89 protein-coding genes, 24 tRNA genes, 6 rRNA genes and 1 pseudogene (2 of these 120 running past the window's edge) are annotated in these 115,343 nt (G+C 31.1%); 20 read left to right on the top strand and 100 right to left on the bottom strand.

Annotation, left to right across the window (positions count from 1 at the left end):
* Positions 1–1,206 carry the 5' end (the start) of a helicase-exonuclease AddAB subunit AddB gene (gene addB, locus KHQ81_10060; protein ID QVK17227.1) on the bottom strand. The gene continues 2,349 nt to the left of window position 1, outside the view, so 1,206 of the gene's 3,555 nt are visible here — the first part of the coding sequence; its start codon is at positions 1,204–1,206; its stop codon lies beyond the left edge, outside the window.
* Positions 1,207–1,438: 232 nt separating this feature from the next.
* Between addB and KHQ81_10065 the strand changes: the two genes are divergently transcribed.
* Positions 1,439–1,705, top strand: a complete 267-nt coding sequence (locus KHQ81_10065) for a hypothetical protein (GenBank protein QVK17228.1) — start codon at positions 1,439–1,441, stop codon at positions 1,703–1,705.
* Between the two features lie 46 nt (positions 1,706–1,751).
* Positions 1,752–2,195, top strand: coding sequence for a GNAT family N-acetyltransferase (locus KHQ81_10070; GenBank protein QVK17229.1), 444 nt, complete (start codon positions 1,752–1,754; stop codon positions 2,193–2,195).
* Between the two features lie 33 nt (positions 2,196–2,228).
* Here the strand turns inward: KHQ81_10070 and ugpC are convergent, their stop codons facing one another.
* From ugpC to KHQ81_10090, 4 genes are all read right to left on the bottom strand, one after another.
* Complete coding sequence (ugpC, locus tag KHQ81_10075) at positions 2,229–3,332, bottom strand: sn-glycerol-3-phosphate ABC transporter ATP-binding protein UgpC (protein ID QVK17230.1); 1,104 nt, start codon at positions 3,330–3,332, stop codon at positions 2,229–2,231.
* Between the two features lie 110 nt (positions 3,333–3,442).
* Positions 3,443–4,297, bottom strand: a complete 855-nt coding sequence (locus KHQ81_10080) for a helix-turn-helix domain-containing protein (GenBank protein QVK17231.1) — start codon at positions 4,295–4,297, stop codon at positions 3,443–3,445.
* Between the two features lie 189 nt (positions 4,298–4,486).
* Positions 4,487–5,269, bottom strand: coding sequence for an NAD kinase (locus KHQ81_10085; GenBank protein ID QVK17232.1), 783 nt, complete (start codon positions 5,267–5,269; stop codon positions 4,487–4,489).
* A gap of 14 nt (positions 5,270–5,283) precedes the next feature.
* Positions 5,284–5,940, bottom strand: a complete 657-nt coding sequence (locus KHQ81_10090) for a GTP pyrophosphokinase family protein (GenBank protein ID QVK17233.1) — start codon at positions 5,938–5,940, stop codon at positions 5,284–5,286.
* A gap of 144 nt (positions 5,941–6,084) precedes the next feature.
* Between KHQ81_10090 and KHQ81_10095 the strand changes: the two genes are divergently transcribed.
* Positions 6,085–6,660: a CYTH domain-containing protein gene (locus KHQ81_10095; GenBank protein QVK17234.1), complete on the top strand. Its 576-nt coding sequence runs from the start codon at positions 6,085–6,087 to the stop codon at positions 6,658–6,660.
* A 15-nt stretch (positions 6,661–6,675) separates the two neighbouring features.
* On the opposite strand, the gene spx is transcribed toward KHQ81_10095, so the two are convergent.
* On the bottom strand, positions 6,676–7,128 hold the full coding sequence (gene spx, locus KHQ81_10100; GenBank protein QVK17235.1) for a transcriptional regulator Spx: 453 nt from the start codon (positions 7,126–7,128) through the stop codon (positions 6,676–6,678).
* A gap of 241 nt (positions 7,129–7,369) precedes the next feature.
* Between spx and trpS the strand changes: the two genes are divergently transcribed.
* Positions 7,370–8,356: a tryptophan--tRNA ligase gene (trpS, locus tag KHQ81_10105; GenBank protein ID QVK17236.1), complete on the top strand. Its 987-nt coding sequence runs from the start codon at positions 7,370–7,372 to the stop codon at positions 8,354–8,356.
* A 487-nt stretch (positions 8,357–8,843) separates the two neighbouring features.
* Here trpS and KHQ81_10110 read toward each other — a convergent pair whose 3' ends face one another.
* From KHQ81_10110 to clpB, 8 genes are all read right to left on the bottom strand, one after another.
* Positions 8,844–9,203 carry a DUF3899 domain-containing protein gene (locus tag KHQ81_10110; protein ID QVK17237.1) on the bottom strand — a complete coding sequence of 120 codons (360 nt, stop codon included), beginning with the start codon at positions 9,201–9,203 and terminating at the stop codon, positions 8,844–8,846.
* Between the two features lie 60 nt (positions 9,204–9,263).
* On the bottom strand, positions 9,264–10,355 hold the full coding sequence (locus tag KHQ81_10115) for an ATP-binding cassette domain-containing protein (GenBank protein QVK17238.1): 1,092 nt from the start codon (positions 10,353–10,355) through the stop codon (positions 9,264–9,266).
* Entirely contained in the window at positions 10,355–11,392 is a 1,038-nt protein-coding gene (locus tag KHQ81_10120) for an ABC transporter ATP-binding protein (protein ID QVK17239.1), read from the bottom strand. The genes KHQ81_10115 and KHQ81_10120 overlap by 1 nt, the downstream gene beginning before the upstream one ends.
* Positions 11,392–12,852: an ABC transporter permease gene (locus KHQ81_10125; protein ID QVK17240.1), complete on the bottom strand. Its 1,461-nt coding sequence runs from the start codon at positions 12,850–12,852 to the stop codon at positions 11,392–11,394. The genes KHQ81_10120 and KHQ81_10125 overlap by 1 nt, the downstream gene beginning before the upstream one ends.
* On the bottom strand, positions 12,849–13,805 hold the full coding sequence (locus KHQ81_10130; GenBank protein QVK17241.1) for an ABC transporter permease: 957 nt from the start codon (positions 13,803–13,805) through the stop codon (positions 12,849–12,851). The genes KHQ81_10125 and KHQ81_10130 overlap by 4 nt, the downstream gene beginning before the upstream one ends.
* Positions 13,806–13,903: 98 nt before the next feature.
* Positions 13,904–16,834, bottom strand: a complete 2,931-nt coding sequence (locus KHQ81_10135; GenBank protein ID QVK17242.1) for a hypothetical protein — start codon at positions 16,832–16,834, stop codon at positions 13,904–13,906.
* A gap of 467 nt (positions 16,835–17,301) precedes the next feature.
* Positions 17,302–18,678: an MATE family efflux transporter gene (locus KHQ81_10140; protein QVK17243.1), complete on the bottom strand. Its 1,377-nt coding sequence runs from the start codon at positions 18,676–18,678 to the stop codon at positions 17,302–17,304.
* Positions 18,679–18,761: 83 nt separating this feature from the next.
* On the bottom strand, positions 18,762–21,320 hold the full coding sequence (clpB, locus tag KHQ81_10145) for an ATP-dependent chaperone ClpB (GenBank protein QVK17244.1): 2,559 nt from the start codon (positions 21,318–21,320) through the stop codon (positions 18,762–18,764).
* A 195-nt stretch (positions 21,321–21,515) separates the two neighbouring features.
* Between clpB and KHQ81_10150 the strand changes: the two genes are divergently transcribed.
* The 3 genes from KHQ81_10150 to KHQ81_10160 all read left to right on the top strand — a co-directional run bounded on the left by KHQ81_10150 (position 21,516) and on the right by KHQ81_10160 (position 23,296).
* Positions 21,516–21,983, top strand: coding sequence for a hypothetical protein (locus KHQ81_10150; protein QVK17245.1), 468 nt, complete (start codon positions 21,516–21,518; stop codon positions 21,981–21,983).
* 123 nt (positions 21,984–22,106) lie between these two features.
* Positions 22,107–22,919, top strand: a complete 813-nt coding sequence (locus KHQ81_10155) for an HAD family phosphatase (GenBank protein ID QVK17246.1) — start codon at positions 22,107–22,109, stop codon at positions 22,917–22,919.
* Positions 22,916–23,296, top strand: a complete 381-nt coding sequence (locus tag KHQ81_10160) for a DUF2085 domain-containing protein (protein ID QVK17247.1) — start codon at positions 22,916–22,918, stop codon at positions 23,294–23,296. Before KHQ81_10155 ends, KHQ81_10160 begins: the two co-directional genes overlap by 4 nt.
* A gap of 147 nt (positions 23,297–23,443) precedes the next feature.
* On the opposite strand, the pseudogene KHQ81_10165 reads toward KHQ81_10160, so the two are convergent.
* The 10 genes and pseudogenes from KHQ81_10165 to asnB form a co-directional block, all read right to left on the bottom strand.
* Positions 23,444–24,909, bottom strand: a pseudogene (locus KHQ81_10165) (IS1182 family transposase).
* 173 nt (positions 24,910–25,082) lie between these two features.
* Positions 25,083–25,700, bottom strand: a complete 618-nt coding sequence (locus KHQ81_10170) for an 8-oxo-dGTP diphosphatase (GenBank protein ID QVK17248.1) — start codon at positions 25,698–25,700, stop codon at positions 25,083–25,085.
* A 47-nt stretch (positions 25,701–25,747) separates the two neighbouring features.
* Positions 25,748–27,190: a pyruvate kinase gene (gene pyk, locus KHQ81_10175; protein QVK17249.1), complete on the bottom strand. Its 1,443-nt coding sequence runs from the start codon at positions 27,188–27,190 to the stop codon at positions 25,748–25,750.
* Positions 27,191–27,201: 11 nt separating this feature from the next.
* Positions 27,202–28,161, bottom strand: coding sequence for a 6-phosphofructokinase (pfkA, locus tag KHQ81_10180; protein ID QVK17250.1), 960 nt, complete (start codon positions 28,159–28,161; stop codon positions 27,202–27,204).
* 106 nt (positions 28,162–28,267) lie between these two features.
* Positions 28,268–31,291 (bottom strand): DNA polymerase III subunit alpha, encoded by a 3,024-nt coding sequence (gene dnaE / locus KHQ81_10185; protein ID QVK17251.1) that lies wholly within the window; start codon positions 31,289–31,291, stop codon positions 28,268–28,270.
* Between the two features lie 160 nt (positions 31,292–31,451).
* Complete coding sequence (locus KHQ81_10190; GenBank protein ID QVK17252.1) at positions 31,452–32,636, bottom strand: acetate kinase; 1,185 nt, start codon at positions 32,634–32,636, stop codon at positions 31,452–31,454.
* Between the two features lie 13 nt (positions 32,637–32,649).
* Positions 32,650–33,642, bottom strand: a complete 993-nt coding sequence (locus tag KHQ81_10195; protein QVK17253.1) for a class I SAM-dependent methyltransferase — start codon at positions 33,640–33,642, stop codon at positions 32,650–32,652.
* A gap of 90 nt (positions 33,643–33,732) precedes the next feature.
* Complete coding sequence (ytfJ, locus tag KHQ81_10200; protein ID QVK17254.1) at positions 33,733–34,143, bottom strand: GerW family sporulation protein; 411 nt, start codon at positions 34,141–34,143, stop codon at positions 33,733–33,735.
* Between the two features lie 17 nt (positions 34,144–34,160).
* Positions 34,161–34,718: a hypothetical protein gene (locus tag KHQ81_10205; protein ID QVK17255.1), complete on the bottom strand. Its 558-nt coding sequence runs from the start codon at positions 34,716–34,718 to the stop codon at positions 34,161–34,163.
* A gap of 68 nt (positions 34,719–34,786) precedes the next feature.
* A complete protein-coding gene (gene asnB, locus KHQ81_10210; GenBank protein ID QVK17256.1) occupies positions 34,787–36,580 on the bottom strand; it encodes an asparagine synthase (glutamine-hydrolyzing) in 1,794 nt (597 codons plus the stop codon).
* A gap of 109 nt (positions 36,581–36,689) precedes the next feature.
* On the opposite strand from asnB, the gene yidD reads away from it, so the two are divergent.
* On the top strand, positions 36,690–36,914 hold the full coding sequence (gene yidD / locus KHQ81_10215; GenBank protein ID QVK19618.1) for a membrane protein insertion efficiency factor YidD: 225 nt from the start codon (positions 36,690–36,692) through the stop codon (positions 36,912–36,914).
* A 377-nt stretch (positions 36,915–37,291) separates the two neighbouring features.
* On the opposite strand, the gene KHQ81_10220 is transcribed toward yidD, so the two are convergent.
* The 39 genes from KHQ81_10220 to KHQ81_10410 form a co-directional block, all read right to left on the bottom strand.
* Positions 37,292–37,528, bottom strand: coding sequence for a hypothetical protein (locus KHQ81_10220; protein ID QVK17257.1), 237 nt, complete (start codon positions 37,526–37,528; stop codon positions 37,292–37,294).
* Between the two features lie 1,081 nt (positions 37,529–38,609).
* Positions 38,610–39,059: a hypothetical protein gene (locus KHQ81_10225; protein ID QVK17258.1), complete on the bottom strand. Its 450-nt coding sequence runs from the start codon at positions 39,057–39,059 to the stop codon at positions 38,610–38,612.
* A 333-nt stretch (positions 39,060–39,392) separates the two neighbouring features.
* A complete protein-coding gene (locus KHQ81_10230) occupies positions 39,393–40,181 on the bottom strand; it encodes a hypothetical protein (protein ID QVK17259.1) in 789 nt (262 codons plus the stop codon).
* Positions 40,182–40,453: 272 nt separating this feature from the next.
* Complete coding sequence (locus tag KHQ81_10235) at positions 40,454–40,942, bottom strand: nitroreductase (protein QVK17260.1); 489 nt, start codon at positions 40,940–40,942, stop codon at positions 40,454–40,456.
* A 953-nt stretch (positions 40,943–41,895) separates the two neighbouring features.
* Positions 41,896–42,210: a hypothetical protein gene (locus KHQ81_10240; GenBank protein QVK17261.1), complete on the bottom strand. Its 315-nt coding sequence runs from the start codon at positions 42,208–42,210 to the stop codon at positions 41,896–41,898.
* Positions 42,211–42,378: 168 nt separating this feature from the next.
* Complete coding sequence (locus KHQ81_10245) at positions 42,379–42,516, bottom strand: hypothetical protein (GenBank protein QVK17262.1); 138 nt, start codon at positions 42,514–42,516, stop codon at positions 42,379–42,381.
* An 815-nt stretch (positions 42,517–43,331) separates the two neighbouring features.
* A tRNA-Leu gene (locus tag KHQ81_10250) sits at positions 43,332–43,420 on the bottom strand.
* A 9-nt stretch (positions 43,421–43,429) separates the two neighbouring features.
* Positions 43,430–43,503, bottom strand: a tRNA-Gly gene (locus tag KHQ81_10255).
* A 7-nt stretch (positions 43,504–43,510) separates the two neighbouring features.
* Positions 43,511–43,587, bottom strand: a tRNA-Pro gene (locus tag KHQ81_10260).
* A gap of 22 nt (positions 43,588–43,609) precedes the next feature.
* Positions 43,610–43,686: transfer RNA gene (locus KHQ81_10265), tRNA-Arg, on the bottom strand.
* Between the two features lie 6 nt (positions 43,687–43,692).
* Positions 43,693–43,768, bottom strand: a tRNA-Asp gene (locus KHQ81_10270).
* A 6-nt stretch (positions 43,769–43,774) separates the two neighbouring features.
* Positions 43,775–43,851 (bottom strand) — tRNA-Glu (locus KHQ81_10275).
* 9 nt (positions 43,852–43,860) lie between these two features.
* Positions 43,861–43,937: transfer RNA gene (locus KHQ81_10280), tRNA-Asn, on the bottom strand.
* 8 nt (positions 43,938–43,945) lie between these two features.
* A 5S ribosomal RNA gene (gene rrf, locus KHQ81_10285) occupies positions 43,946–44,050 on the bottom strand.
* A gap of 87 nt (positions 44,051–44,137) precedes the next feature.
* Positions 44,138–47,027, bottom strand: a 23S ribosomal RNA gene (locus KHQ81_10290).
* A gap of 248 nt (positions 47,028–47,275) precedes the next feature.
* A tRNA-Ala gene (locus tag KHQ81_10295) sits at positions 47,276–47,351 on the bottom strand.
* A gap of 26 nt (positions 47,352–47,377) precedes the next feature.
* Positions 47,378–47,453 (bottom strand) — tRNA-Ile (locus tag KHQ81_10300).
* Between the two features lie 105 nt (positions 47,454–47,558).
* A 16S ribosomal RNA gene (locus KHQ81_10305) occupies positions 47,559–49,089 on the bottom strand.
* A 627-nt stretch (positions 49,090–49,716) separates the two neighbouring features.
* Positions 49,717–49,805 (bottom strand) — tRNA-Leu (locus tag KHQ81_10310).
* A 16-nt stretch (positions 49,806–49,821) separates the two neighbouring features.
* Positions 49,822–49,895 (bottom strand) — tRNA-Cys (locus KHQ81_10315).
* A gap of 58 nt (positions 49,896–49,953) precedes the next feature.
* Positions 49,954–50,028, bottom strand: a tRNA-Gly gene (locus tag KHQ81_10320).
* A gap of 5 nt (positions 50,029–50,033) precedes the next feature.
* Positions 50,034–50,110, bottom strand: a tRNA-Pro gene (locus KHQ81_10325).
* 22 nt (positions 50,111–50,132) lie between these two features.
* A tRNA-Arg gene (locus tag KHQ81_10330) sits at positions 50,133–50,209 on the bottom strand.
* A 6-nt stretch (positions 50,210–50,215) separates the two neighbouring features.
* A tRNA-Asp gene (locus tag KHQ81_10335) sits at positions 50,216–50,291 on the bottom strand.
* A gap of 6 nt (positions 50,292–50,297) precedes the next feature.
* Positions 50,298–50,374: transfer RNA gene (locus KHQ81_10340), tRNA-Glu, on the bottom strand.
* A gap of 9 nt (positions 50,375–50,383) precedes the next feature.
* Positions 50,384–50,460, bottom strand: a tRNA-Asn gene (locus KHQ81_10345).
* Between the two features lie 8 nt (positions 50,461–50,468).
* Positions 50,469–50,573 (bottom strand): 5S ribosomal RNA (gene rrf / locus KHQ81_10350).
* An 87-nt stretch (positions 50,574–50,660) separates the two neighbouring features.
* A 23S ribosomal RNA gene (locus tag KHQ81_10355) occupies positions 50,661–53,552 on the bottom strand.
* 247 nt (positions 53,553–53,799) lie between these two features.
* A tRNA-Ala gene (locus tag KHQ81_10360) sits at positions 53,800–53,874 on the bottom strand.
* 26 nt (positions 53,875–53,900) lie between these two features.
* Positions 53,901–53,977: transfer RNA gene (locus tag KHQ81_10365), tRNA-Ile, on the bottom strand.
* Between the two features lie 105 nt (positions 53,978–54,082).
* Positions 54,083–55,611 (bottom strand): 16S ribosomal RNA (locus tag KHQ81_10370).
* Together the 16S, 23S and 5S rRNA genes with 24 tRNA genes alongside form the textbook arrangement of a ribosomal RNA operon.
* A 186-nt stretch (positions 55,612–55,797) precedes the next feature.
* A tRNA-Gly gene (locus KHQ81_10375) sits at positions 55,798–55,871 on the bottom strand.
* Between the two features lie 4 nt (positions 55,872–55,875).
* Positions 55,876–55,950, bottom strand: a tRNA-Gln gene (locus tag KHQ81_10380).
* A 4-nt stretch (positions 55,951–55,954) separates the two neighbouring features.
* A tRNA-Tyr gene (locus tag KHQ81_10385) sits at positions 55,955–56,039 on the bottom strand.
* 7 nt (positions 56,040–56,046) lie between these two features.
* Positions 56,047–56,122, bottom strand: a tRNA-Thr gene (locus tag KHQ81_10390).
* 15 nt (positions 56,123–56,137) lie between these two features.
* Positions 56,138–56,228, bottom strand: a tRNA-Ser gene (locus tag KHQ81_10395).
* An 87-nt stretch (positions 56,229–56,315) separates the two neighbouring features.
* Entirely contained in the window at positions 56,316–58,508 is a 2,193-nt protein-coding gene (locus KHQ81_10400; protein ID QVK17263.1) for an RNA-binding transcriptional accessory protein, read from the bottom strand.
* A gap of 326 nt (positions 58,509–58,834) precedes the next feature.
* On the bottom strand, positions 58,835–59,980 hold the full coding sequence (locus tag KHQ81_10405; GenBank protein ID QVK17264.1) for a pyridoxal phosphate-dependent aminotransferase: 1,146 nt from the start codon (positions 59,978–59,980) through the stop codon (positions 58,835–58,837).
* Positions 59,981–60,092: 112 nt separating this feature from the next.
* Positions 60,093–61,100 carry an outer membrane lipoprotein carrier protein LolA gene (locus tag KHQ81_10410; protein ID QVK17265.1) on the bottom strand — a complete coding sequence of 336 codons (1,008 nt, stop codon included), beginning with the start codon at positions 61,098–61,100 and terminating at the stop codon, positions 60,093–60,095.
* Between the two features lie 123 nt (positions 61,101–61,223).
* Here KHQ81_10410 and KHQ81_10415 point away from each other — a divergent pair, with 123 nt between their 5' ends.
* On the top strand, positions 61,224–61,430 hold the full coding sequence (locus KHQ81_10415) for a DUF378 domain-containing protein (GenBank protein QVK17266.1): 207 nt from the start codon (positions 61,224–61,226) through the stop codon (positions 61,428–61,430).
* A 59-nt stretch (positions 61,431–61,489) separates the two neighbouring features.
* Here KHQ81_10415 and acpS read toward each other — a convergent pair whose 3' ends face one another.
* Positions 61,490–61,837, bottom strand: a complete 348-nt coding sequence (acpS, locus tag KHQ81_10420; GenBank protein ID QVK17267.1) for a holo-ACP synthase — start codon at positions 61,835–61,837, stop codon at positions 61,490–61,492.
* A 139-nt stretch (positions 61,838–61,976) separates the two neighbouring features.
* Here acpS and KHQ81_10425 point away from each other — a divergent pair, with 139 nt between their 5' ends.
* The gene (locus KHQ81_10425) at positions 61,977–62,231 is read left to right on the top strand and encodes a helix-turn-helix transcriptional regulator (GenBank protein QVK17268.1); all 255 of its coding nucleotides are present in this window, start codon (positions 61,977–61,979) and stop codon (positions 62,229–62,231) included.
* A 31-nt stretch (positions 62,232–62,262) separates the two neighbouring features.
* Here KHQ81_10425 and KHQ81_10430 read toward each other — a convergent pair whose 3' ends face one another.
* Positions 62,263–63,108: an aminoglycoside 6-adenylyltransferase gene (locus tag KHQ81_10430; GenBank protein QVK17269.1), complete on the bottom strand. Its 846-nt coding sequence runs from the start codon at positions 63,106–63,108 to the stop codon at positions 62,263–62,265.
* 211 nt (positions 63,109–63,319) lie between these two features.
* Here KHQ81_10430 and KHQ81_10435 point away from each other — a divergent pair, with 211 nt between their 5' ends.
* The 3 genes from KHQ81_10435 to KHQ81_10445 are packed head-to-tail and all read left to right on the top strand — an operon-like array spanning position 63,320 to position 66,409.
* Complete coding sequence (locus KHQ81_10435; protein QVK17270.1) at positions 63,320–64,219, top strand: bifunctional enoyl-CoA hydratase/phosphate acetyltransferase; 900 nt, start codon at positions 63,320–63,322, stop codon at positions 64,217–64,219.
* Between the two features lie 12 nt (positions 64,220–64,231).
* Positions 64,232–65,299, top strand: a complete 1,068-nt coding sequence (gene buk / locus KHQ81_10440; GenBank protein ID QVK17271.1) for a butyrate kinase — start codon at positions 64,232–64,234, stop codon at positions 65,297–65,299.
* A 30-nt stretch (positions 65,300–65,329) separates the two neighbouring features.
* Positions 65,330–66,409, top strand: a complete 1,080-nt coding sequence (locus tag KHQ81_10445) for a Glu/Leu/Phe/Val dehydrogenase (protein ID QVK17272.1) — start codon at positions 65,330–65,332, stop codon at positions 66,407–66,409.
* A 112-nt stretch (positions 66,410–66,521) separates the two neighbouring features.
* Here KHQ81_10445 and KHQ81_10450 read toward each other — a convergent pair whose 3' ends face one another.
* The 10 genes from KHQ81_10450 to citC form a co-directional block, all read right to left on the bottom strand.
* Positions 66,522–66,845 (bottom strand): DUF86 domain-containing protein, encoded by a 324-nt coding sequence (locus tag KHQ81_10450; GenBank protein ID QVK17273.1) that lies wholly within the window; start codon positions 66,843–66,845, stop codon positions 66,522–66,524.
* 349 nt (positions 66,846–67,194) lie between these two features.
* The gene (citF, locus tag KHQ81_10455; GenBank protein QVK19619.1) at positions 67,195–68,658 is read right to left on the bottom strand and encodes a citrate lyase subunit alpha; all 1,464 of its coding nucleotides are present in this window, start codon (positions 68,656–68,658) and stop codon (positions 67,195–67,197) included.
* Positions 68,659–68,687: 29 nt separating this feature from the next.
* Entirely contained in the window at positions 68,688–69,545 is an 858-nt protein-coding gene (locus KHQ81_10460; GenBank protein QVK17274.1) for an HpcH/HpaI aldolase/citrate lyase family protein, read from the bottom strand.
* A complete protein-coding gene (gene citD / locus KHQ81_10465) occupies positions 69,538–69,807 on the bottom strand; it encodes a citrate lyase acyl carrier protein (GenBank protein ID QVK17275.1) in 270 nt (89 codons plus the stop codon). Before citD ends, KHQ81_10460 begins: the two co-directional genes overlap by 8 nt.
* 5 nt (positions 69,808–69,812) lie before the next feature.
* Positions 69,813–71,069, bottom strand: a complete 1,257-nt coding sequence (locus KHQ81_10470) for a methylaspartate ammonia-lyase (GenBank protein QVK17276.1) — start codon at positions 71,067–71,069, stop codon at positions 69,813–69,815.
* 12 nt (positions 71,070–71,081) lie between these two features.
* Entirely contained in the window at positions 71,082–72,548 is a 1,467-nt protein-coding gene (locus KHQ81_10475) for a methylaspartate mutase subunit E (GenBank protein ID QVK17277.1), read from the bottom strand.
* Positions 72,549–72,561: 13 nt separating this feature from the next.
* Positions 72,562–73,947: a glutamate mutase L gene (locus tag KHQ81_10480; protein QVK17278.1), complete on the bottom strand. Its 1,386-nt coding sequence runs from the start codon at positions 73,945–73,947 to the stop codon at positions 72,562–72,564.
* A gap of 12 nt (positions 73,948–73,959) precedes the next feature.
* Positions 73,960–74,376 (bottom strand): methylaspartate mutase subunit S, encoded by a 417-nt coding sequence (locus KHQ81_10485; protein ID QVK17279.1) that lies wholly within the window; start codon positions 74,374–74,376, stop codon positions 73,960–73,962.
* A complete protein-coding gene (gene citX / locus KHQ81_10490) occupies positions 74,355–75,662 on the bottom strand; it encodes a citrate lyase holo-[acyl-carrier protein] synthase (GenBank protein ID QVK17280.1) in 1,308 nt (435 codons plus the stop codon). Before citX ends, KHQ81_10485 begins: the two co-directional genes overlap by 22 nt.
* 1 nt (position 75,663) lies before the next feature.
* The gene (citC, locus tag KHQ81_10495; GenBank protein ID QVK17281.1) at positions 75,664–76,698 is read right to left on the bottom strand and encodes a [citrate (pro-3S)-lyase] ligase; all 1,035 of its coding nucleotides are present in this window, start codon (positions 76,696–76,698) and stop codon (positions 75,664–75,666) included.
* A gap of 276 nt (positions 76,699–76,974) precedes the next feature.
* Here citC and KHQ81_10500 point away from each other — a divergent pair, with 276 nt between their 5' ends.
* The gene (locus KHQ81_10500) at positions 76,975–78,267 is read left to right on the top strand and encodes a serine dehydratase subunit alpha family protein (protein QVK17282.1); all 1,293 of its coding nucleotides are present in this window, start codon (positions 76,975–76,977) and stop codon (positions 78,265–78,267) included.
* A gap of 121 nt (positions 78,268–78,388) precedes the next feature.
* Here KHQ81_10500 and KHQ81_10505 read toward each other — a convergent pair whose 3' ends face one another.
* Complete coding sequence (locus tag KHQ81_10505; protein QVK17283.1) at positions 78,389–79,537, bottom strand: hypothetical protein; 1,149 nt, start codon at positions 79,535–79,537, stop codon at positions 78,389–78,391.
* Positions 79,538–79,696: 159 nt separating this feature from the next.
* On the opposite strand from KHQ81_10505, the gene KHQ81_10510 reads away from it, so the two are divergent.
* Together KHQ81_10510 and KHQ81_10515 are read left to right on the top strand one after the other, a co-directional pair.
* Positions 79,697–80,689, top strand: a complete 993-nt coding sequence (locus tag KHQ81_10510; protein QVK17284.1) for an asparaginase — start codon at positions 79,697–79,699, stop codon at positions 80,687–80,689.
* Between the two features lie 145 nt (positions 80,690–80,834).
* A complete protein-coding gene (locus KHQ81_10515) occupies positions 80,835–81,704 on the top strand; it encodes a DUF368 domain-containing protein (GenBank protein QVK17285.1) in 870 nt (289 codons plus the stop codon).
* Positions 81,705–81,906: 202 nt separating this feature from the next.
* Here the strand turns inward: KHQ81_10515 and KHQ81_10520 are convergent, their stop codons facing one another.
* The 6 genes from KHQ81_10520 to KHQ81_10545 all read right to left on the bottom strand — a co-directional run bounded on the left by KHQ81_10520 (position 81,907) and on the right by KHQ81_10545 (position 89,300).
* Positions 81,907–82,545, bottom strand: a complete 639-nt coding sequence (locus KHQ81_10520; protein ID QVK17286.1) for a cyclodeaminase/cyclohydrolase family protein — start codon at positions 82,543–82,545, stop codon at positions 81,907–81,909.
* Positions 82,546–82,554: 9 nt separating this feature from the next.
* Positions 82,555–83,817: an imidazolonepropionase gene (gene hutI, locus KHQ81_10525; GenBank protein QVK17287.1), complete on the bottom strand. Its 1,263-nt coding sequence runs from the start codon at positions 83,815–83,817 to the stop codon at positions 82,555–82,557.
* Between the two features lie 12 nt (positions 83,818–83,829).
* A complete protein-coding gene (gene ftcD, locus KHQ81_10530) occupies positions 83,830–84,723 on the bottom strand; it encodes a glutamate formimidoyltransferase (protein ID QVK17288.1) in 894 nt (297 codons plus the stop codon).
* A gap of 1 nt (position 84,724) precedes the next feature.
* The gene (locus tag KHQ81_10535) at positions 84,725–86,767 is read right to left on the bottom strand and encodes a urocanate hydratase (GenBank protein ID QVK17289.1); all 2,043 of its coding nucleotides are present in this window, start codon (positions 86,765–86,767) and stop codon (positions 84,725–84,727) included.
* Between the two features lie 238 nt (positions 86,768–87,005).
* Positions 87,006–88,532, bottom strand: coding sequence for a histidine ammonia-lyase (gene hutH / locus KHQ81_10540; protein ID QVK17290.1), 1,527 nt, complete (start codon positions 88,530–88,532; stop codon positions 87,006–87,008).
* Between the two features lie 222 nt (positions 88,533–88,754).
* A complete protein-coding gene (locus tag KHQ81_10545) occupies positions 88,755–89,300 on the bottom strand; it encodes a flavodoxin family protein (protein ID QVK17291.1) in 546 nt (181 codons plus the stop codon).
* Positions 89,301–89,426: 126 nt separating this feature from the next.
* Between KHQ81_10545 and KHQ81_10550 the strand changes: the two genes are divergently transcribed.
* Both KHQ81_10550 and KHQ81_10555 read left to right on the top strand, forming a co-directional pair.
* Positions 89,427–89,924 (top strand): hypothetical protein, encoded by a 498-nt coding sequence (locus tag KHQ81_10550; protein ID QVK17292.1) that lies wholly within the window; start codon positions 89,427–89,429, stop codon positions 89,922–89,924.
* Between the two features lie 216 nt (positions 89,925–90,140).
* Positions 90,141–90,638, top strand: coding sequence for a hypothetical protein (locus KHQ81_10555; GenBank protein QVK17293.1), 498 nt, complete (start codon positions 90,141–90,143; stop codon positions 90,636–90,638).
* Positions 90,639–90,682: 44 nt separating this feature from the next.
* On the opposite strand, the gene KHQ81_10560 is transcribed toward KHQ81_10555, so the two are convergent.
* The 13 genes from KHQ81_10560 to KHQ81_10620 all read right to left on the bottom strand — a co-directional run bounded on the left by KHQ81_10560 (position 90,683) and on the right by KHQ81_10620 (position 103,372).
* The gene (locus tag KHQ81_10560) at positions 90,683–91,063 is read right to left on the bottom strand and encodes a RidA family protein (GenBank protein ID QVK17294.1); all 381 of its coding nucleotides are present in this window, start codon (positions 91,061–91,063) and stop codon (positions 90,683–90,685) included.
* Between the two features lie 248 nt (positions 91,064–91,311).
* Positions 91,312–91,446: a sporulation protein YjcZ gene (gene yjcZ, locus KHQ81_10565; protein ID QVK17295.1), complete on the bottom strand. Its 135-nt coding sequence runs from the start codon at positions 91,444–91,446 to the stop codon at positions 91,312–91,314.
* 156 nt (positions 91,447–91,602) lie between these two features.
* Entirely contained in the window at positions 91,603–92,571 is a 969-nt protein-coding gene (whiA, locus tag KHQ81_10570; protein QVK17296.1) for a DNA-binding protein WhiA, read from the bottom strand.
* A gap of 21 nt (positions 92,572–92,592) precedes the next feature.
* Positions 92,593–93,561, bottom strand: a complete 969-nt coding sequence (locus KHQ81_10575; protein QVK17297.1) for a YvcK family protein — start codon at positions 93,559–93,561, stop codon at positions 92,593–92,595.
* Positions 93,554–94,447, bottom strand: a complete 894-nt coding sequence (gene rapZ, locus KHQ81_10580) for an RNase adapter RapZ (protein QVK17298.1) — start codon at positions 94,445–94,447, stop codon at positions 93,554–93,556. The genes KHQ81_10575 and rapZ overlap by 8 nt, the downstream gene beginning before the upstream one ends.
* Positions 94,448–94,573: 126 nt before the next feature.
* Positions 94,574–95,500, bottom strand: coding sequence for a thioredoxin-disulfide reductase (gene trxB / locus KHQ81_10585; GenBank protein ID QVK17299.1), 927 nt, complete (start codon positions 95,498–95,500; stop codon positions 94,574–94,576).
* Positions 95,490–96,146, bottom strand: coding sequence for a pyrophosphatase PpaX (ppaX, locus tag KHQ81_10590; protein ID QVK17300.1), 657 nt, complete (start codon positions 96,144–96,146; stop codon positions 95,490–95,492). The genes trxB and ppaX overlap by 11 nt, the downstream gene beginning before the upstream one ends.
* Before the next feature lie 4 nt (positions 96,147–96,150).
* The gene (gene lgt / locus KHQ81_10595) at positions 96,151–96,996 is read right to left on the bottom strand and encodes a prolipoprotein diacylglyceryl transferase (protein ID QVK19620.1); all 846 of its coding nucleotides are present in this window, start codon (positions 96,994–96,996) and stop codon (positions 96,151–96,153) included.
* Positions 96,997–97,022: 26 nt separating this feature from the next.
* On the bottom strand, positions 97,023–97,955 hold the full coding sequence (hprK, locus tag KHQ81_10600) for an HPr(Ser) kinase/phosphatase (GenBank protein QVK17301.1): 933 nt from the start codon (positions 97,953–97,955) through the stop codon (positions 97,023–97,025).
* The gene (locus KHQ81_10605; protein QVK17302.1) at positions 97,948–98,583 is read right to left on the bottom strand and encodes a phage holin family protein; all 636 of its coding nucleotides are present in this window, start codon (positions 98,581–98,583) and stop codon (positions 97,948–97,950) included. Before KHQ81_10605 ends, hprK begins: the two co-directional genes overlap by 8 nt.
* Before the next feature lie 62 nt (positions 98,584–98,645).
* A complete protein-coding gene (locus KHQ81_10610) occupies positions 98,646–99,242 on the bottom strand; it encodes a VanZ family protein (protein ID QVK17303.1) in 597 nt (198 codons plus the stop codon).
* Positions 99,243–99,297: 55 nt separating this feature from the next.
* On the bottom strand, positions 99,298–102,141 hold the full coding sequence (gene uvrA, locus KHQ81_10615; GenBank protein QVK17304.1) for an excinuclease ABC subunit UvrA: 2,844 nt from the start codon (positions 102,139–102,141) through the stop codon (positions 99,298–99,300).
* A gap of 379 nt (positions 102,142–102,520) precedes the next feature.
* Positions 102,521–103,372: a DUF4397 domain-containing protein gene (locus KHQ81_10620; GenBank protein QVK17305.1), complete on the bottom strand. Its 852-nt coding sequence runs from the start codon at positions 103,370–103,372 to the stop codon at positions 102,521–102,523.
* A gap of 142 nt (positions 103,373–103,514) precedes the next feature.
* On the opposite strand from KHQ81_10620, the gene KHQ81_10625 reads away from it, so the two are divergent.
* A complete protein-coding gene (locus tag KHQ81_10625) occupies positions 103,515–103,997 on the top strand; it encodes a PH domain-containing protein (protein QVK17306.1) in 483 nt (160 codons plus the stop codon).
* 352 nt (positions 103,998–104,349) lie between these two features.
* Here the strand turns inward: KHQ81_10625 and KHQ81_10630 are convergent, their stop codons facing one another.
* Positions 104,350–105,777 carry a DDE-type integrase/transposase/recombinase gene (locus KHQ81_10630; GenBank protein QVK17307.1) on the bottom strand — a complete coding sequence of 476 codons (1,428 nt, stop codon included), beginning with the start codon at positions 105,775–105,777 and terminating at the stop codon, positions 104,350–104,352.
* Between the two features lie 210 nt (positions 105,778–105,987).
* Between KHQ81_10630 and KHQ81_10635 the strand changes: the two genes are divergently transcribed.
* On the top strand, positions 105,988–108,579 hold the full coding sequence (locus tag KHQ81_10635; protein ID QVK17308.1) for a family 10 glycosylhydrolase: 2,592 nt from the start codon (positions 105,988–105,990) through the stop codon (positions 108,577–108,579).
* Between the two features lie 162 nt (positions 108,580–108,741).
* On the opposite strand, the gene KHQ81_10640 is transcribed toward KHQ81_10635, so the two are convergent.
* The 4 genes in view from KHQ81_10640 to ligA are tightly spaced (each overlapping or abutting the next) and all read right to left on the bottom strand, a layout consistent with a single transcriptional unit that may run on beyond the window.
* A complete protein-coding gene (locus tag KHQ81_10640) occupies positions 108,742–109,668 on the bottom strand; it encodes an ABC transporter permease subunit (GenBank protein QVK17309.1) in 927 nt (308 codons plus the stop codon).
* Positions 109,665–110,606, bottom strand: a complete 942-nt coding sequence (locus KHQ81_10645) for an ABC transporter ATP-binding protein (GenBank protein QVK17310.1) — start codon at positions 110,604–110,606, stop codon at positions 109,665–109,667. The genes KHQ81_10640 and KHQ81_10645 overlap by 4 nt, the downstream gene beginning before the upstream one ends.
* Positions 110,606–113,806: a hypothetical protein gene (locus KHQ81_10650; protein QVK17311.1), complete on the bottom strand. Its 3,201-nt coding sequence runs from the start codon at positions 113,804–113,806 to the stop codon at positions 110,606–110,608. Before KHQ81_10650 ends, KHQ81_10645 begins: the two co-directional genes overlap by 1 nt.
* Positions 113,803–115,343: the 3' portion of an NAD-dependent DNA ligase LigA gene (gene ligA, locus KHQ81_10655; protein QVK17312.1), read on the bottom strand. It continues 466 nt past the right edge of the window; 1,541 of the gene's 2,007 nt are visible here — the last part of the coding sequence; its start codon lies beyond the right edge, outside the window; the stop codon is at positions 113,803–113,805. Before ligA ends, KHQ81_10650 begins: the two co-directional genes overlap by 4 nt.

Below are 115,343 nucleotides of genomic sequence, written 5' to 3' on the forward strand. Positions count from 1 at the left end.
TGTTTTAATAGCCCTAAAAATAGATTCATAACTAAAATTAGTTTTAATTACTTCAAGTGCAGCATCTATAAAATTAAGTAAAGAATGGTCTAACATTAATTTTTGATCATCTATAAAAACAGGAATATTATAAAGTGAGAAGATATTATGAATCAATGGATAATAGACTTCTTGATTATTAATATATATCACATAATCATTATAAGTAGTCTTATTTTTTAGGATATCATTATAAATCAAACGGGCAACTGCATGTACCTCAGATGTTGGATTTTCTGTTTCAATCACACGAATTGAATGAACATCTTCCTGATAAGTGGCCTCTTGATTATAATTTTTTTCTAGGAAAGCTAATGGTTGATAGTTAAATCGCTTTAATGAATCATTAGATAAGTGATTAATATTTATTATTATGTTGTTATCAAGTGCGAAATTTTTAATTTTCATAAACGTTCTGTATGGTAAATTAAATAAATGATCTGCGCTTGACATATCTTCAACTTCTGAGTTATCTAAAGTAAATAAAATAGTCAATAAAGAACTTGTTTTCATCATTTGAAAAATCGCATTTAATTCCACAGATGTAAAATTATGAAAGCCATCAATATAAATATCAGCATTTTTAATATAAGCAGATTCTTTTATCTTTTCAGCTAATTCATTATAAAAATCTTCATTATCAATTAAATTCCTACCATAAATTTGATTTAACTCTGAAAAAATAATTGAAATATCATGTAATTTTTTTCGTAACGTTTCATCCATATCTTTATTTAAAATCAAACGTTCAATTATTTCAGGTGTTAATTGATAACTTTTAAATTCTTTTAATACATCATGCACTAATTGAACAAAACTATAATTAGCACTTAATTTATTGTACAATAAAAAACGCTGTTTATTTTCTTCGATAATTTTTGTTATCATCATATGAACAGTAATATCATTGATAAAGGTTTTATTAAGTCCTCCAACCTCCAAAAAAATTCTATAAGCTAGCCTTTTGAAACTAAATACTTGTAAACGACTATAAGTTTTACCTTTTACTTTTTTCGCAATTTCATATTCAGCTTGAAAAGACATTTGTTCAGGTACAAATAACACGATATTCTTATTGTCACTATCATCATTTAAACGATTGATTATTTCATTCATCATCATCGTTGTTTTTCCACTACCAGCTCTTCCAGTTAGAATCTTTAACATAAAATCACCCACTAAATCTTTTTACTCCATTATATCATTTTTTAATACAAATTACTTGTAAGAATAAGAATAGATTACACAAAATTTATTAAGTATTCCTCATACAATATGATATAATATGAAATATAACTAAATAAATAAGGGGATGTGAGAATTTGAAAAGAATATTAGTAATCATTGGATTTTTGTTTTTAATGTCAGATGTTCTCGTCTGAATTATAAAAAAACCGATATGAAAATCGGTCAATTCGTTGTTTATCGTAGTTATTATAATAGCCAAAATCACATATGCAAGCTAGCTTCTACAGAATTGATTACCGAAGATGATACACACACCTATTATTTAACCTATACTGGATGTGATTTAGAATTAGGGTACTATATAAAAGAGGATAATAAATTTATCAAACTATCTGAAGCATTTGAAAAAAATCTAATCACATTTGATGAGATAAATTCACTAGAGATTTTATACAAACAAGAAAAACAATCTGATTAGTGAATATATTTTTAATATAATCAGAATAAATTGAAAAGGAGAAGCAATGGAATTAAAATCATATAACGTTCAAGAAATCGATGCGTATGTAGCTCTATTTTTAAAAGTATTTGAAAAAGAACCTTGGAATGATAAGTGGCCTTCTTTTGAAAGAGCTAAATCATACTTAACTGACTTATCTCAAACACCAGGATTTAGAGGTTTTGTAGCAACTAAAAATTCTACTATTGTCAGTATTTGTTTTGGTTATATTATGAAATGGTGGCAAGGTGATGAATATTTCGTCAAGGAATTTTTTGTAGATGATACGATGCAAAATCAAGGGATTGGAAGTATATTATATGATTATATGGTACAAAACTTACAAAAAGAAAAAGTGAGAACAATTACTTTACTTACAGAAAAAAGTATACCAGCATTTCAATTTTATCAAAAAAAAGGATTAACTCTTAGTGAAGATACCGTATTTCTATATCAAAATATTTCATAAAAAAAGACTTGCCAGATGGCAAGTCCTATTTTATTATTTACGAATACGTAATTCTGTTTCTGGATCAAAGAAATGACAATGTTGCATTTTTAATGCTAAATCTACCTTAGAACCAATTTTCAAGTCTGCACGAGCATCTACTTTTGAAACGATTCTCTGTTTATTTAAATCTGTATAAATAATTGTTTCTGAACCTAATAATTCAGCTACATCAACATTAAATGTTAAACGTGATTTAGCGTTAGCTTCTAATTCTAATGGTTTATCAGTAATATGTTCTGGTCTAATACCTAATACAACTGCTTTGTCTTCATATCCTTTAGCTTTTAATAAGTCAGCTTTTGGTTTTGGAATTTCAACTTCAAAATCACCAGATACAAATGTACCTTTTTCAGTAAATTTACCTTTAATAAAGTTCATTGGAGGTGTACCAATAAATCCACCTACGAACATATTATTTGGAAGGTCATAGATTTCCTTAGGTTCACCAATCTGTTGAATATACCCATCTTTCATTACAACAATACGTGAAGCCATTGTCATCGCTTCAATTTGGTCATGGGTAACGTATACAGTTGTTGTATCTAAACTCTCATGTAATTTAATTAATTCAGAACGCATTGTAACACGTAACTTAGCATCTAAGTTTGATAAAGGTTCATCCATCAAGAACACTTTAGCATCACGAACAATTGCACGTCCTAAAGCAACACGTTGTCTTTGTCCTCCTGAAAGAGCTTTTGGCTTACGATCTAAATATGGTTTTAATCCTAAAATTTCTGCTGCTTTTTGAACACGACGTTCAATTTCATCTTTAGGGAATTTACGTAATTTTAATCCAAATGCCATATTATCATATACATTCATATGAGGATATAATGCATAATTTTGGAAAACCATCGCAATATTACGATCTTTAGGAGCAACATCATTCATTAATTCATTATCAATATATAATTCTCCTGAAGTAATTTCTTCTAATCCAGCAATCATACGTAAAGTTGTAGATTTCCCACAACCTGATGGTCCTACAAAAACAATAAATTCTTTGTGTTCTACATTGATATTAAAATCAAATACAGCTTGTACATTGTTATCATAAATCTTATTAATATTTTTAAGTTTTAAAGTTGCCATTCTATTTCCTCCTATAATTTCTATTACATTTATTATATGACATATGCATTCTTAAGTAAATGTCAATTATGCACAACAATTTTCCCTAAAAATTGTGCAATTTGTACAAATTACATGACAAGGGCTAAATATACAATAAATGCATCTTCATAATTTCTAACATTAAAATGAGTTTGTTGAATAAATTTATCAATTTTGTGAATAAATGTATTTCGATGCATATAACATTTTTTCGCTGCAAGTGTAGAATTAAAGTTTGTTTCAAAATACATTTTAATCACATTAAGCATTTCAGTATCATATTGAAAATCTTTTAAAATATAAGATTTTATATCTTTTTTTATATTTTCATCAATATTAAATAAAATATTATTATTTATTAGATTTGTTTTATGAATAACCAAATGATTTGTTTTTTTATAAGAAACAAACGCCTTATAATCAAATTGAAAATATTTTGGTAGAGAATCATTAACGTCAAAGAAATCACTCTCATATCCAACTATTTGTATTAAGAAATCACTTTCAATCGATTTTAAAATATCGATAAATTGAATATCTTTATCTTTATCAACAACCATAATATATATGTTTTGTTTTTTAATTAAATAGGTACTTTCATCAAATGAACCAATTAATAATTGATTTAATTCTTGATAAGTCTCTTCATCCTTAACATTCATAAATTTAATCATATAATACTTCAGATGTTTCAATTTTATATCATCATCGCTTACACCAAATAAATAATTAATAATTGACTGATATTTATCTAACCCAATTTCCTCGCTTAATAATTCATACTGACTACATATCATTTTAAATTCATTATCAGTTATAGTATTTTTGGAAATACCAAAAATATGATGATTGCTATCAATAAAATAATAATACTTTTTAAAATCATACTCTGAAACAGATTCAATTAATTGATCTTTATATATTTTTTTGAGCGTTTCTTTCATCGATTAACACCTACATTACTAAAATAATTAATATAGATATAGTATATCACAATTCAAATGTTAATAAAAATCTATTAACAAAAATATATTGATATTATACATAATTAGATAATTAAAAAAATGAATCATAATGATTCACATTTTTAATCTTTATCTATTAAATTATAAATGAATAATGACTATCTATTTCTATAAAAATGATTTCTGAACTCTTTTCCAAAAATCATTTTTATCATACTGCCTAAAACGAACAACTTTTTCTGATAAAACAAATTTAATAAACTCAAAACTTTCTAAATTACGATGCATATGATCAACAGTTAATGTAACATCGTTAAAATTAGGAGATTTTAAAGTAATAAAATGTTCTTTAGGAAAGATCATCGGTGCAGAAATTGTTCGATAAACATTATTATTAATTGAACCAATTTCAGTTAATTGAAAAGCTTGGATTTTTGGATGCAACAAAGCACCGCCAAGCGATTTATTAAATGCAGAACTACCAGTAGGTGTACTAATACATAAACCAGTCCCTTGAAAAGATTCAAAATACTCATTATTAATAAATACTTCAATTTGTTGTGTATGAAAGGAATTGATTAATGTAATATCATTTAATGCATAAAATTTAATGCATGAAGTTTTATTATAAACATAGGCAGTTAATAGTGGAAAGGATACATCATTATATTGATTTTGAACGATTTTTTCAATAAAAGAATCTAAGTCCTCTGGGAGAAAGTCTGTATAAAAACCTAATTTCCCAGTATGAACACCTACAAAAACCACTTCATCTATTTTATTTATATAATGATGAACCGCTTTAAGCATCGTTCCATCTCCACCAACGGTGATGATAATATTCGGATTTTGTTGGTCATTTATAAAATTTATCTGAGTCAGCCGTTTGTGTAATTTGGTGACAACTTCTTCAGAAAATGGATCACCTCTTGTTATAATCGCATATTTCATAATGCCCTCCATTATTAATTATCATCATCATAACCTTTAAATTGACTTAATTTCTTTAAAACAAATTGTTGCTGAGCTTCTCTTATTTCATTTCTTATCTGAGATATTTGTTCATCTAAACTCACAGCAGCCTCAGCTGCTTTTATTAGTTTCTCTTTAATCTCCTCAGGAATTTCATCTTCATATTTATAATTTAACGAATGTTCAACAGTAGCCCATACATTCATAGTCATTGTACGGATTTGTACTTCAAATAGCACTTTTCTTGTACCATCAATTGTCTCTAAGTTATAATAACCATGTAAATGATAAGATCGATATCCACTTTCTTTTGGATAAGTAACATAATCTCGCTCATAGACAATTTCAATATCACTTCGCTTTTTTAATAAAGCGACAACTGAATAAATATCTTCAACAAACTGACAAGTAATTCTTACACCAGCAATATCATGCATTTTTTCACCAATTTCATCAAGTCGTAATGACATTCGCTTAGATTTATCAATTATACTATTGATTGTCTTCACTCGAACTCGAACAGATTCTATCGGTGAATGAATATTCTTTTTCCAATATTGAGCTCTTATTCCTTCTAATTTTAATTTTAATTCATGAACAGTTAACTCATAGGGTTGAAGAAATTCATCCCAATTATGTATATAAACCATATATTCTCCGTAAAACCGGATTCACCATCCTTCTCTTTTAAAGGTTTATTCATTCCCCTATCACCTTTATTTTACCATAAATTATTGATTTCACAAAAATAATTTATTAAAATAATAATATATAATAAACAAGGAGAATGGAAAATGTCACAAAATCTTGAAATAGAATTTAAAAATAGTTTAACAAAAACAGAATATGAGAAAATTATTGACCACTTCAATCCTTTGCCTGAATCAATGATAAAACAAGTCAACATTTACTTTGATACAAAAGATTTAATATTGAAAAAACAAAAAACTGCTTTAAGAGCTAGGATTAAGAAACAAACAATTGAGCTTACTTTAAAACAAAAACAAAAAGTTGGAATCTTAGAAACAACAGATATAATTACGGAAAATGATTTATCTGATATTATACAACATCATAAATTGAATAAAGGTGAAGTTTTCAATAAGCTACAAGAACTAGAAATAAATGATGCACTTTATGAATTAGCCTCATTAACCACTTACCGTTATGAAATCCCATATTTAGGTAATTTAATCGCTATAGACAAATCTTTCTATTATAATCATTGGGATTACGAGATAGAACTAGAAACCAACGAATATAATAATGGTAAGAAGATATTTCAGGAATTATTAGCGTCATTCAAAATTCCGAGAATAAAAACGAAAAACAAAATAGTACGAGCCTATAATTATAAAAAAAATCTCTGAAATGTCAGAGATTTTTTATACAGTTATTTTTAACGCTTCTTTTAATGCTTCTATATAATCACAAGTTCTATTTTGTTTTCGACAAATCTCACCATCACACATTAATTGTTCACGAATGTGTCTAGGTAAAAAAGTTCTAATTTCTTCATCATTATAACCGATTTGAAGCCTCTTATCATCAATAATAATAGGTCTACGTAAAATACTTGGATTTTGAATTATAAAGTCTAAAAGCTCATTCATTTTCATATTATTAATATCAATATTATTTTGACTGATTATTTTAGAGCGTGTTGAAATAATATCATCAAACCCATTTTCTGTTTTATCTAATATATGAATAATATCAGCCTTGGTTAATTTAGTATTAAATATATTAACCTCTTCATATTTTATTTTATATTCTTCAAACCATTTTTTAGCCTTACGACAAGAAGCACAACTAGGCGTTGTAAATATGGTTACCATTTATTTAAACCTTCCTTCAATATACTTATATCTACTACTAAAATACTTACAAATATCCTATTTCCTCAATTACATTATATCATAAAGGTAGGCGATTTTCTACACTATCTTTATACTTTAGTAATTTTTTCACAAAATAGCAAAGACTAACTCAAATAAAACTGAAAGTATATTGAGATTCACTTTTTATCAAAAAGGTGTTATAATTAATTAATAAAATTTATATAAAGGCAGGAATGTTATGAAAACAATATTTTCAGGAATTAAACCTAGTGGTGATTTAACATTAGGAAATTATATTGGTGCGGTCTCAAATTTTGTTAAGCTACAAAAAGACTACGACTGTTATTTTTGTATCGTTGACCTACATGCAATCACTGTACCACAAAAAAAACTTGAACTTAAAAAACGAACAAAAGATATCGCTTCTTTATATATTGCCTGTGGAATAAATCCAGATATCTCTACTGTATTTGTACAATCTGAAGTTCCAGCTCATGTGCAACTTAGTTGGATATTAGAGTGTAATACTTATATCGGTGAATTAAACCGCATGACCCAATTCAAAGATAAATCGCAAAAACAGGGAACTGATGGTTTATCATGTGGGTTATATACTTATCCTGTTTTAATGGCTTCTGACATATTACTATATGATGCAGATTTGGTACCTGTTGGAGAAGACCAAAAACAACATGTTGAAATAGCAAGAGATATTGCAACCCGCTTTAATAATAAATATGGTGAAACATTTGTTATTCCTGAACATTATGTACCTAAAGTAGGCGCTAGAATAATGGATTTACAAAATCCATTGAAAAAAATGAGTAAAAGTGATAATAACAAAGGATGTATATTAATGTTAGATGACCCTAAAGTTATCCATAAAAAAGTTATGTCAGCTGTCACTGATAGTGGTTCATCTGTTCACTATGATAAAGTAAATAAACCAGGTATTAGTAATTTATTAACTATCTTATCAATAATATCAAATAAATCAATTGATGACCTTGAAACGCAATTTAAAGAATCGAATTATGGTCAATTTAAAAAAGAAGTAGCTGATACATTAGTTGAATTCATCATACCAATTCAAAATCGATTTAATAAAATTAGAAACTCTGACGAATTAGATGATATATTAGATAAAGGCGCTGAAAAAGCTAGAAAAATAACTTATAAAAAAATAATGAAGGTCTATAAACGTATTGGTTTACAAAGAAAATAAGAATTTCTATTTTTATTTCTAATTTAATCTAGTAGGAGAAAATATATCATTTTTCTCCTTTTTTTTCGACCTTTCACACTACCATTACATACCGTTTTGTACTGAACGATTCCATATATTCATATTCTTATAGAAAATTAAGGATAAACTAACTTTTTTACTATATCGTGCTCTTCTAACTGCCTTCTAAGTAAGGTTTTCTTTTTTCATTTTTTACTTTCATACATCAGTTCAGTTCTTTCATTTATATATCTACTAATATGACTTTTTATTGACTTCTTGCTCACTAGTCCTAGTCATAAAAGTATTTGATGTAAAAAAGCAAGACCTACCGTCTTATAACTTTGCCTTGAGGTAAACGCCGTTTAACCAAAAAACAACATGCTTAACATGTTGTTTTTTATATGCATATAAAAATATTTTCAAATATATTGGTTTAAGAAAAATTGCTTAAACCCTAATATTTCAGTTTGTTAGATAATTAATACTAATGATAAAATATATAAAGTAATAAAAAGGATATTCCCATATAAATCAATCCTGTAAATAGGATTATTCCTACTGGAATTTTTTCTCTTTCACTTCTTTCTACGTGATATTCATAATATGAACCCATGTTATTATTGCGTGAGAAAATACTTTTGAAAAACTTTTTTGTTCCAAAAATTGCTATATCAAATATACCTTCACCACTAACATAAATTAAGATACCAACGCCAAATAAAATAATACCACTAGAAAAAGTTGCATTAATCCAGCCTATTAAATCGTATCTAGCACCAAATAGTAATATTAATATTGTAAATACTATGCTAAATATCATAAATATGATTTTACCTATTGACATTTAATCACCCACCATTTATAGGATTAAAATTTTTGAGATATCTCATCTCTTTAATGTCGACTATTTAATTATTTTTTTGTACTCTTCCAATTCACTAGGTGAAGCAGATACAAAATGTCCTGGTTTTATCTCCACTAAAGATGGTTGATTATTCTCATCATAATTATGTGAGGATTGATCATAATGTATACGTTGTCTATTTCTTTCACTCAAAGGATCAGGAATAGGAATTGCAGATAATAAAGATTTAGTATAAGGATGTAAAGGATTTAAAAACAATTCTTTACTATCAGCTACTTCAACTATTTTTCCAAAATACATAACTGCGATTCGATCAGAAAAATATTTAACAACTGACAAATCATGAGCAATAAATAAAACAGTTAAACCTAATTTTTCTTTTAAATCATTCAATAAATTTATAACCTGTGCTTGAATTGAAACATCTAATGCACTTATTGGTTCATCAGCAATCAGAATTTCTGGTTCGATAACTAGAGCTCTAGCAACACCAATACGCTGTCTTTGCCCACCAGAGAACTCATGTGGATAACGGAAGGCATGCTCAGGTAATAAACCTACGATTTGAAGTATATCTGAAACTTTTTGTTTAATTACCTTGTCATCTTTCTCACCGTGAATTCTTAAACCTTCAGCAATAATTTCTTTAACGGTCATACGTGGGTTTAAGGAAGCTATAGGATCTTGAAAGATCATTTGAATTTTATCATAGTAATGTTTATTTTCATTATTTAAATGCTTTGCTTCTCTTATTTTTGATTTTAATTCTGAAATTCTAATTTTAGATTTTTTAGCTAATTCACATATATTAGCTGCTTTTTCAGATTTCTTTGCTTTTAATTCCGCTTTAAGTCTTTTAATCTCTTTAACATAACTTGCTGTTCCCTGTGCAATTTTAACACCATTTAAAATTACTTCACCATCAGTAATATTGTATAAATTAATAATTGATCTTCCTGTAGTTGTCTTTCCACAACCAGATTCACCAACTAATCCTAAGGTTTCTCCTTTTTTAAGTGAAAAACTAACTCCATCAACTGCTTTCACAAATATATGTTTTCTACCTGTTCCTACATCAAAATGTTGTTTTAAGTTTTTGACTTCTAAAATCGGAGATTCAACTTTCTTCATTAGTTACCCCTCCCATTTTTTAATCGCTCAATACGATTTTTTAAACTTTTTGGCATTTCAACTTTTGGTGCTAATTCATGTAATAACCAAGTTGCTGCGTAATGGGATTCAGAAATTTTGAACATTGGAGGTTGTTCTTCAAAGTCTATCTGTAATGCATACTTATTTCTAGCTGCAAATGCATCTCCTTTAGGAGGAAAATGCATGTCTGGTGGTGTGCCAGGGATTGTAAATAACTTTTCTTTGGAATCTAAATCTGGCATTGCTGATAATAATGCCCATGTATATGGATGTTTTGGTTGATAGAAAATTTCTTCAACATTACCATATTCAACAATTTTTCCAGCATACATAACTGCAACTCTATCTGCCATATTAGCAACTACACCTAAATCATGTGTAATAAAGATAACAGATAAATTTCTTTCTTTCTTGATTTTGTTAATTAATTCAAGAATTTGTGCCTGAATTGTAACATCTAAAGCGGTAGTTGGTTCGTCACAGATTAAAATTTCTGCATTATTTGCTAGAGCAATTGCGATAACAATACGTTGTCTCATCCCACCAGAAAATTGAAAAGGATATTGATAATATCTTTTTTCTGGTTGATCGATTCCAACTTCTGTCATTAATTCTATAGTTCTTTTTTTAGCTTCCGCTTTTGTTAAACCTAATTTAAGATACAGTGCCTCAGAAATTTGTTTTCCAACTTTCATTATTGGATTTAAACTAGACATTGGATCTTGGAAAATCATAGAGATTTTAGTACCTCTAATTTTATGAAAGTCAGGTTCTTTAATTTTCATCAAATCTTGACCGTCATAAAAAATTGACCCACCTTCATAAATAGAATTTCCAGCTAAAATTCCCAGAATTGCACGACTGGTTACACTTTTTCCACTACCACTTTCTCCTACTATAGCTAATGTTTCACCTTTTTTTAGTTTAAAACTAACATTTCGAACAGCTTTAACTGTACCATTTACAGTCTTAAAAGAGATAGCTAAGTCTTTAACTTCTAATATTGTCTCAGCCATTATTCTTCAACTCCCCTTAACGATGGATTAAATGCATCTCTTAGTCCATTACCAAACATATTAAAAGATAGCATCAATAGTGAAATAATTATTCCAGGGAATAATAATATATGCACACTAGTATTCATTACTTCTTGACCATAACTAATTATTCTACCGAGACTAGTAGTTGTACCATAGTTAATAATTGATAAGAATGAGAAATTTGATTCAGTGAAAATAATAAATGGTATTTGCAATACGGTAGATGTAATAATCATACCAAGTGCATTTGGAAATATATGTCTAGCCATAATTCGAACATCTGATGCTCCTAAACTTCTTGCTGCTAACACATACTCTCTATTTTTATATCGATAGAATTGAGCACGCACCATCCTTGATGTACCTACCCAACCTGTCAAAGTAAATGCTAATACTACAACCCACATTGTACTACCAAAACGTAATATCAGAATGGTAAGCACTGCTAACAAAGGAATTTCTGATACAATCTCAAATATACGTTGTAAATATAAGTCTACTTTTCCACCATAGTATCCACAAATTGCTCCCAAAACAATACCAATCATAATGTTTATTGTAGCAACTGTGAACGAAACAATGAAAGATGTTCTTGTACCAATCCAAATAGAAGTAAATAAGTCACGTCCTTCTTGGTCTGTACCAAACCAAAAATATGGCATTTCTCCTTCTTCATATCCCATATACTGCCAATAATCAACATATAATTTATACATAGTTCTAGTATAATGTTCTTCACTAATTACAGTATCAGGGTCTATTGAGGAAAATGTTTCTAATGATACAATATATTCCTTCTCCACACCATTTTCATCAAGTGCTACATATCTAACCATTTTAGCACTAATTTCTTCAGGTGTTCCAATTATAATACTAGGATCAACCTCTTCAAATTGACTTTGACTCAAGGTTAAATATTTTTTCTCATCATGAGAATTAATCCAATTTCTATACTTATAATCATCAACTTTAATATCCATAAAAGTAGTGTATGTCCATGGAATTTCAACACCATTCTTATAACATACATCACCATATGGATTTCCATCACATCTTGGCTTTGTATGTACATTAGAGGTACTTATAACAATATCTTCAGGAATTTGAGTATATCGTGTCATAGTATAATCTTTATACACTTTAGTTCCATCAAATATCCCTAATTTTTCAATTCCAGGAATTCTTGGTGGTAGAGTAGCGATTCTCACGTCTTTGTCATTAAAGCTATAACTATTAAGATACGGACCGAAAAGAGTAAAGAAAAAGATAATCATTAATATAATGAAAGCTAAAACAGATACTTTATTTTTTCTAAAACGAATCCAAGCATCTTTAAAATAACCTATCGGTTCAGTTTCAATCTTTTCATCATAAATGACTTTATCTTGCTGAACTAAGGTAAATTTAGACTTATCTAATATTTTTTCATTATTCATCGTTTTCCACCTCCAACTCTAATTCGTGGATCAATAACACTATATGATATATCAACAAATAAAGTTGCTAATAAACCTATCACTAAATACATAACACTCAAAAACATTATTAATGGATAGTCTCTAGCTCCAAAAGCTTCTAAGTAACTATTTGCAACACCCGGAATAACATATATTTTTTCAACTATTAGTGAACCAAATAATGATCCAATTAGCCCCCCAATAATCATTGGTGCTAAAGGTACCATTGAATTTCTCATAGCATGACGTAATGTTGCTTGTCTTTTGGTAAGACCTTTAGTTCTACATAATAACATAAATTCCGATGTTAGTACCTCAGTTAGTTCTGCACGTGTGAAACGTGTGAAACCTGCTACAGCTCCAAATACCATAGATAACCAAGGCAATAATATTGTGGTAAATCTTAAAGATGGATTAACTGCTACATCTGCCTTCGCAGCATAAAATGGCAATACCCATTCTAATTCATACGCGAAATAGTATTGCAATAAAGATGCAACAACAAAACCAGGACAACTAATAAAGAAAATGACCCCTAATGAAATGACATGGTCGATACCTTTATTTTTCCTTAATGCAGCTAAAATACCAAGACCAAATCCAAGAGGAACTGAAAACAAAAACGGAACTATAGAAATTGAAGCAGAAACAGGGATTCTATGTACAACTTCATCTACTACGTCATTTTGTTTACTAGTGGACCATCCCCACTTAAATTCAGTTACAATATTTTTAATCCAAATTCCATATTGTTCTGGGATAGATTTGTCTAATCCTTCTTCTTTTCTAATTCTCTCAATAATTTTCGGATCTTGTCCAAGTACAGGTTTGTCAAAATCTGGCATCATTCTAATCGTTACAAAGATAATTGTTATAATGATTAGAGCAGTTATGAACATCAAACCTAGTCTTTTCAAAATATACTCAAACACAATTTTACCTCCTATTTCAAATAATAAATACAACCCCAAAGAATTAAATCCTCAGGGTTGTAAGTTTATAACTGATTGTTTTTAATTTAAATATATTTCTATGATACTACGTCAGGTTCATTTTTGTACATATATTTAAGTCCGCCCCAACCCATCCAGTTATGGAATTCAGGACTTTCAAATACGATACTGTCAGAATATACTACAGTTGTAACTGCTGAATATAATGGCACATTCATATATAAATCTAATACACTTTTTTCCATAGCAGCTAATATATTTAGGCAATCTAAATCTTTACCTTCATACACATCATACAAATCTCCACCTGGTTGAACAGCTTGGAACCATTCATCATAAGTTCTTGTTTCAGAGATATCTTCTTTACCTGCATTTTTATATGGTAATTCTACAGTAAGTTCAGTATCACCAGGAGTAAATCCTTTTTCTTGCATATAGGCTTGATGGTTGTTATAAACATAACCAATTAATTCAATAGGCCAGAAGTCCATGCCATACCATGCACCAAATGACATATCAAAATTACCAGCATCAGTAACTGCGTCTAATGCATCACCTGAATACGGTTGGATAACGAATTCAAATTTACCTTCATTTGATCCACCTTCAACTGCATCAAATGAAGTTTCAACACAATTTTTAACCCATCGATTTAATGTCCAGTTTCTCTCTGAATCATACATAGCTAATTCAATAGTAACTTTTTCACCATCTGTAATATCACCAGCAGCAACTGCTTCAGCATATGCATCATTGAATAATTCTAAAGCATACTCTGGATCATATCCAAATGTTTCTGGACTTCTATCAGCTATTACTGATTCACCTTGTTCTGTTCCTCTAAATGATATTGTAGAGAAATCAGCAATTATATATTTAGATGTTAATAATGCTTGTTGAGGGAATGAAGGTGCTACTACAGTATTAGACATTTCTTCTCGGTTAATAGCGTAATATATACCTTCACGGAATTTGTCATATTTCATCATTGGATTAGTATTTTCATCTGGTCTATCAGCAATATTGAAATAATAACGGTATGTTTGTGTAGTTGGTGATAATTTAACATTAGGATTTTCTTTAAATTCATCATAGTAATCTCCACCAACACCAGCTATATCAAGACGACCTTCTTTGAACTCTGAAACATAAGCTGATTGATCACCAATAACATCATCTCTTATTTTGTCAAATCTATAATTATCTTTATCAAAGAAATGTTCATTTTTTTCATACAAATAAAGTTTTTCTGTTTCCCAAGTCACTAATTTATATGGACCATATGACATAATTGTATCAGCACTTGTTCCATAAGTAGTTCTAGTACGTTCAGGATTCATTCCAGCTTCATATAATCCTTCATGTACAGGACCAGTAATTCCACTAGTTAATTGTCCACGTAAATCCCAACTTGTAAGAGGATCTTGTAAAACAAATTGAAGTGTATGATCATTAACTTTATGAACTCCAACCTCAGAGAAATCTAAAGTTTCTGGATAATTTTGAACAGTTCTAGATGTTTCATGTTCACCTAAGTATTCAATTGTACATGCGTCTTCGCTAATTGAAGTTACTAAAGAACCTTCAACTTGATTATCATACATTACATAGCATCCCTTATATCCAGTACCTTGGAAGAAATAATCTTCTGCATTAACTACAGGTATATCTTGATATAAATTAGAAGCTCTGTCATTAACTAATTTAGGATCAATTAACATCTTATATGCATATAAATAATCATCTACTGTAATTGGTGTACCGTCTTCCCATTTTAAATCTTCTCTTAATTCAATATTCCATGTCTTTTGATCACCATTAACATCAATAGGTAAACTTTTTGCTAGATAAGGAAGTCTATCATAATTTAATAAATCCATGTTTCTGAAATCTCCAACTTGTAATCCAGCACTTGCCCAATCAAAGTCACCTTTATATAATCCAGCTGTGATATAATCATATAAATCACTAGCTACACCTGCTGTAGTAGCATGTGGGTTAATAATAGATTCTCCAGCAGTATATTCTCTATATGTATAAGTATTTCCTGTTCCTATTACAAATACTCTAAATGTTTTTGTTTCAGTAACATCATTTAATGTAATAGTAGCCGTTAATGTTACTTCAGTATCTAGTTCTTGTCTAGTAACATTAGCAACTCCACCAGCAATTGATACAGCAACTGTATTGTTACTTTCCCATACAATTGGAATATTATAAGCACCAGTAGTTGGAAGTGTTAAATCCCCAATAACAAAGTCAATTCTAAATAAACGTAAGTTTTCTTTAACTTCTGCTACTTTTCCTTCATCAGTATCTGCTAACTTAGTAATAACTAAATCAAATGTTTTTGTTTCAGTTAAAGTATTTCCATTGTCATCAATAGTTAAAGTAGCTGTTAAAGTAACATTTTCATCATTTTCAGTTCTAGTTACAGTAGCGATTTGAATACCACTAGTACCAGGTTCTGCTAATGAAACTACAGCATCATTACTAGAGGTCCAAACAATATTTACTGAATCATGAACTGTTGATATAGCATTTAAACTGAATGAATTTTCAACGATATTAGTAATATCATTTACTGATGTGATATCTAATCCAGTTACAGCTTCATCCAATTTTGCTTGAGCACCTTGGGGTGTAGCTATTACAGTAAGTGAATATTCTTTAGTTTTGAAAGCATCACCTTTTGTTGCAATTAAAATTAACTTAACAGTAGCATCACTTTGACCAACTGCTGGTCTAGTAATCTCAGCCACATTATTTTGAATCTTTAAAACTTGTTCATTACCAGATGTCCATGTAAATGAAACACCAGATTCTGAATCAGAGGCTGGTAAATCGAAGTTTTGAGTAACAGCAGTTAAATCTGGAAGTTCCAAATTACTAATCACTGTATTGATAACTTCTTCATTATCTTTGTCTTTAGTTGTTTTATTGTCATTACAAGCTACTAAAACTGATGCAAAAACAACTAATAATACCAAGGTAAAAAATCTTTTCATACTTTCTATTCCTCCTTCTTTATTACCTTATATAGGTTATTATAATTTTACATTACTCAGTATAGTTTGTCAATGATATTATTATTTTAGTTTACTGATTATCAAAATTTATTAATAATAACTATGATATCCGACAAAATCGAAAAAAAAATCTCTAGATTTTTGAGAAAAAATATGGTTTTTTTGGGTTTTTTATTATTAATTATTCCTTCAACAACTTTATAATTTCTTATACTTCTAAAGTAGATTTCAAATAGAAAGTTCATATCTTCTATTTCGATTAACTTGTTTATTAAGCCATTCTACTTCTTAGATAAGTTATATTAATTGCATTAATTTTATGTCTAGCAATTCATTTCTACATATAATTGTAACAACCTAATTTCGGTATTTCTTTCGTTAATTATATGCTACTTATTTTTAAAAAAGTGAGCATACTAATGTATATTCACTTTTGTATTATTTTATTATACAATTTTTCTTTTCCACTCACCAAACTTATACAAAAACAACCCTAATATACAAACTATAACATTACTCAGTACCATTGCATACCAAATACCACTACTACCAAGATTAGTAAAATGCTTAAAAATAAGTATTAAAGGAATCCTTATCCCCCATAATCTTGTCATTGACATAATAAATGAATAAATACTCTTACCAGACCCTACAAATACGCCATTGAAATTTTGGAATATACCCATAAGTGGAATATTAAGTCCCACAAACATCATATAAGTTACAGCTAATGTAATGGATTCTTCTTCTCGTAAAAAAATCTTAACGATATTTATCCTAACAGGATAAGGTAATATAATCACCATCCCTATAAACATCATAAGTAGTGTTAATTTTAGTGATGTATAAAATGATTCCTTTGCGCGTTTATAATTCTCATTACCTATATTTTGACCTATATAAAATGCTAACGCACTTCCAATTCCCATCGCTGGCATCATAATTAAGCTTGTAATCCGGTTTCCTATACCAAAAGCAGCCATTGTAGAATCTCCATATGAAATAATAAATGCATTTAATACGGTAAAGCCTAATGCAGTTAATGATCCACTAAATGATGCTGGTATCATTACCTTCACAATCTTTTTAACCATTTTCCATTTCAATTTCATATGTTTTATAATAAGATGAATACTTTTTTTATCAAGAAAGGCTTTATGTAACCAAAAAGGCATTACAATTAATTTAGCTAAAATAGTTGCATAAGCAACTCCTGGAACACCTAATTTAAATATTATTATAAATAACGGATCTAATAAAACGTTTAAGATAACTGAGCTCCCTGTAAACAATACCGGCGTTAAGGTATCACCATAGGCTTGACGCATTGACGTAAACACTAACAAACAAAAATCTAAAGATATCCCTATAAACATAATCCTTAAATAACTTAAACCTAATATATATGTTTCTGGATCCTTATTATCTCTCATTAAATGCAAAATAGATGGCGCAAATAAATAGGCCAGTACCATCATTAATAGTCCAATTAAAAAAGAAAACATAAAAATTTGACTTGCCAACTTACTGGCTTTTTCTTTTTCATTTGCACCTATGTATTGACTCATTAATGAGGTTCCGGCAATTTGTATTCCCATTCCAAAGGCTATAAATAGCATTAAAACAGGCCAAACAAGACTAATAGCCGATACTTCTGTATCAGCCTTACTTATCTTAGAGACCCATAAAGTATCTGCAAGATTATATAAGGTATGCATCAAATTGTTAACCACAATTGGAATAGATAAAACTAATAATCCCTTATATAGATTACCTTTTAAAACAATTTGTCTTTTTTCTTCATTACTCATTTTTAATATCATAAAATCACATCCAACAGAGATATTATAACATCATTTAAGTTAATTGATAAGTTAAAATGAAAATTTAATAGATATAGTTTATATTATTCTATTATAATATTCCTGTCTTTCATATTGATTGTAATAACTTGATGTGGTTTTATTTCATTACTTATGATTTTATGAGCAATCGGTGTTTCAACATGACGTTGGATAAAGCGTTTCAATGGTCTCGCTCCATAAACTGAATCATACCCTGTTTTAGCGATATATTCTAAAACTTCCGGCTTAACTAAAATATCTATGGTTTGTTCCTTTAATCTAACTTTTAATTCATCAATAAATTTTTCTACTACCTTAACAATAACTTCTTCATTTAGTAGACTAAATTTTACAATCTCATCAATCCGATTTAAAAATTCAGGTTTAAAATGATTTTTTAATTCTCTATCAATTAAGTCATATGCATTTTCTATATTATTTTCTAATAAATGTAATGACCCAATATTTGATGTCATTATTATGATTGTATTTTTAAAGTCAACTGTTCTTCCTTGAGAATCTGTAATACGCCCATCATCTAATATTTGAAGTAATATATTAAATACCTCACGATGTGCTTTTTCTATTTCATCTAGTAAAACAATTGAATATGGTTTGCGTCTTACCGCTTCGGTCAACTGTCCACCTTCTTCATATCCAACATAACCAGGAGGAGCACCAATTAAACGAGAAACACTAAACTTCTCCATATATTCACTCATATCAATTCTTACGATATGTTCTTCACTATCAAATAAAGCTTCAGCTAATGATTTTGCAACCTCTGTTTTACCAACCCCTGTTGGTCCTAAAAATAAGAACGAACCAATTGGTTTATTTGGATCTTTAATTCCCGCTCTTGCTCTAATTATCGCATTCGCCACGAGTTCAACTGCTTTTTCTTGACCTTTAACGCGTTTTCGTAAAATATCTTGTAAATTGAGTAATTTCTCTTTTTCGCCTTGAACAAGTTTTGCTAATGGAATTTTAGTCCAACGTGATATAATCTCAGCGATTTCTTCCTCTGTTACATTTTCTCTTAACATATTATTTTGCTCTTCTTTATTTCCTAATTCTCTAATTTGATTTTCAATAATAGGAATAACACCATATTTTATTTCAGCTGCTTTATTTAAATCATATTTACTTTCAGCAATTTCTAAATCATGTTTGGCTTTATCTAATTTTGCTTTTGCATCTTGCAACTGATTAATCCCAGCTTTTTCTTTTTCATATTTGGCCTTCATTTCTCTATGTTTATCTTTCAAATTAGCAATCTCTCTTTGAAGGTTACTTAATCTTTCCAGTGATAATTGATCTTTTTCTTTCTTCAATGCTCTCTCTTCAATTTCATATTGCATAATTTTACGTGTTACTTGATCTAATTCTTCTGGCATTGAATCAATCTCTATTCGTATGGTTGCACAGGCCTCATCAATTAAATCAATTGCTTTATCTGGTAAAAACCGATCAGTTATATATCGTTCTGATAAACTAGCAGCAGCAATAATCGCACTATCAGCGATTTTAACCCCATGATGCACCTCAAATCGTTCCTTTAACCCCCGTAAAATACTGATTGTGTCTTCAATTGATGGTTCATCAACTAATACTTTTTGAAAACGTCGTTCTAATGCAGAATCTTTTTCAATGTATTTTCGATATTCATTTAATGTTGTAGCACCAATACAATGAAGTTCTCCACGAGCTAACATTGGTTTTAATAAATTTCCTGCATCCATTGCACCTTCTGTTTTACCTGCACCTACAATTGTATGAATTTCGTCAATGAATAGGATAATTTTCCCTTCACTTTGTTTAATTTCATTTAGCACAGCTTTTAAACGTTCTTCAAATTCACCACGATATTTAGCTCCAGCTACTAGACTAGCCATATCTAATTCAAAGATGGTTCTATCTTTTAAAGTTTCAGGAATATCATTTTTAACAATTCTTTGAGCTAACCCTTCTACAATAGCTGTCTTTCCTACACCGGGTTCCCCAATTAAGACCGGATTATTTTTTGTTTTCCGTGATAATATTCTAATTGCTCTTCTAATTTCTTCATCACGACCAATCACAGGGTCAACTTTATGATTTTTTGCCTCTTTAACTAAATCGCGACCATATTTCTCTAATACTTCATAACTTGCTTCTGGATTTTGTGTTTTCACTTTTTGATTCCCTCTTATCTTATCAATCGTTTTTTCAATCTCTTTATATTGAATATCTAATTTTTTAATTATTTCTTTATGTTTATAATGATTTATTTTAAAATATGCCAAAATGACATGTTCTACTGATAAGTAATCATCTTTTAATTTGTTCTTATGATGATTTGCATCAATTAATAATTGATTTAAAGCATTTGAAATATATAACTGCTGATTTTCACTTTCTACTTTCGGTAAACTATCAATTAATTGATTTAATTCTAAAATGAATTGTTTGCTGTTATTTTGACTCAATTCAAAGACACGTCTTAACAATCCTTCAGTAGCATTTGCTAAAGAAATCATTAAGTGTTCAATTTCAACTTGTTGATGATGATTACTTAATGCTAAATTTTGAGCACTACTTATCGCTTGTTGCATTTTCTCAGTAAATTGATTAATATCCACTGCTAACACCTCCTGATTTAGCACTCACCTATACAGAGTGCTAATAACCAGTTATATAATAACGCAAATTCTGTACACTGTCAATATAATTACTAGTTTTTATTAACCATATTTAACCAAAAACAAATAGTGATTGACTAATATAAAGTTTTTTTATATAGTATAAATAATAGTATATGAGAGGTGGTTAATAATATGTATTGCAGAAATTGTGGTAGTGAAGTTGAATCTATAAATGAACCTTGTACAAAATGTGGATTTCTTCCATTAAATGGGACAGATTATTGTCAAGAATGTGGGTTTACTACAAACGCTAATCAATTTATATGTACAAGTTGTCAACAAAGATTGAAGTTTGCTCCTAGTCCTTCTTCCCAAACTTATCATACTGAACATAAAACAGTGAAACAAACTAAGCATTATCAAGATGTGGAAGATTATCTAGAGCTTGATCAACCAAATGTTGTTGCAAATATCGCTGCTTGTTGCACTGTTCCTTTTTCTGGTCCAATCGTTGGATTAGTATTATATCTAGTATGGAAAGATGAAAAACCAAATGCTGCTAATTCTGTTTGTATGTGGACACTGATTCCATTTATAGGGATAATCATTTTTTATTTATTTTTCTTTATGATTGGTGGCTTTACCCAGATATTTAGATGATTTAATCACGTAATATACGTGATTTTTCTTTTATCCCAGTTTCTATACCTTGACTATTTTATTTTTTTAGTATATTCTAGTAACTACACTCTTAATCTTTATACAATTACTAGAGGTGAAATAATGAAAAATAAACATTTAATTTTATTAGATTTAGATGGAACGACACTTTATGATTGGCAAAGCATGACTGATGAAACGATACAAGCCATTCATCAAGTGAAGGCTCTTGGTCATGAAATATGTATCGCAACAGGAAGACCTTATCGTTCATCTAAAGTTTTTTATGACCAATTAGAACTTAAAACACCAATCATTAACTATAATGGTGCTTTAATTCATCATCCATATAATTCTCACTTTGATGAAATTACAAGAGAAATTGATTTAAACTACATCCTTAAAGTATTTAATGAGATTGATCATTTAATAGAAAATGCTTTTTGTGAATATTATGAAGATATCTATCTTTACAAAGAAAGTAAAGATATTATGCCCCTTATTCATCCTGAAGGAGGGAAAATTATAATAGGAGATTTCAAGGAAACACTACATTTAAATCCTAATGGTTTTATTTTATTGACTTATCCAGATTGTTATCAAGAAGTTGAAGCCTTTTTATCAGAAAACTTTAAAGGCATATTAGATTTTAGAAATTGGGGTGGAGATTACCAACAAATCATTGAAATATATACGCCTGAAACTAGCAAAGGAAATGCGATGCGATATATTCAAAGCTACTTTGATATTCCAAAAGAACGCACAATTTCTTTCGGAGATGGTGAAAATGATGTTGAAATGATTAAAGATGCAGGTATTGGTGTGGCGATGGAAAATGCGGTTGATTCTGTTAAAAAAGCCGCAAAACACATTACCTTAAGTAATAAAGATAATGGTGTTGCCCACTTTTTGAGAAAGTTTTTTAAATTATCTTGAAAAAAAATTTTTTTGATGTCTTCTTTCATTGTCATAAATTACCAGAGCGCTCCTTTTTTTACAAAGATAAACAATTCCCTATCTGTAGCCGTTGTACGGGGATTTTTATTGGATATATTATTGGGATTATATCTTTAATACTAGGTATATTTTTCCCTTTCCTTATTCTTAAGTTTTGGATTTCAATATTACTCATTATCCCAATGCTAATAGATGGCTCAATTCAATTTTTTACTCATTATAGAAGTAATAATTATAAAAGATTAATTACAGGTGTCTTAGCTGGATTCGGTATTATCTTTTTTCTATATTACATAGCTCTTCTTGGAATGGCACATGGTAGATGGGTAGTTGACCATCTATTATCTTATTTCTAATTTCTTTAAAATAAAAAAGCGAAACAGATGAGGGTGCTGAAAATCTAGTCTATTTTCAGATAACTAATATTAAATAAAAAAAGTTAGAAATGATTTAACTTCATTTTCTAACTTTTTTATTGTTTCTATTAAAGAATGAGATATATTCTATCCCATTAGTGTTACAATTCTTTTCAAGTTTACTGCGAATATTGTCATTGCTGATTGTATCTGCATACCTAAAAGGCCATGGGATTGACATCTTTTATATCCATGACTATTTTTCAATTCAGAATTTTTAGCTTCTATCTTATACCTTTCTTTTGCTAATTCTTTGAATTCTTTACTTTCTTGAAATTTTTCATGTTCTGCATGAACATTATCCTTCTTTAATGTAACTGTATAAGATCTACTATCTTGTCCTTCTTTATATCCACATTCTTCTTTAAATGGACACGTTTTACATTTTTCTACATCAAAATAATGCGTTTCTCGCAATGGAGTTCCTTCTATCTCATGTTTCTTTTTACCATGTAGTGCAACTCTAACTCCCATATGACCTGCTTTACATACATATCTTTTCGCATCTTTATTATATTCAAAATTCTCACATTTTCTTTTATTTCCTTTAGATACTGTTTTACTCAATTTTGAAACTAATTTAAATTCATTTTTTTCGCATATTCTATTAGTTCTTTTTCTGAATACGCTCCATCCCCTATAAAAGCATCAACTTCAATTCCAGTTTCTTTTGATTTCACATATAATTCTCTTGCTTGCTTTCCATCGTGTTTATCTCCACTTGTCACAACTGCCGCTGTGATAATTCGTTCTGGCACCATCGCGATATGTGTTTTATATCCAAAGAATGATGTATCAGCTGATTTATGTCCTACTTTTGCATCCTTTTCTACCATTGAATTTATTTCTTCAATATTATCATTTACTATTTCTTCTAATAAGTTTGTTTTTAATCTAATATTTTCTCTGATTAGTAAATTTTCATCATTTCTAATTAATTCAACTAATTCATTACAGTATTTTATATGATCGTCTATATTCTTTGATATTGGCTTTTCAGGCATCTTATCTTTATAACTTTCATCAGTCTTATATACTACTTTTCGTAAATTTTTTGATTTCTCTTCTAAGATTTCAAGTGGTGATTTATAATTAAACATACTATTTGTATGTGTTGAGTCTACTATTATTTGTTTTGATTTTATTAATCCTAAGTTTAGTGCTAGTTCTACTGTTTTTGAAATTAGTTTATCTAATAATTCTCCATCTTTTAATCGTAACTTTCTAAACTTTGTTAAACTTGTTGGATGGATAATATCTGTTTCTTCTGGAGCTATTTCTAAAAAATACTTATATGCCATATTTAATTGTGCTTGTTCAACTAAATCTCGGTCAGACATTGGATACATTACTTTTAATAATAATAATTTAAACATAAAAATAGGACATTTCGCTGTCGCTCCATTATCCTTTGTATATTTATCTTTTAATTCTTCATAAACAAATTCAAAATCCACTAATTCTTTAAATTTTCTTAATATATGATTCTTTGGAACCACAATATCATACAACTTACTGTATGGACTTAAGACAAGTTCTTTATTAGGTAGCATACTATCACCAATTTCAAATTATTTTCTACCTTCATTATATCATTTTTCACTTTCTTTTCGTTGTATTTATATGAAAAAAGGAAGAATAATTAATATACTCTTCCCAATTCATAATTTGATGAGACTTTTTCAGCAGCCTCAAACAGATTCGCTTTTTTTTTAATTCTCACTTATTATTTATATATAATTTTATAATCAATGACTTTATCTTCTTCGTAGTGTAAGTAAGCACTAAATGGTTTATTCATAATAATATTCATTAAAAAATATTGATCACCTTCCCATAAAGGTAAAGCCATAACTTTATCTTTTGGAATCCAGGATAATTCTCCTTCATTACAGTCACCAATTTCATTTTCATAGTCATACCCTACGAAACAATACATTACTTCTTTACCAACTTCATAACCAAAATTCTTAAAAACTACTTGACCAACATAATTGTATTTCGTCAATTTAATACCTGCTTCTTCATATACTTCACGCAAAACACAGTTATATTTAGATTCACCTTTTTCTACTTTTCCACCCAAACCATTATACTTATTTATATGTACATCATCTTTCTTTTTATTTCTAAGCATCATTAAAACATGTTGATTTTTAACTATTAAACATAAGGTTGTTTCACGAATTTTATCTATTTTAAAATAATAATAACTTAGTAGTAATATAAGGATGATTGACACTAATAATAAATACCAAAATCTAAGCAGACTAAAAAATACAAGTGAGGCAAACAAAATAATAAGTAATATTTTTACGAACTCCTTTTTTTGTTGATATGTCATAATAATCACCTATTAAAAAAGAGGTTATTCACCTCTTATATTTATCTTTATTTTACTTCATATATTTTCATTAAGTTTGTAGAATTACGTTTAGCAACACCAGCTGTGATAATGGCAATCTCACCTTTACCTAAACCAGCTACTTCAACTGCTACTTTCTCAGCAATCTTAACTAAATCTTCACTAGACTCTACTTCACTCACAACCACTGGAGTAACACCCCAATTTAAAGCAAGTGATCTAGCAGTATCATGTGATGGGGTTACAGCAATGATTGGGCATGTTGGTCGATATTTAGAAATTAATCGAGCAGTATATCCTGACATAGTTGCAGCAACAATCACACTAGCCCCTAAATCAGCAGCAGAATCACAAACTGATAATCCAATTGCAGATTCAATCGTATGAGGACTAGATAAAATAGCACGATTAATCATTATCTCATGATTAATTTCTTCTTCTAAACGCATAGCAATTAAGGCTTGTGTTTGAGCTGAACGTACAGGGTAACTTCCTGCAGCTGATTCCCCTGATAACATTACAGCATCTGTTCCATCTAATACAGCATTGGCTACATCAGATACCTCAGCTCTTGTAGGACGTGGATTTTTTTGCATTGATTCAAGCATTTGTGTTGCAGTTACAACTATTTTCCCTACTTCATTACATTGACGAATAATTCGTTTTTGAATAACTGGTACTTCTTCAGCTGGAACTTCAACTCCTAAATCACCACGAGCTACCATGATTCCTTCACAAACTTCTAATATTTCTTCAGCGTTTTCAACGCCCTCTTTGTTTTCTATTTTAGAAATTAATTGTATATTTTCTCCATTATGTGCTTTTAAAATGTCTTTTATCTCTAATACATCAGATGCACGACGTACAAAGGATGCTGCGATAAAATCTAGTTTTTGTTCACAAGCAAATATTATATCGTTTCGATCTTTTTCTGAAATAAAAGGCATGTTTAATTTAGCCCCAGGAACATTAATTCCACGACGATTTTTAACTGGGTGTGTATTTAACGCTTCAGTTAAAATATATTTACCTTCACTATCTTCACCTTTATCGATAATTTTTAATTCTAAATATCCATCATCAACTAATATTGTACCATTAACTTCAACATCATCAATTAAACCTGAATAAGTGATTGAAAATTTTTCTTCAGTTCCTAACACTTCATTCATATACACTTTTACTTTTGTCCCTACAGTAATAATTGTAGGTTCATCTCCTGATGAAAATTTATGTGTACGAATTTCTGGACCTTTTGTGTCTAATAATAATGCAACATTTGTTCCTTTTTCTTCATTGATTTCACGAATGTTTTTGATTCTTTGCCCATGTTCTTCATAGTCACCATGAGAAAAATTCATTCTGATAACATTCATTCCTGCATCAACTAATTGACCCATGATCTCTTTACTCTCTGATTTAGGACCAATTGTACAAATAATTTTAGTCTTTTTAAATTCTTTAGTCACTATATTTCCTCCTAAGATAATGTTTTGCATAAGTTGTATAAATTAAGATTATCTCTTTTCTGCATTTCTAATGCTTCATAGATATCGAAATTAACTAATTGATTATTGTGTATCCCTACACAACGTCCACCTAATCCTTGAACAAGTAACTCAACCGAATAAGCTCCTAGACGACTTGCTAATACACGGTCAGATGCGGTAGGTGTACCACCACGTTGTAAATGCCCGATAATTGTAGCACGTGTTTCAACACCTGTACGTTCTTCAATCTTTCGTGCAAGTTCAATCGGATCAGTTAATAATTCAGCTAAAGCTATGATAAAATGCTTTTTCCCTTTATTTTTTGCGTGTTCAATTCGAGAAATAACTTCATCAATATCAAACCCTTTTTCAGGAATAATTAAATCTTCGACACCAGTAGCAATACCACCATAGATTGTTAAATCGCCACAATGTCTTCCCATAATTTCAACAACACTACAACGATAATGACTTGATGTCGTATCTCTTAATTTGTCAATTGCTTCAACAATTGTATTTAGAGCTGTATCAAATCCAATAGTATAGTCTGTTGATGAAATATCATTGTCAATAGTTCCAGGGACACCAATACATTTAACACCCATTTCAGTTAATTTTTTAGCACCCATGAAAGAACCATCACCACCGATTACAACAATTGCATCTATTTGGTATTTTTTTAATTGTTCAATCGCAATTTGTCGAACTTCAGGGTTTTTAAATTCAGGTAATCGTGCTGTACCTAGAAAAGTTCCACCTCGATTCAACTTTTCACTTACATCAAATGATTCTAGTTGAAAAATCTCACCTTTTACTAAGCCAGCATACCCATTTTTAATTCCAAAGACTTCAATACCATATTTCAATGCTTGTCTAGCTATTGCTCTAATACATGCATTCATTCCTGGTGCATCTCCACCTGATGTTAAAATACCAAGACGTTTTATCATATTATCACCTCTAGTTTTTCATATATGACTTGTCTATACTAATTTACCATAATTAAAGAAAATAAACAACGAAAATGATAATGAAAGCGATTTACTATTTTATAAATTAAGTTTCATTATTAATTATTTCAATATCGAATATAACCAGTTGAATTTTTTGATTTCTTTCTTGAACTTTACAACGAATCTTCACCAACTGATCTTTGATTAATTTATCTTTAATCAATTGATATATTTTAGGAAATACAACGCCATTAACACTTGTAATATCATCTGAAATTATTAAAGTCGCCATTTCTTCATTGTTTTTTGTAATGGTTTTCCTAATATTTTCAACAAATCCAACTAACTCTATGCTCTTGTTTAAATATTTTAATGTTTTACTAGGGATAATACTACTTTGATTATCTTTTTCAATATATTTTCTAATAGGATGAGTACTTAAATAGAATCCTAGATATTCTTTCTCTTTCTTCATTAATTGATTAATAGGATATTCATCTAAATCAGTATTGATTTCTATTTTGTCGGTAAAATAACCACTCTGATTAAAACGACATAAATCAATGATTTTTCGGTAATTATTTATCATTGCTTTTTTTGATAATTTGAATTCATCTAAAGCTCCGGAATAAACTAAAGCTTCAAAAATATTCTGTTTCAAAAACACATGGCATCGAAAAACAAAATCAATATAATTTTTAAAAATACCTTTTTCACGTTCATTTATAATCGCTTCACCACTATTTTGTCCAATTCCTTTAATGATCAAAAAAGCCATTCGTATACTATTATTGTTTTCGATACTATAATTATTATAACTATTATTAATTGAAATAGGTAATATTTTAATCCCATAGCGTTTACAATCCCTAATGTAGCGACCAGTTTGCGTTTCACTACCTAAAATACTTGATAACATGACCACCATAAAAGGGATCAAATAATTAGCTTTTAAGTAAGCCATTTGGTAAGAAATTAAAGCATAAGCGACAGAATGACTTCGATTAAATCCATAGTCACCAAATTTAACAATGTAGTCGTACAAAGTTTCACTGGTTAATTGATTATATCCATTTTTCATCGCACTATCTACAAACTTTACACGTTCCTTTTGTAGAACATCCTTTTGCTTTTTACTAATCGCTCTACGCAATAAATCAGCACTAGCTAAACTATACCCTGCTATTTTCTGGGCAATTTTCATGATTTGCTCTTGATAAACAATAATACCATAGGTACTTTCTAAAATAGGGATTAAGTCTTCATGTAAATATTCCACTTTTTGTTTTTTATTTTTTCTTGCGATATAAAGTGGAATATTATCCATTGGACCTGGTCTAAACAAAGCATTTACAGCAACAATATCCTCAAATTGACTCGCTTTTATATCTCGTAAAACACTACGCATTCCACTTGATTCTAGTTGAAATAACCCGGTTGTTTCACCCCTTGCAATTAAGCGATAGGTTTTAGGGTCATCAAAGGGAATATGATTAATATCAATTTTTATATGATGTGTCTTTTCAATCAATTCCAAAATTTCATTTATCGCAGTCAAATTTCTTATTCCTAAAAAATCCATTTTAAGGAGTCCTAAACTCTCTAAATCTTTTGCTTCAAATTGTGTTTGTAAAACCTCATCTAAACTAGGTTGTAAACCAGTTAATTGTCTAAGGTCTTCTTCACATATAATAATACCTGCTGCATGTGTTGTGGTATTTCTTGGAATCGACTCGATTTTCTTAGCGATATCAATTAATTTCGCAATTTCTTTATATTCATTAATTAATTTTTTAAATTCTTCATTATTATTAATATTTTGATCAATTGTTAATTTTGAATCAATATAGGAAATGATTTCATTTATTCTACTATCCTTTATTCCCATTACTTTAGCAACTTCACGAATCGCACTTCTTGCTGCGAAAGTTCCGAAACTAATAATGTGAGCAACATGATGCTTACCATATTTATTTTGAACATATTTAATAACTTCATCTCGCCTATCATCTTGAAAATCTAAATCGATATCAGGCATTGTGACTCTTTCAGGATTTAAAAATCGTTCAAATAGTAATTGATGAGTAATTGGGTCAACGTTAGTAATTCCTAATACAAAAGACACTAAACTCCCAGCTGAAGACCCTCGACCAGGACCAACATAAATCTGGTTCTTTTTAGCGTACTTAACAAAGTCATAAACAATCAAAAAATAATCACTAAAATTCATTTTTTTAATAATCGTTAATTCATATTTTAATCTTTCATAATAAACAGATGGAAATTCTTTTGTGTTTAGTCGTTTTTCAAGTCCTATTTTACATAAAGCTTTTAAATATTCATTACTACTTACCTCATTAGGCGTCTTATACTTAGGCATATGAAATGAATCAAAATCAAGTTTTACATGACACCTATCTGCGATTAAATTCGTATTATCAATCGCTTTTTGATAATTTTTAAAATAGGCTTGATATTTTTTTACTTCTAAGAAATATTGATTCGATGAAAAAAGGTCTATTGTATTTTTACTTAAATTATACCCTTTATCAATTGCCTCAAGATATCTTAAAGTAAGTGCATCCTCTGGATGACAATATTTTACTTCATTTAAACTAACATTTTCTACATTTAATTGATTTCCTATTTCAATTACTTTTTGATTTATCTCTTTGATTGTTTCATTAATTTCAGGAAAAAGAGATAAAAATACATCATTTTCAAATATTTCTTTTAATGGTTTTATAAATCGACTAAAGGTATTATTTTGTGTTGGTATAATGCAAATAATATCTAAATGGTATAAATCTAATTTTTCTAAAGATATCAGTGAATTATTTAATTGAACTTCTGTTATGATACTTAAAAGATTTTTATAACCATTATTATTTTTAGCTAATAAAATAAGAGGTGTATTAGATTGTAAAAAGACAGTCGTTCCTAATATTGGTTTAATCCCTTGTTTTTGACAAGCTTTATAAAACTTAATTAATCCGTAAACATTATTTTCATCAGTTATTGCTAATGCTTGCATGTTTTGTTGTTTCGCTTTTTCTACATATGCTTCAATCTTTAAACAACTTTTTAGTAAAGAATAGACTGTTTTACTATATAATTGTGTATACATGGTTTCACCTCTTTATATAAATAAACATTATTAATCATATTATACTAAATAAATATAAGATTACAAACGTTAAATCAATCTATTAATGAAAAAATAACTAAGTTTATTTTGTATTAGAAACAAAATCACATAGATTGCTCTATGTGATTATTATTTATTATTACTTAATTAATCTTAATGTATCTCGTGCAATCACTACTTCTTCATTAGTTGGAATAGCGTAAACTTTAATTTTAGAATCTTTAGTCGATATTAATCGTTCTTCGCCCATTACTTGATTTGCTTCTTCATCTAAAGTAATTCCTAAAGAAGTTAAACGATTCATAATAGCTTTACGCGCTGGTTCACTATTTTCACCAATACCAGCAGTAAATACGATTGCATCACAACCACCTAAAAGTACATAATATGAACCGATAAAATCACAAACGCGTTTAGCGAATAAATTCATGGTACGAACACATTTTTCATCACCATTTTTAATTCCTTCTATAATATCACGCATATCAGATGAAATTGAAGAGATACCCTTCAATCCAGATTCACGATTTAATGCAGTCATCACTTCATCAATTGTCAAATTTTCTTTTTCCATCACAAATGGAAGAATGGATGGATCAATATCACCAGAACGTGTTCCCATCATAATTCCAGCAAGTGGTGTGAATCCCATTGATGTATCAATTGATTTACCATCTTTGACAGCAGTAATAGAACCACCATTTCCAATATGTACGGTAATAATCTTCGTATCTTTTGCACCTTTTCCTAATAATTCAATTGCTCTTTCAGAAACGTATTTATGACTTGTCCCATGAAAACCATAACGTCTAATTCTGTGTTTTTCATACCATGAATAAGGTGTTGGGTATAAATAAGATTCTTCTGGCATTGATTGATGAAATGCTGTATCAAAAACAACAACTTGTTTTACATTTGGTAATATTTCACGGAAGGCTTTAATACCAGTTGCATTTGCAGGATTATGTAAAGGAGCTAAATCTTTTAACTGTTCAATTTCATCTAACACTTCATCAGTAATTAATACAGAATCAGCGAATTTTTCACCACCATGAACAACACGATGTCCAACTCCCATAATTTCTTCATAATTTTTAACAATTTTCATATCAATTAATGCATCTAAAACAATTTGTACTGCTACTGCATGATTCTTAATTGGTTTTATAAATTTCTTTTTCTCTCCATTAAACTTTATCGTAAAAATCGAATCTTCAAAACCTATTCTTTCAATTAAACCTGATGTAATGACAAGTTCGTTAGGCATCTCTAATAATTGAAATTTTAGAGATGAACTTCCTGCATTGACTGCTAATATTTTCATATTCTTCCTCCAATTATTTATTATGTATTTTTCTAAACCATTGATTTATTTGATCAATAGCGTTTTTTACTTTATCTTTATCTTTAAAGCTTGGAAATCTAAGCATTAATATTTCTTGATTAACCGTAACTTGATTTCCTCTTTTTCTTAAAATTAAAATACTTTTCTGATATTTAGCTTCTTTAAACATATCTACAGGTAATTCAATAATCCCTTGAATACAACTTTCTTTTAAAATAATCGCTTTAATCACATCGTTTTTAGGATGAACAAAAAAATCATTTGGGATTAAGTAAAAATAGTAACTACCTTCTTTACCATATTTCATTAAATTTTCAAGTATTAAATAAGGTTTATAAGTAATATTATTTTTAGCGGTAACTAAATTAAATGAACCTATCTCTTTTTCTTCATCGGTAGGTAGGTCACTAATGATAAGATCCACAGGTGAAACTAACATCTTATCTAAATTATTTTGGTTAAAAAATTCCACTTCATATTCCATTAAATTCGCTAAACGTAATGCTAGTTTCAAATAAGTAGGATTGACATCAATCCCATATAAATTATTAAACGTTTTATTACTATTGTTTGTCATTGAAAATAATAAATTCCCACTTCCAACAGTTGCATCTAAAACATCAATATCATCTTTCTTCTCAAAGAATAAATCAGTAAGATATGCAAATAACATTCCGACAGAATCAGGTGTTATCTCACTCATATTTAGTTTTAGATGTTTAAAGGCTTTTAATAAAGATAACTGAAAAGCTTTGCGAATTTCTTCTTTATTAAAAGATTCATTTTCAATTTTAAGTAGGATTTGATCTAACCCTTTAATAACCGATTCTTCTAACTGATTAACAGATTCATCAGATAAAACATAATCAATCGCATATAAAAGGCTATCTAAATAATTATTTTTACTACTTTCAAATATAAAAGTTCCCGCTTCGTCTAAGAAATCATAAAACTTCTCAACCTTATTATGAATTGTATTTAACATATTATCACCATTCCAAAGTATAATTTTACACTATTAAGATGGATTTGTCATTATTTTAACAAATAAAAAAGCTGAATTAATATATTCAGCTTATTCTTTTTGATTATTTTTCCCAAATCCATTCATCATTTTTGGACTCACTAATTTAACTTTCGCTAATAATTCTGGAACAAAATCAATTAATTTTTCATAAATGTGCGTTTGATTTTCAAGTGATAAAACTTTAATTTCCTCATCTTGATTAACAACTAAAAATGCAATTGGTGTGATTGATACCGTTCCACCACTTCCACCACCAAATGGTGGTTGTTGATTTTCTTGTGCTTTTTCTACTTTTTGTTCCGTTCCTCCTGATGCAAATCCAAATTTAACTTTTGATATGGGAATGATTGTTGTTCCTTCTTTCGTATTCACTGGTTGACCAACAATCGTATCAACATCAACCATATCTTTTATATTTTCCATTGATATTTTCATAAAACTATGAATTGGATGTTCCAAATTAATCACCTCTTATATTATTGTGTACGTTTTAATACTAGTGGTATTTTTGTAATGTATTTAACACTAACACTTATAATTTTTGCTAGATTGGTTTTTATTATGCAATCAAAATAAATAAAAACGTCATTATCAATATAATTAAATTTTGTTTCAACATCGATATCACTAACTTTTTTGAAATGTTCATTTATATAATCAATAAATACTTGCTGCATTGTGGTATAAATTGGCAAAAGAGAAAGGCCTAGTAAAGGATTTTCCATTGGAACTGCTGAATACCAATATAGATGTTTTATTGTTGATCTTTCCAGTAAATCATGATAAATTGGTCTAATACTCAACATTTTTTTATAATTTTCAAATATTTCCATTATATTGACATCTTTTTCTTCTTGTGTTTTACGTGTTGTTGCAGTATGAATAAAACGCTGTAAACTAATTGGTACACGTATAAACCCAAACATAATTAAGTAACATTTTACTTTACCCTCTGTATAAAATGTGATATACCAAGGAAAATATAATATTAATATATATAATGAAATAAATAAAAATATGTAATTTAGAATCATAGGTATCACCAAAAAATATGTGATAGAAAAAATAAATCAATTATTTATTTTTCCTTCACATATTATATTTAGATTATATTTAAATTATATTCATTAAACCAATAATCAAATTGATATAAATAAGCAATTAATTGTGGTTTTGTCATTAATTGTCCAAACCATGGTGATTCAAAAGACTTGTCATTTTCTAATAAATTATATAAAGCTTTTTTATTAAATAGTTCAAATAAAACAGAATTTTTATTATTTAAACAATTTCTAAATAATGATTTTACTAATTTTTCATATTTTGGATGATGTGTTTTTGGATAAGGATTTTTTTTACGATAGACAATTTCGTAAGGAACAATATCTTTTACCGCTTCTTTTAATAAACCTTTTTCTTTATTCTGGTAAAATTTCATCTCCCAAGGTACATTATATAGATATTCAATTAAACGATGATCGGCAAACGGCACTCGAACTTCTAAACTAGCACCCATAGTCATTCTGTCTTTTCTATCCAAAAGAGTTGTCATAAAATAAAGCATATTTAAGTAACTCAGTCTTTTATGCTTTATTTCTTCAAGTGTTTCATCCCCATTTAAAGGGACTTCACGCAATGCTTTTTTATAATGGTTATCCACATATTCTCTTAATTCAAGTTTCTTTTGATAGTTATCATTTAATAAATTATTTCGTTCATCTAAATTAGAAAGCCACGGAAAACAGCCATCTTTAAAGGTACGATAAAACCAAGGATATCCACCGAATATCTCATCAGCGCATTCACCAGATAATGCGACTGTAAATTGAGGTTTAATTTTCGTACTAAACCAATATAAAGAGGAATCAATATCTGCCATACCAGGCATATCACGTAAAATTACTGCGTTTTTAAGTGTCTCAATTAATTCTTCATTACTAATTACACAACGATGATGGTTAATATTAAAATGGTCGACAACAAAATTAATAAAATCATTATCCTCAGCCACTTGGAAATTATTGGCATTAAAATATTTTTGATTATTAATATAATCAATACTGTAAGACTCTAAATCTGGTTTATATTTTTGACCAATTAATGTTATCGCAGTTGAATCAAGTCCTCCAGACAAATAAGTACATAATGGAACATCAGAAACAAGTTGTCTTTTAATACTATCTTCAAGTAAAAAACGTACTTTCTCTACCGTAGTTTTAAAATCCTCATGGTGTACTAAAGATTTAACCTGCCAATATTGATGGATTTTTAATTGATTCTTTTTTAAGATGAGATAATGACCTGGTCTTAATTCTTTAATATTTTGATAAATCCCATTTCCTGGTGAATGAGAGGGTCCAAGTCCAAGAATTTCTTGTAATCCATTTACACTAATCTTATTAATATCAAAATAGTTTAAAATTGTTTTTATTTCTGATGATGCCATAAATTCACTATTTTCATAATAATAGTAGAATGGTTTTACACCAACACGATCACGGAAGCAGTAAATTTCTTTTGTTTGTGTATCATATATCATGAATGAAAAAATACCATTAAGTTTTTTTACACACTCTTCCCTATATTCATAAAATAGTTTTATTAGGATTTCTGTATCAGAATGTCCATTAAATAAATATCCTTTTTGTTTTAAATCTTCTCTTAATTCAGAAGTATTATACAATTCTCCATTATAAATCATTACGAGTTGATTAAAAGTATACGGTTGTTTTCCAAACTCCTTATCTACGACAACTAATCGTTTATGTCCTATATATATCGTTTCATCAAAAAAGACCCCTTCTTCATCAGGTCCTCTATGACTTATTTTTTGTAGAACTTGATAGGCTTTCTCTCGATTAATATCATTTGATTTTATCCCTATAAACCCACACATAAAATCACACCTTGCTTTTTAGATACCTTATTATATGATAAATAATGGAAATTGTTATAATGGTCTAGTTATGATATAATTAAGTGTTGGTGATATTATGATTAAAAAAATGTTTATAAATCTAATTCGATTTTATCAAAAATATATCTCAAAAGCACTTGGAAGTAATTGTCGTCATATTCCAACATGCTCTAATTATGCGATAGAAGCCTATGAAAAACATAATGTTTTTTATGCATCTTTACTAACCATCTACCGCATATTAAGATGTAATCCATTTGGAAAAGGTGGTTTCGACCCTGTACCCGAACCAAAAAAAAGAAAAATTAAATAAAGTTATTAAATATAATATATTAAAAAAGATGGTTTTGTGATTATTTAACCATCTTTTTTGTTGATTAAACATATAACTAATTACTGGTATTAACCATATATAATTAAAGACACAATTAATACTTTTTTTTAGTATCAAAACTTAAGTTCAACTCACCTCTACTCCGCTGTCTTGTCCGTACCGACTTTGTACGGTTTTTCGCTTGTGACGTACCGACTTTGCTATTTTTTCATGCTAGGAGTGTGTATTTTTCTTATTTTCAAACTTCTAGTGTGTACTCAGTTTCTTAATCTTTTTATGTTTAGATAGGTTTTTTCTAACTTGAGATACGCCCCGGTGTAACTAATGAAAACAAAAAAAAATAGATTCATTTGAACCTATTTATTTAACATCACAGAATCACAATAAGGTTTATACCCTATTTTCATATAGATACTATTTGAAGTTGGGTTTGATAAGTCTGTATAAAGCGTAGCTAATTTACCATCTGCTAAAACCTTTTTAGTAACTTCAGCTGTAACTATACTACCATAGCCATTCCTTCTAAATTTAACTGGTGTATATACAAAACCAACTGATTCAGTTGAAATCAGTAATCTTGATCTTGCTGCCATAGAAACTATTGGAATCAACTCCTTTGTGTTATTATACTACATAATTATTAGAAAGGGAGGGGGAATGTGTCCAGCATTTTCGTAGCAGTGCAGCATAATCTTCTAGCGTATTTTTTTATATTCCAAGAGAAAAAAGACCTCTAAAAAGTCATATTTTTATCAATATATACAAAGAGTTCAATTCTCATAACGGCTATTCTTAGCTGTTTAAGCGTTTTTTAGCGAATGAACTCGGTATGATTGAGATGTATTAACAATACCAAGTTGATACAATTTAGAGGTTGTCTTACCTAAGTTGCTACCAAATATGGTTATAATGTTTTCACAAACAAGATGTGTTTAAACTGTCGTGTTGCTAATATTACGCAAAAATAAAGTATTTTGCGTAATAGTGTACCCCTTTGGTGGGTTTTCTATATCAAAAAATGGTGTGAGTTTTACAACCCATACCATATATTATAGAACCGAAATCTTACAATATACCAAAATTTGTTTTTTTAACCAAGTATAAACTTTTTATAGGAAGAATTCATTATATTGGCATCATTATAGTCAATCGTAACATGATTGACTACTTTTTTCAGTGTGCTCTCTGCATTTATTGCTTCTTTATTTTAATTTATGTTAATAATATTGACCATTCTTCAAATATCAATACCATAAGTAAAGATAGAAACCAATAGATTAATTCAATCAATAAATTAATACTCAATATTTTTTTTATATCCCTTATATTAAATAGGATAGCACTCAGCAACAAGAGGGTACTAAAAAACAAGTACATCATTAACTGGCTATTTATAAAGCAAAATACAAAGTAAAAATTAATAATTATTATATTTATTTTATTGATTTCTTTAGATTTAATTTTAACGTCTCCTCTTGATATAAATAAGAAAAAAAGGATCATTTCTAATACATTCATTATTTACTCCTTAACTTTGAGTAGTATTACTGACTGCATCTTGTACTACATGATGAGGGGTTATATGTACCAATCCTACCTGGTAATTCTTTTATGAAATTTATTTGATGTCTTTTTATCTAGACTTTTTTGGCTGTCTTTGATCTTCTTGTTAAGTTATTTAATCATTTTTAAATAATGTAGTGGATTTTTTATAAAACTAAATGTTTTTGATAACCTGATATTTTCAGTAATATCTTTATATTCTGGATTTATGATTTTATTATCACATACAATTAAAGCATTATTATCTCGTATAAACTCCAAGATTAAATTAATTATATCTTTCGTTATATCCCTCAAATCTAATCTAAACTCAATATTTTCTAAAACATCATTTTCATATATGAATTCAATACATGTTTTATCTATTTCACCTAATTGCTTAATATCCTCACTCCAGCTTTTACTTGGTTTTAATATATTTGATAGGGTTTTAATAGAATTTTCATTTATCTCATATCCTTCCCAAGTAATATTATCTATTATATTAGTTATATTTAAATTATCATATTTATCAAATTTGTCTTTAGGAATTATATAAAAGACATATTGCCATATTGCCATTTTATCCTCCCCCAGTTAAATAAATCTTTTACACTCTTTTCAGGAACTTGATTTATGCCTAATAGTATTGCTGCTCTTGCTCTATGATGTCCATCTAAATCAACATATTTTATAGTATCCTCTATTCCTTCACTTTATGTTTTTTCATAATTTTTTCTGAAACTAGATTACCCTTTGTTAATTTATTAGTCGGTATTAAATCAAACACATTTTCAAAAAATACTGTATAATCATCATCTTTAAATCTTTATTAAATAAACTACCTAAATCTTATTCTTAACAAGTGATTATTTGAATCCAATCTATGTTAATACATACTACAATAAGCTTAATTTATTGATTAAAATATAGAAAAACTGAATATATAATCAACGCAACAAACCATGTTATTAATATAGATAAAGTTAATATTATCCCCTTTAAAAAAGGTTTGATTTTCACTTTTCTTATAACTAATTCTGTGACCAAAGCAATACTAATCGAATTAAAAATTAAATATCCTAGTGAAATAAGAACATCACTAGGGTCCTTAATAATACTTACTATACAATCAATAACCCAGAATACAAGAAATAGGTATACCATAACCCTAAAGTATACATCTTTATCTTTTCTTAGATTACTTTTCACTATCTCATCATAGTTACTAAATTCGTTATGTAATGTAGTATCACTTAAATATACTTCTCTTCTTCTTTTAATTTCTTCAACTAGATCTTTAGGTTTTACATTAAGCATTCCAGGAAGTGTTCCTCTTTTATTTTTTCCATCTTTTATATAACTAATATAAACCATTTTATTATGAAACATTTTATTTATATATACACTCTCAATATCTTTTAATAAGTATCGAACTTTTTTATTAAATATACCATTAATTATTATTTCTACATTAGTAATAACTAATATTGGTTCACTTTTTAAAATATACTTATAAAAGAAAACTGTAAGGATAGGTTGTATTAACACCAAGATTCCTAAAGAAAATATTAATATAACACTCTCATCTTCATTAAGTAAATTATCAATATTTAATATCATAAATACTGTTAGAAGAGTTACTAAAAAGAATATCGGTGTATATTTAACCTTACTTACACCAACATTATAATTTTCATTCACTATACATCACCCTTTATTATAAATTCTAGTACCTATACCACAAATTCTTTTATTAAAACCATAGTAATTTATAGGTATATTTTACCATAATGTTTCTATCCATATCAACAAGGTATGATAGTAATCTAGTTTTTCAAACTATTTTATGACACCTATAGACAAAAAGAGCCCTATTTAAAGGCTCTATAATATATTTAATTAATATTGTATCAAAACATGCCTTTATTTGTGTCGTCATTAGCAAATTGGTACACCTTTTATAGTTGCATTACCTAAATAATCGTTAACACAGCAGTTATCCCACTAATAATGACAGTAAACATAAATCCTTTGAATGCAGCTCTAAGATGAAATCCGTAATCCTTATACTCTTTTAACCCTTCTGTTCCTTCCAATATAAGGTATTTGGGATTGATGTAGCAAAATATAAACCAATCCAACACCACTAAATCAAAAACATTAAATGCACTACAAATAATAAAAGTATTCAAGAAACCTGCCATGAAAGTATAATCGGTACTCATCGTTTCTTTTAATACAATTGTAGAATATATTGGATATCCAAACATAATCAATAGAAATGGTATCCCAATTGACAACTTTTCTATTATCTCCTTTTTGGTTCTTTTGGGTACAATATTCTGTATTGCCTTAGGATAGTCATTAATCCATAACCTGGCATTGAACAACTGAGATATGGTTACAATCGCTCCTAAAACTACTGAATAAACTAATCCTTCCAAGATTGCATTTCCAATCATGACTCTATCACCTCTTCTCTGTTTTGTTTTAAAACCTTCTGTATTTCATTAGCAACTATATACTTATTTCCAAGTAGTTGTGTTGATCCAATAAATTGCTATAATAGTAATTAAAAATAGTGTTACAAATGAATAAATTATTTTATTGACTTTACCTTCAGTTTTTAAATAAATTGATCTTGCTTCAAATAATAACAAAATAATAGCAACAATAATAAACAAATACCTATTAAATATATTTATTAACTTAGTTGAAATTTCAAGATTTTTTGTAATAAATGAAATAGTTAAGCTTTCAATAAAATGAATTAAGACACCAAAAAAAAATATACTATCGGAAGAAAAGTTTTTCTTAACATGATTAGTTATCCTTTCTTACAAAATAATTATTCAAACGATATTATTTTATCACTAGGAACTTCAACTATTTGGTGACTGTCTACTTTAATTATAAAGCCTTTTATTTCTAGTAAACTTAAATCTACCATTGTTCGAGTTCCTGTTACGTCGTCATAGCTTTTTCTTAGTTGATCTTTTAAGTCTAAATCAACCTACTTTGGAAGTTGAAGATTCTCTATATAGCCTATATATTCTAAGTTAGCTTCTTCCACTTCTTTTTCACTTTCAATATCCAAATATATTTTATAGTTTATATATTTATTAAAAATAAAAGTAGGTAAAAGCCGAAAGATTGAAGTTTATCCATATCGTATAATGGTTTATCACCATACCAATTAAAACACAGACTTTCAGTTTTATTTGCTAATAATTCAGTATTATAACACCGCAGTTATCAAACTAATATATTAATATCAGTGTCAGTATCTAAAATATCAAATGTTCTTCCAAGTCAACATCTCATGTATCTTTTATAAGCAGTAACTGGATAATTATAATTTTATTTCAAGGAACCCCTCCTGCAGGCTAATATTAATAGCTTGTAATTACAATACTTATTCTTTAAGTTTATCAATTAATTCTTTTATATATTTATTTATTTTTGGAATTATTTGCTGAATACTACTACTATTAAACCACGCATACTGAGAAAATACAGATTTACTCACTTTAATTTGCATATATGTTTTTATTAACGTATTTCTACCTATATCTTCATAGTTAATTCTATTATGCAACAAATCAGATAAAACTTTAAAACAAATTACTTCATTACCATCTACTTTCATATTGAATTCTTCTATATACTCAGAATAAGCATCTATTTCTTCAATTTCTTCATTATTAAAAACTACTTTTTCTTTACTCATTTACTCACCTTAAATAAATTATTAAATCAATTTCATGCCTTGAATGGTTCTGTTCAAAAATACATAAATTTACTTATTATTTAAATTATATATTATTTTCTTTTTTGTGATGTAGATTATATGATAAACGGAACATTCTACACCCGAGACTTGTAATTAATATCAAGTTTAATTATTTTTGATAACATTACAACATTGAGTAATTATTAAGCTTAATATAACGAAAAAAGCTGTGATAGATATAATACCTATTGATCCAAATAATAAAGCTGACAAACTTTCAATAACATCTTCTTTAAATTTCATTATCTTAACCCTCCATTTAATAACTTAATAATGTATCACCAATAATTTTATTCGGAACAAAAGTAGATGGAAATTTACTTATTCCTCTAATAATTGGATTTATAGTGTTTTCAACTTCAAAAAGCCGGAACCTACCATCATTCCACCAAAATTAAATGATGTTACACCTGTTGCTGATTGATCTAAACGAGCCTTTATCATATTTAATCCATTAAACTCTTAATTGTTGTCACCAGCTACTAGAAGAGAATATACACCCATCACCTCTTCTCTGTTTAGTTTGAAAACCTTCTGTGTCGCATTAGCAAGCAAAACTAAACCTACAATTCCAACAATTACTAATTTAAATATAGGTACATTAGGAACAATTTCACTTTTGTATTAATTATAAATTATGTTACCATAATTTTCAACATTTTGTAAATTTTTTATACTTATATCAGGTTTATTTCTTACATAACCATTTATAGACGAATAATTAAATATAGGAGAATATACAAACATCTAGGAAAAATTAAAAAAGGCTAGATCCAAGACCTAGCACAGAAAATCAAATTTATAAATAACAATGTCTAAAGTTTATCGAGATATCCAGAGAACAACCAATTAGATGCTTTGATTCAAGCGTTTTAAATCCGTCTGTTCCTAATCTAAGGGATTGAAATAATGCATATGATTCATTAAGGAATACATATTGTATAACTGATGAGATCATATTAATCAGTTTGTTCAAAATTATATACTTTCAAATTTATTTTTATAATAAAACCTATATAGTCCAAAAAACAAAAAAAACTCCTCTTGGAGTTATCTAATGGTGCCTAGGACCGGGGTCGAACCGGTACGGGATTTAACTCCCGCAGGATTTTAAGTCCTGTGCGTCTACCTATTCCGCCACCCAGGCATATAAAATTGGAGCGAGCGAAGGGAATCGAACCCTCACAGTCAGCTTGGAAGGCTGAGGTTCTACCATTAAACTACGCTCGCAAAATACTGGTCGGGAAGACAGGATTCGAACCTGCGACCTCTTGGTCCCAAACCAAGCGCTCTACCAAGCTAAGCTACTTCCCGATTTTTATTTATTTAATTTTTATGGCGCGCCCAGCAGGAGTCGAACCCACAACCTTTTGATCCGTAGTCAAACGCTCTATCCAGTTGAGCTATGGGCGCATAAAATGGCGGTCTCGACGGGAATTGAACCCGCGATCTCCTGCGTGACAGGCAGGCATGTTAACCGCTACACCACGAGACCATTTTATGGTGACCTGTACGGGATTTGAACCCGTGAATGCATGCGTGAAAGGCATGTGTGTTAAACCGCTTCACCAACAGGCCGTTATTTAGTGGCGCCCCAACTAGGACTTGAACCTAGGACCCCATGATTAACAGTCATGTGCTCTAACCAACTGAGCTATTGAGGCACTTTTTAGCCTAGCAGCGACCTACTTTCGCGTGAACTATCATCGGCGCTATAGAGCTTAACTTCTGTGTTCGGGATGAGAACAGGTGTTTCCTCTATGCTATTACCACTAGACTATGTTTTTTTCTTTGAGATTGATCTCTCAAAACTAGATAATGTAAGTAATTATATCATACTTGTATGATAATATTCGTATTTATTTAGGTTAAGTCCTCGAACTATTAGTATCAGTCAGCTACATGTGTTACCACACTTACACTTCTGACCTATCAACCTTGTAGTCTTCAAGGGTTCTTACTTCTTAAAAGAATGGGAAATCTCATCTTGAGGGGGCTTCACGCTTAGATGCTTTCAGCGTTTATCCCTTCCATACTTAGCTACCCAGCTATGCTCCTGGCGGAACAACTGGTACACCATCGGTATGTCCATCCCGGTCCTCTCGTACTAAGGACAGCTCCTCTCAAATTTCCTACGCCCACGACGGATAGGGACCGAACTGTCTCACGACGTTCTGAACCCAGCTCGCGTACCGCTTTAATGGGCGAACAGCCCAACCCTTGGGACCGACTTCAGCCCCAGGATGCGATGAGCCGACATCGAGGTGCCAAACCACATCGTCGATGTGAACTCTTGGATGTGATCAGCCTGTTATCCCCGGGGTAGCTTTTATCCGTTGAGCGACGGCCCTTCCATTCGGCACCGCCGGATCACTAAGCCCGACTTTCGTCCCTGTTCGACCTGTATGTCTCACAGTCAAGCTCCCTTATGCCTTTGCACTCTTCAAATGATTTCCAACCATTCTGAGGGAACCTTTGGGCGCCTCCGTTACTCTTTAGGAGGCGACCGCCCCAGTCAAACTGCCAGCCTGACACTGTCCCCCATCCCGATTATGGATGTAGGTTAGAATTTCAGTGCAACAAGGGTAGTATCCCAACGTCGACTCCTCCAAAACTAGCGTCCTGGATTCACAGTCTCCTACCTATCCTGTACATGTTACACCGAAACTCAATATCAAGTTACAGTAAAGCTCCACGGGGTCTTTCCGTCCTGTCGCGGGTAACCTGCATCTTCACAGGTACTATGATTTCACCGAGTCCACCGTTGAGACAGTGCCCAAATCGTTACGCCTTTCGTGCGGGTCAGAACTTACCTGACAAGGAATTTCGCTACCTTAGGACCGTTATAGTTACGGCCGCCGTTTACTGGGGCTTCAGTTCGATGCTTCGTTTCCTAACATTTCCCCTTAACCTTCCAGCACCGGGCAGGCGTCAGCCCCTATACTTCACCTTTCGGTTTAGCAGAGACCTATGTTTTTGTTAAACAGTCGCTTGGGCCTTTTCACTGCGGCTTGCTTTTACACAAGCACCCCTTCTCCCTAAGTTACGGGGTCATTTTGCCGAGTTCCTTAACGATGGTTCTCTCGCGCGTCTTAGGATTCTCTCCTCGCCTACCTGTGTCGGTTTACGGTACGGGCACCATAATAATTAACCCTAGAAGTTTTTCTCGGAAGCTTGACATCAGGTGCTTCACATCATTCTGCTATCTTTCACAGCTTGACATTAGCGTATAGCGGATTTGCCTTCTATACTGTCTTACTGTTTAGACCCACTCTTCCATCCGTGGGCTCACCTTAGCCTTCTCCGTCACTCCATCAGTTATTATGGTGGTACTGGAATCTCTACCAGTTGTCCATCGGCTACGCCTTTCGGCCTCACCTTAGGTCCCGACTTACCCAGAGCGGACGAGCCTTCCTCTGGAAACCTTAGGCTTTCGACGGATAGGATTCTCACCTATCTTCTCGCTACTTACACCGGCATTCTCACTTCTAACATCTCCACTAGTCCTCACGATCTAGCTTCTCCGTTGTTAGAACGCTCCCCTACCATCCCATTGGATCCGCAGTTTCGGTAAAACGTTTAGCCCCGGTACATTTTCGGCGCAGAGTCACTCGACTAGTGAGCTATTACGCACTCTTTGAATGGTGGCTGCTTCTAAGCCAACATCCTAGTTGTCTATGTGTCTCCACATCCTTTTCCACTTAACGTTTATTTTGGGACCTTAACTGGCGGTCTGGGCTGTTTCCCTTTTGACCATGGACCTTATCACCCACAGTCTGACTCCCGTTTATACTTATCTGGCATTCGGAGTTTGATTACATTCAGTACCTCGAGGTGAGGCCATCGTATATTCAGTGCTCTACCTCCAGTAAGCTCTTTAACGAGGCTAGCCCTAAAGCTATTTCGGGGAGAACCAGCTATATCCGAGTTCGATTGGAATTTCACCCCTAGCCACATGTCATCCGGGCCTTTTTCAACAGACTACGGTTCGGGCTCCAGTTGGTTTTACCCAACCTTCACCCTGCACATGGCTAGCTCACTCGGTTTCGGGTCTACGACATAATACTATTCGCCCTATTAAGACTCGCTTTCGCTTCGGCTCCGGGTTCTTCCCTTAACCTTGCACTATATCGTAACTCGCCGGTTCATTCTACAAAAGGCACGCCATCACCCTTTAACGGGCTCTGACTATTTGTAGGCACACGGTTTCAGGTTCTATTTCACTCCCCTCCCGGGGTTCTTTTCACCTTTCCCTCACGGTACTGGTTCACTATCGGTCACTAGGTAGTATTTAGCCTTACGAGATGGTCCTCGCGATTTCCGACCGGATTCCTCGTGTCCGGCCGTACTCAGGATCCCACTTAGTCTAATCTAGTATTTCAACTACAGGACTCTCACCTTCTTTGGTTGACTTTCCCACGTCATTCGTCTATACTACATTAATCCTGTTTTTGTGGTCCTATTACCCCATGTTGCCATGGTTTGGGCTCTTTCCCTTTCGCTCGCCGCTACTTAGGAAATCGATTTTTCTTTCTTTTCCTCCAGGTACTTAGATGTTTCAGTTCCCTGGGTATGCCTCCTGCTACCCTATCTTTTCAGGTAGCGGTTATAGGATATTACTCCTATAGGGTTTCCCCATTCGGATATCACCAGATCTGCTTACTTACAGCTCCCTGATGCGTTTCGCCGTTAGTTGCGTCCTTCTTCGGCTCCTAGTGCCTAGGCATCCTCCGTGCGCCCTTATTAACTTAACCTAATAATTCTAAATAAATTTCTTTATTTAGTTACGCGCTTGTTCTTTGCTTAAGCTTTGTTTTTTGGTTGGTTTTACCCAACCTTTGTAAACACTGCTGTTGTGTTTACTTTCTTACATTATCCAGTTTTCAAAGATCAATTTCTTTTTAGCTTATCGATTATATCATTTCCTAATTCATTGTCAACCAATAAATTTTTCCATATTGGAATTTAGGAAATGTCTTTGACATTTTATTAAAAAAGTCTTTGGTGGAGCCTAGGGGATTCGAACCCCTGACCTCCTGCGTGCAAGGCAGGCGCTCTCCCAGCTAAGCTAAGGCCCCACTTTTTTTATCTACACGCTTTTTTATGGTGGGCCTGAATAGAATCGAACTATCGACCTCACGCTTATCAGGCGTGCGCTCTAACCATCTGAGCTACAGCCCATCCTATTAGGGCTTCTTTTGAGAGTTTCATCTCTCAAAACTAAACAGAACTTTTGATTCAAGTTAAACCTTTGTGTGCTTTTTCTTTTTATTCTTTCTCCTTAGAAAGGAGGTGATCCATCCCCACGTTCCCGTAGGGATACCTTGTTACGACTTCACCCCAATCATCTGTCCCACCTTAGACGGCTCCCTCCTATAAATAGGTTAGGCCACCGGCTTCGGGTGTTACAAACTCTCATGGTGTGACGGGCGGTGTGTACAAGACCCGGGAACGTATTCACCGCGACATGCTGATTCGCGATTACTAGCGATTCCGACTTCATGTAGTCGAGTTGCAGACTACAATCTGAACTGAGATTAGTTTTTTGAGGTTTGCTTCACGTCTCCGCTTCGCTTCTCTTTGTTCTAACCATTGTAGCACGTGTGTAGCCCAGGCCATAAGGGGCATGATGATTTGACGTCATCCCCACCTTCCTCCAGTTTGTCACTGGCAGTCTCGTTAGAGTCCTCAACTTAATGTTAGCAACTAACAACAAGGGTTGCGCTCGTTGCGGGACTTAACCCAACATCTCACGACACGAGCTGACGACAACCATGCACCACCTGTCTCCAATGTCCAAAAGGAAAGGTATATCTCTATACCGGTCATTGGGATGTCAAGGCCTGGTAAGGTTCTTCGCGTTGCGTCGAATTAAACCACATGCTCCACCGCTTGTGCGGGTCCCCGTCAATTCCTTTGAGTTTCAGTCTTGCGACCGTACTTCCCAGGCGGAGTACTTAATGCGTTAACTTCAGCACCGAGGTCTCCCCCGACACTTAGTACTCATCGTTTACGGCGTGGACTACCAGGGTATCTAATCCTGTTTGCTACCCACGCTTTCGTGCCTCAGCGTCAGACACAGGCCAGAAGGCCGCCTTCGCCACCGGTGTTCCTCCACATATCTACGCATTTCACCGCTACACGTGGAATTCCACCTTCCTCTCCTGTACTCAAGTCTACCAGTTTCCAATCACCCTCCATGGTTAAGCCATGGGCTTTCAAATCAGACTTAATAGACCGCCTACGCACGCTTTACGCCCAATAATTCCGGACAACGCTCGCCACCTACGTATTACCGCGGCTGCTGGCACGTAGTTAGCCGTGGCTTTCTCATTAGGTACCGTCACTTCTTAGCCATTTCCTGCTAAGTTCTTTCTTCCCTAATAACAGAGCTTTACAATCCGAAGACCTTCTTCACTCACGCGGCATTGCTCGGTCAGACTTTCGTCCATTGCCGAAGATTCCCTACTGCTGCCTCCCGTAGGAGTCTGGGCGTGTCTCAGTCCCAGTGTGGCCGTTCACCCTCTCAGGTCGGCTACGCATCGTCGCCTTGGTAGGCCTTTACCCTACCAACTAGCTAATGCGCCGCAAGCCCATCTATCAGTGATGCTTTAAGGCATCTTTAAATATAAGATCATTGATCCTATATCCTATCCAGTATTAGCTACCGTTTCCAGTAGTTATCCTCGTCTCATAGGTTGGTTACTTACGTGTTACTCACCCGTTCGCCACTAACACTAAAAGTGTTCGTTCGACTTGCATGTATTAGGCATGCCGCCAGCGTTCGTCCTGAGCCAGGATCAAACTCTCCAAATAATTTATTAATTAATATAATTAATTTCATTGGTTTTTTTGATTCTGTACTCAAAGGTTTTAACTTGTTCGTTTATTCAACGTTCTGTTTAGTTTTCAAAGATCTACTCACAATTACGCCATATTATCATATCACTTATGCGCAATTTTGTCAACTTTTTTGTTTAATTTTATTTTATCGTTTTACCGACGACAATATAAGATTTTATCACTTGTTTCCCTCATTGTCAACAACTTTATTCATTTATTTTTTATGTTGTTTTAACATCGGGATTTAAGATTCTATCACTGTTTTATTATTTAGTCAACCACTTGTTTTTTCCAATTTCATTGATTTAAATTTTTGAAATAGCGAGATAGATTGTATCACTTATATCCTATCCTGTCAACAACTTTACTCATTTATTTTCTTTGTTGTTTCAGTATCAGGATTTAAGATTCTATCACTGTTTAATTACTTAGTCTACCACTTGTTTTTTCCAATTTAGTCGTCTAGTTTTTAGAATCTTAACAGGTAATTATCTAGCTGTTAAGATGAAATTGTTTATAATAGACCCTCTTATCAATTTAGAAAAGTGTCTATTTATGATAAAATCCACAAAATAAAAAACTCCACTTGGAGTTATATAGTGGTGCCTAGGACCGGGGTCGAACCGGTACGGGATTTAACTCCCGCAGGATTTTAAGTCCTGTGCGTCTACCTATTCCGCCACCCAGGCAAATTAAATATATTAGTGGAGGCGCCAATCGGATTTGAACCGATGATAAGGGAGTTGCAGTCCCGTGCCTTACCACTTGGCTATGGCGCCATAATTATCACTAATTATTATATGCTTTTCTGATTAAATTGTCAAAAAAGATTAAAAATGGAGCCGGCGAAGGGAATCGAACCCTCATCCCCTGCATGGCAAGCAGGTATAATAGCCATTATACGACGCCGACAATACTGGTCGGGAAGACAGGATTCGAACCTGCGACCTCTTGGTCCCAAACCAAGCGCTCTACCAAGCTAAGCTACTTCCCGATTTTTATTTATTTAATTTTTATGGCGCGCCCAGCAGGAGTCGAACCCACAACCTTTTGATCCGTAGTCAAACGCTCTATCCAGTTGAGCTATGGGCGCATAAAATGGCGGTCTCGACGGGAATTGAACCCGCGATCTCCTGCGTGACAGGCAGGCATGTTAACCGCTACACCACGAGACCATTTTATGGTGACCTGTACGGGATTTGAACCCGTGAATGCATGCGTGAAAGGCATGTGTGTTAAACCGCTTCACCAACAGGCCGTTATTTAGTGGCGCCCCAACTAGGACTTGAACCTAGGACCCCATGATTAACAGTCATGTGCTCTAACCAACTGAGCTATTGAGGCACTTTTTAGCCTAGCAGCGACCTACTTTCGCGTGAACTATCATCGGCGCTATAGAGCTTAACTTCTGTGTTCGGGATGAGAACAGGTGTTTCCTCTATGCTATTACCACTAGACTATGTTTTTTTCTTTGAGATTGATCTCTCAAAACTAGATAATGTAAGTAATTATATCATACTTGTATGATAATATTCGTATTTATTTAGGTTAAGTCCTCGAACTATTAGTATCAGTCAGCTACATGTGTTACCACACTTACACTTCTGACCTATCAACCTTGTAGTCTTCAAGGGTTCTTACTTCTTAAAAGAATGGGAAATCTCATCTTGAGGGGGGCTTCACGCTTAGATGCTTTCAGCGTTTATCCCTTCCATACTTAGCTACCCAGCTATGCTCCTGGCGGAACAACTGGTACACCATCGGTATGTCCATCCCGGTCCTCTCGTACTAAGGACAGCTCCTCTCAAATTTCCTACGCCCACGACGGATAGGGACCGAACTGTCTCACGACGTTCTGAACCCAGCTCGCGTACCGCTTTAATGGGCGAACAGCCCAACCCTTGGGACCGACTTCAGCCCCAGGATGCGATGAGCCGACATCGAGGTGCCAAACCACATCGTCGATGTGAACTCTTGGATGTGATCAGCCTGTTATCCCCGGGGTAGCTTTTATCCGTTGAGCGACGGCCCTTCCATTCGGCACCGCCGGATCACTAAGCCCGACTTTCGTCCCTGTTCGACCTGTATGTCTCACAGTCAAGCTCCCTTATGCCTTTGCACTCTTCAAATGATTTCCAACCATTCTGAGGGAACCTTTGGGCGCCTCCGTTACTCTTTAGGAGGCGACCGCCCCAGTCAAACTGCCAGCCTGACACTGTCCCCCATCCCGATTATGGATGTAGGTTAGAATTTCAGTGCAACAAGGGTAGTATCCCAACGTCGACTCCTCCAAAACTAGCGTCCTGGATTCACAGTCTCCTACCTATCCTGTACATGTTACACCGAAACTCAATATCAAGTTACAGTAAAGCTCCACGGGGTCTTTCCGTCCTGTCGCGGGTAACCTGCATCTTCACAGGTACTATGATTTCACCGAGTCCACCGTTGAGACAGTGCCCAAATCGTTACGCCTTTCGTGCGGGTCAGAACTTACCTGACAAGGAATTTCGCTACCTTAGGACCGTTATAGTTACGGCCGCCGTTTACTGGGGCTTCAGTTCGATGCTTCGTTTCCTAACATTTCCCCTTAACCTTCCAGCACCGGGCAGGCGTCAGCCCCTATACTTCACCTTTCGGTTTAGCAGAGACCTATGTTTTTGTTAAACAGTCGCTTGGGCCTTTTCACTGCGGCTTGCTTTTACACAAGCACCCCTTCTCCCTAAGTTACGGGGTCATTTTGCCGAGTTCCTTAACGATGGTTCTCTCGCGCGTCTTAGGATTCTCTCCTCGCCTACCTGTGTCGGTTTACGGTACGGGCACCATAATAATTAACCCTAGAAGTTTTTCTCGGAAGCTTGACATCAGGTGCTTCACATCATTCTGCTATCTTTCACAGCTTGACATTAGCGTATAGCGGATTTGCCTTCTATACTGTCTTACTGTTTAGACCCACTCTTCCATCCGTGGGCTCACCTTAGCCTTCTCCGTCACTCCATCAGTTATTATGGTGGTACTGGAATCTCTACCAGTTGTCCATCGGCTACGCCTTTCGGCCTCACCTTAGGTCCCGACTTACCCAGAGCGGACGAGCCTTCCTCTGGAAACCTTAGGCTTTCGACGGATAGGATTCTCACCTATCTTCTCGCTACTTACACCGGCATTCTCACTTCTAACATCTCCACTAGTCCTCACGATCTAGCTTCTCCGTTGTTAGAACGCTCCCCTACCATCCCATTGGATCCGCAGTTTCGGTAAAACGTTTAGCCCCGGTACATTTTCGGCGCAGAGTCACTCGACTAGTGAGCTATTACGCACTCTTTGAATGGTGGCTGCTTCTAAGCCAACATCCTAGTTGTCTATGTGTCTCCACATCCTTTTCCACTTAACGTTTATTTTGGGACCTTAACTGGCGGTCTGGGCTGTTTCCCTTTTGACCATGGACCTTATCACCCACAGTCTGACTCCCGTTTATACTTATCTGGCATTCGGAGTTTGATTACATTCAGTACCTCGAGGTGAGGCCATCGTATATTCAGTGCTCTACCTCCAGTAAGCTCTTTAACGAGGCTAGCCCTAAAGCTATTTCGGGGAGAACCAGCTATATCCGAGTTCGATTGGAATTTCACCCCTAGCCACATGTCATCCGGGCCTTTTTCAACAGACTACGGTTCGGGCCTCCAGTTGGTTTTACCCAACCTTCACCCTGCACATGGCTAGCTCACTCGGTTTCGGGTCTACGACATAATACTATTCGCCCTATTAAGACTCGCTTTCGCTTCGGCTCCGGGTTCTTCCCTTAACCTTGCACTATATCGTAACTCGCCGGTTCATTCTACAAAAGGCACGCCATCACCCTTTAACGGGCTCTGACTATTTGTAGGCACACGGTTTCAGGTTCTATTTCACTCCCCTCCCGGGGTTCTTTTCACCTTTCCCTCACGGTACTGGTTCACTATCGGTCACTAGGTAGTATTTAGCCTTACGAGATGGTCCTCGCGATTTCCGACCGGATTCCTCGTGTCCGGCCGTACTCAGGATCCCACTTAGTCTAATCTAGTATTTCAACTACAGGACTCTCACCTTCTTTGGTTGACTTTCCCACGTCATTCGTCTATACTACATTAATCCTGTTTTTGTGGTCCTATTACCCCATGTTGCCATGGTTTGGGCTCTTTCCCTTTCGCTCGCCGCTACTTAGGAAATCGATTTTTCTTTCTTTTCCTCCAGGTACTTAGATGTTTCAGTTCCCTGGGTATGCCTCCTGCTACCCTATCTTTTCAGGTAGCGGTTATAGGATATTACTCCTATAGGGTTTCCCCATTCGGATATCACCAGATCTGCTTACTTACAGCTCCCTGATGCGTTTCGCCGTTAGTTGCGTCCTTCTTCGGCTCCTAGTGCCTAGGCATCCTCCGTGCGCCCTTATTAACTTAACCTAATAATTCTAAATAAATTTCTTTATTTAGTTACGCGCTTGTTCTTTGCTTAAGCTTTGTTTTTTGGTTGGTTTTACCCAACCTTTGTAAACACTGCTGTTGTGTTTACTTTCTTACATTATCCAGTTTTCAAAGATCAATTTCTTTTTAGCTTATCGATTATATCATTTCCTAATTCATTGTCAACCAATAAATTTTTCCATATTGGAATTTAGGAAATGTCTTTGACATTTTATTAAAAAGTCTTTGGTGGAGCCTAGGGATTCGAACCCCTGACCTCCTGCGTGCAAGGCAGGCGCTCTCCCAGCTAAGCTAAGGCCCCACTTTTTTTATCTACACGCTTTTTTATGGTGGGCCTGAATAGAATCGAACTATCGACCTCACGCTTATCAGGCGTGCGCTCTAACCATCTGAGCTACAGGCCCATCCTATTAGGGCTTCTTTTGAGAGTTTCATCTCTCAAAACTAAACAGAACTTTTGATTCAAGTTAAACCTTTGTGTGCTTTTTCTTTTTATTCTTTCTCCTTAGAAAGGAGGTGATCCATCCCCACGTTCCCGTAGGGATACCTTGTTACGACTTCACCCCAATCATCTGTCCCACCTTAGACGGCTCCCTCCTATAAATAGGTTAGGCCACCGGCTTCGGGTGTTACAAACTCTCATGGTGTGACGGGCGGTGTGTACAAGACCCGGGAACGTATTCACCGCGACATGCTGATTCGCGATTACTAGCGATTCCGACTTCATGTAGTCGAGTTGCAGACTACAATCTGAACTGAGATTAGTTTTTTGAGGTTTGCTTCACGTCTCCGCTTCGCTTCTCTTTGTTCTAACCATTGTAGCACGTGTGTAGCCCAGCCATAAGGGGCATGATGATTTGACGTCATCCCCACCTTCCTCCAGTTTGTCACTGGCAGTCTCGTTAGAGTCCTCAACTTAATGTTAGCAACTAACAACAAGGGTTGCGCTCGTTGCGGGACTTAACCCAACATCTCACGACACGAGCTGACGACAACCATGCACCACCTGTCTCCAATGTCCAAAAGGAAAGGTATATCTCTATACCGGTCATTGGGATGTCAAGGCCTGGTAAGGTTCTTCGCGTTGCGTCGAATTAAACCACATGCTCCACCGCTTGTGCGGGTCCCCGTCAATTCCTTTGAGTTTCAGTCTTGCGACCGTACTTCCCAGGCGGAGTACTTAATGCGTTAACTTCAGCACCGAGGTCTCCCCGACACTTAGTACTCATCGTTTACGGCGTGGACTACCAGGGTATCTAATCCTGTTTGCTACCCACGCTTTCGTGCCTCAGCGTCAGACACAGGCCAGAAGGCCGCCTTCGCCACCGGTGTTCCTCCACATATCTACGCATTTCACCGCTACACGTGGAATTCCACCTTCCTCTCCTGTACTCAAGTCTACCAGTTTCCAATCACCCTCCATGGTTAAGCCATGGGCTTTCAAATCAGACTTAATAGACCGCCTACGCACGCTTTACGCCCAATAATTCCGGACAACGCTCGCCACCTACGTATTACCGCGGCTGCTGGCACGTAGTTAGCCGTGGCTTTCTCATTAGGTACCGTCACTTCTTAGCCATTTCCTGCTAAGTTCTTTCTTCCCTAATAACAGAGCTTTACAATCCGAAGACCTTCTTCACTCACGCGGCATTGCTCGGTCAGACTTTCGTCCATTGCCGAAGATTCCCTACTGCTGCCTCCCGTAGGAGTCTGGGCCGTGTCTCAGTCCCAGTGTGGCCGTTCACCCTCTCAGGTCGGCTACGCATCGTCGCCTTGGTAGCCTTTACCCTACCAACTAGCTAATGCGCCGCAAGCCCATCTATCAGTGATGCTTTAAGGCATCTTTAAATATAAGATCATTGATCCTATATCCTATCCAGTATTAGCTACCGTTTCCAGTAGTTATCCTCGTCTCATAGGTTGGTTACTTACGTGTTACTCACCCGTTCGCCACTAACACTAAAAGTGTTCGTTCGACTTGCATGTATTAGGCATGCCGCCAGCGTTCGTCCTGAGCCAGGATCAAACTCTCCAAATAATTTATTAATTAATATAATTAATTTCATTGGTTTTTTTGATTCTGTACTCAAAGGTTTTAACTTGTTCGTTTATTCAACGTTCTGTCTAGTTTTCAAAGATCAAAATCACATAGAACATGAAAAATTATACCACGTAAAAAAATTATGTCAATAAGTTTCTCCAAAATTTTCCATGGTATTATTTTTGGAGCGAGCGAAGGGAATCGAACCCTCACAGTCAGCTTGGAAGGCTGAGGTTCTACCATTAAACTACGCTCGCAAAATGGCTGGGCTAGCTGGATTCGAACCAGCGAGTGACGGAGTCAAAGTCCGTTGCCTTACCGCTTGGCTATAGCCCAATAATGGTGGAGAGGGACGGTTTCGAACCGCCGAACCCGTTGGGAGCAGATTTACAGTCTGCCGCGTTTAGCCACTTCGCTACCTCTCCAAAAAAATGGTGCCGACTATAGGAATTGAACCCATAACCTACTGATTACAAGTCAGTTGCTCTACCTATTGAGCTAAGTCGGCATGTAAAAAATAAAATGGCGGAGTAAGAGGGATTTGAACCCTCGCGCCGGTTGCCCGACCTATACCCTTAGCAGGGGCACCTCTTCAGCCACTTGAGTATTACTCCACTACTTCAAAACGCCATTTTATAATACACCATCCATTAATTCTTGTCAAGAAGTAATCATCAATTTTTATAATTTTACAAATACTTCTATTCTGGTTTAATCATTGTTAATGCTAAACGTCTACGAAGTAAATCAATATTTTCTACATACACAGTAACAATATCCCCAACATTCACTACATCCATAGGATGTTTAACAAATGCATTACTCATTTTTGATATATGGACTAATCCACCTTCTTTAACTCCGCAATCAACAAACGCACCAAAATCAACTACGTTTCGAACAGTTCCTTGTAACTCCATACCGATTTGTAAATCCTCTAATTTTTTAATTCCTTTTCTTAATAAAGGTTTAGCCAATTCATCACGAGGATCACGATTAGGTGCAATAAAGGCATCTAATATATCATTTAAAGTATGCTCACCTAAATTAGTAATATGCATGATTTGAGCCTTATCCGCTTGATTAATCGCATCAACTAACTTGTCAGTTCCTAAATCAGTTAACTCACACCCTAAATGTTTTAAAATTAATAACGCATTATCATAATTTTCTGGATGAATTCCAGTTTTATCTAGAGGTTGATTTCCATCAACAATTCTTAAAAACCCAATCGCTTGTTCATAAGATTTAGCACCAAAACGAGGCACTTTAATTAATTCTTTACGGTTTGTAAACTTACCACTATCATCGCGATACTTTACAATATTTTTCGCTACAGTTGCATTACAACCTGAAACATGTTTTAACAATGCTTCTGATGCAGTATTTACATTAACACCAACATGGTTAACCGTTGTTTCAACCACAAAGTTTAATGAATCTTTTAATTTACTTTGTGTAACATCATGTTGATATTGTCCTACACCAATCGATTTAGTATCAATTTTAACAAGTTCTGATAACGGATCTTGCAATCTTCTAGCAATTGATATAGCTGAGCGTTCTTCTACATTTAAATCTGGAAACTCTTTTCTAGCTAACTCTGAAGCAGAATAAACTGATGCTCCCGCTTCACTAACTATAATATATGAAACATCACGCTTAAGGTTACTTAAAACATTCACAATAAACTCCTCAGTTTCTCGTGAAGCTGTCCCATTCCCAATAGCAACGATTTCAATCTGATAATCATTTATACATTTACTAATTAAATCCTGCGCTTCTTTAACACGATTATCATGAATTTTTTCACCTTTATATTTTTCATGTGGATAAATGACCCCTTTAGTTAACATCTTTCCTGTTTCATCCACAACTGCAAATTTACAACCCGTACGATACGCTGGGTCAACACCTAATACCATCTTCCCTTTCATCGGTGGTTGTAACAATAGATTCCTTAAATTTTCTGAAAATATATTAATCGCTTGTCCTTCTGCTTTTTCTTTTAATTCAGATCTGATTTCACGTTCAATCGAAGGTTTAATTAGTCGTTTATAACCATCATCACAAGCTGCCAATACATATGATGTAGTTACAGATTGATCATTAACAATCATCCGGTTGTAGATAAAATTCATTATTTTATCTTTTGGTTCATCAATTGAGACACGAATGATTTTTTCATTATCACCACGATTAACTGCTAATATCCTATGTGAAACAATTTTATTAATTGGTTCATGATAATCATAATACATTTCATAAACTTTTCTTTCATCTAATGATTCATCTTTAACTTTGGTTGTTAATTGTCCTTCTTTAACAAAGACACCTTTAGTAAACTTTCTAATATCAGCATTGTCAGAAACCATTTCAGCGATAATATCTTGTGCACCTTGTAATGCTTGTGAAGTTTCATTTACTCCTTTTTCTTCATCTAAATATTTACTCGCTTCTTCTAATACATCAGCATCTTTTGGAAAGCTCAATAAAAACTGTGCTAATGGTTCTAACCCTTTCGCAATAGCATCTGTTGCTCTAGTCTTTTTCTTTTCTTTATATGGTCTATATAAATCTTCAATATCTGATAATTTATCACATACTAAAATTTTATTTTTAAGTTCATCTGTTAATTTCCCTTTTTCAGAAATTAAACGAATGACATCATCTTTTCTTTTTAATAAATTTTGTTGATATTCATATTCTTTACTAATTTCACGAATTTGTTCTTCATTTAAAGCCCCTGTTACTTCTTTACGATATCGAGCAATAAAAGGCACCGTATTATTATCAGACAATAATTCTAATACCTTTGTTACTTGATCTATTTTAATCTTTAAATCATTTGCGATTCTTATGATTAATTCATGAATAAAATTTAACTCTGTCATGATGACCTCCTAAATTAATATATGTAAATATTTTAACATATTTTTACAAATTTTAAAATAAAAAAAAGTTGGCATCCAACTGATTGATATCCAACTAAGAGTTACATTATAAAATTTTACTTATCTTAAAACCCAATTTAATGGGGGGTCGTAGTCTCCCACGACCCATATTAGGGGTTATTATGAAAAGGGTATATGGGGGTGCAAAATAATATTTTTGCTGTAATACTACTTCTCGTAATATTACAAAGTAATTATAGCATATAATTTATCTTTTGTTAAGTGATTTGATAAAAAAAATAATGATTTTAATTATTCAGTTATATTTAAACTTTCTTGTTCGATTCAACAAACTCAGTTAGGCAGTTAATAAATCTTATAATATCTTTTATATCCTTACAACAAGAAACTCGAATATAATTTCCATAAGAATCTCCAAATAATATCCCTGGGACTAAAGCCACATGATAATTTTTAATAAAATATTGACAAAATTCCACTCCCGTCACCTGATAAGGACTAACATCAATAAAAACATAATAACCACATGTGGCTTCAACATACTTTATCTTCAAAAATTTTAAAGAATCAAGTAATGTATTTAAATTATTTAAATAATATTTTCTAACAAACTGTACAAAACATTCTTCTTCTAATGCCCCAAGCGCTGCTTTTTGCATGATAGTTGAAATACAACTTACAGATAAATAATTGATTTTTCTTAGTTCACGATTCATTAATTCATCACATACTACATATCCAATACGATATCCTGTCATCATATGCGATTTAGATAATCCATTAATAAAGAAAAATCTTTTTTTCAAATCATCGTTATTTATAAGTTCTGAAAAGGAAACAAAATCTTTAGTTGTATATTGTTTATAAATTTCATCAACAATAATATAGTAACTCTTAGATTTAAATAATGTTAAAAGCGAATCTTTTTCTGCTTTTGTATACGTCACACCCGTTGGATTATTAGGTTCATTAATAATGATTGCTTTTGTTTTTTCAGTAATCACTTCTTCTAATACTTCAGGATTAACTTTAAATTGGTACTTACCACTATCAATAATAATTGCTTTCCCACCAAGTAAATCAATTAATTTAAGATAAGCTGGATAATAAGGGGCAATTATAATAATTTCATCCTCACTTGATGTAATGATTGATAATAATACACTAAACAATGCCTGTGTACAACCATTAGTAATAATAATTTCTTTATCTGCCTGATACGTTGGATAATACTTTTCAATTAGGGTTTTTCGTAGTTTTTCATCACCTTCAATAGGACCATATTTAGTATCATTTGTTAATAAAGCTTCATATGCTTTTAACTTAGCATTAAAAGGACTATCAAAATGTCCTTCACCCATCGTTAAATCAATCCCTTTGGGGTCATCTTTAATTAATCGACTATAATAACGAACAGGATTCAATTTTATTTTCTTTAATCTTTTATTCATAGTATCACCACTTCATTTTATGCACATGGATATTTAAAAAGTAGTAAATTAAATAAATATATGAATATAAATAAAAAGCTCCACTATTTGTGGAACTTAATATTCACTACTACTATTTTTTGGCATCTGCCATAAAAGAATTTGCTACACTATACATTTGATCAGGGTCTAAATGTTCAGATATAATCAGAAACTCAATACCATTATCATGCCATAGTAATGTAGTATCTGTTTGGAATGCGATACCGCTACAAATTAATACAGGATCACCATAAATGATTTCTGAAGCACCTAACTCTTCATCAGTTGTTAAATATTCTTCAACAACTGTAAATGGAGCAGTTCCTTCAAATGTCATGATTGCTCTTTTACCTGTAATAATTTCTTTAACTGTTTCTTGTTTTAATGTTGTGCCATCAATTAAACCAGTTGGATACATGATTGTTCTTTCATCAAAAGTTGGTAAATCATCTTTGTAAGTACTAATCGCTTGATTCATACTATAATCTACTTTAAATTCATCTTCATTAAATTTAGGTTTATAATTGACATCTTCAAATAAAACATTTATTTTTTCATTATTGCTTGAATCAAATACAATAACTTCTTTAGGGAATAAAGTTTTTCCATCAATAACTATTTTTTGACTTGTTAATTCACTTGATCGACGATACTTAACTTTCGTTTCAAATACATAATCTCCATTTTGTTCAGCGACAACAACGTTCTCATCATTTATTATATCTTTTACTAATGATTGGAATAAATATGGTTGAGAACTATTAAGTGGCCAATCACTTTGAAATTTAAAACTTTTATTTAAAGCTGGTGTTAATACAAATACGCCCTTTTCATTTTTTAAGACAATTTGCACATTATTACTATCACGGTTTTTTAATGTCACTTTAAAGAAACTAGGTTCTTTATATTTTATATTGACATCAAATAAATGAGATTTGTTCATCTCTTTTATTTCCATGACAGCATCCACTTCAAATTTATCAATTTTTTCCATTTTTTCTCCGAGAGATTTGACAATATCTCCTTGAGATTTCTCACCACATGACCCAAGTATAAAAACTATTACTATAATTAAAATAACTGATATAATTTTTTTCATATAATCCACCTCGCAAAACTTTTCAATTAATATTATGTCAAAAAATACACAATTATTCTATAATGTATAAAATTATTACGAAAACAGATAATATTACTGAAAAATATATTTAGGAGGCGCTATATGAGTGTAACAATCCTACAAAAAATAGCACTTATTGTTACGATCATCGGAGCAATCAATTGGGGTTTAATTGGTTTATTCGAATTTGATTTAGTAGCATGGCTATTCAATGGACAAGGTTCTATATTATCACGTACAATATATACTCTTGTAGGAATTACAGGCTTAATTAATCTTGGTTTACTATTTGCTCCTACAGAGGACTAAATTAAAGAGGCTTTGATTAACATCAAAAGCCTCCTTTTTTTATATTAAGTTAAATAATATCATTTATTTTCTAACACAACAAAAGCCTGTGCATAATTATCTGTATGGGTAATCGATAAATGAATCCTTGTATCATTCTCTATTTGAATATAAGGTTTTCCACAAGCGTCATTTAAAACCTCAATATCTTTAAAAGTTATTAGACCAATACCAGTACCTAATGCTTTTGAATAGGCTTCTTTAGCAGCGAAACGTCCTGCTAGAAACTGTATTTTACGTTTTTCATTTTTATAACCATCATAAATTTCTATTTCTTTATCGGTTAATATGCGTTTAACAAGGTTCTTATGAGAACCTTTTTTTAGTCTTTCTATCTCTAATAAGTCAGTACCAATCCCAATAATCATTTTTTATCACCTATATTATTATAAGTCCTTAATCCATTTACTACAAGTAAAAATTATATACTTTAAAGGAAATGCTACTTATAGTCTGTAGAAAATCCAATTGATAAATAGTATTTTTATGTCAAATGGTGGTGATATGATGAAAAAAGATACGGAAATTAATGAACTATTTGGTAAAAAATTAAGACTACTTCGAATGGGAAAGGGATTATCACAAGAAGAATTAGGTTTACAAAGTGGACTACATAGAACCTATATCGGACAAATTGAAAGAGCAGAAAAAAATATATCTATCCGGAAAGCCTATCGAATTGCTAAAACACTTGAATTAGATATACGTGAACTATTTGATTTTAGTGATATCTATAAAGAAAACATAAATAAAAATAAATAAATTGCTTGTTAAAACGCAGATTTGCGTTTTTTTATTTATATTTTTTTACTTTATCCATTTCTCTTACCTGATATAAATACTCTACTGTATTTTTATCATCATTTATTGGATAATCATAATTTAAAGCTTCAGCTACAGGATTCCCTACTTTTCTCATCAGTTCACAGGCTTTAAATATTGATTCCCAAATTTCATTATAATCATTCCCTGAATAAGTGTCTTTTAATAAAAGATACATATCTTCAGGTAAATATTTTTTTACCCATTTTCCAAATTTACCAGGATTAACTTTAAAACCATACTCAAGACCAATATACCAAGAAATCATTTTTATAAGTGGTTTTTTAACAACCCACTCATACATAAATTTAACATATACTAATTCCTCACGATATATACCTTTAGCCACATTGTTTAAACACCAAAAAAACTCATTAATTGTTTCATCAAATTCAGCTTTAGTTGGTTTTTTTACGAAATAAGATGAATCATTTGGTGGTAAAAATTTAAGCAAAGTATTGTCCTTATCTAATAATACTAGACTTAAACTATCCTCTTCTAATTCATCTAAAAAATCAACTTGATAAAATGTCATATCTATACGTACTAAATCTTTAAACAACATTAAATAAATATGTGAATAATCTGTATTAATATTATGTTGAATGATTGCGGTTTCACCAAACGGCTTCATCCAATCTTGATTATCCAGATAATAGGAACTATCATTTGTGACCATAATGACATCATAATCCTGAAAAACATCAACAGGTGCATTCTTATTAACACGGGATCCATTCATAATAACCCCTCTTATCCTATCCTCTGTTTTGGCAAAATTTATAATTTGATTTAAAACAACCGCTTCATTTCTCATCCCATTCCTCCAAACATTATTGTATTTAATTTAATTATATTAATTGTTTATATCTATGTCAATTAATGTGTTTTATTAACTATATACTTATTTCTGAAGGTTTTATCATAGAATTTTCATTTTTTTAAAAAAAATGTCTAAATCTTATTTATATATTCAAATTTTATAGTATAATAGTGTTGAAAGCGTTTTCTAAGGGGAGGTGTTAAGTATGAAAACATTAAAAGAAATCATTATGGTCGCTCAAAATAGACCTAATAAAACGATTGCATTAGCTTGTCCAGAAGATCATGAAGTTTTACATGCTGTAGAGGAAGCAGTTAATTTAAACTTATGTGATTTTATTTTGTTTGGTGATGAGTTAAAAATTCATTCAATCGCAGAAGAAATAAACTTTTCACTGAATCAATGTCAAATAATTAATATCACTGATAAAGAACAAGCTTGTTTAGAAGCTGTAAAAGCTGTTTCTTCAGGACAAGCTGATGTCGTTATGAAAGGTTTAGTAGACACTGCAATCATTATGAAAAAAGTGCTTGATAAAGAAGTAGGTCTACGAACTGATAATATTATCAGCCATGTAATGGTCATGCAACTACCTAAATTTGATCGGTTACTCTTCTTAAGTGATGGAGCGATGAATATTGATCCAAGTGTTGATCAATTAAAGAAAATTACGATTAATGCCGTAAATTTAGCAAGAGCACTTAGTATTAGCCGACCTAAAGTAGCTTGTATTAGCGCCATTGAAAAAGTGAATCCAAAAATGCCTTCTTCTGTAAAATGTCATGAAATTGAACAAATGCAGGAAAAATTAGAAATTGTTCATTGTGACATATGTGGACCTTTAGCAATTGATTTAGCTTTAGATAAGGAATCTGCAAAAACGAAGAACATTAAAAATCCTGTTGCAGGTAATGCAGATATTTTAATCGTTCCATATATTGAAGTTGCAAATGCTTTATATAAGGGTTGGATGTTCGGTTGTGAAAATGTAAAAAGCGCAGGAATTATTATGGGTGCCAAAGCACCAATAGTCTTAACATCACGTGCTGACAGTCATGAAACTAAATTAAATTCAATCGCATTAAGTGTACTTATGCAAAATTAAGGGGGAATTATTTTGGGTAAATATGTACTAGTCATTAATCCTGGTTCAACCTCAACCAAAATAGCATTGTTTAATGATGAAACAACTGTTTTTGAAAGTAAAATCAGTCACTCAACAGAAGAAATTCAACAATTTGAGAATGTGGCTAGTCAATTTGAGTTTCGTAAAAATTTAATTGTAAAAGAGTTAAATAACCATAATTACCAAATTTCTGATTTAGATGCAGTTTGTGGACGAGGGGGATTATTAAAACCAATAAAAGGTGGAACTTATTTAGTAAATGATGAAATGATAAAAGATTTAACAGAGGCTAAACGTGGTGAACATGCTTCTAACCTTGGAGCACTAATCGCAAAAGATATCGCAGATGATGCTTTAATCCCTGCTTTTATTGTTGACCCAGTATCTGTTGATGAGATGGAAGACATTGCGCGTATATCTGGAATGCCATGCATTGAAAGACCAAGTCTATTTCATGCCTTAAATCAAAAAGCAATCGCTAGAGAAGTAGCGAAAGATAAGAATAAAAAATACGAGTCATTAAACTTAATTGTCGCTCATTTAGGCGGCGGAATTAGTGTTGGTGCACATAAAAAAGGACATATTGTTGATGTTAACAATGCTTTGGATGGCGATGGACCTATGAGTCCAGAAAGAAGTGGAACGGTTCCTTTAGGACCTCTATATAAAATGTGTTTTTCAAATAAATACACATTAAAGGAAATTAAATCAATGAATTATGGTAAGGGTGGTTTAGTTGCTTATTTAGGTACTAATAATGCAGTTGAAGTGGTTAAGCAAATCAAACAAGGTGATGAGAAAGCCAAATTAATTTATGAAGCAATGGCTTATCAAATTTCCAAAGAAATTGGAGCATGTTGTACTGTATTAAAAGGTGATATCGATTATATTGTCTTAACTGGTGGATTAGCTAATGAAAAATATTTAGTTAATAAAATATTAGAACGTATTTCATTCTTGTCTGAAGTTTTAGTATATCCTGGAGAGAATGAATTACTATCATTAGCTCAAGGTGCACTAAGAGTATTATATAAAGAAGAAGAACCAAAAACCTATTAATATAATAATAATTTAATCGGAGGGATAAAAATGGGAGTTTTTGATTACATGGAAAAATACGGTCATGAACAAATTATCTTTTTTCATGACAAAAAAACTGGTTTAAAAGGAATTACTGGAATTCATGACACAACAATTGGTCCAGCAATTGGGGGAACAAGATTATGGAATTATGAAAATGAAGAAGCAGCATTATTTGATGTTACTAGACTTTCTCGCGGTATGACTTACAAATGTGCAGCTGCAGAATGTAATTGTGGTGGTGGAAAGACTGTTCTATTAGGTGACCCTAATAAAGTAAAATCAGAGGGATATTTACGCGCTTATGGTCGTTATGTTCAATCTCTTAACGGAAGATTTTATACTGGTGAAGACATGAACATTAATGAACATGACTGTGACTACATGGTTATGGAATCAGATTACATTAATGGACGTGCTGATATGTCTGGTAACCCTTCTCCTGTAACTGCTTATGGTGTTTACTGGGGCGTTAAAGCAGCTGCTTATGAAAAATGGGGATCTAACAGTTTAAAAGATAAAGTTATAGCTGTTCAAGGTTTAGGTGCTGTAGGTTATAATTTATGTAAACATCTACATGATGAAGGGGCAAAATTAATTGTCACTGATATTTCACAAGAAAAAATCAATAAAGTTGTCACTGAATTTGGTGCACAAGCTGTTGGAATAAATGAAATTTATTCAGTTGATTGCGATATTTTCTCACCTAACTCAATTGGTGCTATATTAAATGATGATACTATTCCACAATTAAAATGTGAAGTGGTTGCAGGTGGCGCTAATAATGTTTTACTTGATGAAAATATACATGGTGATATGTTAATGAATCGTGATATTGTTTACGCTCCTGATTTTGTAATTAATGGCGCTGGATTAATTAATGTTTATCAAGAATTTTTCCCACCATATAATCGAGAAGAAGCATTATTAAAAGTTGAAAAAATCTATGATCGTTTATTAAGAATCTTTACTTATGCTAAAAAAAATAAAATCAATACACAAGAGGCAGCAACTAAGTTAGCTGAAGAAAGAATTGAAATGCTAAAAGATATTCATGCAAATTATGTCCCAGGAAGTAAGAGCCTATAAATATACTAAAATACCCATTTTGGGTATTTTTTTACTCTTATGTGAATTAATTTATTTCATTCAATTATTGTAAATAAAAATCCTCATATACCCTGTATATGAGGATTCTTATTTAATTTACAGCATTTTTTAAATCAGGTTTTATTTCTATTAACTTCACAGTTGCAATATTCCAAACAAGGTCTATATGTTCTGGATTATTTAAAATATTCCTTAAATCAAGTAAAGTTGCCCATGGAATTTCGTTATATTCTACTTTAATTTCCTCTGGAATATGCTTGCTCGCCTCACCAATAATATTTAAATACCGAATGACATCATCTACTAAATGATAATTACTTTTAAAATCAGCAAATGTTTTTCCATCTAATAATTTTTTTATTTTCTTTATCGTGGTGAGAATTTCTTCAATAAATATGTTGTGAATTTTCGTCATAAAATCCCTCCTTTAACTTAAGAAAGATGGTTCTCTATTTATATACATCATTAAACACAATTTTTTTATTCACTAATAATATATTATAATTATTTTAACACAAAAATGATAATTTTCAAGTTATATGTTTTTATTTTAGTGTCTTTGATGATTAAAAAAGCATCAAATCTGTATTTTTATTATTCAATTTTTTGATAATTATTCATTTGAGATAACTAAAAATAAAATAAATATAACTACTAAAACTTTACTTTTATCATCTTATTTTCCACTACCTATACATTAATTATACCAATCTTATCACATCTAAATAAAAAAACTGTTAAGAAACACTTAACAGTCTATAATATTATTGTTTTTGATAAAGAAAATCAATTACACTACCATCTCGATATTCTACAACTCCCACAACTTTATCAGTAAAATGAATCTGATTTGGGATACCTACTAGTGAGTCAGATATAGCTTTTAACTCTTCAATCGTTTTAAGTGGTAGATTAGTTTTTTTGAATCTTTCAATTAAGTCTTTTCGTCTCGGGTTAACCGCAATTCCTCTCTCAGTAACTAATACATCAATCGTTTCTCCTGGAGTGGTTTTACAGATAACCTTATCCTTTATAACTGGAATTCTAGAATTAAATAATTGGGATACGATAATGGCTACTTTAGCACCATTTGCTGTATCACTATGACCTCCAGACCCACCCATAATCTCTCCAGTAGATGAAGTTGTTACATTTACGTTAAAGTTCAAATCGATTTCAGTTGCCCCTAGTATTACAAAATCTAAATCATTTACGATACAATCATCATTGATATTTGCATATTTTGAAGCACTAATAGGTATATGATTTTCATTTTCACGGATTGAACGGATTGCTTCTAAATCAAAACATTGTACATCATATAATTTATCAAATAATCTCGCTTCAAGCATATCAACAATATAACCAGTGATTCCACCAGAAGCAAAACTACCTTTTATATTTTCTTTTATCATTAGTTGCTTTAAATAATAGGAAACAGCTAAACTTGTCCCTCCAGCGCCTGTCTGAAAAGAAAAGCCATTTTTAAAATATCCTGAATGATGAATCACATCAGTCGTTAATCGAGCTATTTTTAATCCAATTGGATTTTTTGTAATTTGAGTTGTTCCAGATACAATCCCTTTACAATCTCCAATTGAATCAACTTTTACTATATAATCAATATATTTTCCCTCTACCTCTATATCATCTAATTTATCAATTAAATTATCAGTAATTACAACAGTTGTTTTAGCAAAATGCGCATCAGTTACAGCATATCCCATCGATCCACAAGCACTTATCCCATCATTTCCTGTCAAATTCCCGATTTCATCACAGGTTGGGGCAGCTATAAATGCGATATCAATAGATACATCACCACTTTCAACTAGACGAACGCGTCCACCATGGGTATGCATAATCGCTACTTTCTTCATTTTACCTTGACTTATCGCTTCTGCTACAGGTCCAGAAATAAACGCAGCGATAATCTGTGTAACAATTCCTTTTTCAATATAATCAACTAATGGAGAATGACAAGGAAAAATAGAACTCGCAAAAATCGTTATATCTTTAACACCACGTTTTACAATTTCTTCCATCACCATGTTTAAAACATAATCGCCATTACGTAAGTGATGATGAAATGATAAGGTCATCCCATCTTTAATCTCTAATTCATCTAATAATCCTTGTAAGTTTCTGCGGTATTTTTCTTTCGATTGATTATTTTTTGATGGTTTCAATACTTCTTCATTTTTTTCTTTTCTAACTTCTTTATACATTTGATAATCATCTTTATAACCTAAAATATTCATAATAACACTCCTTTTATTAATCCTATTTTCGAAGCCATTTCAATGATTTTTTCAGCTCGCTTGATGATTGGTAAATCAACCATTTTTCCATCAAGTGAAAAAACACCTTTTCCTTCTTTTAAAGCACGATCTTTTGCTTCTATAATCCTTTTTGCATGATTAATTTCATCAATCGTTGGATTAAAAACTTGGTTAATTGATACGATTTGGCGTGGATTGATAGATGCCTTCCCATCAAAACCAAGACTTTTAGCGAACAAAGTATCTTTTTCTAGACCACTTTCATCATATATATCTGTAAATGGTGTATCAATCACAAATTTATTTAAAGCATGGGCAGCGTTAACAACCCGACCTCTTGCATAAAATAATTCTTGACCCAATTTAGTACGTTTACAATTTAAATCAACACATAAATCTTCTCCACCAAGCATTAAACCATAGCAACGATTGCTAGCGTCTAAAATATTATAAACTTGCTCAACACCCATAGCGGTTTCAATTAGAACCATAATTCCAATCTCTGTACCTTCTAATCGTTTACTTAAATCAATAACACTTTCAACAGTTGCCTTCGGTAATAAAATCAAATCGATATTTGATTGCTTTATTTCCTCAACATCTAATGCATAGTATGGTGTATCAAATGGATTAACTCTAACAATAATTTCACTTTTAAAATGAATCGTTTTTAAAACCTCTTTAACAAGTATTCTTGCTGAATCTTTTTCATCGAGCGCTACACTATCTTCTAAATCAAAGATGATACTATCAGCATCAAATACATCTGAGCTGATTAACATCCCTGAATTATTTCCTGGTATAAACAACATACTTCTTCTGATATTAGCCATTATTCACACCTCTTTTAATAGCGGTAATTAGCCTAGCACGAATGGTAACATCTAATGCCCCTTTATCAATTGCCTTCACTAATGTATGTTCAACACCAAACTCTTTAAGGGTGTCTAATATCACTTTTTTAATTTGTGAACCAAATGTTTCATAAACAATACTTTCTAATTCTATTGTATTTTCTTCGTATCCAGGAAATAACATAATATATATATCATTCGATTCATATGTTCCTGCTTTAGATGGTTTTAGAAGTTCCATATTAATCATCCTTTTTTAATTCGATTATGATATTCAACAATTTTTATGACACGATTCATTTCATTAGTAACAATCATGAATCCTTCATCAAATCCCATTCCTGGTTTTGCTAAGACTTGATCAGCACAACAAGCAAGTGCAACATTAGTAGTTACCTCAGCTGAGCGATTTGTTTCATTACAAGTTCCACCAACATAAGCCCCTATATTTTTTTCATTACAGTATAAAATGGCTTCAACAATATTATTAACACCGCCTAAATCAGGGGTTTTAATCTGTAACATATGTCCAGCTTTTTTATCTGCAAATAATTTTATATCTTCTAAGGTATTGCACCATTCATCTGCAACTAATTCAACGGGAATATTTCTTGAATCAATTTCTTCTCTTAAATCATGTAATGCTTCGATTTGTAATTCTCTATTTTCAACATCCATTGGCCCTTCTATTCTTAACTTGAATGGACGTGCTGCATTCGCTAAGGTTTCGATATAATCAGCCATTTTTTTTGTATCATTATCAAAAATAGTACCAATTGTACCGTATACATCAATATGTAATACTGGGTTATAATCTTCATCTGCTCGTTTTGTCATAATTCGGTCTCTTAACCATGTCACATAGTTTAATAATAATTCACCTTTATAACCTAATTTCTTTTCAATATTATTGATTAAAGCATGTGGCATCACATCAACCTTTTTAGTTATCATTTTATCAACATTTGTATAACGTTCATCCCCACATTGTCCAAAAACAGGGATTTTTCTAATTGATGAATCTATATGGTATTCTTTTTGAACAACTTCAGCCATAGTGATATGTTGTGCCTTAGCAACAGCATCTAGTAGTGCTTGAGATAATCCATAGCGAATGGCAGTATGTACTCGTTTACCTTCTACTACTAATTGGTCAACCGTTTCTACTAATTGTTTAAAAGAAGTTAACTCTTGATTGATTAAAAGTGGATAAATGTGTTCTTTTATAAATGGGATAAAATCTTCAGCTAAAAATAAAGGATCTCTTCCTCCAGCGCCAGAATATTGCACAGCAGCACAATCACCAAAAGCTATTTCACCATTTTCTAAAACAAGCATCACAGAGATAGATTCTCCTGCTTGTCGAATTGTAGAAAATCCAGGTGTAACAACATCCCCTTCATAAATAAACAAGTCTTGTTTTGCTCCTTTTTTTATGGCACGTTGATCGTCAAAATAAAATCCAGTTCTTCCTTCACTTAGTAATACATCAACTATTTTCATTTACATACTCTCCTACTTTTTAGTATCCTCGGGGGTTCCCACGAGTCTTCCTTCACTGATAGCAAAAATATCATCAACTGTCATTTGGAAATCAACCGGTCGTTTTTGGGTAATTCCACGTTTTTCTAACATATAGCGGTTATAACTTTTTAATTCATCAGTTAGAGGTACATTTCCAAAATCTAAATAACGAACAGCTCCATATGAATCACGAGCTGGAAGTATTTTATTGTTAGTATGTCTGCTTGGGGCAAATGGAATATCTAAAATACCTCTTTTAAATGCCTCTACAACACCTTTGGCTAGATCGCCTTTCCCTGCTTCAAATACAGCTTCTAATATACAATTAGTTTCTGCTTTTATCACATTAATTTGTTCTTTTAATTTTTTAGACATATAAATTTTTTGATCTGCTAATAAATTTAGCACCATTTTCGTACATTTTAATCCATTAGCATTTGCTTCTTTAGTAGGGATACCAAATGCCTCATGTGGTGTCTTTACAATTACTTTAGTGACTCTAGCAAACGCAGCGGTTACAGATGCATTAGAAATCGCAGCATAGGCTTTTGCTTCATCTTTTGGAAATCCACCCATCCATTGATGGAAAACGGTTGTAACTACTCGATTATAATAACCAAATTTTTTCAAATAACTATCAGTTAACTGTTCTAAAGCTTTAATGGCAGCGATATCTTGAATTTGATTACCACATTGTCCATAACCTACTGTAATATGTACAACGCCCTGTTCAGCAGCAAGTAATGCTTCTATTATCGCAACAGCATTTGACATTGATGGTGGTACTAAAGTCCCAGTAAGTGGTCCAAATGGTTCACGATTTATTGGAACTCCATTTTCTTGATAGATAGCAGCTAAACGATCACAATACTGCCAATCTTTAATTGTTTTTTCTAATGGGACATCTTTTGAATACGGGATATTATAAGATATCCCTCCACCTTCATTTGATGTCCAACCAGAGGCATGAATAATTTCAGACAATAAACGAGCATCAGGCGTTCCATGTCTTGCTTGCAGCGGTTTATCTAAACTCTCTAATACTCTTCGTGCACCTGCTACCCCATGATTAACAACAGGAAATCCATTTAACATCGAACGTCCTAATCGTCTTGATTCCTCAATCCCTAATTCACAATTTTCATAACGATTTAAACGTGTATATGAATCAATGGTTGATGGTAAAAAATCAGCTTCCCCTTCTTCTGATAGATACTTTAATAAATCAATATGTGCCCCTACTAAGGCAACACCAGCACGTGGTTGAGTTAAAGTTTTTTGATTATGTTTAGCCTTTTTTAATTTTAAAGCGAAATTTTTATGTTTTGGAATACTTCGAGCATATTCGATGTTACTATCTAAATCTCGTGCTTGTTCCCCGGTACTCCATGTTTTCAACACTTCTTCTCTAGTTTTAAGAAACTCATCCATTGAGAGTTTTTTATTCTCTAGTTCCAATTTTCGAATCCTCCTATTTATCAATTATATATTTTTTCATTATTCGAAAAGCACAATCTGGTAAATCGTATGCTAATAATCCCATTGCTGATAAAATATAACTTTCATCAACTTTTATAACAGGATTTTTGGGTTTTAATAAGGTAGGCTCTTGTTTTGAAAACATCCCCAATTCTAATATCTCTAATGGATGGTGACTATGAACAATAACCCCACCGGTTCCTATGATATAGTTAACTTCTAATAAATCTTTACCATATTGATTAAATACTTCACCTAAAGGTGTATAAGCAATTTCAATATATCCTACATGCCTGTTAAGTGCTAGTTTAGTGGCAACCTTCGCCAATGCCTCATCAAAATCAATGTCTTCTTTATTTTGAGGTACGAATTCAATATTATCATGTCGGTAACGACATTTCTTCAAGATATCTTCTGTTGATGTAAATTCTTTTATCATTTTCTCACCACCTGCTTCTAATAAAGCAAGTGCAGAATATCTCATCCCTAAATCTCCTTCAACTGTTCTTTTCGCAAACGGTTCTTGTAACCCCTTTAAATTAATTCCTGATTTAGATGGATAACCTTCTGCTAAAGAATGAACATCGGTTGTAGCACCTCCGATATCAACGACTATTAAATCACCAATTCCTGATAATCGATTGGTTCCTTTAGAAAGTATCTCGCTAGCTTTTAATACTGCAGCAGGTGTTGGTGTTAATATACCATCGATAAAAGCTTCTGCGCCATCCATTCCTTTTGATTTAATAATATTTTTCATGAAGACTTCTCTAATTTTCTCACGTACAGGGATTACATTAATTTCATTTAATTTAGGCATGACATTTTCAGTAGTTATATAATGAATATTATGTTCATCAAAGATTGTTCTTACTTCATCTAAAGCACATTTATTACCTGCAACAATAATAGGAATGTGTTTTAAATTAACGGCAATTTTCTTCGCATTTTCAATAATTATTTTTTTATTTCCACCATCAGTTCCACCTGATAGTAAAATAATATCCACTTTCATGTTTTTAATTTCATTAACTTCATCATTAGTTATTTCATAACTATAAGTCTTTAAGACACGTGCACCTGCACCTAATGCGGCTCTTTTACCTGCTTCTACAGTCAATTCTGGAACAAGACCAATCGTCACCATTTTAAGACCACCAGCTGCAGAAGAACAAGCTAGTTTTTTGATAATTTTTATTTTATTCTCATCATACTTCTGTTTTAATAAATGAAAAGCTTTGTCAAAACCTTCCATGATATTTGTTTCAACAGTTGTTATTGATTTACTCGTTGCAATAATTTCTTCTTTTTCAATGTCCACTAATGTTAATTTTGTATAAGTACTGCCAAAATCAATTAATAGATAGGCATTATTCATAAAAATCACCTTCTATTTAATATTTAAGTCTATTTTTAAATCTTCTATTCCAGTCTCAATTTTTACTCCAGGTGGATAAACGCGATCAAAACCTAATTTTTTAAATCGTTCTTCTACTTCTTTAAAATCTTGTTTACCAACAACAATATTCCCACCAATATATAATAGGATATTATCAAGACCTGCTTCATCACATTTTTCTCTCATTCCTTGACAATCAAGTTCTCCATGTCCATATAATGATGATACTAAAATTCCATCTGCATTTGTTTCTATCGCTGCATTAATAAAATCTTCTTGTGTAGATAAAACACCAACATTGATGACATTAAAATTAGCGTTTGTTAAGGCATATTCAATAATCTTATTTCCAACAGCATGCACATCAGACCCAATCACACCGATTACTATTGTTTTTTTATCAGCCATTTTTCTCTCCTCTTTATCATTTTATTTTTAATTAACGAAAGAAATATTGTCCCACATAGTAAGTCAGCTGAACCACCAGGGCTTATTCCTTCTTTTATAAACTGATCATTAATTTTTAACAATAACTTATTATCAAATCCTTCCTTCATTAAATGATTCATGGTCTTTTTAACATATTCTAAACCATCTAATCCTTTTCTATGTATGATCGTTGTATCCTCACATAAACTCATGATATAAATTAAGGTTTTTATTAGTGAATCTTTATTTTCTAAGTCCAAATATTTTAGCGCCTCTTGAATTATTGGGAATCCTAGACTAGCTTCTTTTCTAACTCCTTCCTTCTGATATTTTAAATATACTTTTTCACCATTACTTAATTTATTATCATCAATTTGATTTAATTCATGTAATTTATTTTTTGTTATAATTCTGCAATTTTCAAATATCTTATCAAATGAATCATTATGATAAAACATTTTTATAGAACTCATAACTAAGGTGCCTAAGACAAATATTAGTCCTTTATGAGTATTAACTCCCTTAGTTTTACAAAACATCTCCTTCTCACAAACTTTTCCTATATTAATCGCCTCATCAAGCATTTTTTCAATCTGTTTCTCTTGATATGCTAAATAAGCAAATTGAAGCATATACTTATTTAATACTGAGATACTATCAATAAAAGTAAAATAGTCCATGTCTTGATGAGCACCACTTGAATAAGGTGATACCAGTCCAAATGATGGATATGTAAACAATTCATATAACATCGCTTGATTGGTATACTCAATTATATCTATAGGTAGTTTTTCATATAAATCTACTGTTTGATGAAAGAAATGAATTAACGTTTCTAATGAATGCCTTTTGTGGACGATGCAATTAACTGCTTCTTCATCACAAAGGTAACACTTTCGTGAAGGGACTTGAAAATCATGACGTGATAAACTTTTTATCGTTTTATCATAAACATCAATATCAACTAGACGACCTAATAGATGCTGATTTTCAATACCGATTGCACTTAATTTCACGCCTTTACTACGTGTATCAGTTAAAACATAAAGATAAACTGGTCCTTCACCTTCATCAATATATTGAGATTCACTGACATTAAATCTTTCTTTTATCACTTCATTCATATAATTGATGACTTTATCTGTATATCTATTCTTTTTATTTTTACCGGGATAATTACATCTTAATGAAATCACAATTCCTTTTTTTAGTAATGATTCAATTAAACTGACGCGATTATCTCTTGCTTCTAATATCTTATTCATTTTAATGTCTACCTTTACTCTGTTTTATCTGTGAAATAATAGGTAATGCTTCTTTTGAAGTCAAATAGTCATAAGTCGTTTTAGGGACTAATGATTTTGTCTGTGAAATATCACCGCTTTTAATTAATCTTCTTACCTTTGAAGCACTGATTGCATAACCTAAAGCTTTTTTTCTATTAATTTCAATTACATCAATCCCATTCTCAGGTAATATTTTTTTCATCATTTCATTATAAGTTCTCGTTACCTCACAATAAGGCTCTGTCCCTATATATCGTTTTGTAATATTAAATATTGATTTATAATATGTAACAAATAGTTCACAATCGATCTTGGTTTGTAAAGTTACAATGTCCGTATTCTTTTTTAAGAAATACGTTGGAAAAGTAGCGTTAGAAATTAAGTAAGGACCTGTTTCTAATACTACTACATTATTTATATGCTTAGTTCCTTCTTTGATTAATCTCATTCGAGTAGAAAAGGGAAAACTAGATTTATTTTCTGTTACTACAAATACTAATAAGCAATCATTTTCACGAGCTGTTTCTTCTATTAAGTAAAGATGCCCATTTGTAAATGGATTACCATTCATAATGATACATGCTTTCTCGCAATCTGTAAGATTATTATTTTCTTTCAATTTACTTAAAAAGTTTTTAATATTCTGATTCCCATTTTCTAATATGGTAATACCATTTGATGTAATAATTTCTTGATAACCGAAATTAGTAAAAATGGTTTGATTATAACTCGGAGTGAAAATAAAAAAATGATATAAACCTTCCTTAAACATACGGTCTTCAATATTTTTAACAAGCGAGTTTGTTATCCCTAGCCCTTGATAGTTATCTAAAATCGCAAAACACTTTAAAACGTTTTTTGCTTTAGAAGCCGTGGCTATAATATTCCCGTTGTCATAAACCGCAATGGAATAATCTATATCATTTTCATATTCTAAGTTAAATTTATCTAGAAAATTTACGACATCTGTTTTTTTCTCGATATTATCTAAATAAATCTCTTCAATTACAAACATATTATACACCTAATTTATATATTAGTTTCATCTCTTGCATTATACTCCTATTAATAGGTAATGTAAACAACAATTTGCGAATTTATTTATTTTTTACAAACGCTTACATTTTAGGGTGTGTTAAACCACTTTTCTATTTCTCACTCATTTATTTTGATAAAGTAATCCATCAACTATTACTTAAGCATTAATCCTAAATTAATATTATTTCAAATTTATCTTTCTTTTATGTAAGCGCTTTGTTATAATTGTGTTAGTTACAAAGGTGGTGATTATTTGAATCGAATTATTAAAGAAAACTATAAAAGCATTTTACAAGAAGAATTGGTCTTAGCTATCGGTTGTACAGAACCAATTTCTATTGCCTATTGTGCAGCGATGGCAAGGCATATATTAGGTAAAAAACCTGATAAAATAAAGATTAACGTTAGTGGTAATATGTTAAAAAACGCGATGGGGGTAATTATACCACATACCACTTCTTTACGAGGTGTTTTAGCAGCAGGTGTATTAGGGACTGTGGGAGGTAATGCCTTAAAGAAATTAGCTGTTTTAGAAGATGTTACCGATGAACATATTGAGGAAACGTTAGCTTTATTAGAAACAAACTACGCTATTTTAGAAACTAAAGATACTACAATTAAATTATATGTTGAAATAACTGCATATAAAGATAATGAATACGCAACGGTTGAAATAAAACATACACATACTAATATCGTAAAAATTGAGAAAAATGGACAAATCGATTCTTTTACGAAATGTGATGATGATGATTTCAACACGCCTTTAATAACGAGAGAATTATTAAATATTAAAGAAATCTATGAATTTGCTACTCAAATTGATTTAGAACCACTAATTCCTATGTTAAAAATGCAAATGGACATGAATTATGCAATTGCCAATAAAGGATTAATGCATGATTATGGATTAAACGTTGGTTCTACCCTTTTAAAATACATGAAAGAAAATGATATTGTTAGAAAAGCAACTGCTTACACAGCGGCTGGAAGTGATGCAAGGATGAGTGGTTCTACTATGCCTGTTGTCACTAATTCAGGCTCTGGTAATCAAGGGATTACTACTTCTGTTCCTTTAGTTATTTATGCTGAATATAAAAAATCTAAAAATGAAGACTTGTATCGGGCTTTGATTTTGTCAGATTTAATCGCAATCCATATTAAAACAAAATTAGGAAGATTATCCGCTTTTTGTGGTGTGGTTGTTGCAGCTACAGGTGCAGCTTGTGGCATCAGTTACTTAGATGGCGCAAACGAGCGTCAAATTGAAGATACTATTAAAAATATTTTAGCTAATATTTCTGGTGTATTTTGTGATGGTGCTAAACCTTCCTGCGCAAGCAAAATTGCTTCAAGTGTTGATGCTGCTTTTCAAGCCTCAATGCTTGCAATGAATAACCATTCAATTGAATCTTGCTCTGGAATAATCAGTGATGATATTGAGCAAACCATTAAAAATGTTGGAGAAATTGGATATAAAGCCATGAATGAAACTGATAAAAAAATAATTGAAATCATGTCAAAATCATGTAATAAAAATTGTTAATTTGCATTTATAATGATATGATAATATCTTCAATCAATAGGGATGATATTTTTTTCCTTATATTTATACATTTTGTATATAACATATTTAAAAGGGACATCTTCTAGATGTCCCTAATAATTTATAATGATGTATTCTTATGTTTTCCTTTATTTTTATTTTTTCCTTTACCTTTTTCTATATGCTTACTTTTACCACCTTCATTTATTTGATAGCGATAGACTATTTCTCCATTTTCATCAGTTGTCACAAATATCTTAATAACACCTTTAATATCACCTAAATTATAATTTAACATATAAAGTGTCTTATCATCTTCAACAATCTTCTTAAATTGATAGAAACTAGTTTCTTCACCATCAAATAATCTAATATGTACTTTAACATCATTATCTTCTTGAATTAATTTAACATTAGATCTTTTCTTAACATTATCTATAACTGAAACAAGATCAAACTTTTGCATACCTTCTTCATTTTTAATTTTTACTCTAACATAATTACTAGAATTCTCACGATCTACTGTTTCAAAAAATATTTTTTCTTCTCCATCCTCTAAAACACTGTATCCTTCTAACTCATATTCAACCCCATCAATTACCATTAAACCAATAATATGAAAATGTTCAAAGGTTTCTTCCTCTGTTGTTGTAGTTTCTTCTTCTGTTGTTGTTTCTTCTTCTGTTGTTGTTTCCTCTGTTGTTGTAGTTTCTTCTTCTGTTGTCGTTGTTTCCTCTGTTGTTGTAGTTTCTTCTTCTGTTGTCGTTGTTTCTTCTACATCTTGATCTTCATCATTGATATATGAATAATAAAGCGTATAGATAACACCTTCGATAGTATAAGTTATTTGTTTATCATATGCTTCATTTGTTGATTCTTCTTCTTGAATACTTAAAGTTGAATCCACACCATTATCCATAAATACTTTTAATTTATCAAAATAGATATTAACTTCATCTAATTCAGATTCAACACCTAACACATCATCTCCATTTGTTTCTGTATCCTCAGTTGTTGTTTCAGATAAAAATAAACTGTTGACTTTAGTATGATTAAACATTATATTACTAATAGAAGGTTCATCTGATATAGATGATAAAATACCGCTTGATAAATAAGCTGAGAAAGCTAACGATTGGTTGTCATTTAAAGTAATCGTATTCAACTCATCAACACTCTCTGTAGTAGTGCTTTTAGACGCACTATCATTACTACATCCTACTAAAACTAATAAAAACATGATCATAAACAATGAAATTATTTTTCTCATTTATTTTATGTCCCCTTTCTTTTTCTTCTATTACATTTTATTGTTTCAATGTGATAATTAAGTGAGGTATAATAATTATTAATAAAAAATATTTATTTTAAAAATATAGTATTTTATTTATGTGTATTGTATAAAAATAATTATATTGAGGTGAACTATATGAATTTAAAAGTTGCTATTATATTTACTGGTGGAACTATTTCTATGAAAATAGATGAAGAAATAAAAGCTGCGGTTCCTTCTCTAGATGGAAATGAAATCATTTCTTTTGTAAAAGACATTGATTCTGTTGCTGATGTTGAGATTGATAATTATATTTCAATACCATCACCTTTTATTACCCCAAATACGATGTTAGAATTATCTCAACATGTTCAATCCTATATTGCTCGTGAAGATATTCATGGGATTGTCATTACCCACGGAACTGATACATTAGAAGAAACAGCTTATTTTTTAGATTTGAACATCAAAACACCAAAACCTATTGTTTTAGTTGGGGCTATGCGCAGTGTTTCTGAACTTGGATATGATGGACCATCAAATCTCGTCGCTGCCATTAGAACAGCTATTTCAAACGAAGCTAGAAATAAAGGTGTTATGGTTGTAATGAATGGTGATATAAACGCAAGTAATGAAGTAATGAAAACACATACCATGGCTTTAGACACTTTTAAATCCCTAGAATTTGGACCTTTAGGTATCGTTGATAATGATAAAGTTGTTTTTTATCGAAACTCTACACAAATTACACTCCATATTCCTACTGATAAAATTGAAAATAATGTTCACTTAATCAAAGTAGTAGCAGGCATGGATGGTGATTTAGTTGAATATTGTATCTCTAAAGGCGCAAAAGGAATTGTCATTGAGGCATTAGGACGTGGAAATATTCCACCAATGATGGTTCCAAGTATTAAAAAGGCAATTGATTCAGATATTAAAGTTGTATTAGTTTCAAGATGCCCTAAAGGAAGAGTTGCTGATAGTTATGGATATATTGGTGGCAGTAAAAAGTTACGCCAACTAGGTGTGATATTTGGTTCTAATTTAAGTGGACCTAAAGCAAGAATAAAATTAATGTTAGCTCTAGGTTATAATAACGATTATAACAATATTAAACAACTTTTTGAAAATAAATATTATGATTAAACGATAAAAAAAGTTCAGCAATGAACTTTTTTTTACTAGCTAAACATATCCCTAAGAATGTTTTTCATCCACATTTAATAGACAAACGTATTAAATTATGGTATTTTATGATTAAATACCTATAAAAATATACAGAGGTGATTAAATGATTATGATTAACTTTATTCGTGGATTTTTCATGGCATTAGCTGATAGTGTACCAGGTGTTTCAGGTGGAACTATTGCCTTCATTCTAGGATTCTATGATGATTTTATTAATTCAATAAACTCACTGATTTCAAAAACAACTAAGAAAATTGAAAGAAAAAAGGCAGCTTTATTTTTAGGAAAACTTGGTTTTGGATGGATATTTGGTATGGGAATATCTGTATTAATCCTATCCTCAATATTTGACAAAGAAATTTATAAGATTAGTTCATTATTTGTTGGATTTATTTTGTTTTCCATCCCGCTTATAATAAATGAAGAAAAAGCAACACTAAAAAATAAATATCAATATATTATATTTACCCTACTAGGAATCGTAATCGTTTCAGCCATTACTTATTTAAATCCTGTTTCAAATTCAATTGATGAGGTTCAATCTATTAATTACTTATATATATTTATTGCTGGAATGATCGCTATTTCTGCCATGGTACTACCTGGTATTTCAGGTTCAACCATCTTATTAATCCTTGGTCTATATGCACCTATTATTACTGCAATCAGAAGCCTAATGTCATTTGAATTCAATAGAGTTCCTATGTTACTTACCTTTGGTATTGGCATTTTAGTAGGAATATTTTCTATCATCCGATTATTACGATATTTACTAACAAATTACCGTCCACAAATGATATATTTCATTCTTGGTCTCATGCTTGCTTCATTATATGCTGTATTTATGGGTCCAACGACATTAGATAATCCAAAAGAACCTATGACTATACATTCATTTAGCATCATCTTCTTTTTAATTGGTGGATTATTAATTTTCGGTTTAGATGAATTGAAAAAATATCTTAATAAATAGAATATATAAGAATCTCATTAGTTAACTCTAGATTTTGAGATAAAAATAGCCTACAACAAATATTTATAAACAAAAACCCTAAGATATCAACTTATAATTTGGTATTTTAGGGTTTTATGCTCTTTCAAGTCCAAAACTTAGTCTAAGAATTAAAAACTGTCAAATGATAAACACTTAACAGTTCGCTAATATTTTAATGTTCTTACAATTTACTATGAACAAATTCAAGAATTTTTTCTTTCAGTTCTTTTCCTTCATGTAGTAAAGTTTCATATGAACTTTGATAAACCTTTACCATTTCAGCATCACTTAAACCACCTATATTAATTTTGACATTTAATAAAGCACCTTCTAATCCAGCATACAATAATAAACATCCTACTCCTATATCACTTATCGCATTTTTATTTCCATAAGTCATCATTTTTTCCACAAGTTCTAATGCTTTATAGGATAATCTTGCAACCTCATAGGGTACTTTAATCGCTTCAAGAGTTGCTTTTTCAATCGCTTCAATACGTTTTTGCTTATCTTCATCTGTTTCTTTTGACATTTTAAATGCATTCATGATTTGATTAAATGCATAGGTGTCTTTATCTATTAAAGGTATTAGTTCTTCTTTAATGTTGTTTAAGGTAATAAAATTATCTTCATATTGTGTACGAATTTTTTCATCTAGTTCTAAAAATTTCTTCTTATTAAATGTTAAATGTGAAACCATTCTTGATAATCCAACACCAAGCGATGCAGCTAGTGCTGATACACTTCCTCCTCCAGGAGCAGGACTATTTGAATCGACTTCATTAATAAATTCATTAACTTTTAAATCAATTAAATTCATATTTTCCTCCTAGTAACATACTTTTTGATTATTTACAACCAATTTTCCATCTTTATAAACATCTTTAACATGATTAATCCCAAAATGATAAATAAGGTATTCTAGATTTGGTACATCAAATAAAACAAAATCAGCTGCTTTACCAACTTCAATAGAACCTTTATATTTTTCTTCATTAATTGAACAAGCACCATTAATTGTAACTGCAGTCAAAACTTCTTGAGGTAACATTTTCATTTTTATACACCCAAGTTGCATGACAAACTGAAGATTTTCAGATGGACAACTCCCAGGATTATAATCAGATGATAATGCCACACCACATCCTGTATCAATCATTTCTCTGGCCTTGGCATAATCTTTGTTTAAATTAAATGAGGTTGCTGGTAGTAAATTTGCGATTACTCTACTTTTAGCAAGATTTTCATAATCTTTTTTCGTAGATGCCATTAAATGATCAGCTGATACGCATCCTAATTCGCAAGCTAGCGTAGCACCACCTAAAGGAATAATTTCATCTGCATGAATCTTTAATTTATATCCTGTTTCTTTAGCTTTTTGTAATATAGTTCGACTTTCTTCAAGTGAAAATACACCCTCTTCACAAAATACATCACAATAATCCGCTAAATTCTTTTCCTTAATTACAGGAAGCATTTCAATTACTTTTTCGATATAACTAACTTTGTTATTTTTAAACGCTAATGGAACTGCATGAGCCCCTAAAAAGGTATTTTTTATATCAATCGGATGATCCTCATTTAATCTTTTCGCAACTTCTAACTGCTTCATTTCTATTTCTAAGTTCAAACCATAACCACTTTTAGCTTCAATACTTGTAACCCCATAACATAGCATTGAATCTAAACTTTTTTTAGCTTTATTATATAAATCTTCAAAACTGGCTTCCTTTGTATGTTTAACGGTACTTAATATACCTCCACCTGCTTCTAAAATATCAAGATAAGTTTTTCCTTGCAGTTTCATATTTAATTCATTTTCTCTAGAACCACCATGAACAAGATGCGTATGAGAATCAATAAGCCCTGGAGTCATTAAGTAACCTTTTGCATTAACTAATTTAGTATTCTCACTAATATAATCTTGATAACTATCTCCACTAGAAACTTTGACGATGACACCATCTTTAACCACAACATAAGCATTTTTTATGGTCTCAACTTCTTTCATCTTGTTTCCACATCTTATCCCATTTGATCCTTCCATCGTGATAAGGTTAGAAATATGATGAATGATTAAATCACTTTTCATTTAAATCACAACCTAATCAAATAGATTTGTTTCAAGGACCTTTTCCATATTGAATCCTTCTAAACCTAAATAATATTCAAGTGATTCAACTAATGCTTCCATTGGAACAAGTCCAATTATTTCACTACCAATCACATTTACACCATATCTTTTTGCTTCCATTTTTACGGTTTCAAAGACACGATAAATTGATGTTTTTTTATAATTGGTGATATTCATTGTAACTTGAACAATCCCACGCTCTGTTATTTCAGCTGGTCCTGCTTTAATGAAACGGAATCCACCACTAGAATGACGAATCGATTTCGCAATTTTAGATGCAATTTCCATATTTGTTGTATCTAAATTAATATTAAAAGCAACTAATGGTACACGAGCACCAACTGCAGTAGCACCAGCTGTTGGATGAATCTCAGGTTTTCCAAAATCTGGATGCCATTCCTCTAATTTAATTTTATCTTTCATACCTTCGAATTGACCTTTTCTAATTTTCGCTAAGTTAACACGTGTTTCATTTGCTGCTGCTTCTTCATATAAAAAGATAGGAATTTGATAAGCTTCATTAATTTCTTTTGCTGTCATTTTCGCAATTTCCACACATTCTTCCATTGATATATCCTTAATTGGAATATAAGGAATTACATCAGTTGCTCCCATTCTTGAATGTTCACCTGTCTGATGATTTAAATCGATTAATTTTGTTGTCATACCAACCATTTCAACGACAGCATCTTTTATCGCATATGGATCACCTAAGAGTGTCACAACGGTTCTATTATAACTTGGATCTGCCTCATAGCTTACTAATTTAAATTTATCTTTATTTTTTAAAACACTGACGATTTGTTCGATTTTTTCTTTATCTCTTCCTTCAGAAAAATTAGGAACACATTGTACAATTTTCATGTTATTTTCCACCTTTCACGTAATGTTTATTAACTAATTCTTTGATGTAATCTTCTTTTGTTAGATAAGGTAATGTAATATGATTTTCATCATTCATTTTATTATAATCAACTGAAGTGGAAACTGCATTTTCATTACGCGCCCAAGCTCGTCTTGCAACTCCACCCATTACATCCCAAGGCATTGCTCTTTTCAATATTTCATCAACACGTTCACTACCGTCTAATACCATTCCAAATCCACCATTTATTGATTTACCAATACCAACACCACCGCCATTATGTAATGCCACTAGACTCATCCCTCTAGCTACATTTCCAGCGAATATGTGTGTTGCCATTTCTGCCATCACATTAGACCCATCTTTAATATTAGATGTTTCTCTAAATGGTGAATCAGTTCCACCAGTATCATGGTGGTCTCTACCTAGCATAATTGGACCAACCTCGCCATTTTTTACAAGTTCATTAAACTTAAGGGCGATTTCTAGTCTTCCTAAAGCATCTTGATATAAAATTCTTGCTTTCGTTCCAACGACTAATTTATTTTTCTTCGCATCTTTTATCCAATTATAATTATCTCTGTCTTGGAAACGACGATTTGGATCAATACAACTCATTGCTGCCGCATCAGTTTTATCTAAGTCACTTTCTTTACCACTTAAACAAACCCATCTAAACGGACCATACCCATAATCAAATAAAATTGGTCCCATGATATCCTCAACATAACTTGGCCAAATAAAACCATCTAATGGATTAATCCCATTCTTACAAATTTCTTTAACACCCGCATCATAAACAGCTTTCATAAAGCTATTACCGTAGTCAAAGAAATATGTCCCTTGCTCTGTTAAAGATTTAATTGCTTTATAATGTCTTTGTAATCCTTCATCAACTAATTTTTTAAACTTGTCCTTGTTCTCTTTTAATAAATTAGTTCTTTCTTCAAAAGATAATCCAACAGGGCAATAACCACCATCATAAGCATTATGACATGACGTTTGATCACTTAATAAATCAATTTTAATATTATGTTTATGTGCATACTCTAAAATTTCTACGATATTTCCATCATAAGCAATTGCGATAGGTTCTTTCTTTTCCTGATATTCTTGAGCTTTTTCAAAAGCTGTTTTTGGTGAGTCTGTCACAAAACTTACCCAACCTTGTTCATATCTTGTATCAATTCTTGATTTATCAACCTCAGCGATAATCGAAACACCACCAGCAATTTCACAAGCTTTTCCTTGTGCGCCGCTCATTCCACCAAGACCACTTGTGACATATAAATGACCAGCTAAATCTTTATCTTCCGGAATTTCTAATTTATCTCGACCAGCATTTAAGATGGTTGAATAAGTCCCATGAACAATTCCTTGTGGTCCGATATACATCCAACCACCAGCAGTCATTTGTCCATAAGAAGCAACACCTAAACTCGCTGCACGATTCCAATTTTCTAAATCATCATATAACCCAATCATTAGACCATTCGTTAATATAACTCTAGACGCTGATTGATATGATTTAAACAATCCTAATGGATGTCCTGATTGGACGACTAGTGTTTGTTCATCAGTCATCATTTCTAAATATTTTTTAACTAAATGATACTGCATCCAATTTTGCATAACACGGCCTGTTTCTCCATAGGTTACTAATTCATATGGATATAATGCTATTTCAAAATCAAGATTATTGTCAATCATCACTTGAATGGCTTTACCTTCAGTAGTTTTACCCTTATATTCATCAATAGATTTTCCATAAATTCTTCCTTGTGGACGGAATCTATATCCATAAATACGACCTTTAGTAAGCAATTCATCTAAAAACTCTGGCGCTAATTCTTCATGCCATTTTTCAGGAACATATCGAAGTGCATTTTTTAATGCTAATTCCGTTTCTTCCTGGGTGAGTTTAAATTCACGTTTTGGAGCTCTTCTGATTCCCTCAACAAATTCTGGATATTCAGGTAACTCTTTAAATATTGAATCTAACTTAATGGTCATTCCTTCTGTAATTTGTTCATTACTTAACAAAGTAATCCCTCCTGTTTATATATTAACAAACCTACTCCCATTTTTTATATTATTAGCGATCTACGCATAAAGAAGTAAGCGTTTTCAAATATCATTATAATATAAATGTTTTTCTTTTACAACATTTATAATCATTAAAACTATATAAGTTAATAATGACCCTTTCATACGTTTTAAATTAATTCAATTCAAAGGTAAAAGCCTTGTGATACAAGGCTTAATTTTTATATTTTTTATTTTATAATAAAGAACCAACAACTTTTTCTACTTGATTTAAAATTAATTCATCCTTAACAAGTTGATGCATCTTAATGATATACGGATGCATAATAACATCTTCATCAATAAAATCTACATGTTTCCTAATAACAGCATAAGCTACCTGAGTGCCTAATCCTAACTTTTTCTTTTCACGAAAATCAATTGCTTGAGCACTCGCTAGTAATTCAATCGCTAAAACACTTTGAGCATTATATAAAATCTCTTTTGCACCTCTAGCAGCAATCGTTCCCATCGAAACATGATCTTCTTGATTAGCACTAGATGGAATTGAATCAACACTAGCTGGATGTGCTAGGACTTTATTTTCACTCACTAATGAAGCTGCTGAATATTGAGTAATCATAAATCCTGAATTAACACCACTTTTTTTCACTAAAAAAGCAGGTAATCCTTCACTCAAACTTGGATTAACTAATCGTTCGAGTCTTCTTTCAGAAATATTAGCTAATTCACTTATCGCAATCTTCAAAAAGTCAAAACTTAGCGCCATAGGTTGTCCATGAAAATTACCTCCTGAAATCACTGTATTTTCATCAAACACTAATGGGTTATCAGTGGCTGCATTCATTTCAATTTCAACTTTTTCTTTAATATATTTTAAAGCATCTTTACTAGCTCCGTGAACTTGTGGCATACAACGAATCGAGTAAGCATCTTGAACCCTAATATCTCCTTGGGATGTGATATATTGACTATTAGCAGTTAAAGATAATATATTTTTAGCTGAATTAATCTGACCAATTTGACCTCTTACTAAATGCACTTTTTCATTCATCGCATCTCTAATCCCAAATAATGCTTCCATTGATAGACTTCCCGCAATATCAGCTAATTTGGATAATTGAATTGCATCATAAGTTGTTATTGCGCCAACTGATGTCATTGCTTGTGTCCCATTAATTAATGACAGTCCTTCTTTAGCTAATAGTTTATCTAATGGCTTCATACCATATGTTTTTAGTACTTCTGATACTTCAACTTGTTTATCTTTACATAATACTTTTCCTAATCCAATTAAACTTAAAGCCATATGTGATAGTGGTGCTAAATCCCCACTTGCTCCTAGCGAACCTTTTTCAGGAATTAAAGGAAGAATATCTTCATTTAAATAAAACATTAAACGTTCTAATGTTTCTAAACGAATACCAGAATATCCTTTAGCAAGCGCATTGACTCTTAGTAACATTATTCCTCGTGTTACTTCTTTATCAAAATAATTCCCAACACCACACGCATGACTTTTTAGTAAATTCTCTTGTAACTGACTAACCTCATCTTTACTAATAACCACATTCGCAAGTTTTCCAAACCCTGTATTCACACCATATACCACTTTTTCTTGATCAACTATTTTATCAATAATTGTACGACTTTTCTTAATCTTTCCTATCGCATCTTCGCTTAATTCAACACTTTTTTTAAATCTAACCACTTGTATAAACTCATCTAAGTTCAAGTGATTTCCATCTAACACTACTGTCATAAAACTTCTTTCCCTCCTAAAGTAAGCGTTTACCCTTTTAAAATATAAGTTTATTCCATAATACACATTACTTATATTATTATATAATAATACAGATTATATATCAATAAATGTAAGAAATAAAAACTATCCTCATCAATGATTTTTACCATATAATTTGTATTATCTTGAAAATAATTATCCCTATTAAAAATAAAGATTAAACTGAAGTTTTTTAGACCTTTAATCATTTATAAATTCTTTTAATATTTTTATTTGATTAATCACAAAGTCATCTTCTAATGGCTTATGCTTATCACAATTTGGGATAAATAATTCTTTTGTTTCCTCAAAATTAAAAAGTAATTTAATAATTTTAAAAGTCTCTTTTACCCCAACAAACATACTTTCCCAATATCCTCCGGCTGTTACGATAAATAATCCTTTTTTTATTTGTGGGTTCTCATCTTTTCTTATATATTTACCAGCAAAAAAGGTTTGAAAGCGACTTATTAAATTAACTAATTCACCTGTAAGTGTCGCAAAATAAAGAGGGGATGCGATAATTAAAGTATCTGCCCTCTCTAATAATCGATAAATATTTGACATCTCATCACTTACTTTACATCCTGATTTATATGAACAAATTTTACAATCTGTACATGAAGAAATCTTAATATCATAAGCATTGTAATAAATTATCTCATCGGAAATATCATTTAATAATGTATTAACAACACTATTTGTATTACCATATCTATTTGGAGAACCTGTAAGTACTAATATCATTCAATCACCATCTCTTATATATTCCTAATTTATTTTATCATTCTTCCTATTAAATTAAAATAAAGGTTTTAAATATTATTTATTTTATATATAATATAATTAAAAAAGATATGTGAGAGGTGTTATATGGGATTCAAAAAAATATTTATTGGTACAATATTAATTTTACTTGATTTTAGAATTCAAGGTTTAAATATTATACCAGATATTATCGGGTACATTCTTATCTTTATAGGACTATCAGAAATTATCCATTTAAATTCTAAATTCGCAGTTGCAAGAATAATGTCAATTATATTAATTCTTTTTTCAATACCTGATATTTATTCTATAAATACAGAATCTCCGTCAGGTTTATTTTATTTTATTAACATTATTACTTCAATTATCTATTTAATTTATTCATATTCTTTATACATAGGTATTAAAGAAAACGCAGAAGGTATTAATAATGAAGATTTAGCCAATAAAGCGCAATTATCTTGTATCCTAGCAGTTGTATCATGTTTAAGTGGGATAATTGTTTTAATTAATCCATTCTTTATGATACCGCTACTCATATTAGTGATTGTGACTCTTGTCATACAACTACTCACCTTATCTATGGCAAAAGATTTAGAGTAATAACATAAGTTAAAGCAAACGAAAGACTAGTTTGCTTTTTTTATTAATAATTAAAAACTAAAACAGTTATTAATTCAATTTCAACTTTTACACCTTTAGGAAGTCTTTATGTTTTTTGTAAAAGATTTTATCATTTTTTATTAAAAATTAAAATAAAGGTTTAACATTTTTTCCATTTATTGTATAATGAAAAAAATGATATACGAGAGGTGTTATATGGGGTTTAAAAAAATATTTATTGGTACAATATTAATTTTACAAGATTTTAAAATTCTAGGTTTAAATATTCTACCAGATTTTATCGGTTACATTATTATATTTATAGGACTGTCTGAAATTATCCATTTAAGTTCAAAATTCAAAATTGCTAAAATAATGTCGTTTATTTTAATTTTTCTCTCAATACCAGACATATATTTTATACCAATACCCTTTATTCCATATTATTTTTTTAAACATACTATTATTTACACGGTTATTTACATAATTTTTTCCTATTTTTTATTTATAGGAATTAAAGAAACGGCTACATCTATCCATAATAGTAATTTAGCAAAAATGTCTCTGTTTTCTTGGTTACTAGCGGTTGTATCGGGTATAGGCAGTGTAATTATTATAATCAATCCATTCTTTATGATTCTCATACACACATTCATGATAGTTACATTAGTCATACAACTCTTCACCTTATCAATGGCAAAATATATAAAATAAAAGCAAACGAATCATCGTTTGCTTTTTTCATCATTGCCCTAAACTTATAAAACAGCAATTAATTCAATTTCAACTTTTACATCTTTAGGAAGTCTTGATACCTCAACAGTTGCTCGTGCTGGTTTATGAGTATCAAAATACTGACCATACACCTCATTAATACGTCCAAAATCATTCATATCCTTAATAAATATTGATGTTTTAACGACATCATTTAATTCAAAACCTGCTTCTTTTAGTATGGCTTTTATATTTTTTAATACTTGATGCGTTTGTGCTACCACATCATTTGAAACAAGTTCCATTGTTTCAGGGTCTAAGGCAATTTGACCTGAAACAAATAACATATTATTTACTTTAATAGCTTGTGAATAAGGTCCGATTGCTTTCGGTGCATTATTTGTAAAAATAACTTCTTTCTCCATAATTTTCCTCCCTCAATTGATACTTATATTATAACAATTGATTTAAAAAAAATAAATAACTTTCCTAATTATTATCTAATAACAAAAAGATGTATGAAAAAGTCATACACCTTTATTTTAAGAGGGTTTTTTTCCATAAAATGATATTCTACCACTAAATATCAAATTATAGGGGGGGAAATAGTTGAAAGAATTAGGGGTAACCAACAGATTGAAAGCTTTAAAGGAAATTTCACATCATTTAATTATCATTTATGATGTCCACCATAACTACAACAAGTACAACCGATAATTACTAATAATATAAACAAGACTAATACAATTGCATAAGAATTACATCTATAACCATATCCATATCCATATCCGTATCCATATCCGTACATAATAGCACCTCCTTTATTGGTTTCATTATTATCCTATGAAAGGCGGTAAAATATTAATATTACTAACGTATAGTATTGTTGATAAAGTGAAAAAATAGTTAAAATACATAGATATATTTTAACTAACGACAAAAGTCTGTAGTTATTCTACAGACTTTAATTTTTTATTCCTAAATCATCAAGTGATTCACTATTTCTAATTCTATTGGCAATCTCATTAATTTTACGCAAACGGTGATTCAATCCAGATTTACTAATCGATTTTTGATATTCATCTTTATATAACACACTCAGTTCTGAAAAAGTTGAGTCTGGATGTTTCATTCTAAGAATAGCTGTCTCTAATAATTTATCTGGTAAAATATCTAAGCCTAGTGTATCAGCAATTAAATTTATATTGTCAATTTGTTGATTACTAGCATCCCAAGATTTATTTAAGTTTGCTACCTCGCAATTTCTAATACGATTAACTGAGTTATTCATATCACGAAATATACGAATATCCTCAAAGTCTAAAACTGCGTTAGTCGCATTAATTACCCGTAAAAAATCTGAAATTTTTTCTGATTCTTTAATATATATTATATAACCTTTTTTCCGTTTGATCGTTCGAGCATTAAGATCAAAAGTATTACAAAGGTCTTTAATGTCTTTTGATAACTCCTCATCTAAGACAAAAATCTCTAAATGATAAGAAGACCTTTCGGGATTGTTTACAGAACCACTGGCTAAAAATGCACCTCTTAAATAAGCTCTTTTACAACAAGTTTGATGAATCAATTCTTCAGAGATTCCTAAAATAAACCCATAACTATTCATTAACATTAAATCATTTATAATCATTTCAGCATAACTTGTTATTCTAATAATATAAACATTTGCTTTATTTAAACGCATTTGTTTTCTTGTTAAAAGATCAATATTAACATCATATAATTGTCTTAATAATTTAACATATCTTCTTGCAATCGTCGCATTTTGTGTCTGGAATTCGATTCTTAACCCTTCACGTGAGATGTTAATCACACCATTCATTCTTGTCAAGGCTGATAATTCTGCTTTTGCACAACAATCCGATACGATTAATGATACAAGTTCTTTTTTTGTTTCTGATGCAAAAGACACTTATATCTTCACCTCACTTTCCTACTCGATTGTTTCAATCAACATCATTAAAAGATAAGCGGCAATTTTATTACTTTTATGCCTAATGTGTTTTTTTTCATTGATATACACAAATTTGTCTGTTATTAATTCTTTATTTAGTTTTACAATTTCATCATAATCAATTACAACCAATTCAGCATCTTTTTCTTTATAAATATTTAACACTTCTTGATCAATATCATGATCATCATTGGCTAATATGATATCTATTATATCTTTTCCTAAATAGTTTTCCAGTATTTTCACATGCTTACTGACAGTGAAATAATCCGTTTCCCCAGGTTCTGTCATAACATTAGAAATATAAACTTTCTTAGCGTTTGATTCAATAATTGCTTCTTTTACTTTAGGAACTAATAAATTAGGTATAATACTTGTATATAAACTTCCAGGACCAAAAACAATCATATCTGCTTGTTTAATTGCTTTTTCAACATCGGGTGTTACTTGAACATCCTCTTCCTCTAAAAATAACTTTTTAATTGATTTCTTACTTGAAGTGATTTTTGATTCACCAGAAACAACGGTGTTATCATCCATTAACGCACATAGCGTAACCGGCTTTTGTGCCACAGGTAAAATAGTTCCTTTGACATTTAAAACTTTACTTAATTGTCGAATCGCTAAAACATAATCACCTGTAATCTGAAATAAAGCAGTTAATAATATATTTCCAACCGTATGATTAGCAAACAAAGAATCACTTGTAAACCTATGTGTCAAAAGTGTATTCATAAGTGGTTCAGCTTCGCTCATAGAAATCATAACTTTTCTAATATCACCAGGAGGAACAACATGAATAGAATTTCTTATATCACCACTACTACCACCATCATCACCAACCGTAACAATCGCTGTAATATTTAAAGGGTACTTCTTAACCCCTTTCAGAACATAAGATAGTCCAGTTCCCCCACCTATAATAACAATATTTGGGTCCCTATCCATGCTTAGACTCCTTTCTTATTTTATCAATATCACGATGCCACACATAACAATTATATTGTTCAGCTAATGAAGCATATAAAGCTTCTGAAATTGCGACTGATCGATGTTGTCCACCCGAACAACCAATTCCAATTAGTACTTGATTTTTAGCGATATCTCCAAACTTGGGGATAACAAAATTTAATAGTGATACCAATTTTTCTAAAAATATTGTTGTATCCTCACGTTTAATCACGTAATCATAAACTTCTTCATCAAGTCCCGTTTGATTTCTCATTTCATCGATATAAAATGGATTAGGTAAAAATCTAACATCAAAAACATAATCACAATCTATAGGGGCTCCATGTTTAAATCCAAAAGACATGATATTAATATCAAATTGATTTTTTTTAAATGAAAAACGAGATGTTATTTCTTTTTTTAGTTTATTTGAACTTAAATAGGAGGTATCAATAATATAGTCTACTTGTTCACGTAAACTTTCTAATATTTGTCTTTCTAAAATAATACCTTCAATAATAGATCCTTGTTTTGATAAAGGATGCATTCTTCGTGTTTCTTTAAATCTTTTTACTAACACATCATCATTAGCATCTAAAAATAAAATTTGCAGTTTTAAATGAACCGTTTCTCTTATTTCATCTATCACATGAAATAATGAGGAAAAATCTTGACTTCTACTATCAACAACAACTGCAAAATTTTCTATATTATTATAATTCAAGTTGTTTTCGCTTGTTAATGAGGTAATATGATTTAATAAGACAACAGGCATATTATCAATACAATAATAACCTATATCTTCTAAACAATTAAGGGCAACAGACTTTCCTGCTCCACTCATCCCCGTAACCAAAAGCAAATTTTTAACTAATTTAGTCATTTCATCACCACTTTTAGTATTTTCTATAACATTATATCACATTAAATAATAATTTATTATAGTATTGATTAAATCTAAAGAAAAAGACTTTTATTCCCATAAAAAAAGCCACAAAAGTGGCATTTTTTAATGAAGCGTTTCAATATATTTTAATGCATTTTGACTAGCGATGGCTCCATCGTTAGTAGCTGTAATAATTTGTCTTAATTCTTTATCACACACATCACCAGCAGCATAAATACCTTGAACGTTTGTTTCCATTTTATCATTGGTTATAATATAATCTTTTTCATTAAGTTTTATGATATCTCTAAACATTGAAGTAACTGGATCTTGACCAACATAGATAAAAGCACCGTCACAGGTGATGTCTTTTTTATCATTTGATTTAACATTTTTAACGGTAACACTACCTAATTTTCCATTTATTTCATTAAATGATTCAACAACTGATTCTAATTCAAATTCAATTTTATCATTATTTGAAGCTCTATTTTGAGCAAGTTTTTCCGCTCTAAATTCATTTCTTCGATGAATAATCGTTACTTTACGACAGATTCCTGATAAATATAATGCTTCTTCAACGGCAGAATTTCCTCCACCTACAACAACGACATCTTTATTACGGAAAAATGCACCATCACAAATAGCACACCACGAAATACCACGACCCGCTAATTTCTCTTCACCTTTTGCTCCTAATCGTCTATTAACTGTACCAGTTGCGATAATAACCGCTTTTCCTGTATAGTTTCCCTCTTCAGTTTCAACAATTTTAGTAGAACCATTGTCTTTTATACCTGTAACAATACCATAAGTATAGGTTACTCCTAATTTTTGGGTATGTTCAAACATCTTCATCGATAAATCAGTTCCACTAATTTTTTCAAAACCTGTATAATTTTCTACTTCATAGGTATTAACCATTTGTCCACCTGGAGCACCTTTTTCTAACATTAATACTTTTAAACCAGCACGAGCACCATATACAGCTGCGGTCATTCCCGCTGGTCCTGCGCCAACAATAATTATATCAAACATTTTATTTTCCATGAGTATTCACCTCTTCAATAATATTAATTAAATCTCTCATATCATTTAGAATATAATCAGGATTGAATTGTTTTAAATATTCTACACCTCTATGTGCCCAACTTACACAACAAGTGATTACCTGACTATTTTTTCCTCCTTCTATATCATGTGAATTATCACCTACAAAAATTACTTCATCAATACAACAATTTAACATATCCATCGCTTTTAATATAGGTTCAGGATTAGGTTTAGGATTAATCACATCATCTTCGCCAACAATAATTGAAAAGAAGTGATCCATATCAAAATGTTTTAAACCATGAATTACCATATCCCGTTTTTTTGATGAGACAATTCCTAACATAATATTTTTTGCTTTTAATACCTTTAATCCTTCTTTTACTGTTGGATAAATTTTTACCATATCATCATGTAGTTCCTTATTGATCTTTCGATAATAGGTAATCATTTCATCTGTTTTTTCTTTATCCAATGAATCAAAAGTTTGTTTTAATGTTGGTCCAATAAATTCTAATAATTGTTCTTCTGTAAAAGATTGATTCGGTAAAAAATGCTTCAATGTTATTTCAAATGTTTTAATAATTAAAGGATTCGTATTCACAAGTGTTCCATCAAAATCAAATAGTACTGCCTTTATCATTCACTTACTCCTCTATATTTTCTTCTATGATTTGATAATAATACTTTGGATACCATTTTTTAAAATGTCTTAAAGACAACACAATAGCTCCTAAAGCAAATAATAGAATACTTATCAGTTGTGCAATTCTTATTCCTGTATCGCCTATATATAAACTATCCGTACGCATGCCTTCAATCAGACATCTACCAACAGAATACCACATTAAGTAGACAAGTCCTAAATCACCAATATAAACATGTTTTGTTCTTCTTAACAACATTAAAAATGCCATTCCTAATATATTCCATGTTGACTCATATAAAAAAGTAGGATGGTAATATGAGCCTTCAATATACATTTTATCGATAATAAAATTAGGTAATCCAATACCTTCTAGATAAGTTCTACTATTACCAGGAACAACCCCACCATGAGCTTCTTGATTCATAAAATTTCCCCAACGTCCGATTGCTTGTGCTACTAAAAATCCAACTGCACCTAAATCAACTGCTTTTAAGAAATTAACTTCTTTAACTTCACAATAGATTAATCCCCAAATTACTGCAGCAATCACTGCACCATGGATAGCTAGTCCACCTTGATCGATTCTAAAAACATCAATTAGGTTATTAGCATATTGATCCCAAGAAAAGCTAACATAGTAAATTCTAGCACCAATAACAGAAATTGGGACACCATACAAGGCTAGGTCATAAATAAAGTCTTTAGGTACACCAATTTTTTCTCCCTCTTTTACACCTAAAAAAACTGCAACCATCACACCAGATAAGATTAAAACCGCATACCACATAATCGTAAAAGGTCCAATTTCAATAAATATATTTCCTTCATTAAATTTAAATAACATCATTTTTATTACCTCCATTCTTTATATTAGTCTTCTAAATCGTTTGTTTGAATCAATTGACTTAGATTATCAGAAAATTCTTGAGCAGCATTGAATCCCATATAACGAAGCCTTCTATTAATAGCTGCAACTTCAATTAATGAGGCCATATTACGCCCTGGTCTTATTGGGATTTTAATATAGGATACTTCAGTATTTAAAATTTTTATTTTCGCTTCTTCAACTCCAAGGCGATCATATTCTTGATTTTGTTCAGCAGTTTCTAAATCAATCACTAATGTAATTCCCTTTTTATGTCGATAGGAACTTGCACCAAACATTTGTACCACATTGATGATACCAATTCCTCTTATTTCCATAAATTTCTCTAATATTTTGGGTGGTTTTCCAACTAATTTTCCGACTTCTTTTTCATAGATTAAAACATTATCATCGGCTATTAATTTGTGTCCACGCTTAACAAGTTCTAAAGCTGCTTCACTTTTTCCAATACCACTTTTACCACGAATTAAAACGCCAACACCATGTACATCAACTAATACACCATGCATATTGGTCGTTTCCGCTAATTCTTCAGCTAAATAACTAGTAACATCTGTCATAAGTGTTGTGGTATGTTTTGAGCTTCTTAAAATTGGAATTTTATATTTTTCTGCATTATTTATAAAGACTTGAGGAATATCAAAGCGATTAGAGAATATCAAACATGGTGTCTTTTCTTTAAATAAAAGTTCTACTCTTGTATTTTGGTCAATTTCATTTAACCAATAAAAAAATGTAACTTCTTTACTTCCAATGATTTGAATCCGTTCCTCTTCATAAAAATCAAATAATCCAGCGAGTTCTAAACCAGGTCGTGATAACATCTTTGATTGTATTGGTCTTGTAACGCCCTCTTTACCTGCAATAACTTCTAATTGTAACTCTTTCACTAAATCTTTTACTTTAATTTTATTCATCATCATCACTTCCAATATCATTAATATACTTTGTTTTAAACAGTGAATCACTTTTAAGATAATCAATCAAAGCAATACATAGTAAAACTATTAAAACGATTATAATCGATCTTCCTATAGAAATTTTTTCATCTAAAAAATAACTCACAAAATAGAAAATTATCGCATAAATTGCGATGGTTATTAATCCAATTCTATGCATTGTAAATGAAACCAAATCCGCAACAAAGATAAATGGTTTAACAAATTTATCTATTATTGTAAAACCAAATGCGATAATAAAAACAGTCGGTTTATTTATAAATAGATTCGGATAAATAATTTCATTTATAATTAATAAAAACCCAATATAAAATAAATACGAAATTAAAAAGTTAACTATTGTTCGTGAATTAAATATTTTTAAACCCACTTCTTTTGATGTTACTAATAAACTTTTTTTTCTTGTATTACGCTTTTTTTGTTGGTAGTTTCCTAATACCTCTTTAAAGATATGTGCTTCTAAAATTTTTTCTACTTCACTTTTAGAAAACGTTGTTTCATTATCACTCTTTAGGAATGCTTCAAATAAATCTTCGTATTCTTTTTCTTTTTCATTAGATTTTTTTAATTCATTATTATCATTCATTTTATCACCTTCTTAATACACTGCTTTCATTTTATCATAATTTATCAAAAATAAAAATAAATTCACTGCGTAAATATTTTTTTATATAAATGCATTAACCCAATACCAAATAATCCACCAATTCCATTTAATAATAAATCATCAATATCAAAATAACCCAAATTCGTTACACCTTGTAAAGTCTCAAAAAATAAAACCATTAGGATGAAATACAGTAAACTATAAATGAGATTTTTATAGTAACGTAAGAATACCCCAAAAGGAATATAGACGAGTATGTTCCCAATAATATAATAGCGTACTAAAGGATTATTTAAATTATGTATCCATAGTGGTAAAAACGAGTGAAAATTAAAATGATTATCTAAATTATATTGAGACAGATTTGTGAACCGACCAAAAAGCAATCCGATTAACCAAATCATATAAACCAGGAATAACTTCATGGTGATATCTTTTAACTGATATTTTCGTAAAATAAAAATCATTTCAAACGTAAAGTAGATGAATAATGCTAAAGAAACACGGTTTAATAAGAGAGCAATAAATGACATAATATGAAAAATATTCAATAAGGAATCAATAAAATAAACATTAATGAAATTAGATGTTAAAATCGCAATGACAAAAAGCAATATTCTAGCATAAATGTATTTCATAATTCCTCCCATAAAAAAAGAATAGTAAAAACTATCCTTATTTTATTACTTTTATTTAATTTATATTACGATTTTTATCTTTTTCCAAGACTTTTTTTATATAATGCCCCGTGTAAGATACTGGTGATTCTGCGATTTCTTCAGGGGTACCAGAAGCGATAATTTCTCCTCCTTTATCGCCACCTTCAGGGCCTAAATCTATGATGTAATCAGCACTTTTAATCACATCTAAATTATGTTCTATAACAATAACTGTTCCGTTTTGATCAACAATATTTTGTATAACCATTAGTAATCGTTTCACATCATCAATATGAAGTCCTGTTGTCGGTTCATCAAGAATAAATAAGGTTTTATTGGTGATCCGTTTATGAAGTTCAGAGGCTAATTTAACCCGTTGTGCTTCTCCACCTGATAAAGTAGTCGCAGGTTGTCCTAATTTAATATATTCTAGTCCAACATCATAAATTGTTTGTAGTTTCCTTCTAATGACAGGTATATTTTCAAAAAATTCTAATGCATCTTCTACTGTCATATCTAAAATATCGGATATGGTTTTCGCCTTATACTTTACTTCAAGTGTTTCACGATTATACCTTTTCCCTTGACAAACTTCACAAGGTACATAAACATCCGGTAAAAAGTGCATTTCAATCTTAATTACACCATCCCCTCTACAGGCCTCACACCGTCCTCCTTTTACATTAAAAGAAAAACGTCCTTTTTGATATCCTCGTACTTTTGCTTCATTCGTTTCAGCAAACAAATCACGAATATGATCAAATACTCCAGTGTAAGTTGCAGGATTAGAACGTGGTGTTCTACCAATTGGGGATTGGTCAACATCAATAATCTTTTCGATATGCTCAAGTCCTTTTATTTTTTGATGACGACCTGGTTTCTTTCTTGATCTATAAATTGATTGAGCAATCCCTTTATATAAAATATCATTCACTAATGTTGATTTTCCACTACCAGATACACCTGTCACAACAATCAATTTCCCCAATGGAAATTTGACATTTATATTTTTTAAATTATTTTCACTGGCCTTCACAACTTCAAGGAATAATCCATTCCCAACTCTTCTTTTTTCTGGTAATGAAATGTGTTTTTTACCTGAAAGATATTGACCGGTTAAGGAATGGTCATTTTGCATTAATTCCTTTGGAGAGCCTTGGGCAATCACATCTCCTCCATGAATACCCGCTCCTGGTCCAATGTCAATTATACAATCAGCTTCTAGCATTGTGTCTTCATCATGTTCAACAACGATTAAGGTGTTCCCTAAATCTCTCATCGATTTTAAAGTCCCAATCAATCGATAATTATCTCTTTGATGAAGCCCAATTGATGGCTCATCTAATACATATAAGACACCTGTTAAACGAGAACCAATTTGAGTTGCTAAACGGATTCGTTGTGCTTCTCCACCTGATAAGGTTCCAGCTTTTCTACTAAGGGTTAAATAATTTAATCCAACATTTACTAAAAAAGATAGGCGTTCTTTTATTTCTTTGATAATCATATCAGAAATCTTCATTTCTTTTGGTGACAATTTTAATGATTGAACATGCTTTAATGCTTGTTCAATAGACATTTCTGTGAATTCGTAAATATTTTTGTCACCTACAAACACAGAAAGTGCTTCTTCTGAAAGACGTTGTCCATTACACTTTGGACATGTCTCATCAGCCATCATACTTTCAAACCAGTCACGAATATAGTTTGATGAAGTACTTTTATATCTTCTTTCATAACTATTTATGATACCTTCAAAATAATCTCTTTTTTCGTGATGAATATTTCCTTCACTTACAAAAGAAAACTTTATTTCAGATTTAGAACCATACATGATGATATCTATTTCTTTTTTAGTCAATTCTTTAAAGGGTTTATTTAGATTTATTCCATAATGATTACAAGTAATCGCTAATTGTTTATAAAAATATGTATCCGTATTTTCTAAACCTCTGATTGCTCCCTCAGCAATTGATTTTTCATTATCAGGAACTAATAAATCAATACTAATTTTTCTTTTAAACCCTAATCCACTACATTCATCACAAGCACCAAATGGAGAATTGAAAGAAAACAGTCTTGGTTCTAACTCACCAACGGTAAAATCACACATTGGACAAGAAAACTTCTCACTGAAAATCATTTCTTCATGCCCTATAATATCAACCAAAACTTTTCCTTGACCTAATTTCAGTGCTGTTTCTAAAGAGTCATATAATCGTGATGAAATACCTTCTTTAATAACAACTCTATCAATAATTACTTCAATATTATGTTTTTTATTTTTATCTAATTCTATATTTTCTTCTAAATCATGCAAAGAACCATCCACTCGTACACGAACATAACCATCTTTTTTGAGTTTCTCAAAATCATTTTTAAAGGTTCCTTTTTTCAATGCAGCAATTGGTGCTAATATTTGCATTTTAGTTCGTTCTTCAAATTCTAATAATCTATCTACCATTTGTTCAATTGTTTGTGATTGTATTTCTACATGATGTGTAGGACAAATTGGATGTCCGATACGAGCATATAAAAGTCGCATATAATCATAAATCTCAGTAACAGTCCCAACGGTAGAACGAGGGTTACGACTCGTTGTTTTTTGGTCAATCGATATAGCTGGTGATAATCCTTCTATACTATCCACATCAGGCTTATCCATATTACCTAGAAATTGTCTAGCATAAGCAGATAAACTTTCAACATATCTTCTTTGACCTTCCGCATAGATTGTATCAAAAGCTAAGCTTGATTTTCCACTACCAGATAAACCTGTCATTACCACAAGTTGTCCACGAGGTATACGAACATCAATATTTTTTAAATTATTTTCTCTAGCACCTTTTACGACAATATCGTTTTGTTCTTTTATCATTTTATCACCATTCCGATCAAAAATTTACCTTATTATTATAGCATATAAACAAACAAATTTTCGCTTTTTATGTAATTTTTTTTATTTTTTTACATTATAACTATTATTTCAAAGGTGAAAACATTTTCATTTTTTATAAAACGCTTTCAATTTATTTTTTATTGACTTCATAATACCAAGGTGATAGAATATATTTCGGTGTGAGAGCACACTATTTTTAAAATGTCGTTTCTCATAATCAAATCCCTCAAACAAACTCATACTTATCCCTTAAACTCTTTTTTTAAATATTTATCTCCCCCCGAAAAAAAACAGTGTACAACTGTTTTTTTTCTTTTTATATAATAAAAAAAAACAGCAATTACTTGCTGCTTTTTTTTTATAACATCATACTTTTATCATTAAATACAATCGCTTCTAAGCCAGGTGTTCCATTTACTAAACCAATTGCATATATTGAAAGCATATCATTTGGATTAATCACAACATTAGGAACAGTCAGAACTACTTGATCCATACCAGCTGGTCTTACTTGTAAAGTATAAGTTCCAGGAGCAACATTAATGTAGTCAGTTACTGCTTTATAAGGAACATTTCTAAATAATACGGTACCATCAGGTAATGTTATATCAACTGCTGGAGCATTTGGTGAGAAATGAATAAATCGAACACTTGCTTCTTCTGCTAAATGTGAATCACGTTTTTCTGGTATTTGATATGGTTTGGGTTGTTGATAACCATATTGACATGGATAACCCATTCCACATCCAGAAGCTGGTTGATTAAAAATACTTTGTTGTTCTGGCATTTGTTGTCCCATACCATATGGTTGCATCATTTGTGGTTGGGTATTTTGTGGCATTATCTGTGGCTGCATTTCATAAGGCATCTGTTGAGGTTGCGTATATGGCATCATTTGATCATCATAGAACATTTTTTCATCTGTTACTTGTAAGATTAATATGTCTGATCCATCTTTTGTTGTTACTGCAACTAGTTTTTGACCCTCTATATCTAAATTCTGATCTAATAATAATTTATTACCAGCTGTAGTAAAAACTTTAACATTATAATTACCCTTAGGAACTGGTATCATTGGTGTTGATTGTCTATATGCTAATCCTCTTATAATTGGACGATCATTTAAAGTAATATTAATTGGTTCTGCCATTCTAACATCATGAACAAATCTTAAGCTTGTTGGCTGCTCAATTGGATTATAAATATTCATTACATCTATCCCTCCTATAAACATCTAGTATATTATATGTATCCTAGTCAAAATGCACATGGGCTAACAAGCATTTTTTAAAAATTGAGTAAAATGTAATGGTATGATATAATTGATGTGATTTAAACATAGGAGATTATTAATGAAAAAAGTAACATTATTGAATGATGAAAAAATCATCTATAAAATTAAATTTTCAATTCGTATATTTTTTATCGATATTCTATTTATTATGGCTATTATGTCAATCACAGCTAAAATAGGTCAAAGTAATAAAGGATCCATCTTTATATTTATCTTACTATTTGTTTTTATATTATTATTAATCAAAACACTTTTAGACTTTTACCGTATTTTTTTTCATCGAGTCTATATCTCAAACTTCCGTGTAATTTATGTAAAAGGATACTTTCTTAAACGAATAAAATTTTATCCATTAAATAAAATCACAGGTGTTTATTTCAGATCTAATTTTTTTGACCGGGCAAAGAACATGACTTCATTTAAGATTACATTAAATGACAATCAAGAATTTGTTTTGAAAAATATACACGATGGAACTAAAATCGCTGATTTATTAAGTTTAGACTTAATTAAACAACATCAGGAAAATCAAAGAAAGTAATGATTATGGCATATAATAGAAAATCTATTACATGCCATTTTAATTTATTTTATTTCTTAATTAATTATTAGTTGCTTATGGAAATAAGTTCCATAAATTCATTATATTGCTAAAAAATATTTTCGTTTTATATATAAAAACATTTCATTTTATGTTAAAATACGAGTATAAAAAATTAGGTAGTGTCAAATAAATTATGAAAACACATAAAAACTCTATAATCAAAAATAAAAAGAACTGAATTTGTAGTGTGTTGGACTACAATACTCAGTTTAATCGTACTATGCATTTTATGTAAATAAAAAAAAGCATATTCAAATACGCTTAAATAGAGATACTCCTTAGTTAAGAATTAGTTTATATAAGAGTAACTCATATCTATTAGAGAAAGCCATTTGCTTGGCGTATGAGGTAAATCATCAAATTCTTCTAACTTAACAGGCGGATTATAACCTAACGATTTATGTGGTCTTAGAAAGTTAAAAAACGTTGTAAACAAGACCATATAAGCATTAGCGCTCTTGATATTACCAAATCCGTTCATTTGGATATAATCGTCTTTGAAAGTTCTATTTAAACGCTCAGTTACTTGTTTAAATGGACGGTAATCCTTGTCTGTTTTCGTGTTATTAGTGAGTCCTATAACTTGAAATAAATCGAAATTTATGTTCATGCTTTTAAAGTATGACCATGCAACGTTGTAAATAGGATTACCATCCACAACTACTTTCAAATTCTTAGGTAGTTCAGTGTATTTTTTGAATGTTTGATATAGTGAAACGACTGCTGAAAAAGTATCACGTTTACTAAAAACTTGATAAGAAGTAATAATCTTTTTAATTTTATCTGAGAAGAAGAAGATATAATGCTTCTTCCCCTTAACCCTAACATATGTTTCATCCCCACAAAGGTCAGATGATAAATCATATGGGTAATTTTCAAGTAAGGGACGAATCATTGTAGAAACACTATTTGCATAATTCATCACGGTTTGATGGGAAATCTTAACTTGGTGAATATCATACATGATAGCTGCAGTTTTCCTACTCGACAAACCGTAGTTAACGTAATACGTTAAGATTAAGCCTAGAGTATGCTTAGAATGTCTGATATTGGCTAAATCAACCTTCATATTTAAATTAGACATAGAGTCACGTTCTAGGGAATCAAAGTTAATATCGAAAGCACGATAGATATAATGAAGTTTAAATTTACCTGGTTTCTTTTTGAATTGTTTTAATTGATCTGGTGTTAATTTCTTTAATTTATCTAAATAAAAGGAACATTTCTTATGTCTACATTTATAAATAATATAACTATTACGGTCTTTAATTCTTTCAAGGTTCTTTGAACAATGAGGACATTTTAAAATAATCTTTTCAAGAAAATCATTATTCAAGGTAAATGTATGACTACATACCTTACAAAGTAACTGTTTTGATTTAATATTATTTTCATAGATGTAATCATGAGGAGCACCACAAATAGGGCAATTTCCTTTGAAATCAAGTTTTGATGGCCTTCGTCTAGTAACTGGTTTGAGATGCTTATTGTACTTTAAAAAATACACATTAAGCAATTCTTGATAATCTAGCTTTTCAACCTTCTGAATAATAGGTTCACCATCAACAGTGAACTTCCTAAAAGGTTCATAATAAGTGCCAGATGACTTAGAACTAGGTGTAGAAATAATGTGTGAATCTAGAAAAAGAATAAATTTATAAAGTAGTTTGTTTAAATACTTTAAAAATACTGAAAGAACTGATATAATTTTAACCATGATAGATACTCCTTATAGTTTTTTTGTGGTGATTAAATTATATCAGGTGTATCTATCTTTTTGTATTTATATGATAAAAAAATATAACGAGCAACCTCCAAAATACAGGGGGGGATACTTATTATAGAATAAAAACAAAATATATATAAGGTTTTGTATTGGTTTTAAGAAAAACTTTTACACTACCAAAAATTATAAGGGTGGGGAAATATGAAAAAGCAAATCTGTTTTTTTACATTAATGTTTTTAACATTTTTAACTGTCAATCACATAACAATCGCAAGTACAAATGAAGATATCTTGTATAAATATGGTACACAAGAACCTGTAACCTATTACAATACGACTAACCCTGTTTATCTTCCTAAAGGTACTTCTTATTCAAAACAAGAGTTTCGTGGCGTATGGGTTACAACCATCTGGAATCTAGATGTTCCTAAACACACAAGTGAAGAGCAATATAAAACGATGTTTACAAAGATTCTAAATACATTAGACGCTTATAACATGAATGTATTAGTCTATCAAGTAAGACCTAAGAATGATGCAATGTATGAATCAGAACTTAACCCATGGTCACGATATATGACTGGAATAGAGGGTGTAAGTCCTGGGTGGGATCCATTACCTTGGATGATTCAAGAAGCCCATAAACGGGGGATTGAATTTCATGCCTGGTTTAACCCCTATCGAGTATTCGTGGAGGGATTAAGCCCTGATAATTTCGCAGCAAAACATCCTGAATATGTTCTTAGACACAGTACTGGAAATGAGATTTTCAATCCAGGAATCCCTGATGTACAACAATTTATTATTGACACGGTAATGGAAGTCGCTAATAAATATGATATTGATGGCGTTCATTTTGATGATTATTTTTATCCATATGGAGGACTAAATCCCAGATATGATGCTAATGAATATCAACAGCACAATAATCTTAATTTATCTCTAGAAGATTGGCGACGTGAAAATGTCAATACAGTCATCAGAGGCGTTAAAAATGGGTTAACCCAAATCAATAACGAACAGAATAAAGCAATTAAATTTGGTATAAGTCCATTTGGGATATGGGCAAATAAATCTAGTCATCCACTTGGTTCAAATACTAAGGGTGGTGTTGAAAGTTACTCAGAACTATTTGCTGATTCATATAAATGGGTAAAGGAAGAATGGATTGATTATATCGTTCCCCAATCTTACTTTGAATTTACAACTTCAAGTGCACCTTATGCAGATGTCATAGATTGGTGGGCAGATCTTGTAGATGGAACTGACGTTAATTTATATACTGGTCAGTCTATTTACCGATATAAAGAGAACGGTTGGAACACAGGTCCTTGGGCTGACCCTAAAGAATTAAGTAACCACCTTTTATATGATTCTAAACATGAGGAAATCACTGGAAGTGTTTACTTTAGATACCAATATTTGAAATATACATCTCCATTTAATTTAACCTATGGTCAAAGTATGTTAAGAAATTATTTCTTTAAATATGAAGTATTACCACCTGCTTATAAAAACGTGGATACTACATTACCAGATGCTCCAGAACAATTAATGATTCAAAAGGTAAATAATGGAAATAAACTAACATGGAAACATGATGATCAAGTTAAAGCTTACTATATCTATCGTTATACAGAAGATGAGCAACCAACCTTAGAATCAATCAAAAATGTCGTTGATATTGTCTGGCCAACAGAAGATGATACTATTTCATTTACTGATGAAACTGCCTTAGATGGTGTGTTTTATCAATATTTTGTGACTGCATTTGATAAAGCAAACAATGAAAGTCAAGCAACAGGAATAACGACTAATGATTTTGTAACCTATGAAGATTTAATTCTTGAGATTGAACAAAACATAGAAAATGCAAATGATTCACAAGAAGCATTTGATAACTTATTAAATGATATATCAGATAAGATATTACAGATTGAACAATTAAACACACTTGGAAGTAGTATAGATTCAAATCTAACAGATTTAAGAAAGGATATGGCATCTACTACTGAAGAAATTGAGAATCTACTTACAAATGAGCTACAAGCAATAAATCAGTTAATGACTGAATTAGAAACAGATATTCAAAATAATCAGTTAAATAAAGAAGAATTAGAACAAAAATTACAGACGATTGAAGAAAAAGAAGATGAATTTCTAACTAAAATCAATGATATTAAAATAAAATATGATACATTGGCAAATTTATTTTCCCTTATTTCAAATGATTTTATCACCTATAATAAGGACTATCAACAAGCTCCAACCCTTAATGAATTGGAAACCGATTCATTAAATGATAAATTAGATGATATTAAACACTGGTTGGATATAATTAATGAAAAGAAAGATGTTATTGATGAATCTGATCAAACATTAATTAATGAAATCACCTCATTAAATAATCGTTTTATAACTAATAAAGAACAATTAAATACCCTTAATGAATTAACTAACGAAGCAGAAGTTATTATAAATTCCTTACCAGATGTTACAAATCAATTAGAAAGCAAAATTAATAATACTAATCCGTTATATAGTAATTTTGAACAATTATATAACTCTGTAAACACTAAGAAAACTGAGGTTGACTCTAAAATCAAGCAACTAACAATAAAAATTAATGAATTAAAGGAAAATGATGAACAAGAACCCAATGATATTGAAGAACAAGAACCTAATGAAATTGATGAAAAGGAAGATTACAATATTATAATCATCGGTGTCGCTGCATCATTTATCTTTATATATGGTATCTTCAAATTAATAACAAAAGTGCAACATAAATAATGTTGCACTTTTTGATTACGATATATGATAATTGACTAGTTTTAAAAATTATTTTTAATTAACACAGCACCATATTGTTTATATTTAGGGTGTAAAGCAATATTTTCTTCATATTTTTCAATGCAAAGGTCTTATTTCATCATCAATAGTAGTTTTTAATAGTTACCCAATATCTGTGTTTTTCAATATTCGGTAACATAACCACATAAATAAACTTGATAACAATATCCAGAAAATAAAAACAAAGATTGGATTTATATAATTTAATGCTTGAAAATGATCTGGTAAGAACCCTAAATCTCTATCCATATCATATCCATTAAAACCAGTACTAAAGATACCAACAAATTGTGCGATCTTTATTTGGGTAAACGGTGAAAAGCTAACTGTTGAAAATAAATTTATAATTGAATAATATATAATTCCAAAATGATAATTTAAGTCATATAAATAAACAAAATATTTTTCATAAACCCTAGATTGAATTAACAACGGTTTAAAAATCGGTAATATTAATTGGAAAATCATAATAAATATAACCAAAGTAATCACTGATCTTGTCCGATGTTTAAAAAGAGCTGTAACAAACATCGAAAGAGAGGTCAACACAAAATTAATAAATAGAATATAAATAATTAAACTTGGAATGAGCGATATAAACATTAATAAAATCATTGAGTCTATCTTAAATACAATAATATAAAGTGTTAGACTTAAAAAGATACTGAGTAATCCAATGATAGTTGATATCGCAAATGAAGCCAACCATTTTTCTAAATAAATTCTCTTTCTATTGATTGGTTTAGAAACTAATAAAACTAGTGTATCATCATCTATCTCTTTTTGAATCAATGCACTCCCTCTACTAGCTGTTGTAATAAGGAAAGGAAGTCCTAATGACCACATAAAAGTTACAATAAAGAAATTAGATAAATAATGATCTCTCATAATAATATAACTAGAAACATTTTTCATATCTATATTAAACAGAGCTGTAAAACCTAAAAATATTGGAATAAAGATAATAAAATATATTATTAAAAATTTTAACGTTAACATTCTTTTGAAAGTATGCTTAAAAATAATCATAACTTATCATCTTCTTTCCCTTTTATAAATACATTTTGATAGATATTATCTAATGTTATTTTTTCTTCATTCAATGCATGAATCATTAATCCTAGGTCATAAATAATTTTTCCTATTTCTTTTTTAAACAAATCTACTTCTTTCGTATATACCTTTAATTTTTTTTCATCAATTTTTGTTTCATCTATATAATTTAATTTATCTAAGGTCCTTTTTAATGAATGATTATTATCTGTTTCAATTTCAATAACCCCTTGATTAAATCGTCTTTTAATTTCATCAATTTTCCCAGTTAACACGATGTTTCCTTTATCAATCAGTGACACTTCATCGACTACGAGTTCTAGTTCTGTTAATATATGAGAACTAATAAATACAGTCATGTTTTCTTCTTTTACTAATCTTTTTAAAATATTGATAATAAACATTCTTGTTTCAGGGTCTAAATTAGCGGTTGGTTCATCTAAAATTAGTATTTCAGGTTTATGCATTAACGATTGTGCAATCGTTAATTTCTTTTTCATTCCTGATGAAAAAGCAGTTGGTTTTTTATACATAAACGGAATTAATTCAAATAATTTCAGTACATCATGTGCTCTTTTAATCGCATTCTCTAAGGTTAATCCTGATAATTGTCCCATATAAATTAGATACTCAATCGCATTTAAATCTTTATAAAAGGTTGCTTTTTCAGGTACATAACCTATCATTTGTCTTGATTGCATGGTTCCTATTTCATGATTTCCAATCAGACCAGTTCCACTTGTAGGAATCATTGCTCCTATTAACATTTTTATTGTCGTCGTTTTTCCCGCTCCATTTGGCCCAACAATCCCATGAATAGACCCCTTAGAAATCTTTAAATTTATTTGATCAACAGCGGTAAACTTACCAAAATGTTTCGCTAAACCTTTCGTTGTAATCTCATATTTTACCATTATTTATCACTTCCTTCAAAATCCTTAGGTAAAGGATATCTTTTTTTTCTACGTGGAAGGATAAACGCTGATGCAAATAGAGTAATCGTAATTACTATCACAACAATCATATAAACATAATTTTTTGTCACAACCACCTGAACTGTATCCATCGTTTCAATACCGTTCGGCAAAATTTGACTAATACTAATCGTATGTTTTCCTTCTAATAATTCTAAATTATAATGATCCTTATCTGTAAATCCTACTAGTTCATGATCAACATAAATATAAACATTACCTTCTTTTTTATTATTAAAAGAAAGTTTGATATTTTTATTAATTGTTTGATTTTCCTTTAGGTTCTTGAATTTAATAGAATCCATTAATTTTGTGTTTATCACTTGACCAAAAACATCACGTAATAATATCTTTTTACCCAGAATATCTAGTCGATTAATTTCTGTATTTATATAATAAAAACTCATTTGTTTATCCGAATAATTATAGATAAAACTTTTTGTACGAGTATAATATCTATCTACACTATAATAATTATTAACCTGATAAAAATATATATCATCACCATCTTTAGAAACAGCGATACTGCCTAAAGCATATTGGTCCTCATAGTTTTTTTCTTTTGCTGTTTGTATTTGTATTTCATCTAGTAGTGCACCATTAGAAAGGTCATAGATTGAAATATTTGATTGAGAAGAATACCTATCTGTATGAAGTGCAATAAAGAATTTATCTTGATCCTTAAAAGTCACAGCTGGTCTATCAGTGTTGTAATTTGATGGACGATAAGAAGGAGAAGTAAAAAGGACGTGTGGTGTTTCTTGTGCTATATCATATAATAGAACACTTTGTTCATACTTTTCCCAATTATATGTAACATGATACAATTCTTTAAGTTGATCGCCATTGATATCTTCATCACTTAAATAAAAATAATCTTCTCTTGTACAAGGAATACTTGTAACCACATCTCCCGTTTTTGATGAAATAATATAATAGGTACCATACGTTTCTGTTCTGTCATAGATTCTAAACGCTAAATCATTTATACCATCTTCATCGATATCACCTAAATTATTATCTAAATTAAACCTTGTTTGTTGAAAACTCTCTATTATTTCAGTATTAAACTCAAAATCATTTGTTTGAATCAATTGAACAACTGATCTCTCATCTTCTGATATAACTTGAATAAAATCTTCATTAAAATCACCATCGATATCACTCACTTTAATTGCACCATTAAAGTAATTGATTACATAATGACTATTTGATTGATAAACGATATCGCTATTAGGTGAAAAATAATCATATAGTTCATTATCACTAAAATTAATGATATAAAGTTCTCCTAAAGAATTTGTAATATAATACTCATTGAATCCATCTTGATTGACATCATTATAAATCCCATAAGTAGTTAAAATACTTAAATAATAACCAAGTTCATGTAAATAAGCATCAAATGTGGGATAATCAGAAAAATCAGCAATATCGTTTTCTTCAATAGCGATACTAATTTTACTAACCTTCTGACCTGTTTTACCATCAATTAACATCACCCATGGTAATTGATTATTATCTCCCCTAGTATTTACAACGACCACATCTTTAATATTATCTTGATTAAAATCTGAAGAAAAATCAATTTGTGAATATTCTGAATAATCCTCATCTTCTAACTGATAATGCCATAAAGATTCATCTGTTTCTAATGAAATCATATCAAAATTAAAATAACCTCTACCAGAATATCCCCCTTGTAAAAGTAATATACGATCACCATCTAATATAAAATCTTCTGCTTTAATCATAGATATCTTATTTAAAATTTCACCATTATGTTGAAACAATAAATTTTGTGTAGAAAATACCGCAACCTCGTTATTATTAAGGACTAAAAAAGAAAAAAAGTATACATCAAGATCACCTTGATTTTTAACTTTTAATTCATCATTTAAATAAGCATTTTGATTGATTGAAAAGATTTTATATACCAAACTATTTTCACTATCTACTCTATTGATACTGTCAAAAACATAAATAACTGGTTCTCCATGATAAGTTCCTCGCAAGTAATGAAAACCATATTTACCTGAAGCATATTTGCCTCCTCCATCTAAATCAAGTTTTTCATTTAATACTTCTAAAGACTGACCATCTATAAATTGAATTGAAATTTCTTCATTATTATAAGAATATTCCCTTTTATACTTATAGGGATGTGTCATCTCATAATAGATTAAATCTTTTTTGCCGTCTCCTGTTATATCATTAATTAATTCAACCGAATAACCTTTAAATCTAGAATCACCATAAGAAGGTCTATTATATCCCCTTTCAAGATTGATAATACTAATCTCTCGTTCACCTAACACCTGTCCATTTTTGGAATCAATTTTATATACTTTTCCATTTTCACTTGCAGCATATAGAATACTCGTTTCTTCATCATACTGCATATTCCAAATACTTGTAGGATAAGTGTTATTACGATTATCCTTAAGTGATTCTGATACACTTTTTTGATAAATAACATTTCCATTTATTCCAGATAAAGCGATAATATCTTTTGTTTGAAGAGAAACAACAACATCTTCTACATTATCATGATTGATATCACCAATTTTCTCTATATCCCATAAATTATCTTCAGCCTCAATTTGCCAAATTTCTTTTTGATTTTTTAAATCAAGTCTAAAGGCATTATACCCAGCGATTCCATAAAATTGATCACCATCAATAACATAGTCTTCTACTACCACATACTCATCATAGTATCCAGTTGGTTTCATGGCATTACTATTTGAACTGTAAGCACGCATTTTAGAAGCATAACTATAAATGCGTTCACCTTCTAATGTATCATATAATAAAATATTATCTTTATTTTTCGCATTTGTGATGATTAATAATTCATCATAACCATTTCCATTTAAATCATCAATTGCCTCAATAAAAATGGAATCCTGATTCAATTGATATTCAAACTTAATCTCTTGATTTTCTAATAAATACAGATTCGTATCAGTTGATACTGCTAAATAGGTTTTATCATTTAAGGTTATTTCTTCACGAATATTAGAAAAATAAATTCCTTTCAAATACATGCTACCATCAGCTAATGCTTCTATCCCAGTTGAAAGATAGATTGTACCCATAATAAAGACAAATGTACTAAAAATTAATAGTCTTTTCATAAATCCTCCTTCATATATTGTTTAATTGTTTTCACAAAAGTTGTTTCATCCCAAAGTGTAATATTTAATGCTTCTGCTTTTGTTAACTTAGAGCCAGCATCACTTCCAAAAACAACAACATCTGTTTTTTTACTTACACTCCCTGAGACTTTTGCGCCTAATTTTTCAAGTATTTCTTTTGCTTCACCTCGTTTCATCGTACCTAATATACCAGTTAAAACAAAGGTCTTATTCTTAAATTCAATCGCTTCAATCACCTTATCATCACCTAAATATTCCATATTTAGTCCTAAAAGTTTTAAGGTATTAATTAAAGCATTTTTTTCTTCATCTTGAAAATAATTTTCTAAACTACTCGCAATCACTTCTCCAATCTCAGGAATTTGCATATAATCTTCTTTTGATTGTTTCATCATATTATCAAGTGTTTTATAATTTTTCGCTAAGATTTTCGCAACTTTATTTCCTACATAACGAATTCCTAAACCAAATAATAATTTCTCCAAACTATTATCTTTTGATTTATTTATCGCTGTTAATAAATTATCAGTGGACTTTTCTCTAAATCCTTCTAAAGCAATAATATCTTCCTTTTTTAATCGATAAATATCTGGAATCGTCTTAATTAAACCTAAATTTACAAACAACTCAACAATTTTCTCTCCTAATCCTTCAATATTCATCGCATCACGACTAGAAAAATGAATGAGTGATTCTATATTTCTCGCAACACAATCTCTATTTAAACAATAATAATCTGCCTCTTGTTCTTTTCTTACTAAGGTTGAATGACACACAGGACATTCTTTTATCATTTCAAAAATTTCCTCATCCCCTTTTCTAGTTGATGCAACTGGTCCAACTATTTCAGGAATAATATAACCTGCTTTTCTTACAATTACTTGATCACCAATTCTTATATCTCGAGATTTAACAAAATCTTCATTATGTAAAGTAGCTCGTCTTACGACCGAACCTGATACTCTAACAGGCTCTAATATCGCATTTGGGGTAATGCTCCCTGTTCTTCCTACCGTAAAAATAATGTCTTTTAAAACAGTGGTCACTTCTTCTGCTGGAAATTTATATGCAATTGCCCACTTGGGTGATTTAGCAGTATATCCAATTTGTTCTTGTTTTTCTAAATCATTTACTTTTATGACAAGTCCATCAATTTCATAAGGTAAATCATTAAGGTGATTAGACCAATAAATAATAAAATCTAATACCTCATGAATATTGTGACATAATTTTCTTTCTTTGTTTGTTTTAAAACCTAAAGTATCTAAATAATCTAATGATTCACTATGTGTCTTGAAACCCATAGCAGATGCATTCGGTACACTATAAAGAAAAACACTTAAATTCCTTTTTGATGCAATTTTTGAATCGAGGTTTCTAACACTCCCTGCTGCTGCATTTCGAGGATTCGCAAATAGTGGTAGATTCTCTTTTGTCCGTTCCTCATTTAACTTTTCAAGTGATTTTTTAGGCATATAAATTTCACCGCGAACTTCAATATCAACATTCTCATTTA

It is taken from the genome of Mycoplasmatota bacterium, from assembly GCA_018394295.1.
In the GTDB taxonomy this organism is placed as follows: domain Bacteria; phylum Bacillota_I; class Bacilli_A; order Haloplasmatales; family Haloplasmataceae; genus JAENYC01.

What these genes read in the sequence shown, in the direction of transcription:
- KHQ81_10070 (QVK17229.1), top strand. Translation starts at nt 1,752, where the DNA reads ATGGAATTAAAATCATATAACGTTCAAGAAATCGATGCGTATGTAGCT.
- KHQ81_10505 (QVK17283.1), bottom strand. Translation starts at nt 79,537, where the DNA reads ATGAGAAAAATAATTTCATTGTTTATGATCATGTTTTTATTAGTTTTA.
- KHQ81_10630 (QVK17307.1), bottom strand. Translation starts at nt 105,777, where the DNA reads ATGGTTAAAATTATATCAGTTCTTTCAGTATTTTTAAAGTATTTAAAC.
- citX (QVK17280.1), bottom strand. Translation starts at nt 75,662, where the DNA reads ATGAATAAGATATTAGAAGCAAGAGATAATCGCGTCAGTTTAATTGAA.
- KHQ81_10645 (QVK17310.1), bottom strand. Translation starts at nt 110,606, where the DNA reads ATGGTAAAATATGAGATTACAACGAAAGGTTTAGCGAAACATTTTGGT.
- KHQ81_10405 (QVK17264.1), bottom strand. Translation starts at nt 59,980, where the DNA reads ATGAATAAAAGATTAAAGAAAATAAAATTGAATCCTGTTCGTTATTAT.
- KHQ81_10135 (QVK17242.1), bottom strand. Translation starts at nt 16,834, where the DNA reads ATGAAAAGATTTTTTACCTTGGTATTATTAGTTGTTTTTGCATCAGTT.
- KHQ81_10115 (QVK17238.1), bottom strand. Translation starts at nt 10,355, where the DNA reads ATGAAGAAAGTTGAATCTCCGATTTTAGAAGTCAAAAACTTAAAACAA.
- KHQ81_10090 (QVK17233.1), bottom strand. Translation starts at nt 5,940, where the DNA reads ATGGTTTATATACATAATTGGGATGAATTTCTTCAACCCTATGAGTTA.
- KHQ81_10510 (QVK17284.1), top strand. Translation starts at nt 79,697, where the DNA reads ATGAATTTAAAAGTTGCTATTATATTTACTGGTGGAACTATTTCTATG.
- KHQ81_10445 (QVK17272.1), top strand. Translation starts at nt 65,330, where the DNA reads ATGGGAGTTTTTGATTACATGGAAAAATACGGTCATGAACAAATTATC.
- KHQ81_10410 (QVK17265.1), bottom strand. Translation starts at nt 61,100, where the DNA reads ATGAAAAAAATTATATCAGTTATTTTAATTATAGTAATAGTTTTTATA.
- KHQ81_10610 (QVK17303.1), bottom strand. Translation starts at nt 99,242, where the DNA reads ATGAAATACATTTATGCTAGAATATTGCTTTTTGTCATTGCGATTTTA.
- rapZ (QVK17298.1), bottom strand. Translation starts at nt 94,447, where the DNA reads ATGACTAAATTAGTTAAAAATTTGCTTTTGGTTACGGGGATGAGTGGA.
- acpS (QVK17267.1), bottom strand. Translation starts at nt 61,837, where the DNA reads ATGATTATTGGGATTGGTACTGACTTATTAGAGATAGAAAGACTAAAA.
- KHQ81_10415 (QVK17266.1), top strand. Translation starts at nt 61,224, where the DNA reads ATGAGTGTAACAATCCTACAAAAAATAGCACTTATTGTTACGATCATC.
- KHQ81_10085 (QVK17232.1), bottom strand. Translation starts at nt 5,269, where the DNA reads ATGAAATATGCGATTATAACAAGAGGTGATCCATTTTCTGAAGAAGTT.
- uvrA (QVK17304.1), bottom strand. Translation starts at nt 102,141, where the DNA reads ATGATAAAAGAACAAAACGATATTGTCGTAAAAGGTGCTAGAGAAAAT.
- ftcD (QVK17288.1), bottom strand. Translation starts at nt 84,723, where the DNA reads ATGAAAATTGTACAATGTGTTCCTAATTTTTCTGAAGGAAGAGATAAA.
- KHQ81_10650 (QVK17311.1), bottom strand. Translation starts at nt 113,806, where the DNA reads ATGAAAAGACTATTAATTTTTAGTACATTTGTCTTTATTATGGGTACA.
- KHQ81_10560 (QVK17294.1), bottom strand. Translation starts at nt 91,063, where the DNA reads ATGGAGAAAGAAGTTATTTTTACAAATAATGCACCGAAAGCAATCGGA.
- KHQ81_10140 (QVK17243.1), bottom strand. Translation starts at nt 18,678, where the DNA reads ATGATATTAAAAATGAGTAATGAAGAAAAAAGACAAATTGTTTTAAAA.
- KHQ81_10520 (QVK17286.1), bottom strand. Translation starts at nt 82,545, where the DNA reads ATGAATTTAATTGATTTAAAAGTTAATGAATTTATTAATGAAGTCGAT.
- trxB (QVK17299.1), bottom strand. Translation starts at nt 95,500, where the DNA reads ATGGAAAATAAAATGTTTGATATAATTATTGTTGGCGCAGGACCAGCG.
- KHQ81_10515 (QVK17285.1), top strand. Translation starts at nt 80,835, where the DNA reads ATGATTATGATTAACTTTATTCGTGGATTTTTCATGGCATTAGCTGAT.
- KHQ81_10205 (QVK17255.1), bottom strand. Translation starts at nt 34,718, where the DNA reads ATGATTCTAAATTACATATTTTTATTTATTTCATTATATATATTAATA.
- KHQ81_10550 (QVK17292.1), top strand. Translation starts at nt 89,427, where the DNA reads ATGGGATTCAAAAAAATATTTATTGGTACAATATTAATTTTACTTGAT.
- KHQ81_10425 (QVK17268.1), top strand. Translation starts at nt 61,977, where the DNA reads ATGAAAAAAGATACGGAAATTAATGAACTATTTGGTAAAAAATTAAGA.
- KHQ81_10470 (QVK17276.1), bottom strand. Translation starts at nt 71,069, where the DNA reads ATGAAAATAGTTGATGTATTACTAAGTGAAGGAAGAACTGGATTTTAT.
- citC (QVK17281.1), bottom strand. Translation starts at nt 76,698, where the DNA reads ATGTTTGTAATTGAAGAGATTTATTTAGATAATATCGAGAAAAAAACA.
- KHQ81_10065 (QVK17228.1), top strand. Translation starts at nt 1,439, where the DNA reads ATGAAAATCGGTCAATTCGTTGTTTATCGTAGTTATTATAATAGCCAA.
- hutH (QVK17290.1), bottom strand. Translation starts at nt 88,532, where the DNA reads ATGACAGTAGTGTTAGATGGAAATCACTTGAACTTAGATGAGTTTATA.
- yidD (QVK19618.1), top strand. Translation starts at nt 36,690, where the DNA reads ATGTTTATAAATCTAATTCGATTTTATCAAAAATATATCTCAAAAGCA.
- KHQ81_10110 (QVK17237.1), bottom strand. Translation starts at nt 9,203, where the DNA reads ATGTCAATAGGTAAAATCATATTTATGATATTTAGCATAGTATTTACA.
- KHQ81_10430 (QVK17269.1), bottom strand. Translation starts at nt 63,108, where the DNA reads ATGAGAAATGAAGCGGTTGTTTTAAATCAAATTATAAATTTTGCCAAA.
- KHQ81_10545 (QVK17291.1), bottom strand. Translation starts at nt 89,300, where the DNA reads ATGATATTAGTACTTACAGGTTCTCCAAATAGATATGGTAATACAAAT.
- KHQ81_10460 (QVK17274.1), bottom strand. Translation starts at nt 69,545, where the DNA reads ATGGCTAATATCAGAAGAAGTATGTTGTTTATACCAGGAAATAATTCA.
- KHQ81_10635 (QVK17308.1), top strand. Translation starts at nt 105,988, where the DNA reads ATGAAAAAGCAAATCTGTTTTTTTACATTAATGTTTTTAACATTTTTA.
- KHQ81_10245 (QVK17262.1), bottom strand. Translation starts at nt 42,516, where the DNA reads ATGAAATTTAAAGAAGATGTTATTGAAAGTTTGTCAGCTTTATTATTT.
- KHQ81_10575 (QVK17297.1), bottom strand. Translation starts at nt 93,561, where the DNA reads ATGGATAGGGACCCAAATATTGTTATTATAGGTGGGGGAACTGGACTA.
- pfkA (QVK17250.1), bottom strand. Translation starts at nt 28,161, where the DNA reads ATGATAAAACGTCTTGGTATTTTAACATCAGGTGGAGATGCACCAGGA.
- KHQ81_10485 (QVK17279.1), bottom strand. Translation starts at nt 74,376, where the DNA reads ATGGCTGATAAAAAAACAATAGTAATCGGTGTGATTGGGTCTGATGTG.
- KHQ81_10555 (QVK17293.1), top strand. Translation starts at nt 90,141, where the DNA reads ATGGGGTTTAAAAAAATATTTATTGGTACAATATTAATTTTACAAGAT.
- KHQ81_10170 (QVK17248.1), bottom strand. Translation starts at nt 25,700, where the DNA reads ATGACATATCAACAAAAAAAGGAGTTCGTAAAAATATTACTTATTATT.
- yjcZ (QVK17295.1), bottom strand. Translation starts at nt 91,446, where the DNA reads ATGTACGGATATGGATACGGATATGGATATGGATATGGTTATAGATGT.
- KHQ81_10155 (QVK17246.1), top strand. Translation starts at nt 22,107, where the DNA reads ATGAAAAATAAACATTTAATTTTATTAGATTTAGATGGAACGACACTT.
- trpS (QVK17236.1), top strand. Translation starts at nt 7,370, where the DNA reads ATGAAAACAATATTTTCAGGAATTAAACCTAGTGGTGATTTAACATTA.
- KHQ81_10625 (QVK17306.1), top strand. Translation starts at nt 103,515, where the DNA reads ATGAAAAAAGTAACATTATTGAATGATGAAAAAATCATCTATAAAATT.
- KHQ81_10480 (QVK17278.1), bottom strand. Translation starts at nt 73,947, where the DNA reads ATGAATAATGCCTATCTATTAATTGATTTTGGCAGTACTTATACAAAA.
- KHQ81_10620 (QVK17305.1), bottom strand. Translation starts at nt 103,372, where the DNA reads ATGAATATTTATAATCCAATTGAGCAGCCAACAAGCTTAAGATTTGTT.
- KHQ81_10150 (QVK17245.1), top strand. Translation starts at nt 21,516, where the DNA reads ATGTATTGCAGAAATTGTGGTAGTGAAGTTGAATCTATAAATGAACCT.
- KHQ81_10235 (QVK17260.1), bottom strand. Translation starts at nt 40,942, where the DNA reads ATGATTGGAAATGCAATCTTGGAAGGATTAGTTTATTCAGTAGTTTTA.
- dnaE (QVK17251.1), bottom strand. Translation starts at nt 31,291, where the DNA reads ATGTATACACAATTATATAGTAAAACAGTCTATTCTTTACTAAAAAGT.
- ppaX (QVK17300.1), bottom strand. Translation starts at nt 96,146, where the DNA reads ATGATAAAGGCAGTACTATTTGATTTTGATGGAACACTTGTGAATACG.
- KHQ81_10095 (QVK17234.1), top strand. Translation starts at nt 6,085, where the DNA reads ATGTCACAAAATCTTGAAATAGAATTTAAAAATAGTTTAACAAAAACA.
- KHQ81_10120 (QVK17239.1), bottom strand. Translation starts at nt 11,392, where the DNA reads ATGGCTGAGACAATATTAGAAGTTAAAGACTTAGCTATCTCTTTTAAG.
- KHQ81_10220 (QVK17257.1), bottom strand. Translation starts at nt 37,528, where the DNA reads ATGGCAGCAAGATCAAGATTACTGATTTCAACTGAATCAGTTGGTTTT.
- KHQ81_10195 (QVK17253.1), bottom strand. Translation starts at nt 33,642, where the DNA reads ATGTTAAATACAATTCATAATAAGGTTGAGAAGTTTTATGATTTCTTA.
- hprK (QVK17301.1), bottom strand. Translation starts at nt 97,955, where the DNA reads ATGAATAAAATTAAAGTAAAAGATTTAGTGAAAGAGTTACAATTAGAA.
- KHQ81_10605 (QVK17302.1), bottom strand. Translation starts at nt 98,583, where the DNA reads ATGAATGATAATAATGAATTAAAAAAATCTAATGAAAAAGAAAAAGAA.
- KHQ81_10640 (QVK17309.1), bottom strand. Translation starts at nt 109,668, where the DNA reads ATGATTATTTTTAAGCATACTTTCAAAAGAATGTTAACGTTAAAATTT.
- citD (QVK17275.1), bottom strand. Translation starts at nt 69,807, where the DNA reads ATGGAACTTCTAAAACCATCTAAAGCAGGAACATATGAATCGAATGAT.
- KHQ81_10450 (QVK17273.1), bottom strand. Translation starts at nt 66,845, where the DNA reads ATGACGAAAATTCACAACATATTTATTGAAGAAATTCTCACCACGATA.
- KHQ81_10125 (QVK17240.1), bottom strand. Translation starts at nt 12,852, where the DNA reads ATGAATAATGAAAAAATATTAGATAAGTCTAAATTTACCTTAGTTCAG.
- KHQ81_10240 (QVK17261.1), bottom strand. Translation starts at nt 42,210, where the DNA reads ATGAGTAAAGAAAAAGTAGTTTTTAATAATGAAGAAATTGAAGAAATA.
- KHQ81_10080 (QVK17231.1), bottom strand. Translation starts at nt 4,297, where the DNA reads ATGAAAGAAACGCTCAAAAAAATATATAAAGATCAATTAATTGAATCT.
- KHQ81_10225 (QVK17258.1), bottom strand. Translation starts at nt 39,059, where the DNA reads ATGGCAATATGGCAATATGTCTTTTATATAATTCCTAAAGACAAATTT.
- KHQ81_10435 (QVK17270.1), top strand. Translation starts at nt 63,320, where the DNA reads ATGAAAACATTAAAAGAAATCATTATGGTCGCTCAAAATAGACCTAAT.
- ugpC (QVK17230.1), bottom strand. Translation starts at nt 3,332, where the DNA reads ATGGCAACTTTAAAACTTAAAAATATTAATAAGATTTATGATAACAAT.
- hutI (QVK17287.1), bottom strand. Translation starts at nt 83,817, where the DNA reads ATGAAAAGTGATTTAATCATTCATCATATTTCTAACCTTATCACGATG.
- citF (QVK19619.1), bottom strand. Translation starts at nt 68,658, where the DNA reads ATGTATAAAGAAGTTAGAAAAGAAAAAAATGAAGAAGTATTGAAACCA.
- asnB (QVK17256.1), bottom strand. Translation starts at nt 36,580, where the DNA reads ATGTGTGGGTTTATAGGGATAAAATCAAATGATATTAATCGAGAGAAA.
- spx (QVK17235.1), bottom strand. Translation starts at nt 7,128, where the DNA reads ATGGTAACCATATTTACAACGCCTAGTTGTGCTTCTTGTCGTAAGGCT.
- KHQ81_10190 (QVK17252.1), bottom strand. Translation starts at nt 32,636, where the DNA reads ATGAAAATATTAGCAGTCAATGCAGGAAGTTCATCTCTAAAATTTCAA.
- lgt (QVK19620.1), bottom strand. Translation starts at nt 96,996, where the DNA reads ATGTTATTTAAATTTAATGAAGGAAATATATTTATTGAAATTGGACCT.
- KHQ81_10400 (QVK17263.1), bottom strand. Translation starts at nt 58,508, where the DNA reads ATGACAGAGTTAAATTTTATTCATGAATTAATCATAAGAATCGCAAAT.